Raw genomic sequence first — 115,343 nt, forward strand, 5'->3', positions numbered from 1 at the left:
GGCCAGCAGCGCGGGCGTGATCGCCGGCCAGGCCCGCCGGTCCCCGATCTTGGACAGCGTGTGCAGGGCCTGGCTGCGGGCCTGGGCGCGCTCCGCCCGGACCTCGTCGAGCAGCAGCGGGAGCGTCGCCGCCGCCTCGTGCCGGGTGAGCGCCCAGGTGAGCATCTCGCGCACGGTGAACTCGGGCTCGACCGCGCACCGCTCGACGAGCCCGCCGACGAACCCGGGGTGCGGGCGGCTGCCGGCGGCCAGCGCCGCCCGCAGCCGCACCGACGCGTCGTCGTGCTCCAGCCCGCGCAGCAGCGGTGTCGTCTCCGTGTCCTCTTCCGGCCTGATCATCAGGACCACCTCCCGGACCGCAGTGAAGTCCTTGTCACCGTGTCAAGGTCAAGCGGTCGGGCGGGTCCGGGTCCGGGTCGAGCGGGAGGGAGGGGGAGGGCCGGAGGCACCGGGGACGTCAGGTCGGGTCGGGTCAGGTGAGCACCTTCGCCTTGGCGCGCTGGTACTCGTCCTCGGTGATGTCGCCGTTGTTCTTGAGCTCCGCGAGGCGTGCCAGATCGTCGACGTGGGAGGAGGGCGCCGTGGTGTCGGCGGCCGTCTGCCGGATGTAGGCGCGGAACTCCTGTTCCGTGTCGGCCGCCCGCTGGGCTTCGCGCCTGCCCATCCCCTTGCCCCTCGCGATGAGGTACACGAACACGCCGAGGAAGGGCAGGAGGATCAGGAACACGCACCAGCCGGCCTTGCCCCAGCCGCTCACCGTGTCGTCGCGGAAGAGGTCCCCGAAGACGCGGAACAGCAGGAAGAACCACATGATCCACAGGAAGATCCACATGGTCGTGAAGAAGATGTCGAGCAGCGGGTAGTCCACCGCGGGCCTCCTGACATCGATTTCGTGAAGAATCCCGACTTCCAGGTACGCGCCGCGGGCCCGTCCCCGCCTCACCCGGAGCGGGTGAGACGGCCCCGGGCGGCCGCGTGGCGGCGGGGTTATTCTGCGGCTGATGGGCGGATCGGAGAGTGCGCGGCGACAACCCGGCGTGGTGGGACGACTGCTGAGGACGCTCCGGGCGGATCCCGCGTACATGCCCGAGCGACTGGCGGCCTTCGTGGTCGACTACCTGGGGCCCCAGGCGGCCGAGACGGCCGCGGCGCTGCGCGACCCCGAGCGGGCGGGCGGCGACGCGGAACGGGCGGAACGGGCGGGGGCCGCCGGGCCGGATCCCGCCGGGCAGATCATCGACCGCGGGGTGCGCCGCACCGTGGTCGAGGGCTCCTTCCTCGGCGGTCCGTTCATCCTCCTGCTCCCGGTCGCCTTCGTCGCCGCGTTGCTCGCCCAGCTGCGCATGGTGCTGGAACTCGCGGCCTTGTCCGGCCGCGACCCCTGCGGTCCCGACGCGGCGGCGGAGGTGCTGGTGGTGCAGGGGGTCCATCCGGCGCCGGCGCAGGCGCACGAGGCCCTCCGGAAGGCGTCGCGGACCCCGGCCGACGGCCGGGAGAAGGCCTCCTGGCCGGCCGTCGTCCGCCGCCAGGCGTACCTGATCGGCCTGCTGACCCCCGACGACCCGGAGCGCTCGGTGGTCCGCAAGTGGCTCGGCTGGGCCGGGCTGGGCGCGCTGCTGCTCGTCGGAACCGTGATCCCCTTCGTGTGGGTGCCCGCGTGCGGCGTGATGTACCGCCGCGCCACCGGCGAGCTCGCCGACCGGGCCCTGCTCCGGTACGGGCTGGAGGGGCGCGCGGCCGCCCAGGCGGGGAGGGCCTCGTCGATCCTGCGCCCGGGCGTGCTCCTCGTGGTGCTGCGGACCGTGCTGGCGGTCCTGGCGACCGTGGGCGCGGTGCTGATCGTGCTGCTCACCGGGGCCCGGGTCGTCGGGAACACCTGGCTCGCGATGTTCCTGGTGCTGCTCGGGATGGGTGCCCTGACCGTCGGATGGCGCTGGCTGCGCGCCCGCCGGTCCCGGCGGGCGGCCGGGGTCTGAGCGGCCGCGGGGGCCAGAGCGGCCGCGGGGGTCAGAGCAGGTGCAGCGCCCGCGCCCGCCGCACGGCCCGGTTGCGCCCGGTGACGGACAGCTTCCGGTTGATGCTCTTGAGGTGTGTCTTGACGGTGTTCACGGAGAGGATCAGCTCGGCGGCGATCTCGTCGGTGGACAGCATCTGCGCGGCCAGTCTCAGCACGTCCAGTTCGCGGTCGCTCAGCGGCTCGACCGGATCGTCCGCCGTGGCGGTGTCCTCGGCCGCCTCGCCCGTGGGGCCGCGCAGGAGGTCGGGGGGCAGCCAGCCGTGGGAGTCCACCAGCTCGGGCCGGGAGCGCAGCAGCCGCGCCAGCCACGGCCCGGCGTCCCGGAACGGCCGGCGCAGCCGCTCCGGCCGGGCGACGGTGAGGGCGCGGGCGAGCAGGCGCTGGGCCGCGGCCTCGTCGCCGAGGGCGAGGGCCGCCTGGGACCGGGCCAGCAGGACCCGTGCCGTGACCGCGGGCCCGTGACCGTCGTGCTCCGGGATCGCGTCCAGGATCCGCAGGGCGTGTCGGCTCTCCCCGGCGGCGAGCCGCGCCCGGGCGGCGGCGACGGCGCACTCCGGTCCGTCCGCGCCGCTGCGCTCCAGTGCCCGGAGGGCGGCGGCCGGGTCCCCCTCGGCGAGGTGACCGGTGCAGAGGGCCACGGCCACGCCCTCCCGCACCCAGGGCGGCGGCGGTCCGGCGGCGGGGCCGCCGTGCTCCAGCCCGTCGAGGAGGTCGAGGGCCGCACGGGTACGGCCCTCGGCCAACAGCGTCCTCGCCCGGACGATCGCGATCCCCGCGGCGACGGCCGGGTCGTGGTCGGCCGCGTCCGATCCGGTGGCCAGGTCGATCGCCGCCCGCGCCGCGGGCAGGTCGTCGCGGTCGACGGCGAGCGCGGCCAGCACGAGCTGGCCGGCCCCGGTGCGGGAGTCCGGTGGCAGACCGGCGCGTTCGGCCTCGGCCTCCGCCTTCCGCAGGCGGACCTCCGCCCGCCCCGGCCTGCCCCGGAGCAGGTCGATCAGGGCCAGCCGGGTGAGCGACTCCTGGCGCGGACAGGCCGTGGTGGCGCCGTCGGTGGCCGCGGCGGCGGACAGCGCCGTCTCGGCGGCGTCGAGGCTCCCCTTCCAGAGCAGCGCGGAGCCGAGATCGGTGAGCCGGAGCGCGGGAAGCTCGGGGTGCTGCCGCAGCAGCCCCGCCGGGAGGTCCTCCTCCCACCGGGCGGCCTCGGCGGCGGCGGTCCGGGCCATGTCGGCCGAACCGAGCAGCCGGCCCGCCAGCACCCGCAGGTGGGCGAGGCTGAGCAGGGCCGCCGCCGGGGCGTCCTCGCCGTCGCGTGCGGAGAGCAGCGCCTCGGCGCGCCGGAGGTGTTCGAGCCCGCGGTCCACGTCGTGGCGGGCGAGGTCGCGTGCCGCCCGGACCAGCTCCGGGGCGGGCCCCCGGGCGTCGGGCGCCATGTCGGCGAACAGCCGGTCGAGCCGGTCCGCGCCGCGGCCGGTGAACAGCCGTCCGATGGTCAGCTGGTCGACGACCTGTGTCGCGGCGAACTCCCAGTCGCCGGCCGCGGCGGCGTGCACCAGCCCGTCCGTCAGGTGCCCGGCCGCGATCAGCCAGCGGGCGGCCCTGCGGTGCAGCGCCCGTTCCAGCCCCGGGCTGCGCGCCGCGAGGTGGACGCGCAGGATCTCGGCGAACAGCGGGTGGCAGCGGTACCAGCCGTGGCCGAGCGCCTCGACGAAGGTGTCGGCGCGCGCGAGGTCGGCGAGGATCCGCGCCCCGTCCGGCCGGCCGGTCAGCGCGTCGGCCAGATCGGGGTGGACCCGTTCCAGGACGCTCGTGCGCAGCAGGAGGTCCTGGGCCTCGGCGGGCTGGGTGTCGAGGACCTCGGCGAGCAGGAAGTCCGCGACCGTGCTGCGGCAGGCCTCGAACTCCTTCAGGTACGCCTCCGGGTCGGCGGCGCCCTGGGCGGCCAGCGCGGACAGCCGCAGGCCGGCGGCCCAGCCGCCGGTCCGCTCGGTCAGCGACCGGATCGTCCCGGCAGAGAGGTCCAGGCCGTGCCGGCGCAGCAGCGCGGCGGTCTCCCGGGGGCGGAAGGCCAGGTCGGCGGCCCGGATCTCGGTGGTGTTGCCGGAGGCGCGGTAGCGGTGCAGCGGCAGGCTCGGCTCCGTGCGGCTGATCAGGACGAGCCGCAGGCCCGGGCCCGCGTGGCCGAGCAGGAAGTGGAGTCCGGAGGCCACCTCGGCGGACGACACGTGTTCGAACTCGTCGAGGACGAGGACCACGGGATCCTCGCGGCGGCTCAGGTGGGCGGCCAGCCGGGCCAGCAGCGAGTGGTCGACCTCGGAAGCCCGGGCGGGGCAGCCGATGTCGTCGGGCAGCGCGACGCCGTGGTGCCGGACGGCTTCCAGCAGGTAGGCCCAGAAGACGCCCGGCGCGTTGTCCTCCCGCTCCACGGTGAGCCAGACCGCCGAGCCGCGCAGCCGCGTCGTGGCCAGCCAGTCGGCGACGAGCAGGGTCTTTCCGGCTCCCGCCGGGGCGTTCACCAGCAGCAGGGACGTCCCCGGGCCGTCGCCGAGACGCTCGACCAGTCGCGGTCTGTGTACGAAGGTGACCGGGATCGGGGGGACGGCGAAGCGGGCCGCGAGCACCGGATCGCCCCCGGGTATCCGGGCCGGCCTCGCGGAGCCGCGTCGAGGTGCGTCCGCCGGGCGGACGGGGGGACCGGCGGCTGGGCTGAGGGGCATGGTGCTCACCTCAGAGGGGATGGCGCATGGTGAGCGCGGATCGCTGACAATCCCCATCCTGTCCGACACCGTCCGGGCTGGCAAAGGCGGCCTCGGCGCACGGGCGGGGCGCCCCGCCGGCCGCGGCCGCGGCGGCCTCAGTCCTCGTCCTCCGGGTTCGGTGTCGGGGTTCCCAGCAGCCGGGCCAGCCGTCCCTGGCTCGCCACCACGTACCCGATGCCGATGCAGAGCGTGACGGCCGTGAACACCACGATGAGCCAGCTGAGCAGGGTGAAGACCAGGCCGAGCGGGCCGAACTGGGTGATGCTGCGGTTCAGCGAGCGGGGGACGTACAGCCGTGACGCCCAGGCGAGCACCGTCAGCGCGGCAGCGGTCAGCACCGCCCCCGGCAGCAGCGGGGGCCAGGGGATCCGGCCGCCGAGCAGCAGGTGCTGGGTCCACCACCAGAGCAGGGTGGCCGTGATCAGGTAGAGCACGGCCCCGATGGCCGCGCCCGTCCCCAGCCCGGAGCGGATCTGGCCCTGGAGGATCAGGGCGGTCAGCCACATCAGGAGCCAGGCGAGCCACCGCCACGCCGCCAGGCGCCCCGCCAGGTGGGGCAGGTGCCAGCTCCGCTCGCACAGGCGCTGCAGGATGCGGCTGCACGTGGTGGCCGCGAGCAGGGTCACCAGGATCCCGACGCCGCCGAACGTGTCGGTGGTGGACTCCGCGCCGCTGGGGTTGAGCGCCCCCGTGATCTCGTCGAGCGAGGCGCCCTGGAGGCCCAGGACGGTGCGCAGCGAATCGGAGACGCTGTTGCGCACCACCCGGGGCATGAAGGCGGCCAGCACGAACAGCACCGGGATGGCGGTCAGGAACGTCTGGGCGGCGAGGCGGGTGGCGGTGTCCAGGACGTGGATGTGGATCAGCTGGGCCGCGAGCCGGCGCGGGAACGGGGCGTCGCGCAGGGTGGCCGTCCGCCCTTTCAGCCAGGCGGTCCTGCCGCGGATCCAGTCGGTTCGGCGGGGCTGACCAGGCTGCTGCGCCACGCCGCGCTCCCTCCGGTCGATGCCCCTGCCGCGTTCCCGGTCCGCTGCTGCGGATTCCGTCCAAGACTGGGCGACGGGACGCCGTGCGGCACCTCGGGCGGTCCGCCGTTCGGCGCAACGCGGTGACCGCTCTGGACGGGCGCCCCGGCCGCGGGCGTACGAGGCTACGAGGCAGGCACGTACGAACCGCGTGGGCCGGTGAGCACGAGGAGTCACGGTGAACCGATGGAGAGCGCTGATCGTCCTGGGCATGGCGCAGTTCCTGATGGTGCTCGACGCGTCGGTGATGAACGTGTCCATCAGCCAGCTGGTCGAGGACTTCGACACCGAGGTCACCGCGATCCAGGCGGTGATCACCCTCTACACGCTGGTGATGGCGGCGTTCATGATCACCGGCGGCAAACTCGGCGACATGTTCGGTCGCCGCCGGATGTTCAAGGTCGGGCTGGTGGTCTACGCGGTGGGGTCGGCGATCACGGCGGTGGCGCCCACCCTGGGGCTGCTGGCGCTCGGTTGGTCGGTGATCGAGGGGCTGGGCGCGGCGCTGGTCCTTCCGGCACTGGCCGCCCTGGTGGCCGGCGCCTACCGGGGACGGGACCGCGCGACCGCCTACGGCGTCATCGGGGGCCTGGCCGGGGCGGGCATCGCCGTGGGGCCGCTGCTCGGCGGATGGCTGACCACCTACCTGACCTGGCGGCTGGTCTTCGCCGGCGAGGTCGTCCTGGTCGTCGTCATCCTGTTCCTGCTGCGCTGGATCGAGCGGCAGCCGGCACCGGAGCACCACGCGCGGATCGACCTGGTCGGGGTGCTGCTGTCGGCGGCCGGGCTGGGGCTGGTGGTGGTGGCCGTGCTGCAGAGCAGTTCCTGGGGCTGGCTCCAGCCGCGCAATCCGCCGTTCACCGTCCTCGGGTACTCGCCGACGCTCTTCGCCGTCGCGCTCGGCGGGGTGCTCCTGGTGCTGTTCCGGTCGTGGGAGCTGCGCCAGGAGCATCCGCTGGTCAGGTTCGCGCTGTTCGGCATCCCGCCGCTGCGCTCCGGCCTGCTGATGCTCTTCAGCCAGAACCTGATCCTCCTCGGGCTGTTCTTCGTCATCCCGCTCTACCTCCAGGCGGTGCAGGGGCAGAACGCCTTCCAGACCGGTCTGCGGCTGCTGCCGGTGTCGGTCACGATGCTCGCCGCCTCGATGTCAGGCCCGCTGCTCACCCGGTTGGCGTCGCCGAGAACGGTGGTGCGGACCGGGCTGCTGGTGCTGTTCGCCTCCTCCCTGTGGCTGGTCGGCACCGTCGAACCGACGCTCGACGACCTGTCGTTCGCGCTGGCGATGGCCGCCCTGGGGATCGGCATGGGGCTGCTCGCCTCGCAACTGGGCAACGTGGTGCAGTCGAGCGTCGGGGAGGAGGACCGCAGTGAGGTCGGCGGGTTGCAGTACACCGCGCAGAACCTCGGCTCGTCACTGGGCACCGCGCTGATCGGCGCCATCCTGATCGGCTCGTTGACGGTGGCCTTCGGCAACACCGTCGCCGGGCACCCGGAGATCTCCGACGCGGTGAAGCAGCAGGCCGGGATCAGGATCGAGGCGGGCGTCACCTTCGTGCCCGCGGACCAGCTCGCCACCGCGCTCGCGGGGACCACCGTCCCGCCCGCGGAGGCGACCGCCATCGTCGACTCCTACAGCGCGGCCCAGCTCGGCGGCCTCAAGGTGTCGCTGCTGGCGGCCGCCGCGATCACGCTCGCCTGCTTCGCCTTCACCGGCCACCTGCCCGCCCGGCGCGCGTCGGGCGGGCAGGCGCCAGCCGGAGGGGCGGGCCCGGCGTAGGGCCGTCCCGCTTCCGTCGGGGTCGGCTCACACGCCGGGCCGGGCGCTGATCCGGCCGCTGTCGATGGCGCGGTCGAAGACGTCGCCGGAGCCGAGGTACGCCGCGACGGCGATGCGGTCCCCGGTGCGCGCGTGCCCGTGCGCGAGGGTGCTGCCGCACAGCTCGGCGTACCGGTCCAGCAGGTCCACGGGCATGCCGTCGACGACGGCGGAGCCCTTCATGTCGCGCAGCTGGCGCCAGTAGAACTCGCGGCCGCCGGGGCCGGTGGCCCAGCCGAGGAAGATGTCGCCGACGGCCTGGAGGCGGCGTTGCCCGGCGACCACGCGTCGACCCTGGTGCCGGTGGAGGCTGGGCGCCAGGTACGGCTCCAGGACGGACCGTTCGGCCTCCTTCACCTGGAGGAACAGCGGTTCGCCGCCGGCGCGTCCGAGGAAGAGCCCGATGTGGCACCGGGTGCCCACGCTCCCCACGCCGACCACCTTGCGGGCCGCGTCGACCAGATCGAAGCGGTCGAGCAGCGCTGCCCGCTCCTCCGCGAGGGTGTCCCGGTAGTCCAGCAGGATCTGCCGCAGGCGCGGCAGCTCCTCGCGGTCCATCGGTTCCAGGAGCGGCGGGTCGCTGATGATCCGGGGTTCGCCGTCCGGTCCCGGCTCGGTGAGCTTGGCCAGCGCGTGCAGGCTGGTGCGCCCGCGTGCCTTCGCCAGGGTGGTCCGGATGCGCTTGCCGTACTTCGTCTCCTCGATCAGCGGTAACAGGTCGGCGGTGTCCACGCGTTGGTACCAGACGTCGAGTTCACCGAGGCCGGCGAGCCGTCGCATGGAGGTCCGGTACGCGCGGGCGGACGTGAGCGCCACCGCCCGGGCGGACTCGTCGGGCTGCCCGTTGTCGCGCGCGGCCACGGCGATGCTGGCGGCCAGGCGTTTGACGTCCCATTCGAAGGGGCCGGGCAGGGTCTCGTCGAAGTCGTTGAGGTCGAAGAGCAGGGCGCGCTCCGGCGAGGCGAAGAGTCCGAAGTTGCACAGGTGCGCGTCCCCGCAGAGCTGGACGGTGAGGCCGGTGTGCGGGCCTGCGGCGAGGTCCGCGGCCATGATGGCGGGGGCGCCGCGCAGGAAGGCGAACCGGGAGGCCGCCATCCGGCCGTAGCGGATCGGCACCAGTTCGGGGACGCGGGTGGCGGCCTGCGCCTCCAGGATGCCGACGGGGTCGGCGCGGTCCGGTGCGGGGGCCCAGTTCCCGTGCTCCGAACGCGGCACGGTGCGGCGGGCCTGGCGCCCCGTCGACTCCGACTCGGCGGCCGTCCCGGGCGGTGCCGACGTCATGACCGGACCTGCCGGTACCTCGCGTGGGTGACCTCCCTGATGGTCCCGATGATGTGTGAGAGGGCGTGGGCCACCGTGCCGGACAGGACGAGCAGGATGCTGATGAGGATCCATCCGTCCTTCTCGTTGACGCTGAGGTCGCCCGGGCGCACGGGGCGGACCGGTGCGGGTGTGCGCTGCGGCGCGGGGCGCAGGATCTCCCTGGCGATCGCGATGAGGCCGGACAGCGCGTGCGCGACGGCGCCGGCGAGGAACAGCGAGGACCCGAGGACGATCCAGCCGACTCGTCCGAGCTCGTCGGGTTTGGCCGCGCTGGTGGAATGTGCTGCCTGGTGGTGGATGCCGAGCACCGCTCTCGCCTCCTTGCGGGGTGGGTGACGGGGTTGCCGGGGTGGGGGGACTGCCCTCCTGAGGGCCGGCGCCCGTGGCACCAGCACCTTGCGTCCGGCCACGCTACGAGCGCCCGCCGGGCTCCGGATCACCCGACGTGGGTGACCGCGTGGACGCGCCGGAACCCGGAACGCGGGCGATGATGGCGGCAACGGGCCCACCGGACGTGGGACCCGTCGGACGTGGGACCCATCGGTCGTGGGACCCGTCGGACGTGTTCGAGGGGATGACGGGAGCAGGCGTCGTGACCACCTCGCGCAGTCGTACCCCTGCCCCGGGCGAACCGGCTCCGGTCGCCATCCGGACCCGGACCGACTACGCCGGCGCGGTGTACGGCTCGATGCTCGCCGCCTCCGTGATCGCGGCCTCCGGCCTCAACGAGCCGCACCCCAGGCTGTCGCTCATCCTGCTGCTGGTGATCACCGGGTTGGTGTTCTGGGCCGCCCACGTGTACGCGCGCGTGGCCGGGGAGCGCGAGGCCGGCCGTCAGGTCACCCGGCGCCAGGTGCGCGAGGTGGGCCGGCACGAGTGGCCGCTCGTCGAGGCGTCGGCGCTGCCCGCCCTGGCGGTGCTGGTCAGCCCGTGGCTGGGGGCGGGGGAGAACGCCTGGCTCGCCCTCGGTGTCGCCGTGGCGCAGCAGGTGACCTGGGCGGCGCTGGGCGCCCGCCGGGCGGGCGCCTCGCCGGGCCAGATCGCCGCCGAGGCGGCGGTCAACCTGCTGCTGGGCCTGGTGATCGTGGCGGCCAAGGTCGCGGTGGGGCACTGAATCACCCGTGGCGGGTGATCCGCCGGTGAGCCGACGGTGCTATGTGGCGAGGAGTCGCTGCTTCTGCGCGCTGAACTCCTCCTCGGTGAGGACGCCCTGGTCCCGCAGCTGCGCCAACTGCTGCAGCTGGGCGAGCTTCTGGTCCATGCCCGCCGGGGCGGGCGCGGCAGGAGCCTGGGGCGGAGGCGGCGGGGGCGGCGCGGGCTCGGCCACCACGTCCTGTTGGGCCCAGCGGCCCGCCTGACGACGGGACACCCGGTTGGACACGGCGGTCGCCGTGCCGGCGACGACGGCGGTGCGCGCGACACCGCGCAGCAGACCTGGCATGGTTCGTTCTCCTCTCGGCGGGTTCACCCGGTGGCGGACGTTCCGGAGCCGGAGCCGTCCGATGCGTCGTTCCCGTCCCCCTCGGTGCCGTCCAGCGCGTCCAGGGACTGCATCAGCTCCTGCATCGGCACCCGGCCGCTGGCGACCACCTGGGCGCCGCTCCGGCGCAGGGCCGCGGCGAACGGCGCGGCCCAGGTGTTCTCGTAGATGAGCACGCCGGCCGAGTTGCCGGGCTCGATGACCCCGGCGGCCTCGCTCAGGTCGTCCTCGTCGAGCAGGCCCGATCCGACGCCCTCGAAGACGGCCAGGTCCAGCCGGCCGTCACCGTCGAAGTCGGCGATCTCCATGCCCGCGACGGTGCCGTCGGTGTCCTTGCGCACGAACGCGAAGTCCAGGATGCGGATCAGGCCCCGGTCCACCAGGTCGATCAGCAGCGGGAGCGCTTCTCCTGTCATCCGGTTGCCGGGGAACTCGACCACCAGGTAGTCGATCGGTCCGGTTTCGGCGAGGTCGTCCTCGGTCATGGCGGTGCTCCCTTCCACGTGGGTCCCTCGTCCGGCCCGTCGGGCGAGGCGCTGCTTCCGACGCTAGGGGGCGGCGTCATGCCGGCGGATCACCTGCCCGGGGTGAGGAACGGCCCGGTGCCCCCTCGTCCGGGCGGCCCAGCCCGGCGTGCCGCGCGGGGGCCCTTGCGGCGTGAATGGTGTCCAGCGGTGCCATGGCCGCGCGACGAGTGCCGGGAGAGCTGTTGAACGGACCGAGTGAACCCCAGCCGTCCGGGCCCCAGCCGTCCGAGCCGCCGCAGGGCGGGCTCCAGCCGTCCGGGCCTCCGGCGGGCGGGCCCCCGCCGGGCGACGGGCCGCCGACAGGTGGCGGCAGCGCCCCCGCGGGGCACGGGCACTCCTCCCGGGCGGGCCGGATCGTGATGAGCACCGTGTCGGCCGTGCTGATCACGCTGACCTGCATCCTGGTGCCGGTCTCGCTGCTCACCGTCTGGGTGCACGACATCGCGCTGGACACCGACCGGTACGTCAGCACGGTCGCGCCGCTGGCGAGGAACACCGCGGTCCAGGACGCCGCGGTCCACCGGATCACCGAGGCGGTGGACGTGAAGGTGAACGGCCCGGAGGTCGCCTCCGACCTGGCCGCCTGGCTGCAGTCGCAGGGGCTGCCGCCCCGGGCCGCGTCCGCCGTCAAGTCGCTGGGGCCCAAGATCGACGACGCGGTGGACCAGGTGGTCACCGCGGCGGCGACCAGGGTGGTGCGCAGCGACGCCTTCGACACCGTCTGGACCGAGGCGAACCGCGCCGCCCACACGGCCGTGGTCCACGCCCTGACCGGACACGGCCGCGGCGCCGTCGGGGTCACCGACGGCACGGTCACCCTCGACGTCGGCAAGGCCGTGGACCAGCTGAAGCAGGATCTGGTGGCCGCGGGGCTCACCCCGGCCGAGAAGATCCCGGAAGTGCACAAGCAGATGGTGCTGTTCCAGTCCGACGAGCTGGCCAAGGCCCGCGGCGCCGCGCACGCGCTGGACGTGCTGGGCAACTGGCTGCCGGTGCTCACCGTGCTGCTCGGCCTGGTCGGCGTCCTGCTGGCGCGGCGTCGGCGCCGCGCCCTGGTGGCCACGGCGCTCGGAGCGGCCGGGGCCAGTCTGCTGGTGGCGATCGCCCTGGTGGTCGCCCGGCACTACTACCTCGACCACCTGCCGCCCACCGTCCAGTCCCCGGACGCCGCGGCCGCGATCTTCGACACGCTGGTGAGGTTCCTACGGGTCAGTCTGCGCACCGCGATCGTGCTGGGCGTGGTGGTGGCGCTCGGCGCGTACCTCTCCGGGGCGGGCCGCCTGCCGCGCGCCGTGCGAGGCCGGGCGGACCACACCGCGGACTCGGTCGCCCGGTGGAGCGGCGCGCACGGCGTGCACACCGGGCGGGCCGGTACCTGGACCGACGCCCACCGCCGCTGGCTCGTCCTCGCGGCGCTGCTGATCGTCGCCCTGGTGTTCGCCCTCTGGAACCACCCGACGGTGCTGACCGTGCTGCTGCTCGCCCTCGTGCTCCTCGCCGTCCTCGCCGTGCTGGCGCTGCTCGCCGCCTCCGGGCGGGTCGGGGCCGGGAATCCGCGGGACGAGGACTGAGGGAACCCCACGTGGTCGTACGGGGCGGCGGTCACGCTCCGCGGCCGCGGCCGGATCCGTGCGAACGACAGGACCGGGATCCGGTTCTAACGTGAACGTAGGACTTCTGTTCCACCCTCCCGCCCACCGCGGCCCGCGAGGCGGTTGCCATCGAAGGAGTCACTGTCATGACCAGCAGCGTCAGTGGAGTCGGCAGCAGTCAGATCCCCCAGCCCCAGCGGCATCCCTATGCGTCCGGATGGACCATCTTCGCCGGGGTCATGCTGATCACCGGCGGTCTCATGGCGATCATGGAGGGGATCTCCGCGATCGCCAAGGACGACCTGGTCGTCGTCACCCGCAACTACGTGTACTCGCTGAACAGCGCGGGGTGGGGGTGGATCCACCTGATCATCGGTGTCCTCATCATGGTGGCGGGCATCGCGGTCTTCAGCGGCGCCCTGTGGGCCCGCATCTTCGGTGTGGCCGTCGCCTCGCTGGGCATCATCGCCAACTTCCTCTGGCTGCCGTACTACCCGGCGTGGGCCGCGATCCTGATCGGGATCGACGCCCTGGTCATCTGGGCGCTGTGCGTCGGCGGCCTCAAGAAGGCGGCCGAGTGACCTCGCGGGACGCCTGGCGCTGACCGCGCGCCCGGCCCGGATCCCGGCACCCGCCGGGGTCCGGGCCGCCGTTGTGCCGGTCGCCTGCCCGCCGGGTGCCCGCCGCGTTGCCCGCCGGGTGACCGGGCCGCCGGCGCGGCGTCGGACGTACGGAACCGGACTGTGAGGCCCGGGTGAAGGTCGTGGGTGGGGCCGGTGATCGGCCGTTGATCGGGCGTAGACGGCGAGCCTGCAGCATCGGGAACCGAAGGGAGCCGGTGTCGGAGGCGCAGCCTGGACACGGGGCCCGTACGGCCGGACCACGGGCCGGACGGGCACCCGGCGCTGATGCCGCCACCGGTCCCGACGCCAGGAGGAGTCCGGACCACGAAGGGCAGACGAGGCATGGACGGCGGGCAGTCGGTGCAAGCGGTGAGAACGGCGACGGTCTTCGGCGAGCTGCTGCGGCTACGGCGCGAGCGGATCGGGCTGACCCAGCAGTGCCTGGCCGACCACGCGACCCTGAGCGTGCGGGCGATCCGGGACATGGAGAGCGGCCGGGTGCGCAGGCCCCGCAACGAGACCGTCCGGCTGCTGGCGGACGCGCTGCGGCTGGAGGGCCGCAGCCGGGCCGACTTCGAGGAGGCCGCCCGCCGGCACCCGCTCGCGGACGAGCCGGCGGCCGCGCCGGCCGCCCCGCCGGTGGCGCGCGGGGCGATCGTCGGCCGGGAGATGGAGGCCGAGGTGCTGGCCGACGCCTTCGCCGTACACGGCGACCGGCTGGTCTCGCTGGTGGGCCTCGGCGGGGTGGGCAAGACCCGGCTCGCCCTGGAGGTCGCCCGCCGGCTGCACCTGGCCGTTCGCTGGTCGGTGCGCTGGGTGGACTGCGGCGGCGGCCCGCACCCCTGGCGCGCGCCGCTGGACGACCTCGTCCGCGACATCGGCGACCGGCCCGCCCTGCTGGTCCTGGACGGCGCCGACGGCGGGGTGGACGCCGGGCAGCTGGACGGGCTGTTCCACCACTGCCCCGGACTGCGGGTGCTGATCACCGCCCGGCAGGCCAGGCCGCTGCCCGGCGGCCAGGTCATCCCGCTCGCGCCGCTGCCCGTCCCGGCCCCCGAACTCGACGCCGAGCCGGAGGCGTTGGCGCAGGTCGGAGCCGTCCGGCTGCTGCTCTCGCACCTGTGCCGGCTGCGCCCCGGCTACACCCTGGAGCGCTCCGAGGCACCCGCCGTCGCGGAGCTCTGCCGCCACCTCGACGGCCTGCCGGGCGCGTTGGAGCGGGCGGCGGGGTGGGCGCTGGTGCAGTCCACCGCCCAGCTGGTGGACCGGCTGGGGGCCGTCCCGTTCACCCTGGCCGCGCCGCCGGTGGTGTTCGGCGCGCGCGGTGACCTGCGGGACGAGTTGGAGCCCGCGATCCTCTGCCTGACTGACCGTCAGTGGGCGCTGCTGGAGGTGCTGGTGGACGAACCGGGGGACTGGTCGGGGGAGGACGCGGTGGTCCGCAGCGGCTGGGCGCTGCAGACCTGCCTCGCCACGGTGCACGAACTGCTGTCGCGCGGGCTGATCCGCAGCGTGCCCGCCCGGGACGGCGTGCGCTTCACGGTGCTCAACCTGTGCCGGCGCCTCGTCCGGGAGGAGCCGAGGGTCCGGATCGGGGCGGGCGGGGACGTCCCGCTGCTGGCCGTCGCGGGCTGACCGTCGGGGGCCGCCGTCGCGGGCCGGCCGTCGCGGGCCGACCGCGACGCGTCGGCAGGCCGCCGCATCCGCCGATTCCGCCCACCGCGCCGATTCTGCCGCTTAATGCCGCAGGAGCTGCCGCTTGCCCGGCCCGATCGTTCCTAGCGTTCTCCGTGGGGCCGGACCACCGCGAGGAGCGCGCCGGAACGCCATCGACGATCTCTACCGATGAGGGCTGAGTTGTGGAGCACGGGAACGCCGAACAGAACGGTCTGGCCGTCGTCGTGACGACGACCGCCTCGGATTCGCACACCTGGAACCTGGTGTTCCTCCAGGTCCTGCTGGAGGAGACGGGCCACCGGGTGACGAATCTGGGCGCCTGCGTCCCGGACGCGCTGCTGCTCTCCGAATGCCGCCGGATCGAACCGGACCTGATCGTGATCAGCAGCGTCAACGGGCACGGCCACCAGGAGGGCCTGCGGGTGATCGAGGCCCTCCGCGCCTGCCCGGAACTGCGGCGCACCCCGACCGTCATCGGCGGCAAGCTCGGCATCGCCGGAGCCGACGACCCGGACCGCGAGCGGGAGTTGCTGGCGGCCGGCTTCGACGCGGTCTTCGAGGAGGGCGCGGCGGTGGCCGGGTTCCGCGAGTTCGTCGCCGGGCTGCGCTCCAGGGCGAGTCTGGAGACAGGCCCCGGGGTGCTGCTGTGACGGGGTTGTCAGCGCTCGGCCCTGCGGAGACGGGCCCGGGCCGGGCGGGCTTCGGCGCCTTCGTGGCGCAGGCCGCCGAGGCTGGCGCCCTGGTGGTCCAGCCGCGGATGGGCATGGCAGACGCGGCCCGGATGCGGGAGGGCCTGCTGGCCACCCGGGACGCGGCCGCCGTCACCGTCGGCACCATCACCCTGGACAGCTACACCCGCACCGGCGACCTCGCCGCCGCAAGGCGCGCCCTGGCCGCCGGGGCGGGCCTCAACGGCTACCCGATCGTCACCCACCCGGTCGACGTCACCCGGGAGGTGCTGCGCGGGGTGGCGGACGCGGGCTTCCCGGTGCAGGTCCGGCACGGCTCGGCCGCCCCGGAGCGGATCTTCCATGCCCTGCTGGCGGCCGGCCTGGACGCCAGCGAGGGCGGGCCGGTCTCCTACTGTCTGCCGTACGGCCGCACCCCGCTCCACGAGTCGGTCGCCCGCTGGCGCACGAGCTGTGAACTCCTGGCGTCCACGTGGGAGTTCGGCGCCGAGCCGCACCTGGAGACGTTCGGCGGCTGCCTGATGGGCCAGCTCTGCCCGCCCTCGCTGCTGATCGCCGTCAGCGTGCTGGAGGCGCTGTTCTTCCGGGCGCACGGGCTGCGCAGCATCTCGCTCAGCTACGCCCAGCAGGCCAACGCCCGCCAGGACGAGGAGGCGCTCGCCGCGCTCGGCCGGATCGCGGGGGAGCTGCTCGCGGACGTCGACTGGCACCTCGTGGTGTACGCGTACATGGGCGTGTACCCGCGCTCGCCCGGCGGCGCGCGGCTGCTGCTGGAGGACGCGGCGCGGCTCTCGGTGCGCGGCGGCGCGGCCCGGCTGATCGTCAAGACCACGGCCGAGGCGCACCGGATCCCGACCGTCGCCGAGAACGTCCGGGCGCTGGAGGCGGCCGCCGCGGCCGCCACGGCGGAGCGTGCCCGCCCGAGGCCCGCCGCGCCACCGGACACCGGGATCGAGGCCGAGGCCAGGGCGCTGATCGGGGCGGTGCTCGACCTCGACGCCGACGTCGGGCGCGCCCTGGTGCGGGCGTTCGCGGCCGGCTACCTGGACGTGCCGTACTGCCTCCACCCCGACAACGCCGGGCGTACGCGCAGCTCGCTGGGACCGGACGGGCGGCTGCACTGGTCCGCGGTCGGCTCGATGCCGATCGCGGGGCTCGGCGAGCGCGGCCGTACGCCGATCCTCGGCTCGGCCGGGCTGCTGGCCGCCCTCTCCCACGTCCAGCGCGGCTACGACGGCAGGGCCGAGTACGCGGCCGCGGCGGCGTCCGCGTCCGCGGCCCGGGGCCTGCCCGCGGCGCGCTGACCCGTCCGACCGGGCCCGCGGCGCCGCTGCTCCACGTCGAACCACCGTATGCCCGACACCACTTCACGCCGAACGACCACGGACACTCCCCGAGAGAAGAGGACCCCGGCCATGGCCGACGCCACGCCCCTGCCCCCGACCGATCCGGGCTGCCACCTGACCGCACCGGCCACCCGCAGCGCGCTCCGGATCCAGCAGCAACTGCTCACCTCCGCCCGCGAGTTCCTGCGCGGCCGGGGCTTCACCGAGCTGCTGCCGCCGATCATCGGTCCGGTCACCGACCCCGGCGCGCGCGGCTCCAAGCAGGTGGACATCGACTACTACGGCCACCGCTACAAGCTGATGACCAGCGCGATCCTGTACAAGCAGGCCTCGCTGCTCGCCTTCGACAAGATCTTCTGCATCGCCCCGAACGTCCGGCTGGAGCCGCTGGAGACCGCCGGGACGAGCCGGCACCTGGCCGAGTTCCACCAGCTGGACGTGGAGGTCGCCGGCGCGAGCCGGGACGATGTCGTCCAGCTGGCCGAGGACCTGGTGGTGCACATGGTCGACGGCGTGCTGCGCGAACTGCCCAAGGAGTTCGCCGAACTCGGCCGGGACCCGCAGGCGTTCGCCGAACTCCTGAAGGGCTCCTTCGGCCGGATCCGGCACGCCGAGGCGGTCGCCGAACTGCGCGGGATCGGACACCCGCAGAGCGCGGAGGCCGAACTCGACTGGGAGGGCGAGGCGTTGCTGTCCGCCCGGCGTGACCGGCCGTTCTTCGTCACCGACTACCCGAAGGGCTCGCGCGGCTTCTACGACCGCGAGCACCCTCAGGACCCTGGCCTGCTGCGGAACTTCGACCTGCTCGCGCCCGAGGGCTACGGCGAGCTGTGCAGCGGCAGCCAGCGGACCAACGACTACGCGGAGATCATCACCCGGATGCGGGAGACCGGCGAGAACCCGCAGAAGTACCGCTGGTACCTGGACCTGGTGCGCGAGGGCGTACCGGCCAGCGCGGGCTTCGGCATCGGAGTCGAGCGGCTCACCCGGTACGTCGCGGGGCTGGACGCCGTCTGGCAGGCCAGCGCGTTCCCGAAGCTCGCGGGGGTCGTGTCACCGTGAGCGATCTGAGCGCACCGGGTTTCCCGGAGGAGGAGGTCCGGCGTCGGGCCCGCGCCGGCGCGTCTGCGGCGTTCCCGCCCGCCGAGGAGTACGGGCACGTGCTGTTCGGGGCCGGCGGGCCCGGGGAGGCGGCGCCCGCCGACGCCCTGGACGCCCTGCGGATCGTCCCGCCGCTGTTCCTGCCGCAGCGGCTCGCCAAGCTGATCGACCTCGGCCGCGAGCCCGACTACCGGGACGTCGAACTCGCCACCGTCATCGGCGGGTTCGCCTCGGCGCTGCCGGTGTACGTCTCCGCGACCGGCTCCACCCGGGCGGCCGGCGGCGATCTCGGGCTGGCCCTGAGCCGGCAGGCCGGGGCGCTCGGGATCCCGATGGTGATCGGCGAGAACGTGGTGCCGGTCAACGGCTACGGCCGGCTCGGCGAGGCCGCCGACCGCACCCTGCTCGGCCGGCTGCGCGCCTACGCCGAGGAACTGCCGGACGGGCTCGGCGGCGTGGCCGTCCAGCAGAGCACCGAGGACGCCGACGCCGAGGTGTGGAACCTCGTCCACAGCGATCCGGCGGCCCTGCCGCTGCTCGAATCCGGGCGGCTGGCCTTCGAGTTGAAGGTCGGCCAGGGCGCCAAGCCGGGCCTCGGCGGAATGACCGTGCTGGACGCGGACGCCGCCGCCGCGCTCGGCGACCGCTTCGGTCTCGACCCGCTGTTCGGTGACGGCCGGGTGCTGCGCGCCGCGACCCCGGGCACCTTCACCGCCGAGATCCTGCGCCAGCAGATCCGGCTGATGCGCAACAACTACCCGCGGGTGCGGATCTGGGTGAAGCTCTACCCCGGCCGGGACGTGGCCGAGGCCGCCCGGGTGGCGCACGAGGCCGGAGCGGACGCCGTCGTGGTGGACGGCGCGGAGGGCGGCACCGGCTGGGCGCCGGGGGTGTTCCTGCCGCATGTCGGTCTGCCGCTCGCGGAGTGCCTGCGCCGGCTGGCGGACGCTCCGCCGCCCTCCCTGCTGGTCTCCGGGCGGATCTGGGAAGGCGCCCGGGCGGTCAAGAGCCTGGCGCTGGGGGCCCGCGCGGTGGGCCTCGGGCGGGCGGCGCTGCTCGCCGTCGCCGAGGACCGGGAATCCGGGCTCCGCCGCTTCGCGGAATGCCTGGCGCTGGAGCTCCGGCTGCTGATCAGTTCGCTCGGGAAGTACTCTCCCGAGGCCCTGGGCCGGGACGACGTCTGGTCCCCCGGGAATTCCTTCACCGCCTCCGGCCGGTAGCCCTGGCCTGCTCGGGAAGCGGCATGATGAAACTGCCGATTTCCTTCCGCTCGTTCTGCCGATAGGGCCGTCGAATTCCCCCTATCGTCGCTTTCGTCGCCGATTTCTCTCACGATCTGGGGTTGGATGATGTCCTCGCGCGGTTTTCCCGTCGAATTCCCGGCAACCGAATTCCCGGAGCCCGAACTCGCACCGTCCGGTTTCGCGCCGTCCGGTTTCGCGCCGTTCGCCGCCGCCGTCGCCCGCTTCCCGGAACGGCCGGCCGTCCGGGCCGCCGGCCGGAGCATCAGCTACCGGGAGCTGGACGGCCTGACCGCCGCCCTCGCCGCCCGGATCGCCCCCGGGCGGACGGTCGCCGTCACCGGACGCGACCGGCTGGACCACGTGGTGGCGCTGCTGGCGGTGCTGCGGGCGGGTGCCACCTACCTGCCGCTGGACCGGGAGGCCCCCGAGGAGCGCAACCGGTGGATCACCGAGGACGCCGGGGCCTGCCTCGCCCTCGACGGCGAGGAGCTCACCGAGCTCGGCACGGGCCCGGGCGGGAACGCGGGCGCCGGCTACGTCATCTACACCTCGGGCACCACCGGCCGCCCCAAGGGCGTGCACGTCCCGCTCGCCGCACTCACCGGCCACCTGACCGGCATCGTCGGGGCCTTCGGCCTGACCGAGCGGGACGTGGTGCTGCAGTTCGCCCGCCCGACCGTGGACGTGGCGGTGGAGCAGGTGCTCGGCACGCTGTCCGCCGGGGCCTGCCTGGTCCTGCCGGAGCGGCGACTCCTGGCCCCGGCCGCGCTGCTGGACCTGCTGGACGCCGAGGGCGTCACCGTCGCCAACCTGGCCGCGGGCTACTTCCAGGACGTGGTGGCGGCCCTCGGCGGCCGGGTGCCGCGCACCCTGCGGCTGATGGTCTCCGGCAGCGACAAGCTGGAGCCCGCCACCGCCGCGGCCTGGTGGTCGGCCACCGGGGTGCCGCTGCTGAACGCGTACGGTCCGACCGAGACCGTGGTCACCGCCACCACCCACCGGCTCGACGGCGAACCGGCGCGGCCGGAGCAGCCGGCCGCCCGGGTGCCGATCGGCACCGCGGTCGGCGGGCGCCGGCTCCACGTCCTGGACGAGCGGCTGCGCCCGGTGGAGCCCGGCGAGACCGGCGAACTCTACGTCGGCGGGCCGCTGTTGGCCTCCGGCTACCTCGGCCGCCCCGGCCTCACCGCCGGCCGCTTCGTCGCCGACCCGTTCGCGCCGGCGGACGGCACCCCCGGCGCCCGGATGTACCGCACCGGAGACCTGGTGCGCCGCACCGCCGAGGACGGCCCGCTGGAGTTCCTCGGCCGCAGCGACCACCAGGTGAAGATCCGCGGCTTCCGGGTCGAGCCCGGCGAGATCGAGCAGGTGCTGGCCGGTCACCCCGGCGTCACCGGCTGCGTGGTGGTCGCCCACGAGGGCCGGCTGGCCGCGTACGTCACCGGTGCCGCGCCGGGGTACGCCGAGGCCCGCGCCTGGCTGGCCGAGCGGCTGCCCGAGCACATGGTCCCGGCGACGGTCACCGCGCTGGAGGCCTTCCCGCTGACGGCCGGCGGCAAGGTGGACCGCGGGGCGCTGCCCGAGCCGCAGGCCGCGCCGGAGGGCAAGCCGGTCGGCCGCCCGCCGCGCACCCCCGCCGAGCAGCTGATCGCCGCGGTCTGGGCGGACGTGCTCGGGGTGCCGGAGGTCGGCGCCGACGACAACTTCTTCCACCTGGGCGGCGATTCGCTGACCGCCGTCCGGGTGGTGGGCCGGGTCTTCGACGTCTTCGGCATGGTGTCGCCGTACACCATCTTCGACGCGCCGACGCTGGCCGAGTTCGCCGCCGCGGTGACCTCCGCGTCCGGCGGCGAGCGTCCGGCGCTGACCAGGAGCGGCGCCACCGAGGCCCCGCTGTCCAAGTTCCAGCGCGGCCTGTGGTTCCTCGACCAGTGGAACCCGGACGCGCCGACCTACGTGGTGCCCTGGGTGTTCCGCTTCTCCGGCCCGGTCGACCCCGAGCTGCTGCGGCGGGCGCTGGCCGCCGTGGTCGAGCGGCACGAGAGCCTGCGGACGACCTTCGAGCTCGCCGAGGACGGTCCGCGCCAGGTCGTCCACCCGTCCGTGGAGCTGCCGTTCACGCTCACCGAGACCACCGCCGAGCAGGTGGACGCGCTCGTTGCCGAGGCCGCGCTGGAGCCCTTCGACCTGGAGCGGGGGCCGCTGGTGCGGGCCCGGGTGTTCCGGGCCGGCGGGGCGACCACGCTGCTGCTGGCCCTCCACCACATCGTCTGGGACGAGGGCTCGCTGGCGGTGCTGGAGGCCGAACTCCAGGAGCTGTACGCCGCGTCGGCCGAGGGGCGCCCGGCCGGGCTGCCGGAGCTCGCCGTCCAGTACGGGGACTACGCCGCCTGGCAGTACCGGGACGACACCGTGGAAGAGCAACTCGACTACTGGCGCGAGCGGTTGCGCGACGCCCCGACCGATCCCGCGCTGGCGCCGGACCACCCCCGCCCCGAGGAGCAGGCCTTCCGCGGCGCCTTCCACCGCTTCGCCATGCCGGGCCCGGTCTCCGAGGCCGTCCGGGCGCTCGCCCGCAGCGAGGACGCCACCCCGTTCATGGTGCTGCTGGCCGGGCTGGCGCTCACCCTGCACCGCCGGACCGGGCAGCGCGACCTGGTGCTCGGCTCCCCGGTGAACGTCCGCGGCCGGGCCGAACTCGACGGACTGATCGGCTATTTCGTCAACCTGCTGCCGCTGCGGCTGAAGCTGGAGGAGGGCGCCTCCTTCCGCGAGCTGGTCCGGCACGTGCGCGAGGTGTCGATCGGCGGCTACCGGCACCAGGAGGTGCCCTTCGACGACATCGCGAACGCCGTGCTCGACGAGCGCCCCGAGGACCGCAACCCGCTCTGCCAGGTGCTGCTGGAGCTGCACCCGCTGGACCCGAGGCCGTTCACGGTCGGCGGGCACGCGGTCACCCGGGCCCTGCACTCCAACCCGGTCTCCCGTTTCGACCTGTCCGTCTCGGTGGACGACCTCGGCACCGGCTTCACCGGCCGCTTCGAGTACGACAGCGACCTCTTCGAGCCCGCCACCATGGCCGGGCTGTGCGAGGAGTGGCTGGGCACCCTGGCCGCCGCCGTCGAGGTGCCGGTGCACGCCCTGTTCGAGGCGAGGGCCGCCCGGAACCCGGCGGCCGTCGCCCTGGTCTCCGGCGAACGGACCGTGAGCTACGGCGAGTTGAACGCCGCCGCGAACCGGCTCGCCCGCCACCTGACGGGCCTCGGCACCGGCCGCGGCGACACCGTCGCGGTGCTGGCCGAGCGCGGTCCCGAGATGGTCGTCGCCCTGCTGGCGGCCCTCAAGACCGGCGCCGCCTACACCCTGCTCGACCCGGACTTCCCGGCCGAGCGGCTGGCCGGCGCCGTCGCCGACACCGGCGCCTCGACGGTGGTCACCCACCGGCGGGCCACCGTGCCCTTCCCCGTCGAGCGCCTCGTCGACCTGGACGCCTCGGCCGCCGAACTGGCCGGCCACGCGGCGCACGACCTCGGCCTGCCGGTCGACGGCGGCGACCTCGCCTGCGTGATGTTCACCTCCGGCTCCACCGGCCGCCCCAAGGGCGCCGCCGTCCCGCACCGCGCCCTCACCACCACCTACCTCGGCCAGGACTACGCCCGCTTCGGCCCGGACGAGGTCTGGCTGCAGTGCTCGCCGGTCTCCTGGGACGCCTTCGCCCTGGAGCTGTACGGCGCGCTCTGCTTCGGCGGCGCCTGCGTCCTGCAGCCCGGCCAGCGGCCGGACCCGCAGACCATCGCCGAGCTGACCCGCCGCCACGGCGTCACCCAACTCCAGCTCTCCGCCAGCCTGTTCAACTTCCTGCTGGAGGACTTCCCGGAGACCTACGACGGTCTGAAGCTCGCCATCACCGCCGGCGAGCGGGCCTCCGTCACCCACGTCGCCAAGGCCCTGGAGGCCTACCCGGAACTGGCCGTCGCCAACGGCTACGGCCCGGTCGAGAGCCTCGGCCTGACCACCTGCCACCGGGTCGGCCCCGAGGACGTCACCGGCAGCTCCGTGCCGATCGGCGTCGCCCTCAACGGCAAGGGCGTCCTCGTCCTGGACGAGCGGCTGCTCCCCGTCGAGCCCGGCGTGACCGGCGAGCTGTACGCCACCGGCGGCGGCCTCGCCTACGGCTACCTCGGCCGGCCCGCTCTGACCGCCGAGCGCTTTGTCGCCTCCCCGTACGGCGCCCCCGGCGAGCGCCTCTACCGCACCGGGGACCTCGGCTACGTCAACGCCGAGGGCCTGCTGGAGGTCACCGGCCGGATCGACGACCAGATCAAGATCCGGGGCTTCCGGGTCGAGCCCGGCGAGGTCGAGGACGCGCTCACCCGCCACCCGGCCGTCCGGGAGGCCGCCGTCGCCGTCCACGAGCCCGCCCCGGGCGACCGCCGGCTCGCCGCCTACGTCACCGTCGGCCCGGACGCCCCCGAGCCGGACGCCCTGCTCGACCACCTGGCCGGCCTGCTGCCCGAGCACATGGTGCCCGCGACCCTCGACGTCCTGGACGCCCTGCCGCTCAACCACAACGGCAAGGTGGACCGCAAGGCGCTGCCCGCCCCCGCCGGACGCCGCGCCACCGCCGCCGACCCGCTGACCGAGGCCGAACGGCTGGTCGCCGACGCGATGCGCGAGGTGCTCGACCTCGCCGAGGTCGGCCGCGAGGACAACTTCTTCCGGATCGGCGGCAACTCGCTGGCCGCCGTCCGGGTCGCGATGCGGCTGTCCCGGGAGACCGGCAGCCGCGTCCCCCCGCAACTGGTCTTCCGGGCCCGGACCGTGAGCGCCATCGCCGAACGGCTGGCCGCCCGGTGACGGCCCGCACCGCACACGAAGGGAACGAGGCCGTGAGCCCGTCCGACCACCCGGCGCGCACCGCGCCCGCCTCGGGGCTGCAGCGCGGCCTCTGGTTCCTCGACCGCCTCGACCCGAGCGCCGTCACCTACTGCACCCCCTGGACCCTCGACGTCACCGGCCCGCTCGACCTCGCGCTCCTCCAGGGCGCGCTGGACGCCGTGACCGCCCGCCACGAGGCGCTGCGCACCACCTTCGCGCTGCACCCCGACGGCCCCCGCCAGCAGGTGCACCACGGCCTCACCGTGCCGCTCGCGGTGACCGACCTGCGCCCGCTGAGCGGCCCCGGCCAGGCGCGGCGCCTGGAGGAACTGCTCGCCGCCCGCTGCGCCGAGCCCTTCGACCTGGCCGCCGGACCGCTGCTGCGCGCCGAGGCGTTCCGGCTCGCCGACGAGCGCACCACCGTGCTGTTCACCGTCCACCACATCGTCTGGGACGGCTGGTCCGCCGAGGTCTTCGAGCGCGAGCTCGCCGAGCTGTACGGCGCGGCGGTGCGCGGCCGGGAGGCCGAACTGCCGGAGCTGACGGTCCAGTACGCCGACTACGCGCGGGAGCAGCTCGGCACCTCGTACGAGGAGCACCTGACCTACTGGAAGGAGCGGCTGGACGGCGCCCCCGCCCTGCTGGAGCTGCCCACCGACCGGCCCCGGCCCGCCGAGCGCGGCGCGGCCGGCCGGACCGAGGAGTTCGGCCTCACCCCCGGCACGGCGGCCCGGGTCCGCGCCCTGGCCGAGGCGCAGGGCGTCACCCCGTTCACCGTCCAGCTGGCCGCCTTCGCCCTGCTGCTGAACCGCTGGACCGGCGCCGAGGACCTGGTCGTCGGCACCCCGGTCACCACCCGCGACCGCCCCGAACTGGAGCACCTGCTCGGCTACTTCGTCAACCTGGTGCCGCTGCGCCTGCGGCTCGCGCCCACGATGGGCTTCCGGGACCTGCTGGAGCACGTCCAGGACGTCGCCTTCGAGGCGTACGGCTACCTCGACCTGCCCTTCGACCGGATCGTCGACCTGCTCGGCGGCGCCCGCAGCGCCCAGCACCCGCCGCTGGTGCAGGTGGTGTTCGGCGCCCACGGCGAGGACCGCACCCCGCTGGCGCTCGGCCCGGCGGCCATGGCGGTGAGCCGGGTGCGCTCCAACGGCACCAGCAAGTTCGACCTCACCTGGTCGGTCTTCGACGGCGGGGAGAACCGCGGCGAGACCGGCGGCGAGACCGGCGGGGAGCACGGCGGCGAGCTGCGCGGCGAGGCCGAGTACCGCAGCGACCTGTTCGACGGCGGAACGGTCCGCCGCCTCGCCGCCGAGTACGACACCCTGCTCACCGCCGCCCTGGACGACCCCGACGCCACCGTGCTGCGGCTGACCACCCGGGCGGCCGGCGCCGCCGCCGACCCGACGGCGGCCACCGACACCCCCGGCCACTGCCTGCACCACCTGTTCGAGCGGGCCGCCGACGCCCACCCGGACCGGCCCGCCGTCAGCGACCCCGACCGCACTCTGAGCTACGCCGAACTGGACCGCCGGGCCAACCGCCTCGCCCACGCCCTGCGCGCCCGCGGCGCCGGCCCAGGCGACCGGATCGGCATGCTGCTGGAGCGCACCGCCGACGTCCTGGTCACCGTCCTCGGCGTGCTCAAGACCGGCGCCGCCTACGTGCCCGTCGACCTCGCCGCCCCCGCCGACCGCGCCGCGCTCGTCTTCGGCGACACCGGCGCCACCCTGGTCGTCACCGACCGCCCGGACCGGGTGCCCGAAGGCCCCTGGCGGGCCTACGACCTGACGGCCGAGGCCGCCGACCTGGCCGCCCGCCCCGACACCCGCCCGCCGGCCGCCGGACGCCCCGGCGACGTCGCCTACGTCATCTTCACCTCCGGCTCCACCGGCCGCCCCAAGGGCGTCGCCGTCGCCCACGAGCACGTCAGCCGGCTGATGGCGGACGGCGAGCGGCACTTCGGCTTCGGCCCGCGGGAGACCTGGACGCTGTTCCACAGCTACGCCTTCGACTGGACGGTCTGGGAGATGTGGGGCGCCCTGCTGCACGGCGCCCGCCTGGTCGTCGTCCCGTACGTGACCAGCCGCTCGCCGGAGGAGTTCGCCCAGCTGCTGGAGGAGGAGGCCGTCTCCTGCCTCTGCCTCACCCCCTCCGCGCTGCGCCAGCTGGAGCCGGTGCTGCGCCGCAGTCCGCGCGCCCTGCCCGCACTGAAGTGGATCATGCTCGGCGGGGAGGCGCTGGACCCGGCCGTCGTCCAGCGCTGGTTCGAACTCGACCCGCCGCCCCCGGCCCGGCTGTGCAACCTGTACGGCATCACCGAGACCACCGTCCACGTCACCACCCACGACCTGGCCGGCAGCGCCGGCTTCGAGCGCAGCCTGATCGGCACCCCGATGCCGCACCTGAGCGCCCAGGTCCTGGACGACTGGCTGCGGCCGGTGCCGCCCGGCGCGGCCGGCGAGCTGTACATCGGCGGCGGCAGCCTCGCCCACGGCTACTGGGGCCGCCCCGGCCTCACCGCGGGCCGCTTCGTCGCCGACCCGTACGGCCCGCCCGGTGCCCGGCTCTACCGCACCGGCGACGTCGCCCGCCGGCTGCCCGGCGGCGGACTGGAGTACATCGGGCGCGCCGACTTCCAGGTCAAGCTGCGCGGCTTCCGGATCGAGCTCGGCGAGATCGAGAACGCGCTCGCCGCCCACCCGGACGTCGACGCCTGCGTCGTCACCGTGCACGAGGACCGCCTCGCCGCGTACGTCACCGGCCGCGAGCCCGCCGACGTCCGCGCCTTCCTCGGCCGCTCGCTGCCCCCGTACATGGTCCCGGCGAGCTACACCGTGCTGGACGCGCTGCCGCTCACCGTCAACGGCAAGGTGGACCGCGCCGCCCTGCCCGCCCCCGGCCAGCGCGGCGCCGCCACCGGCGGGCGCCACGTCGAGCCGCGCACCCCGGAGGAGGAGGCCTTCGCCGCCGTCTGGACCGAGGTCCTCGGGGTCGACGGCATCGGCGTCCACGACGACTTCTTCCACCTCGGCGGGGACTCCATCCGGGCCGTCCAGCTGGCCGGCGCGCTGCACGAGCGCGGCTGGGGGCTCAGCCTGCGGGACGTCTTCAACGCCCCCACCGTGGCCGCCCTGCTGCCGCTGGCGAAGCCCGTCACCGAGGACCGGGACGCCCGCGAGCCCTTCGCCCTGATCTCCCCGGAGGACCGCGCCGACCTGCCGCCCGGCCTCGTCGACGCCTACCCGATGGTGTCCATGCAGCTCTCCATGGTCTTCCACATGGAGATCGCCGGCGGCACCGACAGCTACCACAACGTCAACTCCTACCGGATCGCCGGCGACCTCGACGAGCAGGCCTTCCGCCGCTCCGTCGCCGAGGCCATGGACCGCCACGCGGTGCTGCGCACCGGCCTGGACCTGTCCGGCTACGGCGAACCGCTGCAGCTCGTCCACGGCCGGCTGCCCGCCCCCGTCGAGTTCGCCGACCTGCGCGGCGCGGCGGAGGCGGACCAGGACACCGCGATCCGCGAGGTCTTCGACACCCACCGGTGGACGCCCTTCGACCTCACCGCGCCGCCGCTGTTCCGGATCACCGTGCAGCGCCTCGCCGAGGACGCCTTCCAGCTCACCGTCTCCGAGCACCACGCGATCCTCGACGGCTGGAGCTTCACCTCGCTGCTCACCGAGATCCTGGAGCGCCACGGCGCCCTCGCCGCCGACCCGCTCGGCGTCCCGGCCCCGCCGCCGCGCACCGCCTTCCGCGACTTCGTGGCCGTCGAACGGCAGGCCGCCGGGGACGAGCGCTCGCTCGGCTACTGGCGCGAGCGGCTGACCGGCGTCAGCGGCCAGCTGTTCCCCGGCAGCGAGGACGTCCACGAGGCGCCGCGCACCGTCGAACGGGTGCTGCCGGAGGCGCCCGAGCAGTTGCGCGACGTCGCCGACGCGCTCGGCGTGCCGGTCAAGTCGGTGGCGCTCGCCGCCCACCTGCACGCCCTCGCCGCCGTCACCGGACGTCGGCGCGTCACCACCGGCCTGGCCGTCAACGGCCGGCTGGAACGGCTCGGCGGCACCGAGGTGTACGGGCTGTTCCTCAACACCGTCCCGCTGAGCTGCGAGCCCACCGACGACCTGCTCGCCCTGGTCCGCGAGGTCCACCGGGAGGAGCTGGACATGATGCCGCACCGCCGGGTGCCCTTCGCCCGGCTCGCCCGGCTGATGACCGACACCGCGCTGGACAGCCAGTTCGGCTACCTGCGCTTCCACGCCCTCGGCCGGCTCAGCTCGGCCCGCATCGTGGACGGCCGGATCGGCACCGAGCCGACCCTGCGCCACGAACCCAACAGCTTCGCCTTCGGCGCCTCGGTGATCCAGGACCCGGTCACGCAGCGGGTGCTGCTCGCCGTGGACCACCAGCGCTCGCTGGTCGCCGACAGCACCGCCGAGCAGTTCATCGACACCTACGCCGCCGCCCTGCACACCATGGCCGCCGCCGCCCGAGAGTCCTGAGGAGCCGTCATGACCGATCTGCTGGACCGCCTGCGCGACACCGTCGCCGCCCACCCCGGTGGCACCGCCGTCCTCGCGGGCCCGGCCCGCCTGGACTTCGCCGAACTCGACCGCCGCACCGCCGCCCTGGCCCGCGCCCTGCGCGAGCGCGGCATCGGCCGCGGCGACCGGGTCGGCGTCCACCTCGCCCGCACCGCCGACCTGCCGGTCGCCCTGCTCGCCGTCTGGCGGGCCGGCGCCGCCTACGTCCCGCTCGACCCGGCCTACCCCGCCGAGCGGCTCGCCCTCATGGCCGCCGACGCCCGGCTCGCCGCCCTGATCAGCGCCGACGGCCTGCCCGCCGCCGAGGGCGTGCCGGTGCTGCGCCCGGACGCCGCCGCCGACGGGCCCGAACTGCCGGAGCACGCCCACCCGCTGGACCCGGCCTACGTCATCTTCACCTCAGGCTCCACCGGCCGCCCCAAGGGCGTCGAGGTGTCGCGCGGCGCCGTCGCCGCCCTGGTCGAGGCCCTGGAGACCGCCGGCGCCTACCGCGCCGAGCCCGGTGTGGTCGGCTGGAACGCCAGTGTCTCCTTCGACGCCTCCGTCCAGCAGTGGGCCCGGATCTGCCGCGGCGACACCGTCCTGGTCATCGGCGAGGAGCAGCGCGCCGACCCGGCCCGGGTGGCCGCCCTGCTCGCCGAGCACGCCGTCACCGACCTCGACCTGACCCCCTCGCACTGGGAGCTGCTGCGCGAGCCGCTCGCCGGCGCCCGGGTGCCGCGGCTGTTCATGGGCGGCGAGCCCGTCCCCGAGCGCACCTGGCGGGAGCTGGCCGACGGCGGCATCGACGCGCTCAACCTGTACGGGCCCACCGAGTGCACCGTCGACGCCGTCACCGCGCCGATCACCGGCCCCGGGCCGCACCTGGGCGAGCCGCTGCCCGGGGTGCGCCTGCACCTGCTGGACGAGAAGCTCGCTCCCGTCCCCGACGGCGTCGTCGGCGAGCTGTACCTGGCCGGGCCCGGCCTCGCCCACGGCTACGTCGGCCGGCCCGGCCTGACCGCCGAGCGCTTCCTCGCCGACCCGACCGCCCCCGGCGAGAGGATGTACCGCACCGGCGACCAGGCCCGGCGCGGCGAGGGCGGCCGGCTGGAGTACGTCGGCCGGGTGGACCGCCAGGTCAAGCTGCGCGGCTACCGGATCGAGCTCGGCGAGGTCGAGCACGCCCTGGCCCGGCTGGCGGGCGTCCGGTCCGCCGCCGTCACCGTGTACGAGCCCGCCCCCGGCGACCGCCGGCTCGCCGGGTACGTCACCGGCGCCGTCACCGCCGCCGAACTGACCGAGCGGCTGCGGGCCACCGTCCCCGCCCACCTGGTGCCCTCGACGATCACCGTGCTGGACGCCCTGCCGCTCACCCCGAACGGCAAGGTCGACCTGGCGGCGCTGCCCGTACCCGCCGCCCCCGCCGCCGCCGTCGAGGAAGGCGCGCCGCAGGAGGCCGCCGGACTGGCCGGGCAGGTCGCCGAGGTCTGGAGCACCGTGCTCGGCGTCGGCGGCGTCCGGCCCACCGACGACTTCTTCTCGCTCGGCGGCCACTCGATCGCCGCGCTGCGGGTCGTCCACCTGCTGCGCCGCCGGCTCGGCATCGAACTCCAGCTGCGCCACCTCCTCGACTCGGCCGACCTCGCCGCCTTCACCGCCACCGTCGAGCGCGCCGTCGCGGCCGGCACCGCCGCCCCGCGGCCCGCCCTGACCGCCCGCGCCCGGGCGGCCGGCGCATGACCACCGCACTGCGGGTGCGGCCCCGCGTCGAGGGGGACTGGCTGTTCGTCCCCGCCCCCCAACCGCACCGCCCGTACCGGCTGTTCTGCTTCCCGCACGCCGGGGGCGACGCCACCGCCTACACCCCGCTCGCCCGCGCCCTCGCCCCGGTCGCCGAGGTCTGGGCGCTGCGCCCGCCCGCCCGCGGCGGCCGGCTCGGCCACCCGATGCCCGCGAGCTTCGACCTGCTGGTCGACGCCGTCCTGGAGGCCCTCACCCCGTACCTGACCGGCCGGTTCGGCTTCTACGGGCAGAGCTTCGGCGCCCTGCTCGGCTACGAGGTCGCCCGGGCGCTGCCCGCCGAGCGCCGGCCCGAACTGGTCGTCGCCGCCTCCGCCTCGCCGCCCGCCGCCTGGGCCGGCGCCGACCGCCCGCAGTACACCGCCGACGACCTGCTGCGGCTCGCCGGGATGGGCGAACTCGTCGCGGGCGACGGCGACCTCAAGGAGCACGCGCTGCGCGGCATCCGCACCGACCTGGCCGTGGTCGACACCTACCGGCCCCGCCCGCACCCGCCGATCGGCTCGGCCCTGCACACCGTCGTCGGCGTCGAGGACCCGCTCCTCGCCGTCGGCGGGCTCGAAGGATGGGCCGTCCACACCCGCGGCGGCCACGGCCACCACGTCGTCCCCGGCGGCCACCTGCTCGCCACCGTCGACGGGCCCGGCCCGGTCGACCTGCTGACCTCCCTCGTCGCGCGGCCCGGCGCCGCCCACGACCCCACCACGGAGCACTGATGCCAGCCACCACCGCGGTCGACCTCACCGACCCCGACCTGTGGGCCCGCCCCGACACCCCCGCGCTGGTCGCGGAGCTGCGCCGGGAGTCCGCCGTCCACCTCACCGACACCGTCGACGACGGGCCGGTCTGGTCGGTGCTCTCCTACCGGCACTCCGCCGAGGTGCTGCGCAACGCCGCCGTCTACAGCTCCGAACAGGGTTCGCTGCTCGGCGCGGGCGAGGGCAACGTGCCGGTCGGCTCCGGCCGGATGATGGCCCTCACCGACCCGCCCCGGCACCGCGAACTCCGCGCCCCCGCCAACCCGTTCTTCTCCCCGGGCGCGGTGCGCGGAGCCTCCCGGGGCATCGCCGAACTCGCCGCCTCGATCGTCGACCAGGCCGTCGAACAGGGCGAGGTGGACCTCGTCGACGCCGTCTCCGCGCTGCCGCTGTCCGTCATGTGCGACCTGCTGGACGTCCCGGAGGCGGACCGCGACATGGTCGTGCGGGTCTGCGACGTCGCCTTCCTCGGCCGCACCCCCGAGGAGCGCCGGGCCGGCCACCAGCAGCTCATCCCGTACCTGCTGCACCAGGTGATGCTGCGCCGCAGCGACCCGCGCGACGACCTGATCAGCATGATGGCCACCTACCGGGTCGGCGGGAAGCTGCTGCCGATCGAGGACGTCGTCCTCAACCTGGACAACATCGTGGTCGGCGGCGTCCAGACCGTCCGCCACACCGCCGCCATGGGCCTGCACACCCTGGTCCAGCACCCGGACCTGTGGCGGCAGCTGCAGCGCGGCGAGGTCGGCATGGACTCGGCCCTGGACGAACTGCTGCGGTGGACCTCGGTCGGGCTGCACACCCTGCGCACCGCCGGCCGGGACACCGAGCTCGACGGCCGCACCATCCGGCGCGGCGACCGGGTCGCGGTCTGGGTCTGGTCCGCCAACCGGGACCCGGAGGCCTTCGACCGGCCCGAGGAGATCCTGCTCGACCGCGCCCCCAACAAGCACCTCGCGCTCGGCCTCGGCGCCCACTACTGCGTCGGCGCGCCGCTGGCCAAGGCCGAACTCGGCGGCCTGTTCACGGCGATGCTGGAGCGCGTCGCCGCCATCGAGCCGACCGGGCCGGTCACCCACAACCGCTCGATCATCAACTTCGGCCTGGACCGCTTCCCGGTCCGCCTCACCCCGCGCTGACAGCCCGTTCCGCCCTGCGGCAGGGCCCCAACTGCCGCGTTCCTGCCGCGACTCCTGCCGTTCCGCCGCGCGGCCCGCCCCTACCTTCGAAGCAACCCAAGGAGGACACCATGAGCAACCCGTTCGAGGACGACAACGCCGGCTACCTGGTGCTGGTCAACGACGAGAACCAGCACTCCCTGTGGCCGGTCTGGATCGACGTGCCGGCCGGCTGGACCACCGTCCACGGCGAGGACACCCGCCAGGGCTGCCTCGACCACATCGAGGCCAACTGGACCGACATCAGGCCCGCCAGCCTGGTCGCCGCCCTCGCCGACCGGTGACCGCCGCCATGCCGACCTGGGAACTGAACCCCGGCCGCCCGGCCCTCGCCCACGCGCCGCGCACCGCCGACATCGGCGAGGCCTGCGAGTGGCTGCGCGAGAACGAGAGCGCCCTCACCGAAGCCCTGCACCGGCACGGCACGATCTTCCTGCGCGGCCTGCCGGTCGCCGACACCGAGGACGTCGCCGCCGTGCGCGACGTCCTCATCCCCGAGCGCACCCCGTACCGGGAGAAGGCCACCCCGCGCAGCGACTACGGCAACGGCGTCTTCTCCTCCACCGACCTGCCGCCGGCCCAGCCGATCCGGATGCACAACGAGAACAGCTACACCCTGACCTTCCCCGGCCGGCTGCTCTTCGCCTGCCTGACCGCCCCCGAGGAGGGCGGGGCCACCCCCACCGCCGACTGCCGCCGGGTGCTCGACCACCTGCCCGCGCACCTGGTCGAGCGGATGCGGACCTACGGCTGGACCCTCACCCGCAACTACTCGGACTACGTCTCCCTCGGCTGGCGCACCGCCTTCGCCACCGAGGACCGCGCCGAGGTCGAGGCCTACTGCCGGGAGAACGGCATCACCACGGAGTGGCTGGCGGACGGCAACCTGCGCACCACCCAGCTGCGCCCCGGCACCATCCACCACCCGGTGACCGGCGAGGAGGTCTGGTTCAACCACCTCGCGTTCTGGAACGAGTGGTCGCTCGACCCGGACATCCGCGAGGCGATGACCGACGAGTTCGGCCCGGACGGCCTGCCGTTCAACACCGGGTTCGGCGACGGCGAACCGCTGGAGCGCGCCGACGTCGACGCCCTCAACGAGGCGTACCACGCGGCGACCGTGCGCGAGCGCTGGCAGGTCGGCGACGTGATGCTGGTCGACAACGTGCTCTGCGCCCACGGCCGGGACCCGTACCGCGGCGACCGCAGGATCGCCGTCTCGATGGGGCGCCCGCTGGACGTCCTGGACTGCCGGCCCAGCGTCCGGCCCACCCTGGCCGCCGTCTGAGGGCCCCGTTCCGCACCGCCCCGCCGACCAGCCCGTGCCGTTGCCGTGAGCAGACCCGAGTAGAGGAAGCACCGTGATCCCGGTTTCGTACGCCCAACAACGGCTCTGGCTGATCGACCAGATCGAGGGGCCGACCGCGCTGTACAACCTGCCGTTCGCCCTGCGCCTGCGCGGCCGCCTCGACACCGCCGCGCTGCGCGCCGCGACGGCGGACGTGGTCGCCCGGCACGAGGCCCTGCGCACGGTGTTCCCGGTGGCCGGGGGCGTCCCGGTGCAGCGGATCCTGCCGGCCGAGGAGGCGCGACCGCGCTTCCTGGCCGTGGACTGCGCACCGGACGACTACCCGGCCCGCCGGGACGCCGCGGCCGCCGAGACCTTCGACCTGAGCCGCGAACTGCCCATCCGGGTCACGGTGTTCACCCTCGCCCCGACCGAGCACGTGCTGCTCGTCGTGCTCCACCACATCGCCGGCGACGGCTGGTCGCTCGGCCCGCTGCTGCGCGACCTCGCCGAGGCCTACCGGGCCCGGCTCGCCGGCCGCGCCCCCGACTGGGAACCGCTGCCGATCCAGTACGCCGACTACGCGCTCTGGCAGCGCGACCTGCTCGGCGACGAGCACGACCCCGAGAGCCTGCTCGCCCGCCAACTCGACCACTGGCGAACCGCGTTGGCCGGACTCCCGGAGGAACTGGAGCTGCCGACCGACCGCCCCCGACCGCCCGCCCCCACCGGCGCCGCCGACTCCGTCGACCTCGCCTGGGACGCCGGCCTGCACACCGCCCTGGTCGACCTCGCCCGCACCCACCGCACCACCCTGTTCACCGTTCTCCAGGCCGGCCTGGCCGCCCTGTTCACCCGGCTCGGCGCCGGCACCGACATCCCGCTGGGCACCGGCGTCGCCGGACGCTCCGACGAGGCCCTGGACGACCTCGTCGGCTTCTTCGTCAACTCCCTGGTCCTGCGCGCCGATACCTCAGGCGACCCGGGCTTCGCCGAACTGCTCGGACGGGTCCGGGAGGCCCAACTCGACGCCTTCGCCCACCAGGACCTCCCCTTCGAGCGCATCGTCGAGGAGCTCAACCCGCCCCGGGCGCTCGGCCGTCACCCGCTGTTCCAGACCCTGCTGGTGCTGCAGAACCACGGCCAGGACGCCGAACTCGACCTGCCCGGGCTGGAGTCCGCCCCCGAGCCGATCGGCCTGCGGGTCGCCAAGTTCGACCTCAACATCGGCATCACCGAACGGCACGGCCCCGACGGCGCCCCCGCCGGGCTCACCGGCTCGATCGAGTACTCCGCCGACCTCTACGACCGCGCCACCGTCGCCGCCCTGGCCGAACGGCTCGGCCGGCTGCTGGCCGGCGCCGCCGCCGACCCGCACGCCCCCATCGGCACCCTCGACGTGCTCGCCCCCGAGGAGCGCACCCGCGTCCTCACCGAGTGGAACGCCACCGACGCCCCCCGCCGGTCCGGCACCCTCGCCGAGTCCTTCGAGCGCCAGGCCGACCGCACCCCGCACGCCACCGCCCTCGTCCACGACGGCGGCGCCCTCAGCTACGCCGAACTCGACACCCGCGCCAACCGCCTCGCCCACCATCTGACCGCCCTCGGCGTCGGCCCCGAGACCCCCGTCGCGATGCTGATGGAACGCTCCGCCGACGTCGTCGTCGCCACCCTGGCCGTCCTCAAGGCCGGCGGCTGCTACGTCCCCATGCACCCCGGCCTGCCGCCCGAGCGGATGACCGGCGTGCTCGCCGACACCGCCGCCCCCGTCCTGCTCACCGACCGCGCCGACCCCGGCTTCCCGCACGGCGCCGCCGTGGTCCGCCCCGGCGACGAGGCCGGCGCCCCCGGCCACCGCCCCGGCCTGCCCGTCCACCCGGACCAGCTCGCCTACGCGATGTACACCTCCGGCTCCACCGGCCGCCCCAAGGGCGTCGCCGTGCGCCACCGCGACGTCCTCGACCTCGCCGCCGACCGCCGCTGGCGGGACGGCCGGCACCGGCGCGTCCTGCTGCACTCCCCGCACGCCTTCGACGCCGCCACCTACGAGATCTGGACGCCCCTGCTGGCCGGCGGCACCGTCGTGGTCGCCCCGCCCGGCGCCCTCGACGCCGCCGCCCTGCACGCCGTCACCGTCCGCCACGCCGTCACCGCCGTCTTCCTCACCAAGGCCCTGTTCGACCTCGTCGCCGAGCAGGCCCCGGAGACCTTCGCCGCCCTGCGCGTCGTCTGCACCGGCGGCGAGGCCGCCTCCGGCGTGCTGATGCGGCGCGTCCTGGAAGCCTGCCCCGACCTGCTGCTCGCCCACGTCTACGGGCCCACCGAGACCACCACCTTCGCCACCCACCACCCGCTCGCCCCCGCCGACCTCGACGGCCCCCGGGTGCCGATCGGCGGCCCGATGGACAACATGCGCGCCTACGTCCTGGACGCCCGGCTGCGCCCCGTCCCGCCCGGCGTCCCCGGCGAGCTGTACCTCGCCGGCGCCGGCCTGGCCCGCGGCTACCTCGGCCGGCCCGGCCTGACCGCCGAGCGCTTCGTCGCCTGCCCGTACCTGCCGGGCGAGCGCATGTACCGCACCGGGGACCTGGTGCGGCTGCGCGCCGACGGCGCCGTGGAGTTCCTCGGCCGGATCGACGGCCAGGTCAAGCTGCGCGGCTTCCGGATCGAACTCGGCGAGATCGAGGCGGCGCTCTCCCGCCACCCGGCCGTCCGCCAGGTCATCGTGATCGCCCGCGAGGACCGCCCCGGCGACACCCGGCTGGTCGCCTACTGCACCGCCGAGGCCACGCTCACCCCGGCCGAGCTGCGCGCCTTCGCCGGCACCGTGCTGCCCGGCTACATGGTCCCCGCCGTGGTCGTCCTGCTGGACGCGCTGCCGCTCAACGCCAACGGCAAGGTCGACCGCCGGGCCCTGCCCGCCCCCGACCTCGCCGCCGACGACACCGGGCGCGCCCCCAGGGACGAGCGCGAACGGGTGCTCTGCGACCTCTTCGGCGACCTCCTCGGCATCGACGACATCACCATCGACGACGACTTCTTCGCCCTCGGCGGCCACTCCCTGCTCGCCACCCGCCTGGTCGGCCGGGCCCGCGCCGAACTCGGCGTCGAACTCGCCATCGGCGACCTCTTCCAGGCGCCCACCGTCGCCGGGCTCACCGACCGGATCGCCGAGCGCGCGGCCGACACCCCCGCCCCGGCCCGCCCCGCGCTGCGCCCCGCCGTCCGGCCCGAGCGGGTGCCGCTCTCCTTCGCCCAGCGCCGCCTCTGGTTCCTCGACCGGGCCGACGGCCCCTCGGCCACCTACAACGTGACCCTCGCCCTGCGGCTGAGCGGCCCGCTCGACCCCACCGCCCTGGCGGCCGCCCTCGGCGACGTCGTCCAGCGGCACGAGGCCCTGCGCACCGTCGTCGGTGAGCAGGACGGCACCCCGTACCAGCGCGTCCTCGACGCCCCCACCGCCGCCCTGCTCACCGTCACCGACCGCCCGACCGACGAACTCGCCGGCCACACCTTCGACCTCGCCACCGACCTCCCGGTCCACGCCTACCTGCGGTCCGAGGGCGCCGAGGAGCACGTGCTGGTCCTGGTCGTCCACCACATCGCCGGGGACGGCGCCTCGCTCGGCCCGCTCTACCGCGACCTCGCCGAGGCCTACCGCTCCCGCCTGGCCGGCGACGCCCCCGACTGGGCGCCGCTGCCCGTCCAGTACGCCGACCACGCGCTCTGGCAGCACGAGCTGCTCGGCTCCGAGGAGGACCCGCAGAGCCTGCTCTCCCGCCAACTCGCCCACTGGCGCGAGACCCTGGCCGGCGCCCCGGAGGAGCTGCCGCTGCCGCTGGACCGCCCCCGCCCGCCGGTCGCCTCCCACCGCGGCGCGGTCGTCCCGCTGGAGTTCGACGCCGACCTGCACGCCCGGCTCACCGCCCTCGCCGCCGAACACGGCGTCACCCTCTTCATGGTCCTCCAGGCCGCGTACGCCACCCTGCTGCACCGCTTCGGCGCCGGTACCGACCTGCCGATCGGCACCCCGCTGGCCGGGCGCCTCGACGAGGCCGTGCAGGAGCTGGTCGGCTTCTTCGCCGGCACCCTGGTGCTGCGCACCGACCTCGCCGGCCGCCCGGGCTTCGCCGACCTGCTGGCCCGCGTCCGGGAGACCGACCTGGCCGCCCACGCCCACCAGGACGTGCCCTTCGAGCGGCTGGTGGAGGAGCTGAACCCGACCCGGTCGACCGCCTGCCACCCGCTGTTCCAGGTGATGCTCGCCTTCGCGGGCGCCGTCGAGGACGGCCCGGACCTGCCCGGCGTGACGGTGACGGAGGAGCCGGTCGACTTCGGGACGGCCACCTTCGACCTCACCCTGCGCCTGGTCGAGCGGCAGGGCGCCGACGGTGCCGCCGGAGGCCTGGCCGGCGTCCTGGAGTACGCCACCGACCTGTTCGACCGCGAGACCGCCGACCGGCTCGCCACCGCGCTGGACCTGATCCTCCGTCAGATCGTCGAGGACCCCCGGCGGTCCGTCGCCGAACTGGACGTCCTGCCCGCCGCGGCGCGGTCCGCGGCCGCGGGCGACCACACACCGCTGCCCGCACGGGTGCCCCTGGTGCCCGCCGCCTTCGAGGCCCAGGCCGCCCGCACCCCGGAGGCCGTCGCGCTGGTCTGCGGCGACACCCGGCTGACCTTCGCCGAGCTGAACGCCCGGGCCAACCGCCTCGCCCACCGGCTGATCACCCAGGGCGTCGGCCCCGAGCACGTGGTGGCGCTGGCGCTGCCGCGCTCCGCGGAGACGGTGGTGGCGATCCTCGCCGTGCTCAAGGCCGGCGGCGCCTACCTGCCGCTGGACGCCGAGTACCCGGCCGAGCGCACCGCCCACATGCTGGCCGAGGCCCGCCCGGCACTGGTGCTCACCGACGACCGCTGGCCGCTGCCCGAGGCACTCGACGGACACCCCGCGCTCGACCTCGCCGAACCGGGTCCGGGTCCGGGCCCGGAGACGGACCCGGCGCCGCGGGCCGGCGCGGCCGACGCCGCCTACGTCATCTTCACCTCGGGATCCACCGGCCGCCCCAAGGGCGTCGTCGTCCCGCACGGCGGCATCGCCGCCCTGCTGGCCGCCCACCGCACCGGAGTGATGGCCGGCACCACCCGGCAGCGGGTCGCCCTCACCGCCTCGCTCTGCTTCGACGCCTCCTGGGACGGCCTGCTCTGGCTCGTCGCCGGGCACGAGCTGCACCTGGTCGGCGGCGACGTGCGGCGCGACGCCCGGGCCCTGGTCCACCACGTGCGCGAACAGCGGATCGGCGTCCTGGAGGTGACCCCCTCCTACGCCGAGCAGCTGCTCGAGGAGGGCCTGCTGGACGAGCCCGCGCCGGCCCTGGTGCTGCTCGGCGGCGAGGCCGTCGGCCAGGCGCTCTGGACCCGGCTGCGCGAGGCGCCGGGCACCGCCGCCCACAACCTCTACGGCCCGACCGAGTGCACCGTCGACGCCCTCACCCACCCGCTGGCGGCCACCGGGCGGCCCGTCCTCGGCCGCACCGTCGCCGGCACCCGCGGCTACCTCCTGGACGAGTACCTCAACCCCGTCCCGACCGGGGTGCCGGGGGAGCTGTACCTGGCCGGCGCCGGGCTGGCCCGCGGCTACCTCGACCGCCCGGGACTCACGGCGGAGCGCTTCGTCGCCTGCCCCTTCGAGCCGGGCGCGCGGATGTACCGCACCGGGGACCTGCTGCGCCGCACCCGGGACGGGGAGCTGGAGTACCTCGGCCGCACCGACCACCAGGTGAAGATCCGCGGCTTCCGGATCGAACTCGGCGAGATCGAACGCGCCCTGACCGCCCACCCCCGGGTGCTCCAGGCCGCCGTCCTGCCCGACCAGGACGCGCTGCGCCTGGTCGCGTACACCGTCACCGACGGCCCGCTCGACCCGGCCGAACTGCGCGCCACCGCCGCCCGGACCCTGCCCGGCTACATGCTGCCCGCCGCGATCGTGCCGCTGGACGCGCTGCCGCTGAACGCCAACGGCAAGCTGGACCGGTCCGCCCTCCCGGCGCCGGACTTCGCCGCGCTGTCCGCCGGCCGCGCCGCCCGCACACCGCAGGAGGAGATCCTCTGCGGACTGTTCGCGGAGGTGCTCGGCCTGGAGACGGTCGGCATCGACGACGACTTCTTCGACCTCGGCGGCCACTCCCTGCTCGCCACCAAGCTGCTCAGCCGGGTACGGTCCGCGCTCGGAGCCGAACTGGGGATCAGGGACGTCTTCGAGACGCCGAACGTGGCCGGGCTGGCCGGCCGGCTGGGCGCCGGCCCGCGGCGGGCGGCGCTGGGCGGAAACGGCACGCGCCCCGAGCGGGTGCCGCTGTCCTTCGCCCAGCAGCGGCTGTGGCTGATCGACCGGATGGAGGGCCCCAGCGCCCTCTACAACGCGCCGCTGGCACTGCGCCTGGCGGGCGAACTGGACGCCGCCGCACTGGAGTCGGCGCTCGGCGACCTCCTCGCCCGGCACGAGAGCCTGCGCACCCTGATCGGCGAGAGCGAGGACGGCACCCCGTACCAGCGGATCCTCCCGGCCGGCGAGGCCGCCGCCCCCCTCGACACGCGCGCCTGCCCGGCCGCCGAGGTCGCCGGCGCCGTGGCCGAACTGTGCCGCCACGCCTTCGACCTGCGCACCGAACTGCCCCTGCGCGCCACCCTGTTGCGGGTCTCGCCCGAGGAGCACGTGCTGGTGCTGGCGCTGCACCACATCGCCAGCGACGGCTGGTCCCTCGGCCCACTGGTCCGCGATCTCACCGCCGCCTACACCGCCCGCACCGGCGGCCACGCCCCCGACTGGGCGCCGCTGCCCGTCCAGTACGCCGACTACGCGCTCTGGCAGCGCGAGCTGCTCGGCGACGAGGAGGACCCGCGGAGCCTGGCCGCCCGCCAACTCGCCTACTGGCGCGACACCCTGGCCGACCTCCCGGAGGAGGCCACGCTGCCGCTGGACCGCCCCCGCCCGCCCGTCGCCTCCCACCGCGGCGACCGGGTGGCGCTCACCCTCGACGCGCGGCGCCACCGCGAACTGCTCGCCCTGTCGCGCGAGCACCGGGTCACCCTGTTCATGACCGTCCAGGCCGCGCTCGCCGCCCTGCTCACCCGCCTCGGCGCGGGCACCGACGTCCCGATCGGCTCGGTCGTCGCCGGGCGCTCCGACGAGGCGCTGGACGAGCTGGTCGGCTTCTTCGTCAACACCCTGGTGCTGCGCACCGACACCTCCGGCAACCCGAGCTTCGCCGAACTGCTCGGCCGTGCCCGGGAGACCGCCCTCGGCGCCTACGCCCACCAGGACACGCCGTTCGAGCGCCTGGTGGAGGAGCTCAAGCCGGCCCGATCGCTGGCCCGCCACCCGCTGTTCCAGGTCATGCTGGTGCTCCAGAGCAACGAGCGGGCCGAGCCGTCGACGGCGGGCCTGCGGGTCGAGCCGCTCGGGGCGGGCACCGGCTCCGCCAAGTTCGACCTCAGCCTGATCGCCGAGGAGTCCTTCGGCCCCGACGGCGAGCCCGCCGGGATCGACTGCGCCCTCGACTTCGCCACCGACCTCTTCGACCGCGAGACGGTCGAGGCGATCGCCGCCCGACTCGGCCGGCTGCTGGCGGCGGTGACGGCCGAGCCGGAGCTGCCGATCGGCCGGATCGAGCTGCTCCCGGCCGAGGAGCGGGCCGCGCTTCCGACCGCCGGCGCCGCCCTGCCGGCCGAAATCCCGCTGCTGCCCGCCGCCTTCGCGGACCAGGCCGCCCGCACCCCGGAGGCCGTCGCGCTGGTCTGCGGCGACACCCGGCTGACCTTCGCCGAGCTGAACGCCCGCGCCGACCGCCTCGCCCGCCGCCTGCGGGCCGCGGGCGCCGGACGGGAGTCGGTCGTCGCCCTCGCCCTGCCCCGCTCGGTGGAGACGGTGGTCGCCATGCTCGCCGTGCTCAAGGCCGGCGCGGCCTACCTGCCGCTGGACGCCGAGTACCCGGCCGAGCGCACCGCCCACATGCTCGCCGACGCCCGTCCGGCGCTCGCCCTCACCGACGACCGCTGGCCGCTGCCCGAGGTGCTGACCGGCCTGACCACCCTGGACGTCGCCGGCCTTCCGGAAGGCGACACCGACGACCCGCAGTACGACGCCGTCGACCCGCAGTACGACGCCGTCGACCCGGGCGACGCCGCCTACGTCATCTACACCTCGGGCTCCACCGGCCGCCCCAAGGGCGTCGTCGTCCCGCACGGCGCCGTCGCCGCCCTGCTGGCCGCCCACCGCGCCGCCCTGATCCGGGGCGTCGAGGAGGCCCACGGCCGGCAGCGGATCGCGCTCACCGCCTCGCTCTGCTTCGACGCCTCCCTGGAGCCCGTGCTCTGGATGTTCGCCGGGCACGAGCTGCACCTGATCGGCGACGAGCTGCGCCGCGACCCGGCCGCCCTGGTCCGGCACACGGCCGAGGCCGGCATCGACGCCCTGCACATCACCCCGTCCTACACCGAGCAGCTGATCGAGGAGGGGCTGCTGGACGCACCCGCGCCACGCCTCCTGCTGCTCGGCGGGGAGGCCGTCGGCCAGGCGCTGTGGCAGCGGCTGCGGGAGCACCCCGACACCGCGGGCCACAACTTCTACGGCCCGACCGAGGCCACCGTCTACGCGCTGACCCAGCCGTTCGCCGCGGTGGAGTGCCCCGGCCTCGGCGGCCCGATCGCCGGGGTGCGGGCGTACGTCCTGGACGAGTACCTCAACCCCGTTCCGCCCGGTGTACCGGGGGAGTTGTACCTGGCCGGTGCCGGGCTGGCCCGCGGCTACCTGGACCGTCCCGGCATGACGGCGGAGCGCTTCGTCGCCTGCCCCTTCGAGCCGGGCATGCGGATGTACCGCACCGGGGACCTCGCCCGGCGCACCCGCGAGGGCGGCGTGGAGTACCTGGGCCGCACCGACCACCAGGTGAAGATCCGCGGCTTCCGTGTCGAACTCGGCGAGATCGAGCAGGTGTTGGCCGGCCACCCCGCCGTCCGCCAGGCCGTGGTCACCGTCCGGGAGAGCGACACCGGTGACCGGCGACTGGTCGCCCACTGCGCGGCGGCCCAGGAAACGCCCGAACTCGCCGCCGAACTACGGCGGTTCGCCGCCGAGTCACTGCCCGGCTACATGGTGCCGGCCGCCGTCGTCCTGCTCGACGCGCTGCCCCTGACGGGCAGCGGCAAGGTCGACCATCGGGCGCTCCCCGCACCGGACTTCGCCGCGCTGTCCGCCGGCCGCGCCGCCCGCACACCGCAGGAGGAGATCCTCTGCGGACTGTTCGCGGAGGTGCTCGGCCTGGAGACGGTCGGCATCGACGACGACTTCTTCGACCTCGGCGGCCACTCCCTGCTCGCCATGAAGCTGCTCAGCCGGGTACGGTCCGCGCTCGGAGCCGAACTGGGCATCCGGGACGTCTTCGAGGCTCCGACCGCGGCCGGGCTGGCCGTTCGACTGGCCGTTCGGCTGGGCGTCGGTTCGCGGCGGGCGGCGCTGACCGCCGACCGTGAGCGGCCCGAGCGGGTGCCGCTGTCCTTCGCCCAGCAGCGGCTGTGGCTGATCGACCGGATGGAGGGCCCCAGCGCCCTCTACAACCTGCCGCTCCTCCTGCGTGTGGCAGGGGAGTTGGACCAGGGCGCACTGGAACTGGCACTCGGCGACGTCGTCGCCCGGCACGAGAGCCTGCGCACCCTGATCGCGGAGAGCGAGGACGGCACCCCGTACCAGCGGATCCTGCCCGTCGGGCAGGCCCGCGTCCGGGTCGAGCTGCTGCCGGCCGGCACCGACCCCGCGAGCCGTACGGCCCTGCCCTTCGACCTGGCCGCCGACCTGCCCGTCCGCGCCCACCTGATCCCGGCCGGGCCCGGCGAGCACCTGCTCGCCCTCGTCCTGCACCACATCGCCGGGGACGGCTGGTCGATGGGCCCGCTGCTGCGCGACCTCGCCACCGCCTACGCGGCCCGCACCGGTGGCACGGCCCCGCAGTGGGCGCCGCTGCCCGTCCAGTACGCCGACTACGCGCTCTGGCAGCGCGAGCTGCTCGGCGAGGAGGACGACCCGCGGAGCCTGCTCTCCCGCCAACTCGCCCACTGGCGCGAGAAGCTGGCCGGTCTGCCCGAGGAACTGTCGCTGCCCGTCGACCGGCCGCGCCACGCCGCCGCCACCCACCGCGGCGACCGGGTCGTCGTGCCCTACGGCGCCGAACTCCACCGTGCGCTCGGCGAGTTGTCACGCGAGCACCGGGTGACGATGTTCATGACCGTCCAGGCCGCGCTCGCCGCTCTGCTCACCCGTCTCGGCGCGGGCACCGACGTCCCGATCGGCTCGGTCGTCGCCGGGCGCTCCGACGAGGCGCTGGACGAGCTGGTCGGCTTCTTCGTCAACACCCTGGTGCTGCGCACCGACACCTCCGGGAACCCGAGCTTCACCGAGCTGCTGGCCCGCGTCCGGGAGACCCAACTCGACGCCCACGCCCACCAGGACGTGCCCTTCGAGCGCCTGGTCGAGGAGCTGAACCCGGCCCGCTCACTGGCCCGCCACCCGCTCTTCCAGGTGGCGCTGCTGCTGGAGGGCCGGTCGGGCGACTCCGCGCCGCTCGCCCCGGCCGGACTGGACGCCTCCGTGGAGTCCTCCGCCGGGACGGTCGCCAAGTTCGACCTGAGCGTCGGCCTCGGCGAGTCCTTCGACGCCGACGGCGCGCCCGCCGGCCTGGAGTGCGCGATCGACTTCGCCACCGACCTCTTCGACCGCGAGACGGTCGAGGCGATCGCCGTCCGCTTCGGCCGACTGCTGACGGCGGTGGCCGCCGATCCGGGGCTGCCGATCGGCCGGATCGAGCTGCTCCCGGCCGAGGAGCGCGCCGCGCTCCCGACCGCCGGAGCCGCCCTGCCGGCCGAAGTCCCGCTGCTCCCGGCCGCCTTCGCGGACCAGGCCGCCCGCACCCCGGAGGCCGTCGCGCTGGTCTGCGGCGACACCGCGCTGACCTTCGCCGAACTCAACGCCCGCGCCAACCGCCTCGCCCACCACCTGATCGGGCAGGGCGTCGGCCCCGAGTCCGTCGTCGCCCTCGCCCTGCCCCGCTCGGCCGAGAGCGTGATCGCGATCCTGGCCGTGCTCAAGGCCGGCGGCGCCTACCTGCCACTGGACGCCGACCACCCCGCCGACCGCACCGCCCGCACCCTCGCCGACGCGACCCCCGCCCTCGTCCTCACCGACGACGGCTGGCCGAAGCCCGAGGCCCTGGCCGGCACCCCCGCCGTGGCCGTCGCCGAGGCCACCGGACCGGACAGCGACCCGGCACCGCGCGCCGCGGCCGACAACGCCGCCTACCTGATCTACACCTCGGGCTCCACCGGCCGCCCCAAGGGCGTCGTCGTCCCACACGGGAGCATCGCCGCGCGGCTGGCCGCCCACCTGGCCGGGGTGGTCGCCCCCGCCGAGGCCGCGCACGGCCGACTGCGCGCCGCGCTCACCGCCTCGCTGTCCTTCGACGGATCACTGGAGAGCCTGCTCTGGATGTTCGCCGGGCACGAGCTGCACCTGATCGGCGACGAGCTGCGCCGCGACCCGGCCGCCCTGGTCCGGCACGTCCGCGCCACCGGCATCGGCGCCATGGACCTCACCCCCTCCTACGCCGAGCAGCTCCTCGCCGAGGGACTGCTCGCGGGCGAGGGACCGCTCGCGGGCGGGGGACCGCTCGACGGCGGGGGAGTGCTCGACGGTCAGGGAGTGCCCCGTGGCGCCGCACCGTCCGTGCTGGTGCTCGGCGGCGAAGCCGTCGGACAGCAGCTCTGGAGCGCCCTGCGCGAGGCCCCGGACACCGTCGGCCACAACCTGTACGGCCCGACCGAGGCCACGATCTACACCCTCGGCCAACCCGTCGCCGCCGCACCGCGCCCCGGCCTCGGCGGCCCGATCCCCGGGGTGCGGGCGTACGTCCTGGACGAGTACCTCAACCCCGTCCCGCCGGGCGTGCCGGGGGAGTTGTACCTGGCCGGTGCCGGGCTGGCCCGCGGCTACCTGGACCGCCCGGGGCTCACGGCGGAGCGCTTCGTCGCCTGCCCCTTCGAGCCGGGCGGCGCGCGGATGTACCGCACCGGGGACCTCGCCCGCCGCACCCGCGAGGGCGGCGTGGAGTACCTGGGCCGCACCGACCACCAGGTGAAGATCCGCGGCTTCCGGATCGAACTCGGCGAGATCGAGCACGTGCTGACGCGCCACCCGCGGGTGCAGCAGGCCGCCGTCCTGCCCGACGGGGACGGGCTGCGCCTGGTCGCGTACGTCGTCACCGACGGCCCGCTCGGCCCGGCCGACCTGCGCGCCTTCGCCGCCGGCCACCTGCCCGGCTACATGCTGCCCGCCGCCGTCGTCCCGCTCGCCGCCCTGCCGCTCACCGGCACCGGCAAGCTCGACCGGACGGCGCTGCCCGCACCGGACTTCGGGCCGCTCACCGGCGGCCGCGCCGCCCGCACCCCCCAGGAGGAACTGCTCTGCGCGCTGTTCGCCGAGACCCTCGGCCTGGAGCGCGTCGGGATCGACGACGACTTCTTCGACCTCGGCGGCCACTCCCTGCTCGCCATGAAGCTGCTCGCCCGCGTCCGCACCACCCTCGGCGCCGACCCCGGCATGCGGGCGCTGTTCGAGGCGCCCACCGTGGCCGGCCTCGCCCGGCACCTCGACCGGAGCCCCGACCACGGCCCGGCGGCCGACGCCCTGGACGTCCTGCTGCCGCTGCGCGCCGGCGGCGAACGCGCCCCGCTGTTCTGCGTCCACCCGGCGGCCGGCATCAGCTGGGTCTACTCCGGGCTGCTGCGCCACCTCGGCCCCGAGCAGCCGGTGTACGGCCTCCAGGCCCGGGGCCTGCGCGGCGACGCACCGGCGAGCGTCGCCGAGATCGCCGAGGACTACGTGCGGCAGATCCGCGCGGTGCGCCCCGACGGCCCGTACCACCTGCTGGGCTGGTCCTTCGGCGCGGTGGTCGCGCAGGAGATGGCCGTGCGGCTACGGGCCGAGGGTGTGGAGGTCGGGCTGCTGGCCCTGCTCGACGGCGCCCCGGCGACCCGCACCGACGACGCCCCGCCGCCCGTCGAAACCGCCGACACCCTGGCCGAGTTGCTGCACTCGCTCGGCTACGACCCGGCGGACGGCCGGGGCCTCGCCGACCTGCGGGCCGTGCTCGGTGACGCGGTGGCGGTGCTGCCCGAGGTCTTCGACCGGCACCGCAAGCTGATGGCCGAGCACGTGCCCGCCCGCTACCCGGGGGACGCCGTCTTCTTCGGGGCGACCACCGGCAAGCCCGCCGACTGGCCGTACGAGCAGGCCTGGCGGCCGTACCTGGACGGCCGGATCGACAGCCACCGCCTCGACTGCGCGCACGGCGAGCTGACCAGGCCGCAACCGCTCGCACGGATCGCCGCCGTGCTGGCGGAGAAGCTGCGCGCCGTCGAGAAGCCGGCCGACGCGCCGGCCGAGAACCCGCCCACGAACAAGCCCACCGACAAGCCCACCGAGAAGCCGGGAGCGTGACCCGCGATGACCACCACCATCCCGATCGAGTCCCCGGCCGCCCCGCCGGACGGCCCGCGCGGCCGCTGGGGCCTGTGGGCCCACGGAGACTTCCGCCGGCTCTGGATAGGTGAGACCACCAGCACCCTCGGTACGGCCGTCGGCAGCGTGGCGCTGTCCCTGGTGGCCGTGGTCACCCTGGGCGCCGGCCCGCTCGCGGTGGGCGTGGTCAACGCCGCCGCCTGGCTGCCCTGGCTGTTCCTCGGCCTGCCGGCCGGCGCCTGGGTGGACCGCTGGCCCCGGCTGCGGGTGATGCTGGTCTGCGACCTGCTGCTGCTCGTCCTCTTCGGCAGCGTCCCGGTGGCCGCCTGGCTGGGGGCGCTCTCGCTCGCCCAGCTGGTGGTGGTGGCGCTGCTGACCGGGGCGGTGAAGGTGTTCTTCTCCACCGCCTACGGGGCGGTGCTGCCCACCCTGGTGGCGAAGGCCGACCTGCTGGAGGCCAACGTCAAGCTGCGCTCCGGGGCCTCGGCGGCGGAGATCGCCGGCCCGGGCGTGGCCGGTCTGCTCGCCCAGGCCCTCGGCGCCGCCAGCGGGATGCTCGCCGACTCGCTCAGCTACCTGGTGTCGGCGGTCTTCCTGCGGCGGATCAGGACGGAGGAGCGCCCCCCGCCGGTGTCCGAGCGGCGCGGCATCCCGCGCGAGATCGGTGAGGGCGTCCGGTTCCTGCTGCGTGACCCGTACCTGCGCACGTTCGCCTGCTTCGCGGCGGTCGGCAACCTGGGGCTGAACGGCATCCAGGCGGTGCAGACGGTCTTCCTGGTGCGCAGCGTGGGGATCGAACCGGGCGCGGTCGGCGCGGTGTTCGCCCTGGTGAGCGTCGGCGGGCTGGCCGGCGCGATGCTGGCCGGGCGGATCGCCCGCAGGCTGGGCACCGCGCGCGGGCTGCTGGTCTGCGAGCTGGTGGTCGCGCCCTTCATCCTGCTGCTGCCGCTGGCGGGGGAGCGGCTGCCGCTCGTGGTCAGCGCGCTCGCCTGGGCCGTCGCGGTCTGCGGCGTGGTGGCGGGCAACGTCCTGGCCGGCAGCTTCTCCCAGGCCTACTGCCCGCCCGAGCTGATCGGCCGGATCCGGGCCAGCTCCGCGACCCTCAACTACAGCGCGATCCCGGTGGGCGCCCTGCTCGGCGGCTGGCTCGGCGAGACGATCGGCGCGCGCGGCACCATCTGGCTGATGGCGGGCGTGCTGCTCTCGGCCGGCGGGGTGCTGCTGGCCAGCCCGCTGCGCGGCCTGCGCGACTTCCCGACCCGGCCTTCGGCCCCCGCCGCCTGACCGCCCCGCCTGACCGCCCCGCCTGACGCCCTGCCTGACCGCGCCGCCCCACCTCCCGCCCCGCCCTCACCCGGAGGACCCCATGACCCGCACCGCCCGTCCGCGCCACTACCTGATGTGCCGTCCGACCCACTTCGAGGTCAGCTACGCGATCAACCCGTGGATGGACCCGGCCAAGCCGGTGGACACCGACCTCGCCGTCGCCCAGTGGGAGCGGCTGTACTCCCTGTACGGCGAACTCGGCCACCGGGTCGACCTGATCGATCCGCTGCCCGGCCTGCCCGACATGGTGTACGCGGCCAACGGCGCCACCGTTGTGGACGGCAGGGTGCTCGGCGCGCGCTTCCGCAACGCCGAGCGGGCCGCCGAGGGCCCGGCGTACCTGGAGTGGTTCCGCGCCCGGGGCTTCGAGACCCGCGACCCGGAGCACGTCAACGAGGGGGAGGGGGACCTGCTGCTGACCGCCGGTTACGTGCTGGCCGGGCGGGGCTTCCGCAGTGTGGCCGACGGGCACGCGGAGGCCCAGGAGTTCTTCGGCCGGCCGGTGGTCGGCCTGGAGCTGGTCGACCCGCGCTACTACCACCTGGACACCGCACTCGCGGTGCTCGACGGCGACGAGATCATGTACAACCCGGAGGCCTTCTCGGCCGGCAGCCGCGCCGTCCTGCGCCGGCTGTTCCCGGACGCCCTGCTGGTGGACGGGGCCGACGCCGAGGTGTTCGGCCTCAACGCGGTGAGCGACGGCCTGCACGTGGTGTTGCCGGAGGCGGCCGTCGGCCTGGCGGCGCGGCTGCGGGAACGCGGCTTCCGGCCGATCGGGATGGACCTCAGCGAGCTGCTCAAGGGCGGCGGCAGCGTGAAGTGCTGCACCCTGGAGATCCGTCCGGCGGCCTGAGCCTCCCGCGCCGCGCCGCCCGCGCCGCGCCGCCCGCGCCGCGCCGCCCGCGCCGCGCCGCCCACGCCGAGCCGCCCGATCGGGCCGGCCCGCCGGGCACCGGTGATCCCTGGCGATCCCTGGCGACGCCTGGTGATCACCGGTGCTCGGCTGTAGATCGGCCGTTGAACGCTCCCGGCCAGACTGGTGCCACACCACGACGGAACCCCTTCCCACCAGGGAAGCGAGCCAAGGGAGCAGCAGAGATGACGCAGCGTCCGGCCACCACCCGCACCCGCCTCCGGCTGTTCACGGTCGGCCTCGGAGTGGCCCTCGCCCTGGGCGCCGGCCTCTCCGCGACGGCGGCCGTGGCGGAGACGGTGGGCAGCGGGACGGCGGCGGTGGTGAGCGGCGACGCGACGCCCACCCCGACCCCGACCCCCACCAGCACCGGGCACGGCAGCACCGGCGACTGGAACAGCACCGGCTCCTGAGCACAGTGAGAAGACCGGCCGCAGAATCGATTCCTCAGCAGCCCGAGGACAGCCGGTCGGCGGCCCGCCGCCCACCCGGCAACGACCCGGCCGACGCGGCCGACCCGGCCGAACCCTCCCCCCGGGGCAGCAGCCCCGCCACCTCCCGCGCCTCCGGCAGCCCCAGCCGCACGAAGATCCGGTGCGCCTCCCGCAGCCGGACGTCCGCCTCGGCCTCCCGCCCGAGGTCGGCCAGCGTCCGCCCCAGCACCACCAGCGCGTGGCCCTGGTCCCGCTCGGCGCCCAGCTCCTCGCACAGCTCCAGCGCCCGCCCGGCGTGCTCCAGCGCCTCGGCCGTCCGGCCCAGCGAGCGCAGACTGTCCGCCATCCGGTAGCGGGCGTGCCCGGCCCGGGCCCGCAGACCGGCCGCCGAGGCCACCGCCAGGCACTCGCCGAACCAGGTGACCGCCTCCTCGTGCCGCCCCAGCCCGTGCAGCGCCAGCCCCAGCACGTACAGCGTGTACGCCCGGCCCGGATCGTCGTCGCGGGTCCGCAGCTCGGCCAGCGCCTCGTGGCAGATCTGCACCGCCTCGGCGGCCCGCCCGCTGCGCACCCGCGCCAGCGCGGCGTTCACCGTCGTCACCAGCGCCCCGGAGCGGTGGCCGAGTTCACGCGCCAGCAGCAGCGCCTCGTCGTAGTGCCCGACGGCCTCGTCGTAGCGGCTGAGGAACTGGCAGACCAGACCGAGGTCGTTGAGCGCCTGGCGCAGGATCACCGTGTCGCCCGCCTCGCGGGAGGCGGCCACCGCCAGCCGGGAGGCGGCCTCCGCCTCCTCCAGCCGGGTGGTGGCCAGGGCCACGTTGCCGCGGAGGAAGTGCGCCCGGCCAGCTGCCCGGTGGTCGGCGCGATGGGCCGCTGCGGCGGCCAGGGCCTCGGCGGTGGTGGCCAGTTGGCGGCTGGGAGGGGCGAGGAGGAACGGCGTGAGCGCGATCAGCAGGTCGATCGCGGCGCCCAGCGGGTCGGGGTCCGAACCGTCGGTGCCGTCGGTGTCGTCGTTCGTCATCGTCCAGCCCGCCACCTGCGCGGCCAGCGCGATCGCCCCCGAGCCCTCCGCCTCGGCCCAGGCCCGCGCCCCGTCCGGGCCGTCCAGCGGGACGCCCGCACCGCGGGCCGGCCCGAGTGCCCCGGCCGCCGGGTCCCCGGGGACGGCGTGCTGGAAGGCCGTGCACGCGGTGGCCAGCAGGTGGTCCAGCATCCGGTCGCGGGCCGCCACGGCCGCGCCGGGATCGTCCGGGCGGCGCCGGGCGAACGCGCGCAGCAGGTCGTGGAAGCGGTAGCGGCCGGGGAACGGGGACTCCATCATCGCCACGTCCACCAGGGCCTCCAGCAGGTCCTCGGCGTCGTACTCGTCCAGGTCCAGCAGGGCGGCCGCGGCCTGCAGCCCGAGGTCGGGGCCGTCCACCGAGGCGGCCAGCCGGAACGCCCTGGCCTGGGCGGGCGTCAACTGGCGGTAGCTCAGCTCGAAGGCGGCCGCGACCTCCAGGTCGCCGATGCGCAGCTCGTCGATCCGGCGGCGTTCGACCGCCAGCCGGCGGCCCAGCGTCTGCACGGTCCAGCTCGGCCGGGCGGCCAGCCGGGCCGCCACGATCCGCACCGCGAGCGGGAGGTGCCCGCACATCAGCAGCAGTTCCCGGGCGGCCTCCGCCTCGGCGGCCAGCCGCTCGGCGCCGATGGTGCGGCCCAGCAGTTCGAGCGCCTCCTCGGGCTCGAAGACGCCGAGGTCGGCCTGGACGGTCGCGGGCAGGCCGGACAGCCGGGTGCGGCTGGTGGTGAGCACCGCGCAGCCGACCGCGCCCGGCAGCAGGGGTCTGATCTGCGCGGTGTCGTGGACGTTGTCGAGCACCAGGAGCAGCCGCCGGCCGTCCACCACCGAGCGGAACAGCGCCGAGCGGGCGTCCAGGCCGTCCGGCACCGCGTCGGCCGACACACCGAGCGCCACCAGGAAGCCGCAGAGCACGGCCTCCGGATCGGCCGGGGTGGCGTCGGCGCCCCGCAGGTCCGCGTAGAGCTGCCCGTCCGGGTAGGCCTCGCGGACCCGGTGGGCGACGTGCAGGGCCAGTGCGGTCTTGCCGACCCCGCCCATGCCGACCACGGTCGCGATCGCCAGCGCCTGCTGGCCCGGTGCGCCGAGGGCCCCGCCCAGCCGCTCGACCAGCGCCGTGCGCCCGGTGAAGTCCGCGGCGTCGGGCGGAAGTTGGGCCGGTCTGGGGGAGCCGGTCCCGGTCGGGGCGGCGGGTGCGTCCGACGCCGCCTGGGCCTGGGCGCGCGGGTCTGGCGACTCGGCCCCGGGCGCGCCGGGCTCCGCCGGTCCGGAGCCGGGCGGGACGGCGCCGGGCAGGGCCGGGGCCTGCACCACGGAGACGGGCGGGGCCGACTGCGGCGCGACGGACGGCGCCGGGGCGGCGAGCGTCGGGTCGCCCTCCAGGATCCGCTGGTGCAGCAGGTCCAGCTCCGCTCCCGGCGCCACGCCCAGTTCGGCCAGGAACAGCTGACGCGCGCCCCGGAACACCGCCAGCGCGTCCGCCTGTCGCCCGGCCTGGTACAGCGCCCGCATCAGCAGCCCGTACGCCCGCTCGTGCAGCGGGTGCTCGGTGGTCAGCGAGGTCAGCTCCGGAATGCACCGGGAGTAGCGGCCCAGCGCCAGGTCCAGCGCGATCCGCTCCTCCAGCAGGGTCAGCCGGAGCTCCTGCAGCCGCTGGCGCTGGCGCTGCGCGAACGGTCCCGGGATGCCCGCCAGCGGCTCGCCCTGCCACAGCTCCAGCGCCTGGTTCAGCAGGTCGCGCGCCTGCTGCGGCTCCCCGGCCGCCGCCGTCCGCTCGGCCTGCCCCGCCAGCTCCTCCGCCTGCGCCGCGTCCACCGCGTGCTTGGGCAGCACCAGCCGGTAGCCGTCCCCGACCGAGGTCAGCACCGTCGGTGCGTCCGGCTCCTCGCCGTGCAGGACCTTGCGCCACCGCCAGGCGTAGGTGCGCACCGTCGTCATCGCGGTGCCCGGCGGCTCCTCGCCCCACAGGGCGTCGATCAGGTCGGTGGCGCTCGCGCCGTGCCCGGGCCGGAGCAGCAGCACCGCCAGCATCGCCTGCTGCTGGGGGCTGCCCACCTTCAGCGCGGTCGCGCCGCGCTGCGCTCTCATCAGTCCCAGCACCGAGAACCGGAATTCATCCATGACTGCACCTGCCCGCCTCATGTGCTCGCCCCCGCCCGCGCACGTGCCGCCCCCCGATTTGATGAGCCCCTATCAACCCACGGCACCCGGCGTGATGTCGAGAGATCGTCGACCCGGTGGTGATCCGGTGTTGATCGGCCGTCACCACAATCGGTGGTGTGGCACCCGCCGCCGGCCCGGCCCCGGCCGTCGGACCCGCCACGTCCCCGGCCGCCCGGCCCGCCGCCCGGGCGCCCCCCACGGCTCTCGGAGGCGGACGCCCATGAACACCGACCTGCTGCGCACCGGCCCGCTCGACACCGACCCGCTGACCAGCGACCTGCTCCACCGGCTGCTCGACGTCGACCCGGCCGCCGGGCCGGCCGAACTGCTCCACCGCGCCCGCGCCGACCGCCACCTGCCGTACCTGGTGCTCGCCGCGCTCTCCCGCGAGGGCGTGCGGATGGGCGGGCACGCCCGGGCCGAGCTGCAGCGCGCCCGCGACCGGGCCGAGTGTTACGCCCGGGTCGCCCGCGACCTCGCCGACGCCACCGGCGTCCGCCCGATCCGGGACCTCCCCCTGGCCGGCTACTACCCGCCGGACCTGCCCCGGCCGCTGGGCGGACTCAGCCTCGTCAGCCCCACCGAGGCGACGCTCTGGCAGGCCGTCAACCGGCTGGTCACCGACCACCCGGTGGAGTCCGTCGAGATCACCCTGCTCGGCGAGCGGCCCCGGCACACCGCCGTCACCCTGCGCTGGCCGGCCGAGGACCCGCTGCTCGACCCCTGGTACCAGGTACGGGTCGCCACCGCCGCCCTCACCGGCGACCTCGCCACCGTCCCCGTCCGCCCCTACCTGGCCGCCGACGAACACGTGGAATGCCTGATCGCCCTCGCCGAGGAGGGGCTCGCGCGCACCTTCCTGGCCGGCGACGTGATCGACGTGGCCCAGCTCGCCGGACAGCCCTTCGACCCCGCCGAGACCGCCGCGGTCCTCGCCGCCTACCGGCTCGCCCCGGAGGCCGCCGCCCTGCTCGACCTCGCCGCCGAGCACGTGCCGCTCGGCTCCCTGCGGGACGTGCGCACCGTCCTGGAGGCCGAGGTCGCCCCCGAACTCCGCCGCCGCCGGACCCTCGCCCGCGCCCACCGGCCGCGCCAGGGGACGCTGTTGCGCCACGGCACCCTGCTGCGCCGCACCGTCATCCGGCACCAGTGGGACGAGGCCCTGCTGCTCCCGGCCGGCGGCGCCACCCTGCTGCTCACCCCGGTCGCCGACTACCTGCTCGGCGCCGAGGGCACCCGGCCGACGGCGCCCGAACGCGCCGCCGCCCTGGCCGCGCTGCGGGCCTGGGACACCACCGCCCCCGGCGGCCCGGACCCGGCCCCGTGCACCGGCCTGTCGGAGCCGCGCCACCGCTGAGCGGGCGCACCGGCCCGCCGTCGACGGTGGGGGGGCTTGGCAGCGGGCCCGGAGAGTCTTGTATCGTTCTTCGCGAATCATCCAGAGGGGTGGAGGGACCGGCCCTACGAAGCCCCGGCAACTCCCCGTTCGACCCGGCGTCCGAAGTACGCGCCGTGCCGTCCGGGATCAGTGCCAACTCCGGCCTGTCGCCAATGTGGCGCGGGAAAGATGAGGAGACACGGTGCTCTCTGTGCTGTCCTTCGCCCGGGCGCTTCCCGCCCCGGCGCTTTCGCGTACCCGTCTCGTGCCCGGCGCAGGCAATCGGCCGACTTCCGCGGCCCGTCCTCGCTGACCACCCCCGGCTCCCCGCGAGGAGCCGCCGGGAGCAGCGCCGACCCGCTGCTCCCGGGCCTTGAGACTGGAGTACCCCCACCCATGGAGAACACGAGCGGCGTCGGCGTGCTCGACAAGGTCACCTCGATCCTCGGGATCCTGGAGGCGGGCCCCGCCACCCTCGGCGGCCTCGTCGCGGCCACCGGCATGGCCCGCCCCACCGCCCACCGGCTGGCCGTCGCACTCGAACACCACCGCCTGGTCAGCCGGGACGTGAACGGCCGGTTCATGCTCGGCCCCCGGGTCGGCGAGCTCGCCTCGGCCGCCGGCGAGGACCGTTTGCTGGCCGCGGCCGGCTCGGTCCTGACCCAGCTGCGGGACCTCACCGGCGAGAGCGCCCAGCTCTACCGACGGCAGGGCGAGGTGCGGATCTGCGTGGCCGCCGCCGAGCGCCTCACCGGCCTGCGGGACACCGTCCCGGTGGGCATCACCCTCCCCATGAAGGTCGGCTCCGCCGCCCAGGTCCTGCTCGCCTGGGAGGAGCCCGAGCGCCTCCACCGCGGGCTGCAGGGCGCCCGTTTCACCGCCACCGCCCTGAGCGGCGTACGGCGCCGGGGCTGGGCGCAGTCCGTCGGCGAGCGCGAACTCGGGGTCGCCTCCGTCTCCGCGCCCGTCCGCGGCCAGTCCAACCGGGTGGTGGCCGCCGTCTCGGTCTCAGGACCGATCGAACGGCTCACCCGCCACCCCGGCGCCCAGCTCTCCCAGGCCGTCGTCGAGGCGGGCCGCCGCCTCACCGAGGCCCTGCGCCACGCCTGACGGGATGGGGGACCCGGACCAGGGTCCCCCATCCCGGCCGGGGTGCCGCCGCCCCATCCCGGCCGGGGTGCCGCCGCCCCGGGTTCAGGCCCGGGACAGCAGCACGGCGCGGGAGGGCCGGGGGATCCGGCTGATCACCGCGCCGATCAGCGTGCCGATCGACACCCCGAAGACCGCCGAGACGGCCGCCAGGACCGACTGGGCCCCGTTCCCGACCTCTATCTGCGCGGTGTTCAACAGACCGAAGGAGCCCGGCACCACGATCCAGAACGCGGGGAGGTAGAGCACCTGCCAGAGCGGACCGCCCGGCAGCCAGTGCACCAGGGTGGCCGCGACCGCGGCGGCGACCGCCCCGGCCAGGCCGCCTATCGCCGCGCCGTGCACCGACCCCACCGCCACCTGGGCGGTGACGCTGACCGCGATCACGGCGACGATCCACGGGATGGCCGAGGGCGGCGTGTGGACGTTGACCACCACTCCGGCCACCGCGATCGCCAGCCCCAGCGCGATCACCCACCAGGTGGGCTTGGCGACCTGGACGTTGGCCAGCGCGGTGGCCGGCATGCCGATCGCCGTCGCGGCCGCGGCCACCCCGGCGAGGAACAGCGCCAGCTGGACCGCGCCGGACACCAGCCGGGCGGTGCCCGCGCTGGCCGCGCCCGCGGCGATCTCGGACAACCCGGTGACCAGCAGCCCGCCCGGCAGCAGGATCGCCAGGGTGGCCACGATCGTCCGCAGCGGGCCGTCCAGCAGCGAGGCCCGCGCGAGTGCCAGGACCAGCAGGGCGACCAGGAAGCCGGCCGTGACGGGCAGCAGCGGCCGCAGGTACGGCAGCCGTCGGGCGAGCACGGTCAGCCCCACCACGATCAGCGAGCCGAGCCCGGCCGCCAGCACGTTCGCCGCCGCCGGCTGGAGGAAGAGGCAGACCCCCACGCCGACCGGCAGCGCCCCGAGATCCGCCACCCACGCGGGCCAGCGGGCCGGTGCCCGCCGGATCCGGTCCAGTTCGGCCAGCGCCCGGGGCCCGTCGAGCTCGCCCGCCCGCAGCCGGTGCACCAGGTGGAGGACGTCGGCCGTCTGCTCGAACCGCAGCGCGCCGCCGACCGGCTGGAACCTGGTGGCCCCGTCCGCGTCCAGCGAGACGAACAGCCCGTTGGTCAGCGCGGCGACCCGCACCTCCGGAGCCCCCAACGCCCGTCCCAGCCAGTGGAGTTCCTCCTCGACGTCATGGACGGGCAGGCCACCGCCGAGCAGGGCCTCGCCCAGGTCGAGGAGCAGACGGCGGAGCGGTTCGGGCGGGGCGTCGACGACCCGGACCGATGGAGACTTGCTAGACATGGCAGGTATCGTCCCACCCTGCCCGATTCGGCCCGACTCTGCCCCGGTCCTCACCCCTCCCGGCCCGGGCCTCCGTCGGGTTTTCTCGGCACGTCACAGGGGCAGGGGCCGGGCTTCGACGACGTTCGCCATGACGATGGTGGAACTGAGGCGCTGGACGCCGGGCAGGGTGGCCAGGCGTTCGTCGTAGAGCTGCCGATAGGCCGCCAGATCGTGGGCGACGACGCGCAGGAGGTAGTCGGGGTCGCCGAACAGCCTCTGGGCCTGCAGGACGTTGGGGATGTCGGCCACGGCCTGCTCGAAGGCCGCGACGGTCTCGCGGTCCTCGTAGCGCATGGTGACGAAGACCAGGGACTCGAAGGTCAGGCCGAGGACGGCGGCGTCGAGCCGGGCGTGGTAGCCGGCGATCGCGCCCGAGCGTTCCAGGGCCCGCAGTCGGCGGTGGCAGGGGGACACGCTCAGGCGGACCCGCTCGGCGAGCTCGGTGAGGGTCAGTCGCCCGTCGCGCTGCAGTTCGGCAAGAATTTTTCGGTCTATGTCATCCACGGAGAAGGTTCTTCCACTCCGTGGCGACCATCGGGAAAAGATTGGAAGCACCTTCTGGGCGAACCCGCCTAGCCTTCCCTATCAGGAAACCAGGGGCGCATGTCCGCACGAGTCGTCCGTCATACGAATGGATCCCCGATGAGCACCACCACAGCGCCGAGAGCCCCCGAGGCCCCGGGCGCCCCGCAACTGGGCCACGGCCTCAAGCGGCGCCACCTCTCGATGATCGCCCTCGGCGGCGTCATCGGCGCCGGCCTCTTCGTGGGCTCCGGCGCGGGCATCGCGGTAGCCGGCCCCGGCATCATCCTGGCGTTCGTCGCGGCCGGTCTGCTGGTGATGCTGGTCATGCGGATGCTGGGCGAGATGTCCGCCGCGCACCCGGCCTCCGGTTCCTTCTCGGTGCACGCCGAGCGCGAGATCGGCCTCTGGGCGGGTCTGACCACCGGCTGGATGTACTGGGTGACGGTCGGCGTCGCTGTCGCCGTCGAGGCCACGGCCGCCGGCGCGCTCGTGCACTCCTGGATCACCGGGGTTCCGGCCTTCGTCTGGGTCGGCATCTTCATGGCCTTCTTCTGCGCCACCAACCTGACCGCCGTGAAGAACTTCGGCGAGTTCGAGTTCTGGTTCGCGGCCGTCAAGATCGCCGCGATCGTCGCCTTCCTGACTCTGGGCGTGCTGGGCGTCACCGGTGTCATCGGCCACGCCCCCGGCACCGCCAACCTGACCGGCCACGGCGGCTTCCTGCCGCACGGCGGCAACGGCCTGATCACCGGCCTGCTGCCCGCGGTCTTCGCCTACGGCGGCCTGGAGGCCGTCACCATCGCGGCCGCCGAATCCGACGACCCGCGCCGCAACGTCGCCAACGCCGTGCGCACCGCGGTCTGGCGGATCGCGATCTTCTACATCGGCACGATGGCCCTGGCGGTCACCCTGGTGCCCTGGAACGACCCCGACGTGGTCAAGCTGGGCCCCTACGTCACGGTGCTGCAGCTGCTCAACGTTCCCGGCGCCGCCCTCGTCATGAAGGCCGTGGTGCTGATCGCCCTGCTGAGCGCGATGAACGCCAACATCTACAGCGCCTCCCGGATGGTCCACTCGCTGGTCACCCGCGGTCTGGGTCCTCGTGCGCTGGCCAAGGTCACCGACGGCGTCCCGCGACTGAGCGTGCTGGCCTCCTGCGGCTTCGGCTTCGCCGCCGTGCTGGCCGGCTACTTCTGGCCGGACACCATCTTCCTCTGGCTGCTGAACTCCACCGGCGTGGCCATCCTGGTGGTCTGGCTCTTCATCGGCATCGCCCAACTGCGCATGCGCCGCCGCGTCGAGCGCGAGAGTCCCGAACTGCTCACCGTACGCATGTGGGCCTACCCGTACCTGACCTGGCTGGCCATCGCCGCGGTGGCCGCCCTCCTGGCCCTGATGACCACCAGCCCCGGCAACCGCGACCAGCTCTACGCGGCCGGCGTCCTGGTCGCCGCCCTGAGCGCAGTCGGCTACTGGCGCCAGCGGCGGAACGCGGCAACCGCCTCGTGACCTGAGTCGGAGGTCCGGCGTCGGTCGGGCACGAGTCGTCCCGGCCCGAAGATCTCGCAGTCGTCGGTCGTCGACGGGCAACGGGAGGTGCCGCGGTCCCGGGTGCGTCGTCGTTCGACCCCGCAGGTCCACCACCCGCGCACAGGAAGTCGGCGGGGCCGACTTCCTGTGCGCGGGTTCAGGGGTGGACGGGTGCTACTTCGGCATCTCGTTCCAGAGCTGCTGCGCGCTCTTCCCGGTGAGCTGGACCCAGAGCTGCTCGCTGTACTCGGTGGTGTTCAGCAGGTGCGCCAGGTCGGGCTTGCCGTAGGTCTTCGAGACGTGGTCGATGAAGCGGGCGGTGGCCTGGTAGCCGCTGTCGTAGCTGGTGTCCGGGTCGAAGTGCCGGGCGCCGGTGCCGGGTTGGAAGTTGTAGTCGCGGACCCAGTCCGCGAGGCCCTCGCTCAGCCACCACGGGCGGTCCGTCGGGTCGTCGGCGACCGCGACGTGGACGGCCTCGTGGACCAGGAAGCCGGTGTCGCCCTTGTTGTCCCGGGTGTAGCCGATGTTGACGTGGATCTCCTTGACGCCGGTGTCGGGGTTCGTCCAGGCGTACGCGGGGTGATCGGTCAGCGCCGGATCCATGATGATCTTGAAGTGGGCGGGGGCCCTGAAGGCTCCCCTGATGATCAGGTCGGAGATCGCCGGGTAGTAGTCCGCGACGGTCTTCCTCTGCTGTTCCAGCCACGGGCCGAGGTCCGGGGCCTGCGCGTAGTCGAGGTCGATGGTCGGGCGGGCGGTGGTCGGCGGTGTGGTGGCGCCGCTGCGGTCGAGGTTCCAGGACTGCGTGGGATCCCCGGGGTTGCAAGCGGCCACCGTGGCGTTCAGGTCCCTGCTGCGGGTGAGGCAGAGGCCGTTGTCCGAGACGCTGTGCAGCAGCCAGGCCCGGCCGCCGCCCGCCGAGGTGTTCTCCAGCCACCACCGCTGGTTGTCCGCGCCGGTGTAGTTCCCGGCGCCGACGGTGTTCCCGCCCCGGTCGCGGTCGAGCGCGATGTCGGTGCCGGGCGCCCTGACCGACCAGGTGCCGTCGCCCTCGTCCCGGAACGTCCAGGCCTGCCGGGGGGAGGACTGGTCGGACTCGCGGACCACCACGTCGAGGCCGTTGTCGCGGCTGTCCCACTGGAGGGCACCGCCCGCGTAGTCGGACATGCGGTAGGCGGCGCCGCTGGACGGCAGCGACTCGGCCGCGCCGGCGGTCCCGGCGCCGAAGGCCATCCCGGACACGACGGTCGCGGCGGACAGGACGGCGGCGGCCGTACGACGGGTGATCATCTCTGGGCTCTCCTCTCGGGCCGGCTCCCCTCTTGGAACCGGACCGAGGTGATGCCACCTGGCCGGGGTGTACACGAAGTCGACGGCCCGTGGACGGATGCGTTGACGGGCAGGTGTTCGCCATGGCCCGGATGTACGGGAAGTCGGGCCCGGGCGGTCTCACATCCGGGACCTCAGCACGTCGACCTCACAGCCCGGCGCGAAGGGGTCGAAGCCGTGCCCGACCAGCCAGCGGACCGCCAGCAGGCTGCGCAACGACCACCACGCCTGGATCACGTCGAGGTCGATGCCGGTGCCGTAGCCCGCGATGACGTCGTCGAGGTGCTCCTCGTGTCCGAGCGTGAAGGTGGCGAGGTCGTACAGGGCGTCACCCCGGCCCGCCTCGGACCAGTCGATGACGCCCGTGACCTCGTCGCCGTCGACGAAGACGTGCGCGATCTGCAGGTCGCCGTGCGTGAACGCCGGGGTCCACGGCCGGAGTGCGGCCTCGGCGACCCGGCGGTTGCGGGCGACCAGGTCGGCGGGCAGGACGCCGTCCGTCACGAGCGACTCGCACTCGTCGTCGAGTTCCGCCGTCAGCGCGGCGATGCTCCGCCCGGCCCGTCCCGGCCAGGACGGCAGCGGCGCCTCGTGCAGCCTCCGGATGGCGGCGCCCGCCGCGGCCCACGCCGCCGGCGACCCGGTCGACGGCCCACCGAGGCGCCCGAGCGTCGTCCCCGGAACCGCGGCGAGCGCGAGCACGGGCGGCTTGCGCCACAGGACCTCCGGGGTCGGGACCGGCGCCAGGGCCATCGCCTCGACCTCGACGTCGATGCGCGCCTGGTCGGCGTCCACCTTCAGGAACACGTCGCCGACCCGCAGAGTCGCACGCTCGGAATGGGCGACGACGACTTCGACCTCATCCATGGGTGACCAGTATCCCGGGGACGATCGCCGACGTCGCCGGGTTTTCCCGCACGATCACTCCGGCCGGCCCGGCCCCGCCGCCGGCACCTTCGTCAGGAGTGCTCAGCGGCCGATGGTCAACGGGTGGTCGCCGTCCACCAGTTCGGCCGCCCGCAAAGGATCGTCGCCCGCCCGGGCGAGGAGCGCCACGACGTCGTAGACCGGCGCGCCGGGGCCGCTGCCGAGGCCGAGGGTCACGCCGGGTTCGCAGCGGGTCGCCCAGACCGCGGGCGCCAGTTCGGGCCGCAGCTGCTCCAGTGTGCGCACCAGTGTCCAGGCGGCCTCGTCGTGCCGGGCCCTGCGCGCCGGATCGCAGGCGGCGATGGCCTCGGCCACCCCGTGGTCGTGCGGGTCGTGGTCGTGGAGGAGCGGCAGCAGTTCGGGAGCGCCCAGGATTTCCGCCGCCCGGAAGGTGAGCACCTCGGCGCCGTCGGGGTCCGCCAGCAGCTCGCACAGGAGCGCGGCGGCGCGCGGGTCACGCCGCCGCGCCAGGCCACGGATGCCCTCCGCGCGGGCGTCCGGGTCGGCGTCCCGCGTCCGCTCCCAGAGGGCGGCCCGGACTGCCGGGGTGTCGGCCCCGGACCGGAAGCCGAGTGAGAACATCGCCCAGTCGCGTACGTCAGGGTCCGCGTCCCGGGTGAGGGCGATCAGCGCGTGGACCAGTGGCCCGTCGGACGGTCCGTCGGACGGCCTGTCGGTGAAGCCGCCGAGCGCGATGGCCGTCCGCTGCCGCACCTCGGAGTCCTCGTGTTCGGCCAGAGCCACCAGGGCGGGTACGGCACGGGGGTCCTCGGTCTGCTCCAGGGCGCGTGCCAGCGAGCAGAGGACGTCGGGGTCGGAATCCCGAGCGGCGAGGGCGGTCAGGGCGACGGAGGCCTCGGCCCGGACGTCCTCGTGGGCGTCACTCGCGAACCCCAGCAGATCGCAGCCCAGGGCTCGTTCCAGGGGCTGCGGCGACCGGAGCAGGTCGCCCGCGCGCTCCACCGCGCCGTGCGCGTCGGCTTCGGCGCCGCGCCGCAGCAGGTTCTCGCTCGTGTGCCGGTCAGGTGCGTCGAGAGCCCGTCTGACCAGCTCCGTCACCATGTCATTGCCCGTGTCCATCCCGGCAGCCTCGCGTACGGCACCCATCCGCGCACGGCGGTTTCCGCCCGGCCCGTCAGCTGAGTGCGCGGGAAGTCGGCGGGGTCGACTTCCTGCGCGGCGGGGTTCAGGTGTGGGCGATGGAGGGGCGTGCAGAGGGGGCGCGCGCGTGACGCTCTGCACGCAAAAGATCGCGTTCCGAGGTCGGCGGTCGAAATGCGCGGGTACGGTGACGCGCAGAAGCACGTGTTGGGCGCGTGGCATACGGCAGGGGGCAGCGATGACGCAGCGGAAGAAGCGCAAGCCGACGGCGAGTTCCGCGATCATGTTCGGTGAAGAGATCCGCTATGCCCGGGAGTTGGCGGGCCTCACCCAGGAGGATCTGGGCAAGCTGCTCCACCTCGATCGAACGGTGGTCTCGCGAACCGAGGGCGGGCGGCGGAAGCCGACGGTCGAGGAAGTCGAGCAGCTTGAGGAGTTGCTGAACACCGGTGGGCTGCTGATGCGGCTGTACAACCGGGTCGACTGGAGCGCGCAGATCGAGCACCCGGACTGGTTCCAGACCCACGCCGACGCGGAGGCCGAGGCGGTCGGAGCCCAGGTGTTCCAGACCGACTACATGCACGGGCTGCTTCAGTGTCGGGACTACGCACGGGCGATGTTCGCGGCGGGCGGGACCGAGGAAGGTCCCAAAGCGATTGAGGAGCGAGTCGAGGCGAGGCTCGCACGACAGGAGCGGTTCCTCGCCGATGGTGGCCCGCAGTTGGTCGTCCTGCTGGACGAGAGCGCCATTCGATCGGTGGTCGGCGGGCCGAAGGTGATGGCGCGCCAGATGCAGCACCTGCTGGACCTCGCCCAGCGCGGGAACATCGTCATCCAGGTGGTGCCGTTCACCGCCCGCGCGACGATCATCAACAGCTCGATGGTCCTTCTGGAGATGCCGGATGGCCGGCATTCGGTGTACTCGGAGAGCCTGGACAGGGGTAGCCCCTGCGACGAACCGTCCATCGTCTCAGGACACCGACGGCGCTATGATCGGCTGCGTGGCGACGCGCTCACAGTGGGCGACTCGCTGGTGCTGATGGCCGAGGCGCTGGAAGGGTTCAAAGATGATGCGGAACGAGCTCGACACGGCCGGCTGGCGCAAGAGCAGCTACAGCGGTACGAACGGCGGCGACTGCGTCGAGGTGGCCCCCGGATTTCCCGGTCTCGTCCCCGTGCGTGACTCCAAGGACCCTCACGGTCCGGCGCTCGTCTTCCCCATCGCCGCCTGGGACTCCTTCATCGCCGCGATCCAGGCGGGCGAGTACCCGAGCGGGAACTGACGCCCTCGGGTTGCCTCTTGTCCCTGCCAACCTCGGCGTGGAAGCGGTGCAGCACGTGTCGGACCAGGGCCGCGTCATCCACATCCGCCGCCCCTACCTCGACTTGATCGCCTCCGGCACCAAGACGATCGAGGTCCGCGTCGGCTACCCCAGCATGCGCAGGATCCGGCCCGGGCAGATCCTGGTCTTCGGATCCGGCGACGCCAGCTGCCGCACCCGGGTCGTCAAGGTCTCCGAGTACCCGACGTTCGAGGCGATGCTCGACGCCGAGGACAGCGAAGCCATCGGTTCCGAAGGCATGAGCCGGGCCGAACTCCTCGCCGCCTGCCGGGAGATCTACCCTCCGGAGAAGGAGCAGCTCGGCGTCCTCGCCATCCACCTGCAGCTCGCCCCGTAGCCCCGCCGACCGACTCGAGGAGGGGATCGGCCCATGAACGACTCGGCTCGGCTCCGTGCCGCCCTGGTGGACGGGCTCACCGGAGAGGACGCGGTGGGCGACCCGGCGTGGCGGGCCGCCGCGTTGGCGGTGCCCCGGGAGTTGTTCGTCGGCTCCTTCTTCGTGCCGGTCCCGGGCAGCGGCCCGACCGCTTACCGGCCGGTGCGGCGGGCCGATCCCGGGTGGCTGGAGCAGGTCTACTCGAACGAGACGCTGATCACCCAGCTCGACGGGCGCATCCACCCCGAGGACGTGACCGGGGGCAGTGCGACCGGAACCCCGTCCTCGTCGTCCACCCTGCCCTCGCTGGTGCTGCGCATGTGGCAGCAGCTCGGTGTCGAGGACGGTCACCGGGTGTTGGAGGTCGGCACGGGCACCGGCTACTCGACCGCCCTGGGCGCGCACTGTCTCGGGGACGCCAACCTGACCAGCGTCGAGTACGACCCGGTGGTCGGCGCCGCCGCGGCCGCCGCGATCGGGTCGGCCGGGTTCGCGCCCCGGCTGGTCATCGGTGACGGGCTGCTCGGGGACCCGGACGGGGGCGAGTACGACCGGCTCATCGCCACCTGCGCCGTCCGGTACCTGCCGCCCTGCTGGCTGCACCAGGTGAAGCCCGGCGGCGTCATCCTGGTGACCCTGTCCGGTTGGGGGTTCGGGTTCGGACTGGTGCGCCTGGTCGTGACGGCTCCTGGCGAGGGAACGGGGGTCTTCATGCCCGGCTACACCAGTTTCATGATCGCTCGTCCGCACGACCGACCACCGCGCCAGAGCATCTCCCTGCTTCCGGGGGACGAACGCCCGTCCCGGATCGACCCGGAGGTCATCGGCACCTGGACCGGCAGTTGGGTCGCCCAGCTCGCGGCGCCCTCGGCCGAACGGATGGGCGCCGGCGGGCACCAGATCCTCTGGGACGTGGCGACCGGTTCGCAGGCCAGGACCGCGCCCCACCCGGACGGCGGGTGGACCGTGCTGCAGCGCGGCCCGCTGCGGCTCTGGGACCAGGTGGAGAGTGCCGTCGAAGCGTGGCAGCGGGCCGGTGAGCCGCACCAGGAGGGGTTCGGCCTCACGGTCTCGGCGACCGGGCAACGGGTGTGGCTCGGCAGCGAGGACGGGCCGGGCTGGAACCTGCCGATCTGACCAGACCACCGGCCGTCGTGGCCGGGCCGGCGACGAAGGCGCGGCGACGAACGCTGACCGGCGAGAATATGCGCAGGGCCCCGACCGCAGGCAGCGGTCGGGGCCCCTCAGTGCGCATCCGGTCAGTCGAGCGGCGGCGTCAGCTCCACCTCGTAGCGGTAGAGCCGGCCGTTCACCCAGCAGGCCAGGTCGGCGCCGTCGGTGTGCCGGGCGAGTTCGGTGAGCAGGCGCTCGGTGAACTCGCCCAACTGCCGGGCGTCGACCGGGGCGGCGGCGGAGCGCGCCCCGGCGGCGAAGCGGAGTTCCTCCGCCCGGTAGGACACGGTGTAGGTCACCGAGTCGCCCGTCTCCCCGGCCGGCACGAGGTGCCGGCCGGGCTCGTCCTCGCTGAAGACGAGTCCGGTGCCCGAGGCGGCGCGGTTGGCCGCCTCGGCCAGGGAGAAGCCGGGCGCCGCGGGCGGAGTCCCGCTCCCCAGCCGCAGGTCGACCACGGCCTCCGGCAGCCCCGGGAGGTCCACCCGGTAGCTGTAGTTGCCGTCGATGTCGACGTAGAAGGCGGTCTCCAGGCCCTCCAGCGCGGCGTGCAGCCGGGTGGTCGCCCAGCGGCCGCAGGAGCGGAGCGCGGGGACCACGTCGTCGCCCGCCAACTGCTCGACGCTGATGTTCAGCCGGCAGTCGTAGGGGCGCTCCACGTACCAGTCGTCGCGGACGGCTCCCACGGCCGGGCCGGACACGTCACCGGGGTCGGTGGTCAGCCGGAGGCTGAACAGCGAGCCGTCCGGGCCCGTCGTCCGGCAGCAGGAATCCGCCGTCGGGCCGTCCTGGAGGCCGAGCGCCGAGGCGATCTCCTCCGCGGTGACGGGAGGTCCGCCGGGACGTCGGACGACGAATCCCGCGTTGACCGACACGGTCAGCACCCCCCGCCGCTGCACTTGGGTTCGCTGCCGACCTTACCGGAGATCACCCAGCCGCCCCGCAGGTCCCCGCGGGCCCAGATCTGGTACTCCTGGAAGTAGGGCGTGCTGTTGCGCATGAAGGAGTTGAGGCTGGCCATGGCCGTCTTGGCGTCGTAGCCGTCCGCGAGGGTCACGTAGGCCCGGACGGCCCCCTTCTCCTTGGTCACGGCCCTCAGCGAGCTCTGGACGACGTCGTCCCGCTTGCTGGTGGCCGCCTTGAACTCCGACGGCACGCCGTCCACGTAGGCGTCCGACGTCTTGTCCCCTGACTCCGGGATCGCCACCACCTTGTGGCCTCCCTGGGCCAGGTCGAACGCGATCCGGTACTCGCCGACGCTGAACCCGCCCTGGGAGATCTTGCCCTTGGCCAGGCGCTTGAAGGTCAGCGGGTCGAACGGGGTGGCGCTCTCGTCGATCAGACCGGCGGCGTCCTCGACCATGTTCTTGTCGAGGATGTCCTGGGCCATGTTGGCGAACTGGCAGCCGTCCTTGGCGGAGGGGCGGCAGTACTTCTTGTTGATCTCCCGGATCTTGTTCAGGTACTCGCCGATGATCGGGTTGTCCTTCTGCATCAGCCAGGCCACCCGGGCCTCGTACCACAGCTTGCGGTTCTCGGGGGTGCCGGCCGTGGTCTTGCTGGGGGTCGACCCGCCGCCGCCACCGCCCTTGCCGGTGCCGCCGCCGCCACCGCCGCCACCGCCGCCACCGCCGCCGCCACCGCCGTCGCCACCGTCATTGCCGGTGTCCGTCTCGCAGTTGGTGACGCACTGGGGGCCGCGGGTCGGCTCGTGGAAGGTGCCGTTCATGCCGACCCAGCCGTGCAGCGCCATGTCGTTGCTGGAGCAGTCGTCGGCGCACATCTTGCGGCCGTCGGGGTCGCTGGTGCTGATCGGGTTGCCGCCCGAGTAGGCGTACCCGTTCAGCTCCTTGGGGCTGGTCGGGTTGAACTCCGGGTCGATGCTGAGGAACCGACCCAGGGAGGAGTCGTAGTCGCGCGCGCCGAGGTGGACCACACCGGTCGGCTCGTCGACGCCGCCGAGGAAGCCCCGGCTGCCCGCCCACGAGGTGGGCGCGGTGCCGCGCTGCTCGCCGTAGGGGGTCGTCCGCCGCTGTGCCGCCGTGCCGGTGGAGGCGTCGACGTTGAGCTCGGACGTGCCGTGGTGGTCGGTGACCTGGAAGGCCACCTTGTTGTCGTCCGTGCGGACGGCGACCGCCGAGCCCAGCGAGTAGTAGCGCGTGGCGGCAGGCTTGGCGGCGCCCTTGGTCAGCTTCAGCTCGGTGGCGCCGAGGTAGAGCGTCCAGCTCTCGGCGCTCGGGTTGGCGCTGTCCAGGACGTGCGAGGTCAGCCGGCTGCCGGCCGGGTCGTAGAGGTACTCCGTCGTCTTCGTGCTGGTGACGGGCCCGTTCTTGACGGTGTCGACGACCTTGCCGAGCTTGCCCTCGGCGTCCCAGGTCAGCGCCTGGTCGCTGGTGGCCCCGGCGGTGAGGTCCCGGTGGCGGGCGATGGTGTTGCCCGCCGGGTCGTAGCCCGCGGTCTCGGCGAGGACGCCGGTGCCGCTGGTGCTCCTCAGCGTGTGCGGCTGGGCGGCCGTCGCGCCGGGGTAGTTGTACTTGGTGGTGACGTCCTTGGCGGGGTCTCCGGTGATGTCGTGCCGGGTCTGGGTATCCCGGGTGCTGTCGGGGTTGAACTGCCAGCTGGTCCAGTACGGCGCCGGGCCGCCGAGCGCCTTGGCGTCGGGCTTGGCCGGGCAGCCGGTGCCGCTCGGGGTGAACGCCTCGGTGAGCCGGGCCAGGTAGTCGTACTGGAAGCACTGCCGGTCGGTGCCGGAGCGCGAGGTGTCGGTGATCGACGTGATGTTGCCGACCTGGTCGTAGGTGTAGGCGGCCGCGCGCAGCGGGGTCGCCTGGCCGTACTGGTCGGTGCGGCTGGAGGCGAGGCGCTGGGTGCCCCACTCGTACGCGTTGGTGACGTAGAGCTGCTTGTTCGCCGTCCCGTCGGACAGCGTGCTCTGCAGCGGCTTGCTGGTCAGGCTGTAGGTCTGGTTCGCCAGGTAGCTGTTCAGACCCTGGGCCGTGGTCATCCGGGTGAGGGCGTCGTAGCCGTAGGCCACCGATTCGGCGGCGAGGTTGCCGGCCGCCGGGTAGCTGGTGCTCTGCGGCTTGTTGTCGAGCCGGTAGATGGTGCCGCTGATGTAGGTCCCGGCGAGCGCCTCCTGACCGGGGACGGAGGGGACACTGAGCGTGGTCCGGCTAGCACGGCCGAGTGCGTCGTACAGCGACCACGTGGTCGTGTACGGGTAGGTGGTGCCGCCGACGGTGGAGTACCGCGTCGCCGAGGAGATCAGGCCCTTGTTGCCGGCCGGGTCCCAGGTCTGCGAGGTGAGCAGCGGGCCCGAGACGGACCCGGAGTGCAGCTCGGTCTGCCGGTCGAGGTTGTCGTAGACGTAGGCCAGGGTCTGGTTGTTGCCGTCCCGGCTGGTGGCCAGCCGGCCGCGGTCGTCGTAGGTCTTGACGGACGTGCCGGAGTCCGGGTCGACCGCCTTGACCTGGTGGCCCTGCTGGTCGTACGTCCAGCTCCACTGCGTCCCGGACTGGTCGGTCAGCTGAGTGGTGTGCCCGGCGGCGTCGTGGGCGTAGGTGATCCGGTCATAGTCACCGGTGGGGGAACCCCCGCGGTACTGGCGGATCTCGGTGGTCCGGCCGCGGGCGTCGGTGATGGTCGTCGCCGGGGTGCCGCCGGTGGGCGGGGTGACGGTGATCCGGTCGCCGCCGTACTCGGTGAGCGTGGTGGAGAGCGGCGTGCCGACGCCGTTGCCGGCCAGGGTGGTGGACTGGACGACGCGGCCGAGGCCGTCGTAGGTATTGGCGGTCTGGGTCTCGACGCCGGTGGCGTCCTCGATCTTGAACAGCGTGGTGCTGGGTGCGCCGGTGGCGTAGTAGGGGGAGTAGGCGAGCGCGGACCGGCCGTGCTCGTCGTAGAAGGCGTCGGTCAGGACCCGGCCGCCGTTGTCCCCCGGGGTCTGGCTCTGCCGGACCCGGCCGAAGCCGTCGTACAGCGTGTACGCGGTGGCCTGGGAGCCGTCGGCCAGCAGCGCCTTGGTGGAGACGGCACGGATCTGGCCGTCGTTGTCGACGTAGCCGAACTCGTGGTTCGGGCTCTGGCCGCTGCCCTTGGAGCGGTTCGGCAGCCAGACCTTGAGAGTGCGGCCGAGCGCGTCGTACTGGCTGTCGGTGCGGCGGTTGTTGGCGTCGACGGTGTCGACGGTCTGGCCGCGCAGCAGGTCGAGGTCGGTGACGGTGACCATGGCGGTGGCGGGGTTGCCCGCGACCACGGGCGGTCCGGTCGTGGTGACCTTGGTCGGCCGGCCGTTCGCCGGGGTGTAGCCGGTGGTGGTGGTCTGCGCCAGCGGGCTGGCAGTGGTCACGGGTGCCGTGGCGCCCGTGGTGTCGAACACCGTGGTGGACGCCAGCTTGGTGGTGCTGTCGGCACGGCCGTAGGCGTCGTAGTGGGTCGTTCCGTCCAGGTAGGTGGCCTGGTTGCCGGAGCGGGACTTCAGGACGTGCACGGTGGTCGGGTCACCCTTGACGGGGGCGGCGCCGTAGGCCTGGCCGTCGTAGCGGGTGCGGACGTCCGACAGGACGGCGGAGGTGCCGTCCGCCTGGGTGTCGCGGTTCACGGCCGCCGAGCAGTTGCCGGCGACCGTCTCGACCTGGACGGTGCCGGTCAGGATCCAGGCGGCGGTGTTGTCGGCGTAGGTGGTGCGGGTGCAGGTGTCATCGGTGCCCACCGCGACGTCGCCCAGGTCCTCGGTCTGCGTCGCACGGCCGTAGCCGTCGAAGGAGGTCGAGGTGCGGGTCTCGCGCCAGGCGGCGCCCGCGCCCTTGTCGAGCGAGGTGAAGGTCTTGCTCGCCTGGGCGCCGGTGAGGTTGGCGGTGGTGGTGCCCCAGTCGTTGGAGCGCTTGGCGGTCTCCTTCTTCCAGGGGGTGCTGACGGACTTGGAGAGGATCACGCCGCCGGGCTTGTCGTACTGCTCGGTGCGGTACTCGAAGCCGGCCCAGGCCTGGTCGTCGGTCAGGACGGTGCCCTGGCCGTCGTCGACGGTGACACCGCGCTTGCTGTTCTTGTCGGTAGGACTGTTGCGGTCCTGGTCCATGCCGCGCAGGTAGTAGTGGTCGGCCTGGGTGGTCGTGCCGGTGACGCCACCGGTCTCCACCCGGGCGTGGGCGTAGCCACGCCACTGGGACCAGGTCTTGAGCTTGGCCGGGGTCAGGCCGTCCTCGTCGTCGAAGTGCCAGGCGGCGTCGCCGAGGTAGGTGTAGCGGGTGACCATGTCGGGTGCGCCGCCGGTGCGGTCGGTGGCGATGACCGCGTCGACGACGTACTTGTTGAACCACTCGGTGGTCACCGGGGTCTCGTTGGACGGCTGGTACATCTGCGGGAAGCAGCGGGTGGTGTTGCTCTGCGGTGTGGGCAGGGCGTTCCAGTCGCAGGCCGCGGCGGAGTAGTTGATGTCGATCTGGCCGCCCTGCTCGTCGGTGACGGTGCCGAGCCGCTGCTTGATGAACGGCATGCGGCCGTCACCGACCTTGTCGAGCCGGTTCGCCATCTGCTTGTAGGCGAAGCCGGTCTTGGGCAGCGCGATCGCCGGGGTGGCGGAGGAGCCGGTGTGCTGGATGGAGTCCAGCAGCAGCTGGTAGTCGAAGTCGGCGGTGCCCCACTTGTGGTTCAGGGTCCACGTGTCGACCGCGGCGTAGCTCCCGTCCGCCTGGAGCGTCTTGGCGGTGACGGAGGTCAGGCGGGTCCGGGTGAAGTAGGTCGGCGAGGACTGGCCGGTGCAGTCGGTGCCGTCCTTGCAGTTCTGGTCCCACGGGGTGTCGTACCAGTACTGCCGGTTGGTGTCGATCTTCGCCGGGTCGCAGAGCGCGGTGTTGGTCTCCAAGCAGCGCTCGGCGGTGCCGAACTCGACCCGGCCCATCGGCTTGACGGTGGCCGAGTGGATGTCCTGCTGCTGCTGGCCGTACTCGATGTGCTCCAGGCGCCCGCCCCGGACGTACGGGGTGCGGTCGGTGGCCTTGAGGTTGCGGCCGTAGTTGTTGGTCTCGGGGGTGTACCAGTAGGTGATGTCGTTGCCGTGGGCGTCGACCACCAGGTCCAGGTTCCACCGCCAGCCCTGCTGGCACCAGGAGGACGCGAAGTCGGCGCCGTTGCAGGGCTCGCCCGCATTGTTGCCGTACACCGGCACCGTGTAGACCGACTTGGTCTCGGGCTTGCCGGCCGACCAGTTCGGCAGGCGGTTGTAGCCGAAGTAGTAGCTCGAACCATCGGCGGTGACGGCGCGGAAGTACTCGCCGTCGTTGTCGCCGTTGCCGCGGCCGGTGTCGCGCAGGCGGGTGACCTTGGTGTTGTCGTCTCCCTTGATCCGCCACTCGTCGGCGGAGACGGGGATCAGCTCACCGGAGTGGCCGGCGAAGCTGATCGTGGCGTTGTCGGTCCCCCAGCAGAGGTCGCCGGGGCTCGCGGTGCCGGTCTTGGGCGCGCCGTCGTCGGCACAGGCCTTGTAGCTGCGTTCGACGAAGCCGGGCGCCAGCTCGAATCCGTCGCCCGCCCAGGAGGCCTGGTTGTTGCTGTTGGCCGTCCGGCCGTCGATCGCACCGGAGTTGTAGGACAGACCGATCTTCGGGGTCAGCCCGCCGGGCATGACTGTCAGCGGCATGTCGTACGACCAGTTGAACGACCCGTTGTTCAGGGACGTCGACCACGAGGATGCCGGGGACAGCGGCGTCGCCTTGTAGTCCCCGCTGGGCCCGGCCGTTCCGGCCGTGGCCGCCACGACCATCGCGCCCGGCGCGGACGCGAGCCGCATGGACCCGGCCGGGGCCGCCGTCAGCGCGTCGGCGGCGACGGTCTGCTTCGCCACGTCGTTGCCGCCCGGCAGCGGGGTCTGCACCCGGCACTCGGGCAGGTCGGGGGTGGTCAGCGCGCACTCGGGCAGGCGGACCAGCTTCAGCCGGGAGCCGAAGCCGGAGCCCGCCGCCTGGGCGAAGGACGAGTAGTCGACGGCCAGGCCGCTGTTCTCGTCCGCGCCCGTGACGGTCAGCAGGACGCCGTTGATGCCGGCCTTGGTGGCGGCGTCCTGGCCGAGCAGTTCGACCTTCGCCTTGCCCGCCGCGCCGGCGGAGGAGACGGCGACCGGCAGCTTGCCGGCCTTGACCGCCTTGCCCTTCTCGCCGGGGACGTCGACGGTGGCGCTGCCCGCGGCGGGCAGGGAGCCGTGCTTGCCGTCGGTCTTGCTGACGGTGGTGTCGGCCTTGCGGTCCTTGGTCTTCGCCTCCGAGCCCTTGACCGGCTTCTCCGGGGAGACCGCCGAGGGCTTGGTGTACGGTTCCGCGGCCGCCGCGACGGCGGCCAGTGGCAGTGCCGGCAGCAGCGACCCGACCAGCGTGCCCGCGATGACCGCGGACACTCTGGAGCGGGTCGGCCGGGGCACCGACCTCTTCCTGCTCATGGGGAAACAACTCCTTGAGGTGAAACGGGTGTGACGGACCACGGGCCGGGCGGCAGGAAGCCGCCCGGCCCGCAGGTAGAGGGGGGATCAGACCCCGGTGGAGGTGCCGAGCTCGACGTAGTCGGCGAGCTTGACGATCTGCGCGGGGCTCAGCACGCCCTGGTACAGCCAGACGTCGTCCAGCTCACCGGAGAAGTACTCGCCCCAGGCACCGGAGTCCTTGCTCCGGCCGAACTGGAGGCCGCCGCCCGCCTCGAAGGGCTGCGGGGCGGTGGTCCAGGAGATGCGCGGGGTGCAGCCGGTCGAGCCGTCCGGGCAACCCTGGTTCTCGATCTGGCCATTGACGTACAGGACCAGCCGGTCCGTGAAGGCGTCGTAGCTGACCGCCAGGTGCGTCCAGTTCTCCATGACGGAGACGGCGGAGCTGTGCGCGGTCAGGGTGCGCGTCGCGCCGGTCGCGTCGGAGTCGCGGACCTCGGCCTGCCACTGGCCGTACGGCTGGCCGGTGGCGTCGTTGCCCAGCGGGACCCAGCGCACGGCGACGGCGCTGTTGTTGGCGCCGGCCACCGACAGGGCCGTCATCTTCCGGGCCGGGACGCCCGCGGTGTTCGCCCAGCCGGCCAGGGTGAAGCTCTGGCCGGTGTGCAGCGGGGTCGAGGCGGTCGCGGCGTAGCCGGTGGTGCCGTCCAGCAGCAGGGTGCCGGGGACGGTCAGCACGCCGCCGTCGGCCCTGACGGAGGCGCCGCCGCCGAGCTGGGCGCCGGCCTTGGCCGGGCCCTCGTCGGGGGTGACGGCCGGGGTGCCGGTGGCCGAGGAGAGCTTCCAGCGGCCGGCCAGCTGCGGGCGCTGCTGCACCATGGCGCTCGCCTCAGGGCTGGTGACGACGCGGTCGTAGACCCGCACGTCGTCGATGTCGCCGCCGAAGAATTCGCCGTTGACGCCCTCGCGGTTGACGGCACCGATCTGCATCGGGCCGGGGTTGGCCCACGGCGCGTTCTGGGTGTAGTCCGACTCGCCGACGAGGAAGCCGTTGATGTAGAAGCGCAGCTTCTTGGCGGTCGTGTCGGAGACGCCCAGCAGGTGGGTCCACTCGCCGGTGGTGCCGGCGAAGCAGGGCGCACCGTTGATCTGGGTGCCCGGGGTGCAGTCGGGCTGCCAGGTGCGCACCAGGGTGTCGGCGGAGGTGTCCTCCTTGTAGCGGCCGAAGGCCCAGCGCTTCCAGTAGGTGGAGTAGTACAGCGAGAACTCGCTGTTGTGCTGGCCGATCTGGGAGACGGCGACCTTCGCGGTGGTGTCGTTGGCGGCGGGTGCCGGCAGCTTCACCCAGGCGGAGACCGAGAAGTCCCGGCTGCCGTCGACCTGCGGGCGGGTGCCGCGCAGGTAGTCGTCCACGCCGTCCAGGTGGATCGCCTTGTCGGCGATGCCGGGCTGGCCGAGCGCGACGCCGTTGTAGGCGGTGAGGTTGTCGGTCTCGGCGGTGCCGACCGGCTTGGCGTCACTGCCGTCCAGGTGCCAGACCGCCTTGGCCGGGCGGCCGGTGGCGAGCTGCTTGTCCGCGGCCACGTCGGCGACCTCGGTCGTGTTCAGCGAACGGTCCCAGACCCGGACCTCGTCGATCGCGCCGGGCCAGTAGTCGACCCACTGTCCCTTCCAACGGGCGCGACCGATTTCCAGCGGACCGTGTCCGTCCCAGACCGCGTTCGCGGTGCCCGACTTGGCCAGGGTGCCGTTGACGTACAGCTGGATGGTCTTCGCGTCCGCGTTCCAGACACCGGTCAGGTGGGTCCACACGCCGGGCGTCGCGGGGTCGGTGGACTGGAGCCCGATCGTGCTCGCGTCCTGGTTACCGGCCGCGGTTTGGACCTTGAAGCCCCACTTGAGGACGCCGGCGACGTTCTCGATGCCGAGATGGAAGGCGTAGTAGTCCGGGCCGCCCTGGCTGACCGCCGCGCGGGTTCCGGTGGTGCCGTCGAACCGGACCCAGGAGGAGACGGTGAAACTGCGAGGGGTGTCCAGCACGGCACCCTGGGTCTCGGCGTAGCCGTTGGCGGTGCCGTTCAGGGCGAGGGCCTCTTTGAGGTGACCGGGAGCACCCGGCGTGGCGCCGGCGTTGAGGGTGGTGTCGAAGCCGCCGCCGGTGCCGGTGACACCGGTGCCGCCGGGGTTGTCGTCCATCGACCAGCCGGCGCGCTGCGGCTGCCCGGCGAGGACGTTGAAGTAGTACGTCTCGGGCTGCGAGGCGTTGCCCGCGCCGTCTACGGCCCGGGCGGAGACGAAGTGCACGCCGGCGGTCTGCGGCTGGACGCGGATCGTCTGCCCGGCGCCGCCGCTGGTGGCCACCTCGTTCGCCGCGGACGGCGAGGTGTCGAGGCCCCACTGGTACTTGACCACGTCGGTGGCGGCGGACTTCAGGGTGAACTGGCCGGTGCGGCCGACGCCGTCGGTCCACGGGAGCGCCGCGGTGGCGTCCTTGGAGCCCGGGTAGGCGTTGGAGGTGATCGCCGGGCCGTCCGGGGCGGAGGTGTCGACGATGAAGTAGCAGCCGGTCGGGTCACCGTCGGAGGACCACGGCCCCCACTGCGCGCCGTCCCAGGCGCGGGCCTCCCAGTCGAGCTGGAGGTTCTGCGGCAGGCCGGTCGGCAGTGGCCAGGAGAAGATCGAGCCGGAGGCCTTGAAGGTGTCCCCTCCCGGCGCGGCGTCCTCCGAGCCGGTGGACCACCAGCGGCGGCGCAGGCCGGTGCCGTCGTCCCAGCCGACCGCGAACTGCACGCCGATCGCCTCGCCGTCCGGGTCGGTGGCCCGGGTGGTGACCTGCGGCATCTTGTTGATCTTGATGCCCGGGTACTGGCAGACCGAGCCCGGCGACATCGTCATGTCGGACATCGGGATCTGGTTGGGCCGCAGGTTGTAGTACACCGACAGGTAGGCGTCGTCGGTGAAGCGCTTCCAGGCGAGGGTGTCGCCCTCGTTCTGGGCCTTCAGGCCGAAGGTGATGGTCGGCCAGCCCCAGTTGGCGGCGTCCTGGACGAGGTTGCGCACCGCGCCGTCCGCGCCGTACTCCAGCCAGCCGCCGGGGCAGCTGCCGCTCCAGCCCTTGGCGGTGTTGATGGTCTGCAGGTAGCGGCCCCAGAACCCGGAGGCGTTCTGGCTGTTCCAGTTCAGGCCGGGGGAGATGTAGCCGGTGTTCCACAGCTCGACGGGCCGGGCGTCGCAGGAGTACGACCAGCTCTCGTAGGTGCCGAAGGTGGCGCTGAGGATCTGCTTGCCGGCGAACGGGTTGGGCACCTGGAAGAACGCCCGCTTCACGTCGGTCGGCGCGCACCGCGAGGTGTCGCCGCAGTAGCCGACGCCCCAGTCGTGGACGTAGGTGCTGTTGTACGTGAAGTGCCAGTACGCCTGGTTGGGGTAGCTGCGCGAGACGCCCGCCCAGTCACCGGCGTGCGGGGTGTACCACGCCGGGTCGATCATCACCGGGTAGACGGTGTCCGGGGCGTCCAGCATGGCCTGGTCGGGGGACAGCACCAGGCCGTCCTTGGGCAGGTCGACCTTGAGGCGGGTCATCTTGGCGCCCTCGCCGGGCAGGTCGCCCTCGCCGTACGCGGCGGGATCGGGCTGACCGGCGGCGGGGGCGGCCTGGGCCGGAGCGGGAGCGGCGGCCGGGGCCTCGGCCTGCGGTGCCTGCTGCGGGGCGGCCTTGAGCGCCTTCGGGGCGGGGGCCGCGGGGGCCGGGGCGGGAGCGGCCGGCGCAGCCGGCTTGGTGGAGTCCCACATCACCGGGACGGGCGCCTCGAAGACGGTGCCGCCGCCCGACGGGTCCTTCGCCTTGAGGGTGCCGTCGGCCTCCTGGCTGACGGTCAGACCGTCGCCGTGCAGGCCGAGCCGAAGCTGGTCCAGCTCGGGGTTCTTCGCGGCCTCGGGCGTGCGCACCACGATGACCTGGGTGAACCCGGTCTTGGTGGCGGTCAGCCGCAGGTCGACGTCCGGCAGGATCGAGGTGTACTCGGCGGTCGCGCCGGTGACCGTCGGCTTGGGCAGCGGCTTCGGCCAGCTGAGCTTCAGCTCCTTGCCGGCCCGCGCCATCCGGACCAGCGGCTCGCTGCCGCCACCGGAGAACCGCAGGTCGGCGGTGGAGCCCTTGGGAGCGACGGCGCCGTCGGGCAGCGCCTGCAGCGTCGGGTCGAGGTCCACCCAGGTGCCGTTCTTGCGCACCCGCTTGGGCTGGACGTAGGTGGTGGTCTTCAGCTTGCCGTCGGGCTGGGCGACGGTGTCGCTGGACTCGCCGCGCTTGGCGAGCACCTCGACCGGCTTGCCGGTGCGGGCGGCTTCCTTGACGGCCAGGCTCTCCGCGCTGTCCTGGGTGTCCGTCACGCCGGGTGGCGGTGTTCCGCCGGGGACTGCGGCGGCGGCCGGCGCCACCGCGGTCGCGGCCAGCGCGACCGCGGCGAGTGCCGCGGCGAGCAGGCTGCCCGACCGTCTTGCTGCTGTTCTCACTGTGCGTAAGCTCCGACTTCCGGTATGTGGGCGAAGTTTGAGCGGATCTTCATGGACGCTTAAACGACTGTCAAAGGTTCATGAGAAAGCCGTGAGGATCCGCACAGCCGCCGATGCACCGTCAGAAGGGGAGCAGCTCAGTTAAAACCGGATAAACCGACCGGCCCATTGTGGCGCAACTCACACTCGAAAAAGAGGTCGGAGAGTCGGGTTCCGAATTCGGGAGGCGGTAGCGAACGGTAACCATGCTGGTCATCAGGGGTGCGCGGGCGCCGCGCGAGGTTCAGCGGGGCCTGGCGGCCCGGGGCGGCAGGGTCCGCAGGGCCTGGGCGATCTGGCTGAGCCAGCGGGTCTCCGCCTCCATACCGCCGATGTGCGGCAGATGGGGCTCGGCCGCCGGCGGGACGGTGCCGGGAGCGCCGTCGTCGGGATCCCGCACCCGGACGCGGAGCAGGGCCTCGGCGATCCTGGTGGCCTCGGCCCGCGCCGCGGCATCGGTGCCGCGGGGTGCGCCGCCCGCCCCCGCCGGCGGCTCGGCCGTGCGGTAGCGGCGCAGGATCAGCAGCCCGTCCCGGATCTCGATGACCCGGCGGTAGAGCGCGAGTTCGGCGTCGGCCGGCGGCATCCGGCCGGAGCTGAGGGCGATCTGCGGGAAGGCCGCGTGCAGCGCCCGCCACAGTGGCCCGAGCGACCGGTAGCTGCGGTACGCGGCCCGCCAGCGCCGGGCGGCGCGTCCGGCGCGCGCCCACAGCAGGGTGGTGGCACCGGCCAGCAGCAGGACCGCGCACAGCCGTCCGAGCACCAGCGAGACCGGGTCCTCGGTGGTCAGCTGGCGGCCCGAGCGCAGGGCGCCGAGGACGTCGTCGAACCCCCACGCGGCCCAGAGCAGGCCGACGGCGGCGGTGAGGGTGATCAGGCCGAGGGCCGTGCGCAGGGCCGTGGTGTCGGCCTGGCGGGTCCAGTACAGCGTCTGGCGTGCCAGGGTGACGAGGCAGCAGGCCACGTAGCCGGTGATGACCAGGTCGTAGCCGGCCAGCGCCACCGGGCCGAACGCGCCGGTGGCCACCATCTGGCCGCCGTCCTCGCGGATCCCGGCGAGCAGGAACAGGGCGGTCGCCGAGAGGACGGCGAGGGCGGTGCCGGCCTGGCGCAGGCGTGGCGCCCGGGCGTCGGCCGCGGGACGGCGCAGCGCGACGGCGGTCAGCGCGAGGAACCCGGCGGAGCCCATCTTGAGCTGGTCGGCGAACATGCCGGACAGGCCCGCCAGGCCGGTTCCGTGGTCGATGTCCGCCCTGGTCTGACCGGCCATCAACGCCAGGAAGGCGCCGAAGCACCAGGCGAAGCAGCAGGTGTGGCGCAGGGCCGGTGTGCGGCCGCGGCGCCCGCCCGCGAAGAAGCGGTACGTGCTCAGGCCGAGCAGCAGGACCGCGGCGCCGGCGAGGACCGGGTCAGTCATGCGGGCCCGGCGGGCGGCGGGAGCCCAGCAGGGGGAAGAGCCGGTGCGCCCACTCGGCGTCGCGGGACTGGGCGCCGGACGGACGGCCGCCGGGCAGCAGGGCCCGTTTGAGGATCAGCGAGGCGAGCAACTCCGCCTCCTGCTCCTGGGGTTCGAGGTAGACGGTGCGCCCCAGGACCTTCCCGATCATCGTCGGGGAGAGGTGCGGCAGCAGGCCGCGGGTGAGCCCGGGATCGGGTGAGGGGCTGTCGGCGTGGCCCAGCAGCAGGTGGGCGTACTCGTGCACCAGGATGTGCTGGCGGTGCACCTCACTGGTGTCCTCGGCGTACACGATGTAGTCGGCCTGACCGGTCGTCACCAGCAGTCCGCAGGGCGCTCCGGGCTTCGCGGGGACGGCGATCAGGTCGATCGGGCGGCCGCGGTCACGGGCGAGGCGGGCGACGAGCTCGGCGGCGTCGAACGGGTCGGGGAGGTCGAGCGACTCGCTGATCGCGCGGCAGCGCCGCATCATTCCGCCGTGCCGTCGGATCCACCGCAATGCGCGCCTCGCCTATCCGCCGGGGCCGACGTGGCCGGTCGACCGTCGCGGGGTGCCTCCTCGGCGGCACCACGTCGTACTCACTGGGAGGGCTTGCCCCTGGCAGCCTCCCGGCGAGCGATAGTCTCGATCACATCGGAGACCGTGTCCAGAGCTTCGGGCGAGAGTTCCACCGCCCGCAGCGCCATGTTCCGGACACCGGCGTCCCGCAGCGCCTCCAGCAGGGCGAGTTCGGCGACGATCTCCTCGGGGCGGTCGTCGAAGAAGTAGGCCGGTGAGACGTGGAAGAACGCCGCCAGGGCCTCCAGGTGACGCTTGGTCGGGTTGTCGCGCTTGCCGGTGCGCAGCTGCCACAGGTAGGTGGCCGAGAAGGTCTCGCCGGTGGCCTCGCGACAGGCGCGCGCCACGTCCTCGTTGCTGTACTGCTCCCGGTTGGGGCGCCGGACCGTGCGGAACAACACCTCGATCTTCTCGGCGAGCGTACTCGCCCCGGCTTCCGCCATCTCCGCCTCCTGCGCCGCCACTTCCGGTCACGGCGACGCTGGAGCACGGGGCCGGCCGCCGGGTAACCATCGTAGCTTCGGGCGTGGCGCCACCTCCCGGCAACGGCCCCCCGGAACGAACACGCGAACGGACGTCGGAACGAACGAGGGTCCGGCCCTCGGGGGAGGGCCGGACCCGACGTCCTCTGCGGAGGTGGTGCGCGCGGGTCAGCAGCAGCCGTAGCTGAAGCTGCCGCAGGTGCCGCACCAACTGCGGTCGGTGTCGCCGCAGAGGTCGTTGTAGGTGATCTGTTCCTCACCGCCGGTGAGGGCGGTCAGGTCGGGTTCGCCCAGCGGGTGGCCGGGGGCGGTGTGGGCCTCCGGGTCCTTCCAGGACCGGACGACCTCGTCGTCGCTCATCGTTCGACTCCTTCCCGGTCGCTCAGCAACAGCCGACGCTGAAGCTGCCGCAGGTGCCGCACCCGGTCTGCATGGAGGCGCAGATGTCGAAGATGGTGATCTGCTCCTCGCCGCCGGTGAGGGTGGTGAGGTCCGGTTCGCCGAGGGGGTGGCCGGGGGCGGTGTGGGCCTCCGGGTCCTTCCAGGACCGGGCGATCTCCTCGTTGCTCATCGTTCGACTCCTTCCCGGCCGGTCAGCAGCAGCCGAAGCTGAAGCTGCCGCAGGTGCCGCACCCGGTGATGTTGGTGGTGCAGATGTCGTACACGGTGATCTGCTCCTCGCCGCCGGTGAGGGTGGTGAGGTCGGGTTCGCCCAGCGGGTGGCCGGGGGCGGTGTGGGCCTCCGGGTCCTTCCAGGACCGGGCGACGTCGTCGTCGCTCATCGTTCGACTCCTTCCGGGCCGCTCAGCAGCAGCCGTAGCTGAGGCTGCCGCAGGTGCCGCACGCGGTCTGGTTGCTGCAGATGTCGAAGATGGTCATCTCCTGCTCGCCGCCGGTGAGGGTGGTGAGGTCCGGCTCGCCCAGCGGGTGGCCGGCGGCGGTGTGCGCGGCCTCCGGGTCCTTCCAGGACCGGACGATGTCCTCGTTGCTCATGGCGTTCCTTCCGTTTCGGGTTCCGGGAGTGGAGGTGGCCCGGCCGTCAGCAGTGGGTGCCGGTGGCCCAGGTGGGGCAGCAGCCGGCGCTGCCGAGGGCCTCGCTGCCGCCCTCCTCGTCGGAGAGGCCGCCGACCATCAGGCCGAGGTCGACCTCGCCGGACGGGTGGGCGGGGGCGGTGGCGCGGGCGGTGTGCTCCGGGTCCTTCCAGGCGCGGGCGATGCTGTCGTCGCTCATGGCGGTCCTGCCTTTCGGTGGGTGGTTGTACGACCGGGCGGCCGGGTGGCCGACCGGGGCTCCGGGGACGGGCGTCGGGCGCCCATCGGATTCGGCCCGTCGGGTTCAGTCCGTCGGACTCGGCTCGTCGGGTTCAGTCCGTCGGATTCGGCTCGTCGGGTTCAGTCCGTCGGGCTCGGCCCGTCGGATTCAGTGGCTCGCGGCGGGGCGCACGTCGCTGTCGGCCGCGCCGAAGAGCAGGCGGTAGACGCCGTCCTGCTCGATCAGCTCGTCGTGGCGGCCGCGTTGGACGATCCGGCCGTGTTCGAGGACGAGGATCTGGTCGGCGTTGCGCACGGCGTTGAGCCGGTGGGAGACGACGATCCGGGTGACGGCGAGGTCGGCGAGCGCGCCGTCGACGTGGCGTTCGGTCTGCGGGTCGAGGTGGCTGGTCGCCTCGTCGAGCAGCAGCAGTCGGGGCCGGTGCACCAACGCCCGGGCCAGGGCGACTCGTTGGCGCTGTCCCGCGGAGAGGGCCGAGCCGCTCTCGCCGACGGGTGTGTCGTAGCCCATCGGCAGGGCCAGCACGTCCTCGTGCAGTCCGGCGATCCGCGCGGCCCGGATCACCTCGGCGTCCTCGGCGTCGGGCCGGCCGAGCGTCAGGTTGTCCCGGATGCTGCCGCCGAAGAGGCTCAACTCCTGGAGTACGGCGCCGCAGTGGGCGCGCAGGTCGGCGAGGTCGAGCCGGTCGATCGGCACGCCGTCGTGCCGTACCGTCCCCTCCTCGGGCCGCAGCAGGCCGAGCAGCAGCAGGGCCAGGGTGCTCTTGCCGGAGCCGGTCCTGCCGACGATGCCCAGCTTGCCGCCGGCGGCGACGGACAGGTCGATCCCGCTGAGGGCCGGTGCCCCGGACGGCTGGTAGCGGAACGTCAGCGCGCGGACGTCCACGGCGGTGGCCCGCTCCGACGCGAGCCGCAGCCCGCCACCGGTCTCCGTCGGCGCGTCCAGGACGTCGAAGAGGCGTTCCACCTGGGCGTTGACGGTGAGGTAGAGCTGGCCGGTGGTGGACAGGGTCTCCAGCGGTGCCAGCAGGGACAGCACCAGGCTGTTGGCGGCCAGCATGGTGCCCAGGGTGGAGCGGCCGGTCATGACCATCCAGGCGCCGACGCCGAGCATCAGCAGCGGGCCGAGCGAGGTCATCGCCCGCTGGGCCCCGGAGAGCCGGGCGGTGGCCCGGCCGCGCCGCAGCATCGCGCCCTGGTAGCGGGTGAACAGCCCCTGCCAGTGCTCCACGGCGCGGCCCTCCACGCCGTTCGCCTTGAGCGGCAGGATCGCCTCCAGCGCCTCGACCAGGTAGCTCTGCTCCTCCGCCCGGGCCACCAGCTCCAGTTGGGCGAGGTTGCGCAGCCGGCGGTGGGACTGGAGGACCAGGAACAGCTGCAGCAGGAACAGCGGGGCGACGGCCAGCAGGTACAGCGGCTGCAGCAGGACGACGGCGACCAGGTAGCCGACCAGCAGGACGCCGTCCAGGGCGACGGTCATCAGCTGCTGGGTCATGGTCTCCCGGGTGCTGGAGACGCTGGACATGCGCATCAGCAGGTCGCCGCGTCCGCGTTCGAGGAAGAACTGCAGCGGCAGCCGGAAGAGGTGCTCGACGAAGGAGCGGGTCAGCACCAGGTCGCCGCGCCGGCGCAGCGCGAGCAGGGCCAGCGCGCGCAGGGCGGTGAGCAGTCCGGTGAGCAGGGCGATGCCGACGGCGGACAGCGCCAGCAGGACGGGCAGGCCGGTGCGGTGCTGCGGCAGGAGCGTGTCCACCACGGTGCGGGTGAGCAACGGGACGGCCAGGCCGAGCAGTTGCAGCGCTCCGGTGACCAGGGCGGTCAGGGCGAGCAGCGAGCGGCCGCCCGGGGCAGCGAGGAAGCGCCGCAGGTAGCGGACCATCGGCCGGTCGCGCAGCGGGGTGTGCCGCTCCTCGAAGTGCTCGCCCGGTTCCAGGGCGACGGCCACGCCGCCGAACAGCTCGTCGAAGTCCCGCCGGGAGATCTGGCGGCGTCCGCCGGCCGGGTCGACCAGCCGGACTGAGCGACGGTCGACCCGTTCCAGGACGACGAAGTGATGGGTCCTCAGGTAGGCGACCACCGGGCCGCGCAGCGGTCGGTCCAGGGCGGCCGCTCCGCGGTCGACGCGGACGGTCAGGCCGACCTGCCGCGCCGCGTCGACGAGCACGGCCACCGACGCGCCGTCGCGTCCGGCGCCGAGCAGCGGGCGGCAGTCGGCCACCGTGGAGTCGCGGCCGTAGTGGCTGAGCACCATGGCCAGGCAGGCCGCGGCGCACTCGGTGCGGGTGAACTGGAGCCGCAGCGGCACGCGGTGGGCGCGTCGCCGGGGGCCGGTCCGGGCGGCGTCGGACGGGGAGGTCACGGGGCCTCCTGCGGCGCGAGCAGGAGAACGGGGGCGACGCGGTCGGGCGCGGCGATCCGTAGCAGTCCGTGGCCGATGCCGGCCAGGCCGGTCATCAGACCGGGCGTGGGGATGCCGCCCGGGGTGCCGCAGACCGGGCCGCGCTCCTCGATCCCGGCCAGCAGGGCGTCGCGGGTCCGCCGGAAGTGGTCCTCGGCCCCCGCGACCCCGGTGCGGGCGGCTGCGGCGAACAGCTCCAGATTGCCCAGACCGCCGTGGCAGAGGCTGTCGTTGCCGTCCTGGCCGACGGCGGCGGTCGAGCGTACGGCGCGCAGCAGGGCCCGGTCGTCCGCCGGGGTGCGGACCGCGGCGGGCAGGTCGGCCCGGAGCAGTCCGATGCCGGGGGCGCCGTGGCACCAGGCGTGCACGTGGGCGATCGTGCCCGGGGGCGGGGTGGCCTGCCAGGGCCTGGGGGTCTGCTCCCGGAAGTCCGGCCAGTTGTCGAGCTCGGGGTCGAAGCCGTCCTCCTCGTAGGCCAGGGCGGCCCGCCCGGTGCGCAGCGCGTCCGCGTCCCCGGTGCGGGCGGCGTGGCGCAGCAGCGCCCAGCCGATCCCGCCGGCGCCGTGGGACAGCCCCAGCAGTGGCCGTTCGCCGGTCAGCGGGGTGCGCCAGGCGACGGTGCCGCCGGGCTGCGGCTCGGCCTTGTCCGCCAGCAGCTCGGCGCAGCGCCGGGCGCAGTCCTGCGCGGCGCGGCCGTGCCGCCGCACCAGGGCCTCGGCCACGGCGAGGCAGCCGGCGGCGCCGCCGATCAGGTCGAGCTGCCGGTCGTCGTCGAGGCCGTGGGCGGCCGCGGTGAGCAGCTCCGGTACGGGCCGCGCCAGCGCGGGGTCGTCGAGCAGGACGGCGGCGCAGTCCAGCGCGTAGGCGGTGCCGGACAGCCCGCCGAACGCCCCCCAGGTCCGCTTCGGGGTGCGGCGCAGCGCGTGCGCGAGGTGCTCCGGGAACGGTGCCAGGACGCGGCGGGCCCACTGCGCGTAGCGCTCCTCCCCGGTGACGGAGGCGAGCTGGGCGAGGAACAGCGCGAGGCCGGGGTAGCCGCCGTACAGGTCGTCACGCAGGGCGGTGACCCGCCACTGGTCCCGGGCCAGGTCGAGCCCGAGCCAGCCGGTCCGTGCGCCGGTGCGGCGCGCGTCGGCCGTCAGGCGGTCGGCGACGGACCGGGCGAGGCGCAGGGCGCGGTCGGCGGGGGAGCGGTCGGCCTCGGCCGGGGAGTGGTCGGCGGTGGCGGGCCGGGCCGGCCGGGTGGCGGTGGCCGCGGATTCCGGTCCGCCCGCCCGCGGGTTGGTGGTGCGGGCGGCGAAGGCGGCCCGGATGATCCAGTCCTGGGTGGCGAGGTCGTGCTCGTCCATGGCGGCGATGATCCGCCGGGCCCGGTCGAGGCCGGACTCGGGCAGCGCCAGCGGCAGCGAGTGCCCGCGGTGGGTGTGAAGGTCGCGGGAGCCGACGACGGCGCGGAACAGCGGGACGTCGCCGCTCCAGAGGTCCTCGGCCTCCAGCGCCAGCAGCGGCCGGAGCGCCGGGTTCTCGGCGGACTGGGCGAAGATCAGCCCGAGCACCCGGTCGCGGTCGAGCGCGTCCCGGGTGACGTCCGGGTGGGTGCTCTCGCTCAGCAGGTGGGCGTAGACGCGGGTGGCGCGGACGATGGTGCGGGCGGTGTCCTCCCGGAACCGCTCCAGCGGGCCGTCGGGCGCGAGCAGCGCCCCGCGGTGGGCGGCGATCGTCCGGTAGCCGGCCTCGAACCCGGCGCGCAGGGACGGCATGTGGTTCGCCGGGTCGACGTCCCGGCCGTCCAGGCTGGGCCGGTTCGCGCTGCCCCCGAAGGCGCGCTGCACCCGGGTCAGGCGCATCCCGTCGGTGCCGCCGTCCTCCCAGGCGGGCATCTTGAAGGGCAGCACGGCGCCCTTGTCGGCGCCCATCCCACCGACGTCCAGCACCGCGCCGCCGTCGCCGACCAGGACGGAGGGCAGCAGCCCCACCCGCTGCACCGAGTGGGCGAGCAGGTGCTGTGCCGGGTCGTCGTCGACCAGCGGGCTGCCGCTCAGGTGGGGCACGCCCACGTGGAACAGCGACTCCAGGTCGACCGCGATCGGCTGTTCCCCCACGGCGATCACGTTCTCGAAGTGGAAGTCGGTGGCGGCGAGCGCGTAGAGCAGGGCGAGCAGCGCCCCGAGGCGGTGGTAGAACCGTTCGGCCGCCGCGTGGTCGGCGCAGGGCGTCGGCTCCACGAACTCGATCCAGCCGTACTCGCCGCGGTCCCACACCGCCACGGTGCCCAGGCCGAGGTCCGGCAGGGCGGCGTTGTACCAGTCGACGACCGCGTTGAAGTGCTCGTGGACGGCCAGCGGCCGGGGCTTGTACACCAGCCGGGCGCCGGAGGAGAAGGTCAGCAGCGCGACCGAGCGGCCCGCCTCGTGGCCGTCGCCGCCGCCCGTGCGGACCTCGGTCAGCTCGCCGGGATCGCGCCCGCCGAAGAGCCGCTCGACGAGTGACGGCCGGTCGGCGGTGAAGCGTTCGAGGAACTCCCGGTGCGCGTGGACGGCGTTCCCGGTGACGGAGGCCAGCAGCCGGGCCAGGACGGCGTACTCGTCGAGGAGCGCGGCCAGCCGCTCGGGCTCGCGCTGCCAGGCGACGAAGGAGCGGAAGCGTTCGCGCGGGGTGTCGCCGGCCAACTGGCCGGAGAGCCGGGCCACGTGGAGCTCCAGCACCAGGGTGCGGCCGAGCGAGGAGACCAGCTGGTCCCGCAGGCTGTCGGTGAGCGAGCGTCGGACCGCCGCGCGGGCGTCCTCGGCGGTGGCGTTCCCGGCGGGGGCGGAGGCCGCCAGCAGGCGGTGGGCCTCGGCGAGGAAGGGCTCGACGAGGACCGCGAAGTCGGCGAAGCCGTGCTGGTGTCGGCCTTCGGGTGCCACGTCGTGCTCGTCGCCGTGCTCAGCGCGGTGCTCGTGGCCGTGCTCGCCGCGGTGTGCTTCGTCGGGGGCCGGCGGCCGGTGGGCGGCGCGCGCCATGACGTCCTCGACGAACCGGGCCCAGTCCGGTTTGGTGGTCCGGGCGGCCAGGCTGTCGGGGTGTTCGGCGAGCAGCCGGCGCAGCAGCGGCGGGTCGATGCCGAGGGCCCGGGCCTGGACGTCGGCCGTGTCCGGGGTGTGGTCGGGGAACGCCGAGCGCCAGCGGGCCAGTCGGCGGTCGGCGCGCCAGCCGAGGCTGCCCTCGGCCGGGCTGTCGGGCACCGGGGCGGGCGGTTCGCCGTCGGCGGTCAGGCGCTCGGCCAGCCACAGGCCGCGCGCCCACCAGCTGCCGGTCAGCGGCGCGCGGTCGACGCGTGACCAGGGGGCGGCGGTGGCCGCGGCATCGGGCGGGGTCTTCGAGGGCATGCTGAACTCCTGGGACGCGGAGGGCGGACGAGCCGGGGCGGACGGACGGGGCGCGGCACAGAGGCGGCCGTCGGCTGTCGTGAAATGGAAGTACCCAGTCGATTCATATGAGCTGATGTCGACGCCAGGCGAGTCTGCCCTCGCTCATGACGGTGCGTCAAGTGGTGTGAATGGACATGCCCGAGCCATTCATCTCAGCTGTTGAAGCGGGCCGGTCGAGCCGGGCGGCGTGACCTGCCGGAACGCGCGCAGGTGCCCCCGGAGTGCCGAACACCCGGGGACACCTGCTGAGTTGGTGGATCGATGCGGTTGTCGAAAGTGGTGCGCGCTGCTCAGACCTCGTGCGGCGCGGTGCTCAGACCTCGTGCAGCGCCCACTTGTCGCTGTCGACCTGCACCGAGCCCGGCAGGGCGATGAGCTCGGGCTTGAACAGCGGCTGGGTGTCCATCGCGGGCTCCCAGGTCGCCAGCCGCTCGTCCTGGGGGACCTCGATCCGCCGGTCCGCGGCGAGGTCGGCGACCACCTTCAGCAGCAGCCGTACGCCGAGCGGAGCCAGGTGGTCGCGCCACAGGCTCTGCGCGGTCGAGCCGGGCGGCACGAACAGGTGCTCCTGGGCGGCGAGCGGGCCGCCGTCGGTGCGCTCGGTGAGGTGGTAGACGCTCCCGCCCGTCACCTTGTCGCCGTCGCGGATGGTCCAGCGGATCGCGTCCCTGCCGCGGTGCAGCGGCAGCAGGCTGGGGTGGTACCCGATGGTGGCGACGGCGGCCCTGGCCCGCGTGCGGCGGCCGAGGAAGGCGTGCGAGTGCGCGGCGAGGATGATGTCCACCCCGTCCGGGACGTGCGTCGCGCGCAGTTCGGCCGAGTCCGTCCAGGGGATGTCCCGGGGGAACGCCCAGGCGCGCAGGCGGTCCCAGGACATCGCGTCGCCCTCGTCGGACTTCCCCTTGCGCAGCCGGGGCGCGGCCGCCCCGACGATCTTGTGCCCGTTGTCCAGCAGGGCTTCCGCGACCTGCACCGCGAACGCCCCTTGCCCTGACATGTAGATGTTCATCCGCACTCCCGCGGTCGCTGGTCGGGTGGTTGCCGGTCCCTCAGTCCTCCGTCGGCGCCTCCAGTCCGGAGCGGTCGGGCTCGAAGCGCACCGGCATGGTGGAGAACCCGGTCAGGAAGTTCGACCGGATCGGCAGCGCCTCGCCGGTCTGCTCGAACCCGAGGGTGAAGTCCCGCAGGGCCTTGAGCAGTTCGGCGATCTCCACCTTGGCCAGGTACGAGCCGACGCAGAAGTGCGGGCCGTAGCCGAAGGCCAGGTGCTTGTTGGGGGTGCGGCCGAGGTCGAACACCCCGGGCCGCGCGAAGACCCGTTCGTCCCGGTTGCCTGAGGCGTGCCAGAGCGTGACGATCTCGCCCGGCCGCAGCCGTACGCCGTGCAGTTCGGTCTCCCGCTCGACGCTGCGCCCGAAGTGCATCGTGGGCGAGGCCCAGCGCAGCACCTCGTCCACCGCGGTCTCGACCGCGACCTCTCCCCGCTTGAGCCGCCGCCACTGCTCGGGCTGGGCGGCGAGGGTGCGGACGCAGTCGATCATCGTCAGCCGGCTGGTCTCGTCGCCCCCGATGATCAGGCTGTAGCAGTTCAGCACGACGTCCTCGTCGGACAGCGGCACCCCGTCGATGGCGCTGCCGATCAGCATGCTGATCACGTCCTCGCCGGGCGACTCGCGCCGCTCCTCGACGACGTCCATGAAGTACATCAGGATCTCGTTGCGGGCCATCTCGGAGTCGACCTCGTCGACGTCCTCGTCGTCCGCCGACAGCGCGGTCCTGGTCAGCGAGAGCAGGTAGTCCCGGTCCCGTTCGGGCACGCCGAGCAGGTTCGAGATCGTGGTCATCGGGATCCGGCTGGCGATCCGCTCCGCGAAGTCGCAGCCGCCGGACTCGACGGCCTCGCGGATCCACCGCCGGGTGTTGGTCCGGACGGTCAGCGCGACCTCGTCGAGCACCCTCGGGGAGAGCACCCGCTGGAGGATCTTGCGCAGCTCCAGGTGCCGGGGCCCGTCGGTGACGGCCAGCATCCGGCCGGCCCCGGCGTCGCCGCCCTCCAGGAGGGTGACGAGCACGTTGCCGCGCTGGGACGTGAAGTTCACGTTGTCCCGGTAGGTGGCCATGATGTCGTCGTAGCGGGAGAGCACCCAGAACCCCGGGCGGCCGCCGGCCGGCGGGTTCCAGTGCATCGGCGCGGTGTCCCGCAGGGTGCGCCAGAACCCGTCGAGGTCGTGGTCCGCGAAGGTGGCCGGATCGCCCAGGTCCACGGTGTCCAGTGCGGGTGCGGTCGTCGGTGGGTTCATGCTCACCAGTCCGTGCGCCAGAACCGGCGGGGCTGGAACGGGTAGGTGGGCAGCGGCACCCGGCGGCCGGCCGCCCCGAGGTGCAGGGCGTCGAAGTCCACCTGCCGGCCGGTCACCCAGGCGGCGGCCAGCTCGGCGAGGGCCCCGGTGTCCCGGCCGGCGGGCACGATCCCCTCGCCGGTGCGGGAGAAGGCGTCCGGGTCGGTCCGCGGGGCGGCGGCGGTCGAGGTGGCCGGGCCGCGGGCGCCGTCCTCGGACAGCGCCGCGATCAGCTCCTCGCGGCTGCGGACCACGGCCGCCCACCGGCGGGCCATCACCTTGCGGCCGAGGTTGAGGGTGAAGCAGACGTCGTCCAGGCGCAGGCCCGGGTCGGCCTCCAGCCGCTCCCTGAGCCGGGTGCGCTGACGGGCCAGCGCGTCGTCGTCCATGGCGGACAGGGTGGCCAGCCACGGCCTGCCCGCCTCCTCGGGGGCGCGCTCGGCGGGCGTCGGCGCCTCCTCCAGCAGCAGGTGGGCGTTGTAGCCGCCGCCGCCGATCGAGGTGACGCCCGCGCGGCGGATGCCGGCCTCCGGCTCCCAGCGCGCGCCCTCGAGTTGCGGCACGAAGGGGGTGCTGGGGAAGTCGAGGTCCGGGTTGACCTCCGTCAGGTTGATCGTGGCCGGGAGGGTCCGGTGGTACAGCGCCAGCGCGGCCTTGACGGCGCCGAAGCCTCCGGACACCACGCCGCCGTGGCCCACGTTGCCCTTGACCCCGCCGATCGAGGTGGTCGCGGTCTGCTTCCCGAACGCCATGGTCGCCGCGTGCACCTCGAGCTCGTCGGTCATCGGCAGGCCGAGCCCGTTCGCCTCGTACATGGACACGGTGTCCGGGGTGACGCCGCCCACCTCCATGGCGGCGGCGATGCAGGCGCTCAGCCGCTCGGGCTGGGCCAGGCCGTACGCCATCGCGCTGACGCCGTTGTTGTTGACGGCCGAGCCCCGGACCACGGCGTAGACGTGGTCGCGGTCGGCGACGGCTCGGCCGAGCGGCTTCAGCAGCACGGTGACGACGCCGCTGGACAGCGCGGTGCCGGTGCCGTTGGCGTCGAACGGGCGGCAGTGGCCGTCCCGCGACAGGATGCGGTTCTCCTCCCAGAGGTGACCGCGGGGGTGCGGCAGGCGGACGAGCGCGCCGCCGGCGATCGCCATGTCGCTCTGGCCGAGCAGCAGCGACTGGCAGGCCAGGTGCACCGCGTAGTGGAAGCCCGCGCAGACCGCGGCGACGGTGACGGCCTCGCCGGTGAGGCCCATGTAGTACAGCGCGTTGGAGGTCATGGTGTCCGGCGACCACGCCAGGCTGGCCTCGATCGCCTCGGGGCCGACCGACACCCGGTCCGGCGGGGAGCTGTACTGCGCGGCGGTCTGCGGGTTGTTGGCGCCGTACATGCCGACCTCGGCCTTGAGCCGGTCCGGGTCGTAGCCGCCGTCCTCCAGCGACTCCCACGCGCTCTCCAGGTACAGCCGGTTCTCCGGGGTCATCCTGGCGGCCATCCGGTCGCTGATGCCGAAGACCGACGGGTCGAACTTGTCGTACGTGTCGAGCACGCCGCAGGCCCGTACGTAGAACGGGCTGTGGATCAGCGTCTCGTCGACGTGGATGTCGTCCTTGGTCAGGAAGGACACGGACTCCCGGCCGTGGACGAGGTTGTCCCAGAACTCCTCCTTGGTGCGGGCGCCTGGCGCCCGCAGGGACATGCCGATGACGGCCACGTCACCCGGGTCGTACTCCTGCTCGGGGCTGTCGGTCATGGGAAGGCTCCTGCTTCGTCGGCTTCGTTGGCTACGGGTCGGGCAGGGGGTGCTCAGCGTCCGCCGGCACCGCCACCGGCGGCGCCGCGGCCGCGCAGTGCGGCACGGCGGGCACTGGCGCGCTGGCGGGCGGACTCGACCACCTCGGGGGTGGCGCCGCTCTCGTCGTCCAGCCAGCGGGCGAGGGAGGCGATGTCGCGGAAGCTGAAGAGGTCGGGTACGCGGACGCGGCGGTCGAAGCGCCGGGTCATCAGCCGGGCGAGGCGGACGAGCAGCAGCGAGTCGCCGCCGAGGTCATAGAAGGCGGACTGCACGTCGATGGCCGACGGTTCGAGGTCGAGCAACTGGCCCCAGATCTCCGACAGCGCCACCTCGGTCGGCGTACCGGCGGCCGTCAGCGGCCCGCCGGTGGCGGCCGGCGGCTCGGGCAGCGCGTCGCGGTCGAGCTTGCCGCCCGGGCCCAGCGGGAGGGCGGGGAGCAGGACGAGGGTCGCGGGCACCATGTAGTCGGGCAGTTCGGCGGCGAGCCGTCCGGTGACCGCGCTCTGCAGCGCGGCGTCCAGCCGGGGGCCGTCCTGCGTCGTGCCGTCCTGCGCCGTACCGTTCGGGGCCGTGCCGTCGCCCGCCGGCACGACGTAGCCGACGAGCCGGTTGCCCCGGACGACGGCGGCCGCCTCCCGGACCTCGGGGCAGGCGGTCAGCCGGGCCTCGACCTCCTCCAGCTCGATCCGGTAGCCGCGCAGCTTGACCTGGTGGTCGGAGCGGCCGAGGAAGCGCAGTTCGCCGTCCTCGGTGAACTCGACGAGGTCCCCGGTGCGGTACATCCGCCCGCCCTCGCGGAACGGGTCCGGCAGGAAGCGCTCGGCGGTGGTGCGCGGCCGGTTGACGTAGCCGTGCGCGACGCCGACGCCGCCGAGGTAGAGCTCGCCGGGCCGGCCGGGCGGCACCGGCCGCAGGTCCTCGTCGAGCACGTGGACCACGGCGTCCGCGGTGGGCGGGCCGATGGTCGGCTCGTCGGTGCCGTCCTCGGGCACCAGCCCGAAGGAGCAGAAGACGGTTCCCTCGGTGGGGCCGTAGGCGTTGAACACCCGTACGGCGCCGGTCTCCCGGTAGGCCCGGTCCACCAGCTTGCGGCGCAGCGCCTCGCCGCCGAACACGATCGAGCGCACGTTCGGCGGCAGGGCGCCGGCGTCCAGCAGGCCGTTCATGACCGACGGGACGACGGTCAGGTGGGTGATCCGGTCCGCGTACCGGCTCTCCGGCAGGTGCACGGCGCTCTCGACGAGCACGACGGCGCCGCCGCGGCAGAGCGCGTTGAAGACCTCCATCACGGACATGTCGAAGCAGATCGAGCTCGCCGCCGAGACGCCGCTCAGGTCGCAGCCCTCCAGGACCCGGTCCATCGCGGCGAGCATCGCCACCGCGCCGGCGTGCCGGACGGCCACGCCCTTGGGCCGGCCGGTGGAGCCCGAGGTGTAGATGACGTACGCGGTGTCCTCGGGCACGACCGCCACCGGCTTCGCGCCGGGCTCGGTCGTCACGGTCTCGCCGAGCACGACGACGGTCGCGCCGGGCGGGCAGTTGCCCCGGGAGGCGGGCGTGGTGAGCAGCAGGCGGGTCCCGCTGTCCTGGACCATGAAGGCCAGCCGGTCGGCGGGGTAGTTCGGGTCCAGCGGCAGGTAGCAGGAGCCGGTGCGCAGGACGGCCAGGACGGCGACGAGCAGGTCGGGGGTGCGCTCGACGCAGATGCCGACCGGGACGCCCGGGCCGGCGCCGTCGGCGGCCAGCCGCTCGGCCAACTCGCGGGAGCGGTCGTTCAGTTCGCCGTAGCTCAGGACGCCGGCGTCGGAGTAGACCGCCGTCGCGTCGGGGTTCTTGACGGCCTGGGCGATGAACTCGGAGTGCAGGGTTTCGGTCAACGGTCCGTCTCCTTGGGGAGGCCGGCCGGCGCGACGGCGCCGAGGGCCTGGTCGGGTCGGGCGATCGAGTCGAAGAGCACGGTGCGGTACAGGGAGAGCAGCGCCGTCACGGTCCGCCGCTCCAGGTAGGCCGGCTTGAACTGGACGTGGCCGGCCACCCGGCCGTCGATGTCGGCCATCGAGATCTCCAGGTCGAACTTGGCGAGGTGCCGGCGGACCTGGAGGGGTTCGAGCGGCAGCGCGCCGTCCGGGGTGAGCGTGTCGCCGACGCCGTGGAAGAGCTTCACGGAGCGCGGGAAGGCGTCCGAGGAGAGCCAGTTCACCACCACGTCGAACCACGGGGAGCGGCCCTCCGCGCGCGGCGGCTTCAGCTGGGAGGCCAGCAGGTCGAGCGGGTAGTTCATGTGCTCCAGCAGGCCCAGCGAGAAGGCGTGGACCTCGCGCAGCAGCTCGCGGAAGCTGCGGTCGGCGGTCGGGTTCGCCCGCACCAGCACGGTGTTGAGGTAGTAGCCGATGGCGGACTCCCAGCCGGGTTCGGCCCGTTGGGCGATGGCGGTGGCCAGCACGGAGTCCTCGGTGCCGACCGCGCGGTTGAGCGTGGCGAAGAACCCGGCCAGCACGACGGTGCTCACCGACACGCCCTCGCGCACCGCGAACTCCCGCAGCAGGCGCGTCTCCTCGGCGCTCCAGCGGAAGGCGACGTCCCGGCCCTCGTAGGTGACGCCCGGCGGCCGCTCCTTGTCGGAGAGGTCGAGGTGGGCGGGCGGGTCGGCGAGCCTGCGCGACCACCAGTCCAGCGCCGCCTCGGCGGCTGGCCCGGCCAGCCACTGCCGCTCCCACTCGACGAACTCGGTGTACGGGGCGACCGGCGCGCTGCGGGCCGGGTCGGCGCCCTCGTAGTACTCCTGGATCTCGCGGATCATCACGTCGGCCGACGCCGCGTCCGAGGCGATGTGGTGGACGAGCACCAGCAGGTAGTGGTCGGCGGGGCCGCGCCGCATCAGGACGATCCGCACCAGCGGCCCGTTGTCCAGGTCCAGCGGCTCGTGCCCGTACCCGGCCAGTTCCTCGCGGGCCTGTTCGTCGTCCAGGTCGGCGGTGTCCACCACGAGGAACTCGTACACCGGCTCGTCCAGGATGACCTGGTACGGGCTGCCGCCCGCCTCCACGAAGACGGTGCGCAGCGCGGGATGCCGCTCCAGCACGGCCAGGACGGCGCGCTCCAGGGCCTCCTCGTCGACCGCGGCCCGGATCCGGGCGGTCACCATGAAGTTGTACGGCACGGCGTCCGGCGCGACCATCTGCATGAACCACAGCGAGGCCTGGCCGTGCGAGGCCGGCGCCACCTCGAGGCCGAGGCCGCCGGCGCGCAGCTGCTCCAGCGCCGGGGCGCCGGTGGCCTCCAGCAGCCCGCGCGCGTCCAGTTCCTCCAGCAGCTCCTCGGCGTCCAGTTCGGAGAGGTCCGCCAGGAAGCTCCGGTCCGGCCGGGCCGGGGAGGGAGCGGTGACGGGCGCCGCGACGGGAGCGGGAGCAGCGACGGGGGCGGGTGCCGTTGCGGCCGGTCCGGCGGTGAGCCCGACGAAGTGGGCGACGACCTCGGTGATGGAGCGCCCGTCCAGGAACACCACCGGCGACACCCGGTGCCCGAGCACGGCCTGCAGTCGGTTGACGAGGCGGATCGCCAGCATCGAGTCCAGGCCGAAGTCGCGCAGGCCGGCCGCGGTGTCGAACCTGCTCACCGGCACGCCCAGCGCGTCGGCGAGTTCGGCGAGGACGACCTCCGCCACCGGCCGGTCCGCCGCCACCGGGCTCTCGACCGGCCGCGCCTCGGCGGGAGCCGTGACGGCCACCGGGGCGGTCCGGACGGCCGGGGCCGGAGCCGGGGCGGGCGCGGCCTCACGGCGGGGCTCGGTGTCGATCCAGTAGCGCTCCTTCTGCCACTGGACGAGCGGGGTCTCCACCACCTCGACGTCGTCGCCGAACAGCGGGTCGAAGGTCAGCGGCAGCCCCCTGACGTACAGCGAGGCGACGGCGCCCAGCAGGCAGCGGACGTCGCTCTCCCCGCGCCGCAGGGAGTTGATCGCGTGCACCTCGGTGCCGCGGGACAGCCCGATCTCCTCGACCGCGCCGCGCAGCGTCTCGTGCGGGCCGATCTCGACGAAGGTGGAGACGCCCCGGTCCACCAGCGCGCCGATCGTCTCGGCGAACCGGACCTGGTTGCGCAGGTTGTGCACCCAGTAGTCGGCGTCGGCGACCGGGTTCACCGTGTCGGCCAGGGCGGTGGAGTGGAAGGGGATGTCCGGCGTCAGCGGGGTGATGCCGTCGATGCCCGCGCGCAGCGGTTCGAGCAGCGGGTCCATGCCGGGGCTGTGCACCGGCCGCTCGACCCGGATCCGCCGGACGGAGACCCCGTCTCGCCGGAGGTCCGCCTCCAGGGCGTCGACGGCCTCGGGCGAGCCGGAGACCGCCGCGCTGGTGGGGCTGTTGACCACGGCGACGGCCGCGTGCGCGGCGTACGGGGCGAGCCGGGGCCGCAGCTCCTCCTCCGGCAGGTCGACCGAGATCATGGCGCCCTCGGCGGCCTTGCGCTCCAGCAGGTGCGAGCGGGCCACCACGACCCGGGCGGCGTCCTCCAGGGACAGCGCACCGGCCACGCAGGCGGCCGCGACCTCGCCCAGGCTGTGGCCGACGACGGCCGCCGGCTCGATGCCCAGGTCGAGCCAGACCTGCGCCAGCGAGACCTGCAGGGCGAACAGCACGGGCTGCTGGAAGTCCATCTCCTCGTACCTGGCCTCCTCGGCCGGGGCGGCGAGCAGCTCCAGCACCGAGAACCCGCCGGCCGCGCGGACGGCGGCGTCGCAGGCGGTCATCCGGGCCCGGAAGCCGGCGTGCGAGCGCAGCAGCTCGCGGCCCATGCCGACCCACTGGGTGCCGCCGCCGGAGAACACCAGCGCCACCCGCCGGTCGGCGTTGCCGGAGACCGTACCCGTGACGACGTCGGGGTGCGGCCGGCCGGCGGCGACCCGGGCGAGCCCGTCCAGGACGTCCTGCCGGTCGCGGGCGAACAGCGCGATCCGGTGGCCGTGGTGGCTGCGCCGGGCGGAGAGGGTGTACGCGAGGTCGGACACCCGTAGGGCCGGGTCGCGTTCGACGTGGTTGGACAGCTCGCGGCAGGTGTCGGCCAGCGCCTCGGCGGTCCGGGCGGTGACGGGCACCAGGTGCAGCTGCCCGTCGGCGGCGGCGTCGCCCGGGCTCGGCGCGACGTGGCGGCCCCGGTCGCCGGCCAGGAACGGGTGGGCCGCGACGGGGAGCCCGGCGGTGTACAGGGCGCCGAGCGAGCCGAGCAGGGTGGCGGCCTCGTCGGCGCCGCGCCGCAGGGAGGGCAGGGTGGCCGCCGTCGGGAGGATCTCCGAGACCGACTTGAGCAGGAGGGGGTGCGGGCTGAGCTCGACCACGGCGTCGACGTCGTGGTCGCGCAGGGCGGTCAGGGCGTCGACCATCCGGATCTCCCGGCGCAGGTTGTCCGCCCAGTAGTCCGGCCCGAGCTCCGCGCCGTCGACGAGTTCGCCGGTGACGGTGGAGATCATCGGGATGCGGGTGGACCGGGGCCGGATGCCGTCGAGCTCGGCCTTCAGCGGGGCGAGGACGTGGTCGACCAGCGCGGAGTGCGGGGCGTGGCCCATCCGCACCCGGTGGTTGGTGACACCGGCCTCGGTCAGCCGCAGGACGAGGTCGTCGATCTCCTGCGGGGTGCCGGTGACGAGGGTGGAGCCGAGGCCGTTGCGGCCGGAGAGGGTGAGCCCGCCGGTCAGGTGCGACAGCACCTCCTCCGCGGGGGTCATCACCACGATGCCCTCACCGCGGCCCACGGCCAGCAGCTGGAGGAGCCGGCCGTGGTGGGCGGCCAGCCGGGAGGCGTCCTCGAAGTCGAGGGCGCCGGCGATGTGGGAGGCGGCGAACTCGCCGACGCTCTGCCCCACGACGACGTCCGGCTCCACCCCCAGCGAGCGCCAGGTCTCGGCGAGCGCGACCTGGAGGGAGAACAGCAGCGGCTGGAAGACGTCCATGTCGTCCAGGCGGCCGTCGGGGTCGAGCAGCTGCTCGACCAGCGAGAAGCCCAGCAGCTCCCGCATCCGCCGGTCGGACCTCATCATGGAGCGGCGGAACACGGGCTGTGCGGCCAGCAGTTGACGGCCCATGCCGACCCACTGGGAGCCGTTGCCGGAGAACAGGAACGCCACCCGCGGCCTGTGGCCGGCCTTCCCGTCGGCCGTCCCGACCTCCCCGACGCTCAGCCCGGGGGCGTCCGCGCCGTCGCCGAAGGCGTCGAGGCTGCCGCGGAGTTCGGCCATGTCGCGGGCGGTGGCGGCGAGCCGGAACGGGCCGTCGCCGGGGGTGCGGCGGCAGAGCGCGCGCAGGTCGTCCGCGTCGCGCACCGCCCGGGCCCGCTCGGCCAGCTCCTCGGCGGAGTCCGCGGCCAGCAGGAGCAGCGAGGCCTCGGGGCGCGGCAGTTCCTCGACGGCGAGGTGGCAGATCGAGCCGCCGAACCCGAAGGAGCTGACGCCGCCGCGCCGGGCGTCGGAGCGCCGCGGCCACGGCTCCAGCCGGTCCTGGACGGTGAGGTTGTACTCGTCGAAGAGGATCTGCGGGTTCGGCGCGCTGAAGTGCAGGCTCGGCGGCAGCACGCCGTTGCGCATCGACATCGCGAGCTTGACCAGGCCGACGATGCCGGCGGCCGCCTCCAGGTGGCCGACGTTGGACTTGACGGAGCCGAGCCGCAGCGGCTCCGCGCGGTCGCCGCCGAGGACGGCGCCGATGGCGTTGGCCTCGATCGGGTCGCCGAGCGGTGTCGCCGAGCCGTGGCACTCGATGTAGTCGACGAGGTGGGGGGCGATGCCGGCCCGCTGGTAGGCGGTGCGGAGCATCTTCTCCTGGGCCTGGGGGTTCGGCGCCGTCATGCCGTTGCTGGGGCCGTCGTTGTTGGAGGAGCTGCCCTTGATCAGGCAGTACACCGGCAGGTCGCGTTCGAGCGCCACGCTCAGCGGGGCGAGCACGACGACGCCGGCGCCCTCACCGCGGACGTAGCCGTCGGCCCGGGCGTCGAAGGACTTGCAGCGGCCGTCCGGGGCGAGCGCGCCCATCTGGTCCATGGCGGTGTAGTAGTCGGAGACGAAGCTCAGGTTCACGCCGCCGGCCAGCACCAGGTCGCTCTCGCCCAGCCAGATCGACTGGCAGCCCACGTGCACCGAGACGAGCGACCCGGCGCAGGCCGAGTCGATGGCCATGCTGGGGCCCTGCAGGCCGAGGACGTAGGAGACGCGGTTGGCGATGATGCCGTCGTGCATGCCGGTCGCGGTGTGCGGGGTGATCTGGCTGTCGGGGCCGCGGTAGTGGGCCAGGGCGGCGTAGTCGCCCCAACAGGAGGCCATGAACACGCCGGTGTCGCTGCCGACGAGGCTGTGCGGTGCGATGCCCGCGTCCTCCAGGGCCTCCCAGGACAGCTCCAGGACCAGGCGCTGCTGAGGGTCCATCTGGACGGCCTCGCGGGGCGAGATGCCGAAGAACAGCGGGTCGAAGCGGTCGATGTCGTCGATGAACCCGCCCCAGCGCACCCGGTCGTTCAGCAGCTCGCGGCGCGCGGCCGGCACCGGTCCGACGGCGTCGCCGCCCTCGGTCAGCAGCCGCCAGAACGAGGACGGGTCCGGCCCGCCGGGGAACCGGCAGCCGATGCCCACGACCGCGACGGGTTCGTGGGTGGGAGTGCGGCGTTCGGTGCTCCGGACGGGCTCCGCGGCCCGCGGGCCCTCGACCAGGGCGCGGGCCAGCCCGTCGACGGTCGGGTACTGCCACATCCAGGTGGCCGGGACCTGCCAGCCGAGGAACTCGGACAGGGCGGCCGCCAGGTTCACCGACTTCAGGGAGTCCAGTCCGTACCGGTGCATCGGAGCCCACCGGTCCACGGTGCTCGCGGAGACGTCCAGTAGCTCGGCGAAGCGGGATAGCAGGAAATCCGTGACGGCGGATATGTCTCGCGCTGCGCGCTCTTGGGGCATGGCGACTCCCTCGACAGGGCGGGTGGAATGGACGGTTGGAGCTTCACAGCCGATCGTTCGCAGGGGGGGGACTGACGGTTCCTTCGCACCAGGGGAATTTCGGCCACGAAGGAGAGCCGCAGGTATAGGCCTGTACATGACACGGTTGGGCTCGCGGTCGGGCGGCACTGCTCCTCTCGTGGCAGGAGGGAGGAAGCGGAGCGCCGATCGCGTGACTCGCCAACGCGTGTGGGGGACGGGATGCTACGAGGGTGACCGGAGTGATCGCGGATCGGCGGCTCACTGTGGAATTCTCACCGGCGCGCAGGACGCCGTGCCGGCGGAGCTGTCGCGCATTCTCGCTGCTGGGATTTGGCAGCGCTGTTTCATCCGCGCGTTCGGGTGGGGAACTTCTCGACTCCAGGATTGCGCACTTCGCGCTCCGGTTGCGGCAGTGGCGAGATTTGATCGACAAAGTGTCCGATTCGATCTCCTGGGACGGTACCATTCAGTGCCGTTTTGCGGGCCGGGGCGGAGTGGACAGCGGATGAGCAGCCAATGCAAGCTGTCCGCATGGCAGTTGACAAATTTGACGCGGCGTCGGCCGACGCCGAGAGCTCCTTACCCGGACCTGCCCCGGCCGCCCCGGTCCGCCGGCCGGGACTGGCACTCGGCGTGCTGGCCGGGGCACTCGCGCTGGACGTGAGCGGCCTCGGCGTGCTCAACGCCGCCCTGCCGTCCGTCGGAGAGCGCTTCCACCTGGACGAGACGGCGCTCCAGTGGGTCATGACCGCCTACGCCGTCACCTTCGCCGGCTTCCTGCTGGTGGGCGGCCGGCTGGCCGACGTGCTCGGGCGGCGGCGGGTCTTCGAGGTCGGCGTCGCGCTGTTCACCGTGTCCGCACTGGTCGGCGCGGCGGCCCCGAACACCGTGACACTGCTGGGCGCGAGAGCCGTTCAGGGCATCGGCGCCGCCCTGTCGGGCCCGGCCGCGCTGGCGCTGCTCACCGACACCTTTCCGGCCGGTCCGGCACGCAACCGGGCCTTCGGGGTGTACGCGGCCGTCGGCGCCGCGAGCTTCAGCGGCGGGGTGCTGCTGGGCGGCGTCCTGACCGAGTTCCTCGGCTGGCGCTCGGTGCTGTGGTTCTCGGTGCTGGTCGGGCTCGGGGTGCTGGCCGCGACGCGCGTCGGACTGCCCGACGGCGCCGGCCACCGCGGCCGGCTCGACCTGCCCGGTGCGATCACCGGCACGCTCGGCCTCACCCTGCTCGTCGTCGGCGTCAGTACCGGTGGCGCCTCGGCGTGGATCGTCCTCGCCGCCGCCGTGCTCTTCCTGGTGCTGTTCGTCGTCCGGGAACACCGCACCGCCGACCCGGTGCTCCCGCTCGGCCTCTTCCGGACCAACTCGGTGCGGGAGGCGAGCCTGGCGGCGTTCCTCCAGTACACGGGCTCGGTCGGGATGCTGTTCTTCGCCCCGCTGTACCTCCAGGGGATGCTGCACTACTCGCCGTTCGAGTCGGGCATCGCCCTGGTGCCGATGTCCCTGGCCGTGTTCCTCACCGCCAACTTCGCCACCGGCCGGCTGCTCGCCAGGCACTCCCCGCGGACGCTGATGGCCGTCGGCCTCGTCCTGATCGGGGTGGGCACCGGGCTGTGGCTGGGCACACCGCAGGACGGCGACTACCTGCTGCACGTGCTGCCCGGACTGGTGGTCAGCGGCATCGGCCAGGGGCTGAACTTCCCCTCGATGACCTCCGCCGGCCTCTCCGGCGTCCCGGAGCGGCAGCACGCCGTCGCCGGGGCGGTGAACGTGGTGACCCAGCAGATCGGCGCCAGCGTGGGCGTGGCGCTGCTGGTGCTGGTCGCCGCGACCCGTGAGGACCAGCTCGCCGGCTACCACCTCGCCTACGTCACCGCCGCCGCCGCGTGCGTGCTGGGCGCGGTGTTCATCGCGGTGCGACGACGGGCCTGAGCGCCCCGCGCGGTTCCGCGGCCGGTGACGCGGACCCCGCCAACCGGGATGCCTGAGTCACCGGTCCGGAGCCCCGGACCGGGGACTCAGGCCCATCCCGTGTGGCGACGGCGAGAGGCGCCGCCGGTGCCGGGGGCAGGGTGCGGGCGCCGTCGGTGCGCAGGCGGGCGCCGTCGTCGAGGGCGGTGCGGACGTGGCCGAGGACCCGGTCGAGGTGGTGTTCGCCGACCGGGCGCCCGTCTCGGTGGCGGGGTCGAGGGGGTCGCCCACCCGCAGGGCGCGGGCGCGGGCCACGACGGCCTCGCTGACCCGGTCGGCGACGGAGCGGTGCACCAGCAGCCGGGAGGGGGCGGTGCGCATCTCGCCCTGGTTGAAGAAGATGCCCCGGGCGGCGGTGGCCGCCGCCCGGTCGAGATCGGTCGACGAGACCCCGCGGGACGGCGTGCCGCTGTCGGCGCAGGACATTCGACAACTACTTCCTGCTCCTGGGCGTAGCCGGCAACGAGACCACCCGCCACACCCTCAGTCACTCCATGCCGGCGCTCCTCCAGCACCCGGAGCAGCTCGCCCGGCTCCAGGAGGACCCGTCGCTCATCCCCGCCGCAGCAGGAGAGTTAGCCTGACGAACTGTCAGGCGTACGGCCCGGAGCCGGAGTTCCGGGCCGTACGCCGCGTTCACCGACGACCGCTCAGCCGGCCTCGCGTAGCTCGCTGTTCCTGGAGATGGCCGCTGCCCGGACATCTAGCAGCGCGAGCAGGACCGGTGGGTCGAGGGCGCGCACGGGGCGGAGGTGCAGTTCGAGGGGATCCACCGGGACGTTCGTCCTGATCTCGATGGGGCCGACCGAGCCGACGGAGGCCTCGTCGGTGAGGACCTCCTCGCAGGAGGCCGGGACGGAGTGCGCGAGCAGGTACCAGGTCCCGGCCGGCACGTGTTCGAGGAGGAACGAGCCGGGGCGGGGGAGCACGGCGCAGGCGGCCGGCCGACCCTCGGGGATGCGGGTGCGGAAGAGTCCGACGAAGACGCGGCCGAGCCGTTCGGTGTCGCACGCCCGGACCTCGCCGCGGACGGTGGCGAGTTCCGTCGGCTGGTTCCAGCGCCGGGTGTCGAGTTCGATGCGGTTGGTGAAGCCGCGTAACTGGCGGAACATCGTGGGCGAGGTGCCGACGCTGCTGGCGAACCGTGAGCTGAAGGTGCCGACGCTGTTGTAGCCGACGCGGTGGCTGATCTCGGTCACGGTGCAGTCCGTCTCGAGGAGCAGGCGCTTGGCGGCCTCGATGCGAATGGCGGACAGGAAGCGTCTCGGTGAGACGCCGGTCACCCGCTGGAATTCCCGGGAGAAGTGGAATTTGCTGTAGATGGCCGCCTCTGCCATATCGTCTATGGTCAGTAATTCGCCGATGTTCTCGTGCATGATCTCGATGGCTCGGGCCACGGCTTCTTCGATTGCGGGTTTCAAGGTGACTCCAGATTCTCGCTGTACCCGGTGGACGACGGAAACTTCGCTCCGGCACTGCGTCCCGTGACGCAGCCGATCGGGGGGAGGACATTCGGCTGCCGGAGCGTGCGAGGTATCCCGGCTCCCTTCGTTAAAGTGCCAGTGACACTGCGTGTTGTCGCGATTGCGATTGACGACCGTAGCAGGTGGACATGACAAGTACAACGGTGTGCTCACGCCCTTATTCGGCAAAGTCGAAGGGGGAGATACTCGCCGGTATATGTTTGAAATATCGCAGCAATTGAAGAGGTGTGACGGAGGGGGGACGACGTGCGCTGTGGGTGATACTGGTGGTGCGGGTGAGGCGCCGGTTACCGGTGTGACGAACGTGCCGGGCCGGTGTCCGCGGAAGTCCTCCCCGGATCACGGCGGTTCCACCCCTCGATCCGCGTCGGTCGCCGAGTCCACCTCCTCCCGGAGCCGCTCCGCGGAGGCCGTCACCGAACTGACGGCGGCCTCCCGGGTGTCGCCGACGGCGACCATCAGCCCCACCAGCTGCGCCTCCAGCAGGCTATCGGCGTTCCAGGGCTCGGTCAGGTAGTCGCCGAGCTCCAGAGCGACGAGACCGTGAACGGCGGACCACATCTGGTGTGCCACCAGGTCGGCGTCCGCCGCCCGGAACCGGCCGGCCTCGATGCACCGGGCGGCGCACTCGGCCACGCCCGCCAGCGTGTAGCGGCCGTATTGCCGGTCCTCCTCGCCCAGTGAGAAACCGGCCAGCGAGGACCCTCCGAACATCACCGCGTACAGGTGCGGGTTGGCCAGCGCATTGAGCCGGTACGCACGACCCAGCAACGCCAGGTCGCTCACCGGGTCGTCGCTGAACTCCACCAGGGTGAAGTAGTGCTGGAGCCGGGCGAACCCTTCGTGAACCATGGCGCGCACCAGGCCGCGCATTCCGTTGAAGTGGGTGTACAGGGCCATCGTGGAGGCGCCGATCTCGCTCGCGATGCGACGGGCGGACAGTGCCTGCGGCCCTTCCTCCGCGAGCAGCCGGGCGGCGATGTCCACCAGCGCCGGACGGGTACTGGGATCCGTGTGACGCGGACTCATTCCTTCAGTCAAGCAAAATGCCGTTATCCCAGGGCGGTTCGCGCCCACAACCCTCGGATCCCCGCACAATGCGAGAAGCAGCCCTCCGCGCGCCGGGCATAGCTTTCCAGTCACTCAGCGCGACATTCCAGGGCCCACCGGCGGCCGGAGAACAGCCGGGAAGATATGTCGAGGGCCCTCGCGCGATCACCACACCCTTGGTCAACGGAGGTCGCTCTTGTCCACCACAGCTCTCGGCCGGACCACCGGCGCCACGCTGCTGCTCTCCCTGGGCGGCCTGATCGTGCTGGTCTCCTCGGCATTCGCGTTCCACCACTCCTTCGCCATGGACCCCTCGATGCCGATGGCCCACATGCCGGCCGACGACGGCCGGAAGCTGCACGGCATGGCACTGGCGGACATGCCGGAGATGTTCACCGCCCTCGGCGGACTGCTGCTCGTGGTGGCCGGCGCCGCGCTGCGCGGGCGGCCGAAATCCGTCGAGGCCGACTCCGGGGCGGGGCGGCGCGGCCGGCTGCTGGTCGCCGTCATCGGCACGGCCGCCCTCACCATCGACATCAGCAAGACCTCCACCCTGGGCTTCGTCATCCCCGGCATGCGGGCCGAGTACGGGCTCGATCCCCGTACCGCCTCCCTGCTGGCGGTCTGCGGGCTGACCGGGACGGCGGCCGGGGCCCTGTTGTTCGGCGTGCTCACCGACCGGATCGGCCGGCGCAGCTCCTACCTGATCGCCACCCTCGGCTTCACCGCCACCAGCATGTGCGGCTCGATGCCCACCTTCGAGGGGAACCTGGTGATGTGCGGCCTGATGGGCCTGGCGGTCGGCGGCCTCGCCCCGCTGCTCATCACCCTGCTCACCGAGACCGCCGGCGGAAAGGTCCGCGGCTCCGTGGTGGTGGCGCTCTCGGTCGTCGCCACCGCGGTGGGCTACCTCGTGGCCGCCGGCTCGGCGCTGTGGCTGGAGCCGGTGTTCGGCTGGCGGATCCTCTGGCTGATCGGCGCCCCCACCGGCGCCGTGCTGGCCCTGCTCACCCCCTTCGTCCCCAACCGTGTCTCCGCCCCGGCCCCGGCGGCCGCGGACGCCCCGGCCGTCCGGCACCTGCCCAGGTCCTCCCGGGCCCTCACCCAGGGCCTGCAGCGCGCCTTCGCCACCCTGATCGGACTGCTCACCTTCGGCCTCACCACCTGGGTGCCGAGCCTGGCCAGGATCGGTGGCGTACCGGTGCACACCGCGAACCTGATGCTCACCGTCGCGGCGATCGCGATGATCCCGTGCGCCCTGCTGCTGATGCTGGGCTACCGCCGCTTCGGCCCGACCTCCATGGCCGCGGGCCTGGCCACCGCAACCGCCGTGCTGCTGCTGGCGCTCACGGCCAGCGGCGCGGTGGCCGAGGTCGGCTGGATCGCCGCCGGCGCGCTGGTGGCGGCGCTGTTCTCGGTGAACTCGATGGCGGCGATCTTCCTCCCGATCGCGGCCGACCTGGCGGAGCCGGAACGGCGCGGCCGGACCACCGGATGGGTCTCCCTCTTCAACCGGCTGGGCGGCCTGATGGGCCCGCTGCTGCTGGCGAGCCTGGTCTCCTCGGCCTCCGCCGTCCTGGTGGCGGTCTCCGCCCTCGCCCTGCTCTGCGGTGCGGCCGCCTGGTACATCAGCCGCCGGCACCGCCTCGCCCTGGCCACCCTCGAACCGTCGACCGACTGACCGACTGACCGGCGACCGACTGACCGGTGACCGACCGACCGACCGGCGGCCGACCGACCGGCGGGCGGGCCGCGGGCCGCCCGCCGGTCGACCGCGGGGCGTCCGGGCGCACAGCACGAGCAGAGAAGCCCGCCGATCTCGGCCCGGCCGATACTGGGCAGGCCCCCGAATCCGACGCTCCGCAAAGCGAGTCGAGACGGCGTCGGCATCCGGACCCCCCTGACGGAAGGAAGAGGCATGGCCGACTCACAGGACGTGATATCCGCACTGGCGGCGGACGGCGACGCCGTCGAGGCCCTGGTGGCGGACCTGGCCGACGCCGACTGGGCGCGGCCCACCCCGGCGCCCGGCTGGACCATCGCCCACCAGATCGCCCACCTCGCGGCCACCTTCAAGCTGGCGGGCACCGCCGCGGCCGACCCGGAGGCGTTCAAGGCGCTGGCCGCGGGCGTCGGGCAGGACTTCGACGGCGCGGTGCAGCAGTCCCTCAAGCCCTACCTGGCGCCCTACCTGGCGTCCGGCGCGCCGAAGGACCTGCTGGAGCGCTGGAACGCCGAGCGGAGGGCCGCCGAGCAGGCCCTGGCGGCCGTCCCGGCCGGTCAGCCGGTGCCCTGGCTGGTCCGCCCGCTGCCGGCGCCCGTCCTGGCCGCCGCCGGGATGATGGAGCTGTTCGGCCACGGCCAGGACATCGCCGACACGCTCGGGGTGCACCGCGAGCACACCGACCGGCTCCGCTACCTGGTCGAATTCGCCGTCCGCACCTGGGACTTCGGGTACCAGGCGCGCGGACTCGCCGCCCCCGCCACGGAGTTCCGCTTCGAGATCACCGCCCCGTCCGGCGCCCGCTGGGAGTTCGGCCCCGCCGACGCCCAGCAGCGCGTCAGCGGCCCCGCCGCCGACTTCTGCCTCCTGGTGACCCGCCGCCGCCACCGCGACGACCTCGCCCTGACGGCCGACGGCAAGGACGCCGACGGCTGGCTCGACGTCGCCCAGGCCTACCGCGGCCCGGCCGGCGAGGGCCGCACCCCCGGCCAGTTCCGCCCGTCCGGGAACTGACCGCCGTACCCGTCCTGAATCCGTAGAGAGGGGACCTTCATGGCCACCCGTACCGACGAATGTGCCGTGGTTCTCGGCGGAAGCATTGCGGGCCTGCTGGCGGCCAGGGTGCTCTCCGAGTCCTATCCGAGGGTCGTGATCGTCGAACGCGACAAGATCCTCGGGGTCCGCGGGCCGCGCCGCGGCGTCCCGCACGGCAACCACGCCCACGGGCTGGTCGCCCGCGGCCACCAGATCATGGAGTCGCTGTTCCCGGGCCTCACCGACGAGTTGATCGCCGCAGGGGTGCGGCCCGGTGACTTCAGCGGCGACATCCGCTGGTACTTCAACGGGCTGCGGTTGCGCCCCGCCCGTACCGGCCTGCCGTCCGTGCCGGCCACCCGGCCGGTGCTCGAGTACCACCTGCGCGAGCGGGTGCGGGCGCTGCCGGAGGTGTCGTTCCTGGAGGAGCACGACGTCGTCGCCCCGGTGACCGACGCCTCCGGGCACCGGGTCACCGGGGTCAGGGTGCAGCAGCGCACCCCCGGAGCCGAGGAGCGGACGCTCTCGGCCCATCTGATCGTCGACACCACCGGCCGCGGCTCGCGCACCCCGCTGTGGCTGGCCGACCTCGGGTACCAGGCGCCCCCCGAGGAGCGGATCGAGATCGACCTGGCGTACACCACCCGCCACTACCGCCTGGAGAAGGACCCGTTCGGCAGCGAGATCGCCATCATCCCGGCCGCCACGCCCTCGCACCCGCGCGGGGGGTTCTTCTACCGGGTGCCCGGCGACGACAACCGGGTGGAGCTGTCGGTGACCGGGATCATGGGCGACCACCCGCCCACCGACCCGGAGGGGTTCGACGCCTTCGTCCGTTCGCTGCCCGCCCCCGAGATCCACGAGGCGATCCGCGACGCCGAACCCCTCGACGAGCCGCTGCGCTTCCGCTTCCCGGCCAGCGTCCGCAGGGACTACAACCGGCTGGAGCGCTTCCCCGCGGGGCTGCTCGTGATGGGCGACGCGGTCTGCAGCTTCAACCCCGCCTACGCCCAGGGCATGACCTCGGCCGCCCTGCAGGCGCTGGTGCTGCGGCGGCACTCCGCGGGGCGCCGGCTGCCGCGCCCCCAGGACTACTTCCGCGAGGTCGCGCGGGAGATCAAGACCCCCTGGGAGTCCGCCGCGGTGTCCGACCTCGGCTACCCCGGCGTCAAGGGCCGGAGGACCGCCCAGACCAACCTGGTCAACCGGTACGTCGCGCTGGCCCAGCGGGCGGCGGTGCACGACCCCCGGGTGACCGACGCGCTGGTGCGGATCGCCGGACTGGTGGCCTCCCCGCAGTCCCTGATGCACCCGCGCACCCTGCTGCGGGTCCTGCGGGCCTGCCGCCGCCCCGTGCCGCCCTCGGCCTTCGGGTCGCCGACTTCCTGAAGCGGACGTCGGCGATCCGATTGGGAGGGAAGACACTTCTTCGCCACTATGTCGAGAGCGGCGCATCGGCGCCGACGAAGTAGTGGAGGGGGGCGCAGCAGGCGCCTCACGTCGCAGGGAGCGGAACCATGAAGTACCTGATCATGATGTACCCGAACGCCGCGGTCCTGGACGCGATGTCGGAGGAGGAGCGCAACGACCTCTTCCAGGGGCACGGCGGGTTCATGGAGAAGATCAAGGCGAGCGGCGAGTTCGTCGGGACCCTGGCGCTGGCCGGCGTCGACCAGAGCGCCGTGGTGAGCGTCCGCGGCGGCGTGCTCGCGGTGACGGACGGTCCGTACGCCGAGGCCAAGGAGTACATGGGCGGAATCTACGTCATCGACGTCAAGGACGCGGAGCGCGCCCGTGAGGTCGCCGCGATGATCCCGGACGCCGCGGTCGAGGGCCTGGGCATCGAGCTCCGGCCGGTCGTCTACAGCGATGGTTTCTCTTCCTGACCGGTCGCCCGGGGGCCCTCGTGGCCCCCGGGCTTCCGGCTCTTCCGGCTCTTCCGGGTTCTCGCCCGTGCCGGCGGGTGATCAGGTCCGGAGCTGGGGCTCCGGGGCCGCGCGGTCGGGTGCGCGTCGGGCCGGCGGCCGGCCCCAGCGGCGCATGGCCGGCACCTCGACGGTCTTGTGCAGCACCCAGGCGAGCGCCACACAGAGCGCGTAGAGGCCGAGGACGAACGCGACGGCGACGGGCGTGGAGAACGTCGTCGGGGTGTACCTGCCCGCGTAGCCCACGAACTGGCCCGAGAACGCCGCGTGCGCCGCGAAGATCACGGTGATGTGGATGATGTAGAAGGCGAAGGACAGCTCGCCGAGCCACATCATGAAGCGCCCGTCGAGGATCGTGCCCCTGCCGGAGCGGTCGCTGGAGGCCAGCGAGCCGATCAGCAGCGCGGCCGGGACCGGGTAGAGCGCCGCGACCGTGAAGACGGCGGGCAGGTGGGCCAGCAGCAGGAAGACGGCGAGGTTGAGCAGGACGGCCGGCAGGACGCGGATCCTCGGCCACCGCCCGTCGGCGACGATCCGGGCGAGGAGCATGCCCATCACGAACTCGATCGTCCGGACGGGCGGGAAGAAGCACAGCGCCCACATCTGGGGCCAGGACCCCGCGGGGTAGAAGCTCGGCGGGTACCCCGAGAGCAGCGGCCCGCTGATCACCGGGACGAGGGCGGCGGTCAGGCCGAGGCCGATCAGCCAGGGCCACAGGGCCCGCTGGTCGAGCCGCCGGACGAACCGGAGCAGCAGCGGGAACAGGGCGTAGCACAGCAGGTCCACGGTGAGGGTCCAGCTCGGCCCGTTGAACTGGTACAGCATCAGGTCCTGGGAGGGCCACCAGGTCTGCACCAGGAAGAGGCCGGCGATGGCCGGTACCCATCGGATGGTGTCGCCCGCGGCGGCGAACTGGCTCAGGGCGACGACCGCGATCAGGGCGTGGGACGGGCCGATGCGCATCAGTCTGCGCCGCCAGAAGTCGACGGTTCTGCGGCCCGGTCTGGCCGACCAGGTGAGGACGAATCCGCTGAGGACGAAGAAGACCGAGACGGCGAGGAAGCCGACCCGCCCGTTGCCCGTCAGGGTGTTGAAGGCGGAGTGGGCGGTGGGGTCCGAGAACACGGGGAGCAGGAGCGCGTGGTTCGCGAAGACGAAGACGACGGCGACGGCCCGCAGGCCCTCCAGCGACGGCAGCGTCATCGCAGGGGCTGGTAACTGGGATTTCACGGCAGTCCCTTCTCCGGGGTGGAGAACGCTCGGACGGTGCCGCCCGGTCTCTCGGCCGGTACGCGGCACCGGGCGGCGCCGGGCGGCACCGCCGGCCCCTACGTCGAACGGGGGCGGGGGGATTCGACACCGTCGTCCTCCTTCTTCCTCAAGTCGCGTCGGGGCGGCGGGAGTTGCCGGATGTGCCCGGGAACGGGGCGACGGCTGTGGCCGGGGCGTTCTGCCCCGGCCACAGCCGTCGGTCGTCGCGGTGGGTGGTGTGGTCAGCCGGTCGCGGGGACGGAGTCCTCGCTGCCCTCGGCGGGGGCCTCGGCCGCCGGCTGGCCGGTGGGCGGCACGTGCCGGAGCAGGGAGGTGACCAGGGCGGCGGTGGCCACCAGCAGGACGCCGGAGATGGTCACCACGGTGTGGAGCTCGGAGGCGAAGGCCGCCCGGGCGGGCGTGAGGAGGGTCTCGGCGACCTGGGCGGACAGGGATCCGGCGGCCTCCGTCGCGCCCGCGAGGGAGTCCTTCGCCGTCCGGACCGCGTCGGCCGGCAGGCCGTCCGGAAGGCTGAGGGTGCCGCGGTAGACGGCGGTGCCGATGCTGCCCAGGGCGGCGATGCCGAGGGCGAACCCGAGCTGGCCGCTGGTCTCGTTGAGCGCGCCCGCGGAACCGGCCTTCTCCTGCGGTGCGGAGCCCATGACCAGGCCCATGCCGAGGGTGACCATCGGGCCGGAGCCGAGGAAGACCACGGCGAAGCCGGTGATCAGCACGACCGGGCTCGTTCCGGGCTCCGCCATGGTGATCACCAGCATGCCGACCGCGGCGAGGACCAGCCCGCCGCCGATGACGTACGCCGGGCGGAAGCGCTGGCCGAGCTTGGGGGAGATGCCGAAGCTGATCGTGTTGGCGAGGATCGCCGGCAGCATCCACAGGCCCGAGTGGAGCGGGTCGCGGCCGTACACCAGCTGCAGCGTCTGGGTGACGAAGAACATCACCGCGCCGGTGAGCATGGTGCCGAGGAACAGGCTGACCAGGGCCGCGGAGAAGGCGCGGCTGCCGAACAGGCTCAGGTCGAGCAGCGGGTTCGGCAGCTTGCGCTGGCGGTGGACGAAGAGGATGCCGAAGCCGATGCCGACCAGCACGGCCGCGATCGACAGCGGCTGCCAGCCGTCCTTGGCGATCTCCTTCAGTCCCCAGATGGCCAGCAGGACGGCCGCCATCGACTCCAGCGCGCTGATCGGGTCCAGGCGTCCGGCCCCGGGGTTGCGGAACTCGGGCAGGAAGACCGGGCCGAGCAGGAGCAGCAGCACCATCGGGGGGACGCCGAGCAGGAAGGCGGAGCCCCACCAGAAGTGGTCGAGCATGGTGCCGCCGATGATCGGGCCGATGATGGCGCCGGCCGAGAAGCACGCGCCCCAGATGCCGAACGCGGCGCCGCGCTGCTTGGGGTCCTGGAACATGGTGGTGATCAGCGAGAGCGTGCCCGGCGCGAGGGTGGCGCCGGCGATGCCGAGCAGGGCGCGCGAGGCGATCAGCATCTCGGGGCTGACGGCGTACGCGGAGGCGGCGGAGGCGAGGCCGAAGGCACCGGCACCGATCAGCAGCAGCCGGCGCCGTCCGATGCGGTCGCCGAGCGACCCCATGGTGACGAGCAGGCCGGCGAGCATGAACGAGTAGATGTCGGTGATCCACAGCTGCTGCACACCGCTGGCGTGCAGGTCCTCCGACAGGCTGGGCAGGGCCAGCAGCATGACGAAGACGTCGATCGAGACCAACAGGGTGGGCAGGGCGAGGACGGCGAGTCCGATCCACTCTCGCCGTCCGGCCCGGGGCGCGGCCTCGCCGGGGGACGTGGTGTCGCTCATTACGGGGGTCCTTCCGCATTGTCGGGGCACTCGGCATCCGCGGGTGCCGTCACACCGGTACGTCGGACCCGTCGACAAGGTCTCGACATCTCCGGCGGAAACTCCGGCGGAGCGGCGTCATCTCGGCTTGGATGTCGAGGGCGGGCCGCCTGCGGCGACGTCTCAGGTGCAGAGCACCAGTCGACCGCGCGAAGGACCAAGGAATGATGGTATGAAATACATGCTTCTGATCCATATGAACCCGGTCATCTGGGACGGTCTGCCGGAGCGGGAGCGGAACGAGGTCTACTCCGGGCACGCCACGTTCCAGCAGAAGATCCTCGACTCCGGTGAGATGGTGACGACCCAGGCCCTCGCCGATCCGTCCGCCAGTGCCACGGTCAGAGTCCGCAACGGGCGGCCCGCGGTCACCGAAGGCCCGTACGCGGACACCAAGGAGTTCCTGGCCGGCTACTACCTGGTCGACTGTGCGTCGAGGGAGCGCGCAGTCGAACTGGCCGGCCAGATCCCCGATGCCCGGTACACCGGCATCGAGGTCCGCCAGGTCGTCTTCGAAGCAGATGCGGAGAGTTGAGCCGATGAACCGTGACGCCCGGGTCGAGGGCCTGCTCCGATCGCTGGCACCGCAGGTCCTCGGCGCGGTCGTCCGCCGCTACGGACACTTCGACGCCTGTGAGGACGCCGTCCAGGACGCCCTGCTGGCGGCGACCGTCCAGTGGCCCGACCAGGGCGTCCCCAACAATCCCCGGGCGTGGCTGATCACCGTGGCCGCCCGCCGGGTGATCGACGGGCTGCGCAGCGAGCAGGCCCGCCAGCGCCGCGAGGCCACCGTCGCCGCGCTCACCCCGACCGACGAGACGGTGACGCCCGGCCCCGGCGAGGAGCCCAAGGCGGCCGAGCACGACGACATGCTCACCCTGCTCTTCCTGTGCTGCCACCCCTCGCTCACACCCGGCTCGCAGGTCGCCCTCACCCTGCGGGCCGTCGGGGGTCTGACCACCGCCCAGATCGCCCACGCCTTCCTGGTCCCCGAGGCGACCATGGCCCAGCGGATCAGCCGGGCCAAGCAGCGGATCAAGGCCACCGGGTCCTCGTTCCGGATGCCTCCGCAGAGCGAGCGCGAGGAACGCCTGGCGGTCGTGCTCCAGGTGCTCTACCTGATCTTCAACGAGGGCTACACCACCACCAGCGGCCCCGACCTCCTGCACCCCGAACTGGCCCGCGAGGCGATCCGGCTCAACCGTGAACTGCACCGGCTGCTGCCCGGGGAGGGCGAGGTCGCGGGCCTGCTGGCGCTGATGCTGCTGACCGACGCCCGACGCCCGGCCCGCACCCGGCCCGACGGCAGCCTCGTCCCGCTCGCCGAGCAGGACCGCTCCCGCTGGGACCAGGCCGCGCTCAAGGAGGGGCTGGCGCTGATCGCCGAGACGCTCCCGCGGATGGTGACCGGGCCGTACCAGGTGCAGGCGGCGATCGCGGCCGTGCACGGCGAGGCCGCGCGCGCCGAGGACACCGACTGGCCGCAGATCACGGCCCTGTACGAGGTGCTGGAGCGGATGTCCCCCGGCCCGATGGTGCGGCTCAACCACGCGGTCGCCCGCGCGATGACCGACGGCCCGGCGGCCGGGCTCGAGATGCTCGCGACCCTGGAGGCCGACGGCCGGCTCGCGGGCCACCACCGGCTCGCCGCCGTCCGCGCCCACCTCCAGGAGATGAACGGCGATCCGGCGGCGGCCCGGGAGAGCTACCGCGAGGCCGCCCGGCAGACCGGCAGCCTTCCCGAACGCCGCTACCTGGAGGCCCGCGCCGAGGCGACGAACAACCGGTGACGGGCCGGCCGGTGACGAGCGGACAGGCGCCGGGCACCTGAGGCCCGCCTCAGCGCAGGCCGCCCCGCGGCCGCGGCATGAGCGCCAGCAGCACGGTCATGCCGAGCAGGGCCCGCAGGTCGGGGCCGATGTCCCGGCCGGCCGCCCGCTGCTGCTGCGCCAACTCGTGGGCCATCCGCAGCAGTTCGGAGTCGGTACGGGGGACCAGCTCCGCGACGGCGGACAGCGTCACACCGGCGAGCAGGCACGTCATCACGCCGTGCCGCCACCGGACCTGGTCGAGGTGCAGGGCCGCGAACGGGCCCATCGCCGCCGCGATCAGCAGCGGGTCCCTGCTGCGCAGGCCGTCGGCGACCAGCTCCAGGCCGAGCCGCGTGCAGGATGCCGGCAGCAGCGTCAACGCCCTTAGCACGCCGCGCTGTTCGGCGTCGTCGCCGCGACGGTAGAGCCGCTCGACCTCGTCCTCCAGGAGCCCGGCGGGCAGCACCTCGGCCAGCACGGTGAGCAGCCGGGCCCGGGCCCGGTCGTCGACGGTGCCGAAGACCAGGCCCTGCGGGTCGGCCTCCGGCCGGACGGGCCCCCGGCCGACCGCCCGGCCGACCAGCGAGAACTCCTCGTGGACGGCGGTGGGGCGCTGCCGGATGCGGCGTTCGGCACCGGCCAGCCAGCCGTTCTCCGGTGCGTGCAGGATGGCCACCGAGCCCCCTCGCGGGATGTCGGTGGCAGGCCAGGGATGTTCCTCGTGGTACTGCATGATCGACGGTCTCCGAATCGTGGACGACAGCGGTGCAGCCGTGGGCGGCAGCTGAACGGAAACGGTTTGTCCGGTGGCCGACTGGTGCCCTGTGGGCGGCGGTTGGTGCGCAGGCCTCAACCGCGGTCGGCGATGCTCGCTATGAAACAGCGGGGCGCGGAGCACGGTCAAGAACCGCGGCGGGGCCGCGGACCGGCCGGACGATCACCGGGGAGCGTGCGTTCACGCAGGTCGCGGCGGGCGCCAGGAGGCGCGGAGGGGGCCCGGAGCGGGCACGGGGAGCCCCGTGGACACCGCACGACACGAGAAGGGAGGCGTGCGGGGCCTCCCGCGGGGCGCCGGGTGCCGGGCGGCCGTCGGGACGGCGTCCACTCCGTCCCGGCGGCCGCAGCAGCCGGCATCTCTGCCCTGCACTTGGTAGTCGGAGCCGACGACGCGGCATCGACATCCGCGGGCAAGATTCTTCGGACTTCTCTCGAAGTCGCCGCCGGACCACTGCCGGACCACTGCCGGGCCACCATCGGACCCCGGCCGCACCGCTGCCGGGCCGCTGCCGGACCACCGCCGCACCGCGACCGCGCCGCCGGGGCCCCGGCACGACGAAACAGCGGTCACCGGCGCGGCGGCGGTGCCTGCCGTGCCGGTGACCGCTGTGCTGCCCGAGGGGCGCTCAGAGCCGCTGCAGCGCCTTGCGGTCCACCTTGCCGTTGGCGGTCAGCGGCAGGGTGACGACGAACCGGACGTCCCGCGGGTACTTCTGCGGCGACATCCGGGCGCGGACGAAGTCCTTCAGCTCGGCGGCCGAGACCTCCGCGCGGGTGACCACGTACGCCCTGGTGAGGGTGAGGCCGTCCTCCTGGTAGCCGACGACCGCGCACTGGTCCACGGCCGGGTGGTTCAGCAGGCAGTCCTCGATCTCGACCGGCGCCACCCAGACCCCGTGGACCTTCAACAGGTCGTCCGCCCGGCCCCGGTAGTAGAAGAAGCCCTCCTCGTCCCGGGTGAAGAGGTCGCCGGTGCGCACGGTGTGCTCCGCGGGGAAGGTCACGGCCGTCTGCTCCGGCGCCTCCCAGTAGCCCGACGCGGCCGTCTCGCCGACCACCTGGAGGACCCCGAGCTCGCCGTCCGGCAGCGGGTCGCCCCGGTCGTCGACCACGTCCACCCGGTACCCCGGCACCACCTTGCCCAGACTCCCGATCCGGGCCTCACCGGGCCGGTTCGAGATGTAGGCGTGGTAGACCTCGCAGGAGCCGATGCTGTCGGTCACCTCGACGCCGAAGGTGTCCAGCCACCGCCGGTGCAGCTCGCCCGGCAGCGCCTCGCCGGCCGAGATGCAGAGCCTGAGCGAACTCAGGTCCCGGGTACGGGCGTCGGGGTGGTCGACCATCGACTTGATCATGGTCGGCACGTTGACCAGGACGGTCGGCCGGTGCCGCTCGATCAGGTCGAAGATCCGCTCCGGCGTGCTGCGCTCCGGGAAGACGACCCCGGCGGCGCCGACGCCGAACGGGAACAGCACCGCCGTGTCCCGCGAGTAGCCGAAGAACAGCTTCGGCACCGGCAGCACGACGTCGTCCGGGCGCAGGCCGAG

At 74.0% G+C, this 115,343-nt stretch carries 74 protein-coding genes, 1 pseudogene and 1 riboswitch (2 of these 76 running past the window's edge); of the genes and pseudogenes, 36 read left to right on the plus strand and 39 right to left on the minus strand.

Translation table 11 applies throughout. The features are described from left to right. On the minus strand, positions 1 to 339 hold the 5' portion of the coding sequence (locus tag ACIQ87_RS00405) for a HEAT repeat domain-containing protein (RefSeq protein ID WP_402399287.1). It extends 333 nt beyond the left edge of the window; 339 of the gene's 672 nt are visible here — the first part of the coding sequence; its start codon is at positions 337 to 339; its stop codon lies off the left edge, out of view. Positions 340 to 472: 133 nt separating this feature from the next. Continuing rightward, positions 473 to 868 carry an SHOCT domain-containing protein gene (locus ACIQ87_RS00410; protein WP_402399290.1) on the minus strand — a complete coding sequence of 132 codons (396 nt, stop codon included), beginning with the start codon at positions 866 to 868 and terminating at the stop codon, positions 473 to 475. 214 nt (positions 869 to 1,082) lie between these two features. On the opposite strand from ACIQ87_RS00410, the gene ACIQ87_RS00415 reads away from it, so the two are divergent. After that, positions 1,083 to 1,976, plus strand: a complete 894-nt coding sequence (locus tag ACIQ87_RS00415; RefSeq protein WP_402399293.1) for a hypothetical protein — start codon at positions 1,083 to 1,085, stop codon at positions 1,974 to 1,976. Positions 1,977 to 2,007: 31 nt separating this feature from the next. Here ACIQ87_RS00415 and ACIQ87_RS00420 read toward each other — a convergent pair whose 3' ends face one another. Both ACIQ87_RS00420 and ACIQ87_RS00425 read right to left on the minus strand, forming a co-directional pair. Further along, the gene (locus tag ACIQ87_RS00420; RefSeq protein ID WP_402399296.1) at positions 2,008 to 4,731 is read right to left on the minus strand and encodes a LuxR C-terminal-related transcriptional regulator; all 2,724 of its coding nucleotides are present in this window, start codon (positions 4,729 to 4,731) and stop codon (positions 2,008 to 2,010) included. Positions 4,732 to 4,868: 137 nt separating this feature from the next. Further along, positions 4,869 to 5,759, minus strand: a complete 891-nt coding sequence (locus ACIQ87_RS00425; protein WP_402399299.1) for a ribonuclease BN — start codon at positions 5,757 to 5,759, stop codon at positions 4,869 to 4,871. A gap of 217 nt (positions 5,760 to 5,976) precedes the next feature. Here ACIQ87_RS00425 and ACIQ87_RS00430 point away from each other — a divergent pair, with 217 nt between their 5' ends. Then, the gene (locus tag ACIQ87_RS00430; protein ID WP_402399302.1) at positions 5,977 to 7,575 is read left to right on the plus strand and encodes an MFS transporter; all 1,599 of its coding nucleotides are present in this window, start codon (positions 5,977 to 5,979) and stop codon (positions 7,573 to 7,575) included. Positions 7,576 to 7,602: 27 nt separating this feature from the next. Here the strand turns inward: ACIQ87_RS00430 and ACIQ87_RS00435 are convergent, their stop codons facing one another. Then, entirely contained in the window at positions 7,603 to 8,895 is a 1,293-nt protein-coding gene (locus tag ACIQ87_RS00435; protein WP_402399305.1) for a DUF2252 domain-containing protein, read from the minus strand. Next, on the minus strand, positions 8,892 to 9,245 hold the full coding sequence (locus ACIQ87_RS00440; protein ID WP_402399308.1) for a hypothetical protein: 354 nt from the start codon (positions 9,243 to 9,245) through the stop codon (positions 8,892 to 8,894). Before ACIQ87_RS00440 ends, ACIQ87_RS00435 begins: the two co-directional genes overlap by 4 nt. 284 nt (positions 9,246 to 9,529) lie before the next feature. Here ACIQ87_RS00440 and ACIQ87_RS00445 point away from each other — a divergent pair, with 284 nt between their 5' ends. Then, positions 9,530 to 10,051 carry a hypothetical protein gene (locus ACIQ87_RS00445; RefSeq protein WP_402399310.1) on the plus strand — a complete coding sequence of 174 codons (522 nt, stop codon included), beginning with the start codon at positions 9,530 to 9,532 and terminating at the stop codon, positions 10,049 to 10,051. 39 nt (positions 10,052 to 10,090) lie between these two features. Here ACIQ87_RS00445 and ACIQ87_RS00450 read toward each other — a convergent pair whose 3' ends face one another. Continuing rightward, entirely contained in the window at positions 10,091 to 10,378 is a 288-nt protein-coding gene (locus ACIQ87_RS00450; RefSeq protein ID WP_402399313.1) for an SHOCT domain-containing protein, read from the minus strand. Positions 10,379 to 10,401: 23 nt separating this feature from the next. Further along, entirely contained in the window at positions 10,402 to 10,902 is a 501-nt protein-coding gene (locus ACIQ87_RS00455; protein ID WP_402399316.1) for a DUF6325 family protein, read from the minus strand. A gap of 401 nt (positions 10,903 to 11,303) precedes the next feature. Here ACIQ87_RS00455 and ACIQ87_RS00460 point away from each other — a divergent pair, with 401 nt between their 5' ends. The 18 genes from ACIQ87_RS00460 to ACIQ87_RS00545 all read left to right on the plus strand — a co-directional run bounded on the left by ACIQ87_RS00460 (position 11,304) and on the right by ACIQ87_RS00545 (position 49,875). After that, positions 11,304 to 12,515, plus strand: coding sequence for a hypothetical protein (locus tag ACIQ87_RS00460; protein ID WP_402399319.1), 1,212 nt, complete (start codon positions 11,304 to 11,306; stop codon positions 12,513 to 12,515). A 167-nt stretch (positions 12,516 to 12,682) separates the two neighbouring features. After that, on the plus strand, positions 12,683 to 13,117 hold the full coding sequence (locus tag ACIQ87_RS00465; protein ID WP_402399322.1) for a hypothetical protein: 435 nt from the start codon (positions 12,683 to 12,685) through the stop codon (positions 13,115 to 13,117). Positions 13,118 to 13,528: 411 nt separating this feature from the next. After that, positions 13,529 to 14,794: a helix-turn-helix domain-containing protein gene (locus ACIQ87_RS00470; protein WP_402399325.1), complete on the plus strand. Its 1,266-nt coding sequence runs from the start codon at positions 13,529 to 13,531 to the stop codon at positions 14,792 to 14,794. A 224-nt stretch (positions 14,795 to 15,018) separates the two neighbouring features. Further along, positions 15,019 to 15,486 (plus strand): cobalamin B12-binding domain-containing protein, encoded by a 468-nt coding sequence (locus ACIQ87_RS00475; protein ID WP_402399328.1) that lies wholly within the window; start codon positions 15,019 to 15,021, stop codon positions 15,484 to 15,486. Beyond that, on the plus strand, positions 15,483 to 16,829 hold the full coding sequence (locus ACIQ87_RS00480) for a methylaspartate mutase (RefSeq protein WP_402399331.1): 1,347 nt from the start codon (positions 15,483 to 15,485) through the stop codon (positions 16,827 to 16,829). Before ACIQ87_RS00475 ends, ACIQ87_RS00480 begins: the two co-directional genes overlap by 4 nt. Positions 16,830 to 16,940: 111 nt before the next feature. After that, a complete protein-coding gene (locus ACIQ87_RS00485; RefSeq protein WP_402399333.1) occupies positions 16,941 to 17,933 on the plus strand; it encodes an asparagine synthetase A in 993 nt (330 codons plus the stop codon). Beyond that, complete coding sequence (locus ACIQ87_RS00490) at positions 17,930 to 19,192, plus strand: glutamate synthase-related protein (protein WP_402399336.1); 1,263 nt, start codon at positions 17,930 to 17,932, stop codon at positions 19,190 to 19,192. The genes ACIQ87_RS00485 and ACIQ87_RS00490 overlap by 4 nt, the downstream gene beginning before the upstream one ends. Before the next feature lie 126 nt (positions 19,193 to 19,318). Further along, positions 19,319 to 24,073: an amino acid adenylation domain-containing protein gene (locus ACIQ87_RS00495; protein WP_402399339.1), complete on the plus strand. Its 4,755-nt coding sequence runs from the start codon at positions 19,319 to 19,321 to the stop codon at positions 24,071 to 24,073. 32 nt (positions 24,074 to 24,105) lie between these two features. Continuing rightward, the gene (locus ACIQ87_RS00500; RefSeq protein WP_402399342.1) at positions 24,106 to 28,605 is read left to right on the plus strand and encodes an amino acid adenylation domain-containing protein; all 4,500 of its coding nucleotides are present in this window, start codon (positions 24,106 to 24,108) and stop codon (positions 28,603 to 28,605) included. 9 nt (positions 28,606 to 28,614) lie between these two features. Beyond that, positions 28,615 to 30,369 (plus strand): non-ribosomal peptide synthetase, encoded by a 1,755-nt coding sequence (locus tag ACIQ87_RS00505; RefSeq protein WP_402399344.1) that lies wholly within the window; start codon positions 28,615 to 28,617, stop codon positions 30,367 to 30,369. Continuing rightward, the gene (locus ACIQ87_RS00510; RefSeq protein WP_402399347.1) at positions 30,366 to 31,145 is read left to right on the plus strand and encodes a thioesterase II family protein; all 780 of its coding nucleotides are present in this window, start codon (positions 30,366 to 30,368) and stop codon (positions 31,143 to 31,145) included. The genes ACIQ87_RS00505 and ACIQ87_RS00510 overlap by 4 nt, the downstream gene beginning before the upstream one ends. Further along, a complete protein-coding gene (locus tag ACIQ87_RS00515; RefSeq protein ID WP_402399349.1) occupies positions 31,145 to 32,329 on the plus strand; it encodes a cytochrome P450 in 1,185 nt (394 codons plus the stop codon). The genes ACIQ87_RS00510 and ACIQ87_RS00515 overlap by 1 nt, the downstream gene beginning before the upstream one ends. 110 nt (positions 32,330 to 32,439) lie before the next feature. Further along, on the plus strand, positions 32,440 to 32,652 hold the full coding sequence (locus ACIQ87_RS00520; RefSeq protein WP_380451513.1) for an MbtH family protein: 213 nt from the start codon (positions 32,440 to 32,442) through the stop codon (positions 32,650 to 32,652). Positions 32,653 to 32,660: 8 nt separating this feature from the next. Continuing rightward, positions 32,661 to 33,656 (plus strand): TauD/TfdA family dioxygenase, encoded by a 996-nt coding sequence (locus ACIQ87_RS00525; RefSeq protein ID WP_402399352.1) that lies wholly within the window; start codon positions 32,661 to 32,663, stop codon positions 33,654 to 33,656. Between the two features lie 73 nt (positions 33,657 to 33,729). After that, a complete protein-coding gene (locus tag ACIQ87_RS00530; protein ID WP_402399355.1) occupies positions 33,730 to 47,202 on the plus strand; it encodes an amino acid adenylation domain-containing protein in 13,473 nt (4,490 codons plus the stop codon). 6 nt (positions 47,203 to 47,208) lie between these two features. Next, positions 47,209 to 48,507 (plus strand): MFS transporter, encoded by a 1,299-nt coding sequence (locus ACIQ87_RS00535; RefSeq protein WP_402399358.1) that lies wholly within the window; start codon positions 47,209 to 47,211, stop codon positions 48,505 to 48,507. An 82-nt stretch (positions 48,508 to 48,589) separates the two neighbouring features. After that, positions 48,590 to 49,402 carry a dimethylargininase gene (gene ddaH, locus ACIQ87_RS00540; protein WP_402399360.1) on the plus strand — a complete coding sequence of 271 codons (813 nt, stop codon included), beginning with the start codon at positions 48,590 to 48,592 and terminating at the stop codon, positions 49,400 to 49,402. A 245-nt stretch (positions 49,403 to 49,647) separates the two neighbouring features. Beyond that, complete coding sequence (locus ACIQ87_RS00545) at positions 49,648 to 49,875, plus strand: hypothetical protein (protein ID WP_402399362.1); 228 nt, start codon at positions 49,648 to 49,650, stop codon at positions 49,873 to 49,875. 34 nt (positions 49,876 to 49,909) lie between these two features. Here ACIQ87_RS00545 and ACIQ87_RS00550 read toward each other — a convergent pair whose 3' ends face one another. Beyond that, on the minus strand, positions 49,910 to 53,077 hold the full coding sequence (locus ACIQ87_RS00550; protein WP_402399365.1) for an AfsR/SARP family transcriptional regulator: 3,168 nt from the start codon (positions 53,075 to 53,077) through the stop codon (positions 49,910 to 49,912). A gap of 262 nt (positions 53,078 to 53,339) precedes the next feature. On the opposite strand from ACIQ87_RS00550, the gene ACIQ87_RS00555 reads away from it, so the two are divergent. Both ACIQ87_RS00555 and ACIQ87_RS00560 read left to right on the plus strand, forming a co-directional pair. Then, positions 53,340 to 54,476: a hypothetical protein gene (locus ACIQ87_RS00555; RefSeq protein WP_402399368.1), complete on the plus strand. Its 1,137-nt coding sequence runs from the start codon at positions 53,340 to 53,342 to the stop codon at positions 54,474 to 54,476. A gap of 74 nt (positions 54,477 to 54,550) precedes the next feature. Next, positions 54,551 to 54,693, plus strand: a riboswitch (SAM riboswitch). Positions 54,694 to 54,893: 200 nt separating this feature from the next. Continuing rightward, positions 54,894 to 55,607 carry an IclR family transcriptional regulator gene (locus ACIQ87_RS00560; RefSeq protein ID WP_402399371.1) on the plus strand — a complete coding sequence of 238 codons (714 nt, stop codon included), beginning with the start codon at positions 54,894 to 54,896 and terminating at the stop codon, positions 55,605 to 55,607. A gap of 84 nt (positions 55,608 to 55,691) precedes the next feature. Here the strand turns inward: ACIQ87_RS00560 and ACIQ87_RS00565 are convergent, their stop codons facing one another. Together ACIQ87_RS00565 and ACIQ87_RS00570 are read right to left on the minus strand one after the other, a co-directional pair. Further along, entirely contained in the window at positions 55,692 to 56,945 is a 1,254-nt protein-coding gene (locus tag ACIQ87_RS00565; RefSeq protein WP_402399374.1) for a threonine/serine exporter family protein, read from the minus strand. A gap of 93 nt (positions 56,946 to 57,038) precedes the next feature. Next, a complete protein-coding gene (locus ACIQ87_RS00570) occupies positions 57,039 to 57,491 on the minus strand; it encodes an Lrp/AsnC family transcriptional regulator (protein ID WP_402399377.1) in 453 nt (150 codons plus the stop codon). Between the two features lie 138 nt (positions 57,492 to 57,629). On the opposite strand from ACIQ87_RS00570, the gene ACIQ87_RS00575 reads away from it, so the two are divergent. Further along, positions 57,630 to 59,021, plus strand: coding sequence for an amino acid permease (locus ACIQ87_RS00575; RefSeq protein ID WP_402399380.1), 1,392 nt, complete (start codon positions 57,630 to 57,632; stop codon positions 59,019 to 59,021). Positions 59,022 to 59,216: 195 nt separating this feature from the next. On the opposite strand, the gene ACIQ87_RS00580 is transcribed toward ACIQ87_RS00575, so the two are convergent. The 3 genes from ACIQ87_RS00580 to ACIQ87_RS00590 form a co-directional block, all read right to left on the minus strand. After that, a complete protein-coding gene (locus ACIQ87_RS00580; RefSeq protein ID WP_402399383.1) occupies positions 59,217 to 60,332 on the minus strand; it encodes a basic secretory protein-like protein in 1,116 nt (371 codons plus the stop codon). 159 nt (positions 60,333 to 60,491) lie between these two features. After that, a complete protein-coding gene (locus ACIQ87_RS00585; protein ID WP_402399386.1) occupies positions 60,492 to 61,238 on the minus strand; it encodes a phosphotransferase family protein in 747 nt (248 codons plus the stop codon). A 102-nt stretch (positions 61,239 to 61,340) separates the two neighbouring features. Further along, positions 61,341 to 62,378, minus strand: a complete 1,038-nt coding sequence (locus ACIQ87_RS00590) for a HEAT repeat domain-containing protein (RefSeq protein WP_402399389.1) — start codon at positions 62,376 to 62,378, stop codon at positions 61,341 to 61,343. Between the two features lie 259 nt (positions 62,379 to 62,637). Here ACIQ87_RS00590 and ACIQ87_RS00595 point away from each other — a divergent pair, with 259 nt between their 5' ends. From ACIQ87_RS00595 to tgmC, 4 genes are read left to right on the plus strand one after another with little or no spacing between them, the layout of a single operon-like run. Further along, positions 62,638 to 63,582 (plus strand): Scr1 family TA system antitoxin-like transcriptional regulator, encoded by a 945-nt coding sequence (locus ACIQ87_RS00595; protein WP_402399392.1) that lies wholly within the window; start codon positions 62,638 to 62,640, stop codon positions 63,580 to 63,582. Then, complete coding sequence (locus tag ACIQ87_RS00600; protein ID WP_402399395.1) at positions 63,545 to 63,682, plus strand: DUF397 domain-containing protein; 138 nt, start codon at positions 63,545 to 63,547, stop codon at positions 63,680 to 63,682. The genes ACIQ87_RS00595 and ACIQ87_RS00600 overlap by 38 nt, the downstream gene beginning before the upstream one ends. A 10-nt stretch (positions 63,683 to 63,692) precedes the next feature. Continuing rightward, positions 63,693 to 64,079, plus strand: coding sequence for an ASCH domain-containing protein (locus ACIQ87_RS00605; RefSeq protein ID WP_402399398.1), 387 nt, complete (start codon positions 63,693 to 63,695; stop codon positions 64,077 to 64,079). Positions 64,080 to 64,112: 33 nt separating this feature from the next. Then, on the plus strand, positions 64,113 to 65,255 hold the full coding sequence (gene tgmC / locus ACIQ87_RS00610; protein WP_402399400.1) for an ATP-grasp peptide maturase system methyltransferase: 1,143 nt from the start codon (positions 64,113 to 64,115) through the stop codon (positions 65,253 to 65,255). A gap of 122 nt (positions 65,256 to 65,377) precedes the next feature. Here tgmC and ACIQ87_RS00615 read toward each other — a convergent pair whose 3' ends face one another. The 18 genes from ACIQ87_RS00615 to ACIQ87_RS00700 all read right to left on the minus strand — a co-directional run bounded on the left by ACIQ87_RS00615 (position 65,378) and on the right by ACIQ87_RS00700 (position 98,883). Next, positions 65,378 to 66,163: a hypothetical protein gene (locus ACIQ87_RS00615; protein ID WP_402399403.1), complete on the minus strand. Its 786-nt coding sequence runs from the start codon at positions 66,161 to 66,163 to the stop codon at positions 65,378 to 65,380. 2 nt (positions 66,164 to 66,165) lie between these two features. Then, positions 66,166 to 72,717 carry an RHS repeat domain-containing protein gene (locus ACIQ87_RS00620; RefSeq protein ID WP_402399406.1) on the minus strand — a complete coding sequence of 2,184 codons (6,552 nt, stop codon included), beginning with the start codon at positions 72,715 to 72,717 and terminating at the stop codon, positions 66,166 to 66,168. An 87-nt stretch (positions 72,718 to 72,804) separates the two neighbouring features. Then, positions 72,805 to 77,208, minus strand: coding sequence for a LamG-like jellyroll fold domain-containing protein (locus ACIQ87_RS00625; protein WP_402399408.1), 4,404 nt, complete (start codon positions 77,206 to 77,208; stop codon positions 72,805 to 72,807). Between the two features lie 283 nt (positions 77,209 to 77,491). Further along, a complete protein-coding gene (locus ACIQ87_RS00630; RefSeq protein WP_402399411.1) occupies positions 77,492 to 78,664 on the minus strand; it encodes an MAB_1171c family putative transporter in 1,173 nt (390 codons plus the stop codon). Then, positions 78,657 to 79,175, minus strand: coding sequence for a ParH-like protein (locus tag ACIQ87_RS00635; RefSeq protein ID WP_402399414.1), 519 nt, complete (start codon positions 79,173 to 79,175; stop codon positions 78,657 to 78,659). Before ACIQ87_RS00635 ends, ACIQ87_RS00630 begins: the two co-directional genes overlap by 8 nt. 107 nt (positions 79,176 to 79,282) lie before the next feature. Next, positions 79,283 to 79,705, minus strand: coding sequence for an XRE family transcriptional regulator (locus ACIQ87_RS00640; protein WP_402399416.1), 423 nt, complete (start codon positions 79,703 to 79,705; stop codon positions 79,283 to 79,285). Between the two features lie 207 nt (positions 79,706 to 79,912). Continuing rightward, positions 79,913 to 80,104: a hypothetical protein gene (locus tag ACIQ87_RS00645; protein ID WP_402399419.1), complete on the minus strand. Its 192-nt coding sequence runs from the start codon at positions 80,102 to 80,104 to the stop codon at positions 79,913 to 79,915. Between the two features lie 22 nt (positions 80,105 to 80,126). Next, the gene (locus ACIQ87_RS00650; protein WP_402399422.1) at positions 80,127 to 80,315 is read right to left on the minus strand and encodes a hypothetical protein; all 189 of its coding nucleotides are present in this window, start codon (positions 80,313 to 80,315) and stop codon (positions 80,127 to 80,129) included. 22 nt (positions 80,316 to 80,337) lie between these two features. Beyond that, positions 80,338 to 80,526: a hypothetical protein gene (locus tag ACIQ87_RS00655; RefSeq protein ID WP_402399425.1), complete on the minus strand. Its 189-nt coding sequence runs from the start codon at positions 80,524 to 80,526 to the stop codon at positions 80,338 to 80,340. 22 nt (positions 80,527 to 80,548) lie between these two features. After that, entirely contained in the window at positions 80,549 to 80,737 is a 189-nt protein-coding gene (locus ACIQ87_RS00660) for a hypothetical protein (protein WP_402399428.1), read from the minus strand. Between the two features lie 46 nt (positions 80,738 to 80,783). Beyond that, positions 80,784 to 80,975, minus strand: a complete 192-nt coding sequence (locus ACIQ87_RS00665) for a hypothetical protein (protein ID WP_402399431.1) — start codon at positions 80,973 to 80,975, stop codon at positions 80,784 to 80,786. A 189-nt stretch (positions 80,976 to 81,164) separates the two neighbouring features. Continuing rightward, positions 81,165 to 83,375 (minus strand): peptidase domain-containing ABC transporter, encoded by a 2,211-nt coding sequence (locus ACIQ87_RS00670; RefSeq protein WP_402399434.1) that lies wholly within the window; start codon positions 83,373 to 83,375, stop codon positions 81,165 to 81,167. Then, positions 83,372 to 86,782, minus strand: a complete 3,411-nt coding sequence (locus tag ACIQ87_RS00675) for a type 2 lanthipeptide synthetase LanM family protein (protein WP_402399437.1) — start codon at positions 86,780 to 86,782, stop codon at positions 83,372 to 83,374. Before ACIQ87_RS00675 ends, ACIQ87_RS00670 begins: the two co-directional genes overlap by 4 nt. A 355-nt stretch (positions 86,783 to 87,137) precedes the next feature. Beyond that, complete coding sequence (locus tag ACIQ87_RS00680) at positions 87,138 to 87,833, minus strand: formyltransferase family protein (protein ID WP_402399440.1); 696 nt, start codon at positions 87,831 to 87,833, stop codon at positions 87,138 to 87,140. Positions 87,834 to 87,873: 40 nt separating this feature from the next. After that, positions 87,874 to 89,124, minus strand: coding sequence for a cytochrome P450 (locus ACIQ87_RS00685; protein ID WP_402399442.1), 1,251 nt, complete (start codon positions 89,122 to 89,124; stop codon positions 87,874 to 87,876). 2 nt (positions 89,125 to 89,126) lie between these two features. Further along, positions 89,127 to 90,911 carry a beta-ketoacyl synthase N-terminal-like domain-containing protein gene (locus ACIQ87_RS00690; protein WP_402399445.1) on the minus strand — a complete coding sequence of 595 codons (1,785 nt, stop codon included), beginning with the start codon at positions 90,909 to 90,911 and terminating at the stop codon, positions 89,127 to 89,129. A 53-nt stretch (positions 90,912 to 90,964) separates the two neighbouring features. Then, complete coding sequence (locus tag ACIQ87_RS00695; RefSeq protein WP_402399448.1) at positions 90,965 to 92,830, minus strand: amino acid adenylation domain-containing protein; 1,866 nt, start codon at positions 92,828 to 92,830, stop codon at positions 90,965 to 90,967. Then, positions 92,827 to 98,883 carry an acyltransferase domain-containing protein gene (locus ACIQ87_RS00700; protein WP_402399449.1) on the minus strand — a complete coding sequence of 2,019 codons (6,057 nt, stop codon included), beginning with the start codon at positions 98,881 to 98,883 and terminating at the stop codon, positions 92,827 to 92,829. Before ACIQ87_RS00700 ends, ACIQ87_RS00695 begins: the two co-directional genes overlap by 4 nt. 552 nt (positions 98,884 to 99,435) lie before the next feature. Between ACIQ87_RS00700 and ACIQ87_RS00705 the strand changes: the two genes are divergently transcribed. Further along, the gene (locus tag ACIQ87_RS00705; RefSeq protein ID WP_402399452.1) at positions 99,436 to 100,833 is read left to right on the plus strand and encodes an MFS transporter; all 1,398 of its coding nucleotides are present in this window, start codon (positions 99,436 to 99,438) and stop codon (positions 100,831 to 100,833) included. A gap of 57 nt (positions 100,834 to 100,890) precedes the next feature. Here ACIQ87_RS00705 and ACIQ87_RS00710 read toward each other — a convergent pair whose 3' ends face one another. Then, on the minus strand, positions 100,891 to 101,214 hold the full coding sequence (locus ACIQ87_RS00710) for an aldehyde dehydrogenase family protein (protein WP_402399987.1): 324 nt from the start codon (positions 101,212 to 101,214) through the stop codon (positions 100,891 to 100,893). 28 nt (positions 101,215 to 101,242) lie between these two features. Here ACIQ87_RS00710 and ACIQ87_RS00715 point away from each other — a divergent pair. Next, positions 101,243 to 101,447: pseudogene (locus tag ACIQ87_RS00715) on the plus strand (cytochrome P450); the annotation flags it as partial. A 75-nt stretch (positions 101,448 to 101,522) separates the two neighbouring features. Here ACIQ87_RS00715 and ACIQ87_RS00720 read toward each other — a convergent pair. Both ACIQ87_RS00720 and ACIQ87_RS00725 read right to left on the minus strand, forming a co-directional pair. Beyond that, a complete protein-coding gene (locus tag ACIQ87_RS00720; protein ID WP_402399989.1) occupies positions 101,523 to 102,248 on the minus strand; it encodes a helix-turn-helix transcriptional regulator in 726 nt (241 codons plus the stop codon). 447 nt (positions 102,249 to 102,695) lie between these two features. Continuing rightward, positions 102,696 to 103,385, minus strand: coding sequence for a TetR/AcrR family transcriptional regulator (locus tag ACIQ87_RS00725; protein WP_402399454.1), 690 nt, complete (start codon positions 103,383 to 103,385; stop codon positions 102,696 to 102,698). A gap of 217 nt (positions 103,386 to 103,602) precedes the next feature. Between ACIQ87_RS00725 and ACIQ87_RS00730 the strand changes: the two genes are divergently transcribed. The 4 genes from ACIQ87_RS00730 to ACIQ87_RS00745 all read left to right on the plus strand — a co-directional run bounded on the left by ACIQ87_RS00730 (position 103,603) and on the right by ACIQ87_RS00745 (position 108,050). After that, positions 103,603 to 105,087 (plus strand): MFS transporter, encoded by a 1,485-nt coding sequence (locus tag ACIQ87_RS00730; RefSeq protein WP_402399457.1) that lies wholly within the window; start codon positions 103,603 to 103,605, stop codon positions 105,085 to 105,087. Between the two features lie 237 nt (positions 105,088 to 105,324). Continuing rightward, positions 105,325 to 106,143, plus strand: coding sequence for a TIGR03084 family metal-binding protein (locus ACIQ87_RS00735; protein WP_402399459.1), 819 nt, complete (start codon positions 105,325 to 105,327; stop codon positions 106,141 to 106,143). A gap of 39 nt (positions 106,144 to 106,182) precedes the next feature. Beyond that, positions 106,183 to 107,553 (plus strand): FAD-dependent oxidoreductase, encoded by a 1,371-nt coding sequence (locus ACIQ87_RS00740; RefSeq protein ID WP_402399462.1) that lies wholly within the window; start codon positions 106,183 to 106,185, stop codon positions 107,551 to 107,553. A gap of 128 nt (positions 107,554 to 107,681) precedes the next feature. Then, positions 107,682 to 108,050: a YciI family protein gene (locus tag ACIQ87_RS00745; protein WP_402399465.1), complete on the plus strand. Its 369-nt coding sequence runs from the start codon at positions 107,682 to 107,684 to the stop codon at positions 108,048 to 108,050. An 81-nt stretch (positions 108,051 to 108,131) separates the two neighbouring features. On the opposite strand, the gene ACIQ87_RS00750 is transcribed toward ACIQ87_RS00745, so the two are convergent. Together ACIQ87_RS00750 and ACIQ87_RS00755 are read right to left on the minus strand one after the other, a co-directional pair. Further along, the gene (locus tag ACIQ87_RS00750) at positions 108,132 to 109,292 is read right to left on the minus strand and encodes an acyltransferase family protein (RefSeq protein WP_402399468.1); all 1,161 of its coding nucleotides are present in this window, start codon (positions 109,290 to 109,292) and stop codon (positions 108,132 to 108,134) included. Between the two features lie 290 nt (positions 109,293 to 109,582). After that, positions 109,583 to 111,169: an MFS transporter gene (locus ACIQ87_RS00755; RefSeq protein ID WP_402399471.1), complete on the minus strand. Its 1,587-nt coding sequence runs from the start codon at positions 111,167 to 111,169 to the stop codon at positions 109,583 to 109,585. A 211-nt stretch (positions 111,170 to 111,380) separates the two neighbouring features. Between ACIQ87_RS00755 and ACIQ87_RS00760 the strand changes: the two genes are divergently transcribed. Further along, entirely contained in the window at positions 111,381 to 111,743 is a 363-nt protein-coding gene (locus ACIQ87_RS00760) for a YciI family protein (protein ID WP_402399474.1), read from the plus strand. A 4-nt stretch (positions 111,744 to 111,747) separates the two neighbouring features. Continuing rightward, on the plus strand, positions 111,748 to 112,998 hold the full coding sequence (locus tag ACIQ87_RS00765; protein ID WP_402399477.1) for an RNA polymerase sigma factor: 1,251 nt from the start codon (positions 111,748 to 111,750) through the stop codon (positions 112,996 to 112,998). 49 nt (positions 112,999 to 113,047) lie between these two features. Here the strand turns inward: ACIQ87_RS00765 and ACIQ87_RS00770 are convergent, their stop codons facing one another. After that, on the minus strand, positions 113,048 to 113,695 hold the full coding sequence (locus ACIQ87_RS00770; protein ID WP_402399480.1) for an EboA domain-containing protein: 648 nt from the start codon (positions 113,693 to 113,695) through the stop codon (positions 113,048 to 113,050). 727 nt (positions 113,696 to 114,422) lie between these two features. After that, positions 114,423 to 115,343 carry the 3' portion of a benzoate-CoA ligase family protein gene (locus ACIQ87_RS00775; protein WP_402399482.1) on the minus strand. The gene runs 633 nt beyond the window's last position, so 921 of the gene's 1,554 nt are visible here — the last part of the coding sequence; the start codon falls outside the window, past its right edge — the gene reads right to left on this strand; it ends in the stop codon at positions 114,423 to 114,425.

It is taken from the genome of Kitasatospora sp. NPDC096204 (genome assembly GCF_044763205.1).
Lineage (GTDB): Bacteria > Actinomycetota > Actinomycetes > Streptomycetales > Streptomycetaceae > Kitasatospora.

Coding starts and splice junctions, on each gene's coding strand:
- ACIQ87_RS00415 (WP_402399293.1), top strand. CDS start 1,083: ATGCCCGAGCGACTGGCGGCCTTCGTGGTCGACTACCTGGGGCCCCAG.
- ACIQ87_RS00420 (WP_402399296.1), bottom strand. CDS start 4,731: ATGCCCCTCAGCCCAGCCGCCGGTCCCCCCGTCCGCCCGGCGGACGCA.
- ACIQ87_RS00435 (WP_402399305.1), bottom strand. CDS start 8,895: ATGACGTCGGCACCGCCCGGGACGGCCGCCGAGTCGGAGTCGACGGGG.
- ACIQ87_RS00450 (WP_402399313.1), bottom strand. CDS start 10,378: ATGCCAGGTCTGCTGCGCGGTGTCGCGCGCACCGCCGTCGTCGCCGGC.
- ACIQ87_RS00455 (WP_402399316.1), bottom strand. CDS start 10,902: ATGACCGAGGACGACCTCGCCGAAACCGGACCGATCGACTACCTGGTG.
- ACIQ87_RS00460 (WP_402399319.1), top strand. CDS start 11,304: ATGAGCACCGTGTCGGCCGTGCTGATCACGCTGACCTGCATCCTGGTG.
- ACIQ87_RS00465 (WP_402399322.1), top strand. CDS start 12,683: ATGACCAGCAGCGTCAGTGGAGTCGGCAGCAGTCAGATCCCCCAGCCC.
- ACIQ87_RS00485 (WP_402399333.1), top strand. CDS start 16,941: ATGGCCGACGCCACGCCCCTGCCCCCGACCGATCCGGGCTGCCACCTG.
- ACIQ87_RS00495 (WP_402399339.1), top strand. CDS start 19,319: ATGATGTCCTCGCGCGGTTTTCCCGTCGAATTCCCGGCAACCGAATTC.
- ACIQ87_RS00505 (WP_402399344.1), top strand. CDS start 28,615: ATGACCGATCTGCTGGACCGCCTGCGCGACACCGTCGCCGCCCACCCC.
- ACIQ87_RS00510 (WP_402399347.1), top strand. CDS start 30,366: ATGACCACCGCACTGCGGGTGCGGCCCCGCGTCGAGGGGGACTGGCTG.
- ACIQ87_RS00515 (WP_402399349.1), top strand. CDS start 31,145: ATGCCAGCCACCACCGCGGTCGACCTCACCGACCCCGACCTGTGGGCC.
- ACIQ87_RS00520 (WP_380451513.1), top strand. CDS start 32,440: ATGAGCAACCCGTTCGAGGACGACAACGCCGGCTACCTGGTGCTGGTC.
- ACIQ87_RS00525 (WP_402399352.1), top strand. CDS start 32,661: ATGCCGACCTGGGAACTGAACCCCGGCCGCCCGGCCCTCGCCCACGCG.
- ACIQ87_RS00535 (WP_402399358.1), top strand. CDS start 47,209: ATGACCACCACCATCCCGATCGAGTCCCCGGCCGCCCCGCCGGACGGC.
- ddaH (WP_402399360.1), top strand. CDS start 48,590: ATGACCCGCACCGCCCGTCCGCGCCACTACCTGATGTGCCGTCCGACC.
- ACIQ87_RS00545 (WP_402399362.1), top strand. CDS start 49,648: ATGACGCAGCGTCCGGCCACCACCCGCACCCGCCTCCGGCTGTTCACG.
- ACIQ87_RS00550 (WP_402399365.1), bottom strand. CDS start 53,077: ATGGATGAATTCCGGTTCTCGGTGCTGGGACTGATGAGAGCGCAGCGC.
- ACIQ87_RS00555 (WP_402399368.1), top strand. CDS start 53,340: ATGAACACCGACCTGCTGCGCACCGGCCCGCTCGACACCGACCCGCTG.
- ACIQ87_RS00560 (WP_402399371.1), top strand. CDS start 54,894: ATGGAGAACACGAGCGGCGTCGGCGTGCTCGACAAGGTCACCTCGATC.
- ACIQ87_RS00565 (WP_402399374.1), bottom strand. CDS start 56,945: ATGTCTAGCAAGTCTCCATCGGTCCGGGTCGTCGACGCCCCGCCCGAA.
- ACIQ87_RS00575 (WP_402399380.1), top strand. CDS start 57,630: ATGAGCACCACCACAGCGCCGAGAGCCCCCGAGGCCCCGGGCGCCCCG.
- ACIQ87_RS00580 (WP_402399383.1), bottom strand. CDS start 60,332: ATGATCACCCGTCGTACGGCCGCCGCCGTCCTGTCCGCCGCGACCGTC.
- ACIQ87_RS00585 (WP_402399386.1), bottom strand. CDS start 61,238: ATGGATGAGGTCGAAGTCGTCGTCGCCCATTCCGAGCGTGCGACTCTG.
- ACIQ87_RS00590 (WP_402399389.1), bottom strand. CDS start 62,378: ATGGACACGGGCAATGACATGGTGACGGAGCTGGTCAGACGGGCTCTC.
- ACIQ87_RS00595 (WP_402399392.1), top strand. CDS start 62,638: ATGACGCAGCGGAAGAAGCGCAAGCCGACGGCGAGTTCCGCGATCATG.
- tgmC (WP_402399400.1), top strand. CDS start 64,113: ATGAACGACTCGGCTCGGCTCCGTGCCGCCCTGGTGGACGGGCTCACC.
- ACIQ87_RS00620 (WP_402399406.1), bottom strand. CDS start 72,717: ATGAGCAGGAAGAGGTCGGTGCCCCGGCCGACCCGCTCCAGAGTGTCC.
- ACIQ87_RS00630 (WP_402399411.1), bottom strand. CDS start 78,664: ATGACTGACCCGGTCCTCGCCGGCGCCGCGGTCCTGCTGCTCGGCCTG.
- ACIQ87_RS00635 (WP_402399414.1), bottom strand. CDS start 79,175: ATGATGCGGCGCTGCCGCGCGATCAGCGAGTCGCTCGACCTCCCCGAC.
- ACIQ87_RS00640 (WP_402399416.1), bottom strand. CDS start 79,705: ATGGCGGAAGCCGGGGCGAGTACGCTCGCCGAGAAGATCGAGGTGTTG.
- ACIQ87_RS00645 (WP_402399419.1), bottom strand. CDS start 80,104: ATGAGCGACGACGAGGTCGTCCGGTCCTGGAAGGACCCGGAGGCCCAC.
- ACIQ87_RS00650 (WP_402399422.1), bottom strand. CDS start 80,315: ATGAGCAACGAGGAGATCGCCCGGTCCTGGAAGGACCCGGAGGCCCAC.
- ACIQ87_RS00655 (WP_402399425.1), bottom strand. CDS start 80,526: ATGAGCGACGACGACGTCGCCCGGTCCTGGAAGGACCCGGAGGCCCAC.
- ACIQ87_RS00660 (WP_402399428.1), bottom strand. CDS start 80,737: ATGAGCAACGAGGACATCGTCCGGTCCTGGAAGGACCCGGAGGCCGCG.
- ACIQ87_RS00665 (WP_402399431.1), bottom strand. CDS start 80,975: ATGAGCGACGACAGCATCGCCCGCGCCTGGAAGGACCCGGAGCACACC.
- ACIQ87_RS00675 (WP_402399437.1), bottom strand. CDS start 86,782: ATGCCCTCGAAGACCCCGCCCGATGCCGCGGCCACCGCCGCCCCCTGG.
- ACIQ87_RS00680 (WP_402399440.1), bottom strand. CDS start 87,833: ATGAACATCTACATGTCAGGGCAAGGGGCGTTCGCGGTGCAGGTCGCG.
- ACIQ87_RS00685 (WP_402399442.1), bottom strand. CDS start 89,124: ATGAACCCACCGACGACCGCACCCGCACTGGACACCGTGGACCTGGGC.
- ACIQ87_RS00690 (WP_402399445.1), bottom strand. CDS start 90,911: ATGACCGACAGCCCCGAGCAGGAGTACGACCCGGGTGACGTGGCCGTC.
- ACIQ87_RS00700 (WP_402399449.1), bottom strand. CDS start 98,883: ATGCCCCAAGAGCGCGCAGCGCGAGACATATCCGCCGTCACGGATTTC.
- ACIQ87_RS00705 (WP_402399452.1), top strand. CDS start 99,436: ATGGCAGTTGACAAATTTGACGCGGCGTCGGCCGACGCCGAGAGCTCC.
- ACIQ87_RS00720 (WP_402399989.1), bottom strand. CDS start 102,248: ATGCACGAGAACATCGGCGAATTACTGACCATAGACGATATGGCAGAG.
- ACIQ87_RS00725 (WP_402399454.1), bottom strand. CDS start 103,385: ATGAGTCCGCGTCACACGGATCCCAGTACCCGTCCGGCGCTGGTGGAC.
- ACIQ87_RS00735 (WP_402399459.1), top strand. CDS start 105,325: ATGGCCGACTCACAGGACGTGATATCCGCACTGGCGGCGGACGGCGAC.
- ACIQ87_RS00740 (WP_402399462.1), top strand. CDS start 106,183: ATGGCCACCCGTACCGACGAATGTGCCGTGGTTCTCGGCGGAAGCATT.
- ACIQ87_RS00745 (WP_402399465.1), top strand. CDS start 107,682: ATGAAGTACCTGATCATGATGTACCCGAACGCCGCGGTCCTGGACGCG.
- ACIQ87_RS00750 (WP_402399468.1), bottom strand. CDS start 109,292: ATGACGCTGCCGTCGCTGGAGGGCCTGCGGGCCGTCGCCGTCGTCTTC.
- ACIQ87_RS00755 (WP_402399471.1), bottom strand. CDS start 111,169: ATGAGCGACACCACGTCCCCCGGCGAGGCCGCGCCCCGGGCCGGACGG.
- ACIQ87_RS00760 (WP_402399474.1), top strand. CDS start 111,381: ATGAAATACATGCTTCTGATCCATATGAACCCGGTCATCTGGGACGGT.
- ACIQ87_RS00765 (WP_402399477.1), top strand. CDS start 111,748: ATGAACCGTGACGCCCGGGTCGAGGGCCTGCTCCGATCGCTGGCACCG.